115 protein-coding genes, 7 tRNA genes and 1 riboswitch (2 of these 123 only partly in view) are annotated in these 112026 nt (G+C 49.0%); of the genes, 77 read left to right on the forward strand and 45 right to left on the reverse strand.

The window, feature by feature from the left end; translation table 11 throughout:
* The 8 genes from ACJJJA_RS08370 to ACJJJA_RS08405 form a co-directional block, all read right to left on the reverse strand.
* On the reverse strand, window positions 1-206 hold the 5' end (the start) of the coding sequence (locus ACJJJA_RS08370; RefSeq protein WP_444885569.1) for an alpha/beta fold hydrolase. 706 nt of this gene lie to the left of the window's left edge; 206 of the gene's 912 nt are visible here — the first part of the coding sequence; the start codon lies at window positions 204-206; its stop codon lies off the left edge, out of view.
* 372 nt (window positions 207-578) lie between these two features.
* On the reverse strand, window positions 579-1196 hold the full coding sequence (locus ACJJJA_RS08375) for a LysE family translocator (protein WP_444885568.1): 618 nt from the start codon (window positions 1194-1196) through the stop codon (window positions 579-581).
* A gap of 118 nt (window positions 1197-1314) precedes the next feature.
* Entirely contained in the window at window positions 1315-2133 is an 819-nt protein-coding gene (locus ACJJJA_RS08380; RefSeq protein ID WP_444904293.1) for an AraC family transcriptional regulator, read from the reverse strand.
* Between the two features lie 157 nt (window positions 2134-2290).
* On the reverse strand, window positions 2291-3316 hold the full coding sequence (gene tdh / locus ACJJJA_RS08385) for an L-threonine 3-dehydrogenase, zinc-binding type (RefSeq protein ID WP_444904294.1): 1026 nt from the start codon (window positions 3314-3316) through the stop codon (window positions 2291-2293).
* Window positions 3317-3403: 87 nt separating this feature from the next.
* A complete protein-coding gene (locus tag ACJJJA_RS08390; protein ID WP_444904295.1) occupies window positions 3404-4603 on the reverse strand; it encodes a glycine C-acetyltransferase in 1200 nt (399 codons plus the stop codon).
* Window positions 4604-4683: 80 nt separating this feature from the next.
* Entirely contained in the window at window positions 4684-4899 is a 216-nt protein-coding gene (locus ACJJJA_RS08395) for a hypothetical protein (RefSeq protein WP_152454298.1), read from the reverse strand.
* 58 nt (window positions 4900-4957) lie between these two features.
* A riboswitch (SAM-I-IV-variant riboswitch) is annotated at window positions 4958-5086 on the reverse strand.
* Between the two features lie 65 nt (window positions 5087-5151).
* Window positions 5152-6585 (reverse strand): aldehyde dehydrogenase family protein, encoded by a 1434-nt coding sequence (locus ACJJJA_RS08400; RefSeq protein WP_444904296.1) that lies wholly within the window; start codon window positions 6583-6585, stop codon window positions 5152-5154.
* Between the two features lies 1 nt (window position 6586).
* Window positions 6587-8215 carry a 5-guanidino-2-oxopentanoate decarboxylase gene (locus tag ACJJJA_RS08405; RefSeq protein WP_444904297.1) on the reverse strand — a complete coding sequence of 543 codons (1629 nt, stop codon included), beginning with the start codon at window positions 8213-8215 and terminating at the stop codon, window positions 6587-6589.
* Window positions 8216-8492: 277 nt separating this feature from the next.
* Between ACJJJA_RS08405 and pdxH the strand changes: the two genes are divergently transcribed.
* Window positions 8493-9131, forward strand: coding sequence for a pyridoxamine 5'-phosphate oxidase (gene pdxH / locus ACJJJA_RS08410; RefSeq protein WP_444904298.1), 639 nt, complete (start codon window positions 8493-8495; stop codon window positions 9129-9131).
* Between the two features lie 219 nt (window positions 9132-9350).
* On the opposite strand, the gene ACJJJA_RS08415 is transcribed toward pdxH, so the two are convergent.
* The gene (locus tag ACJJJA_RS08415; RefSeq protein ID WP_444904299.1) at window positions 9351-11015 is read right to left on the reverse strand and encodes a SulP family inorganic anion transporter; all 1665 of its coding nucleotides are present in this window, start codon (window positions 11013-11015) and stop codon (window positions 9351-9353) included.
* Between the two features lie 260 nt (window positions 11016-11275).
* Here ACJJJA_RS08415 and ACJJJA_RS08420 point away from each other — a divergent pair, with 260 nt between their 5' ends.
* The 9 genes from ACJJJA_RS08420 to ACJJJA_RS08460 all read left to right on the forward strand — a co-directional run bounded on the left by ACJJJA_RS08420 (window position 11276) and on the right by ACJJJA_RS08460 (window position 19879).
* Window positions 11276-12967 carry an Hsp70 family protein gene (locus ACJJJA_RS08420; RefSeq protein ID WP_444904300.1) on the forward strand — a complete coding sequence of 564 codons (1692 nt, stop codon included), beginning with the start codon at window positions 11276-11278 and terminating at the stop codon, window positions 12965-12967.
* The gene (locus ACJJJA_RS08425; RefSeq protein ID WP_444904301.1) at window positions 12967-14394 is read left to right on the forward strand and encodes an RDD family protein; all 1428 of its coding nucleotides are present in this window, start codon (window positions 12967-12969) and stop codon (window positions 14392-14394) included. The genes ACJJJA_RS08420 and ACJJJA_RS08425 overlap by 1 nt, the downstream gene beginning before the upstream one ends.
* On the forward strand, window positions 14394-14735 hold the full coding sequence (locus ACJJJA_RS08430) for a cupin domain-containing protein (RefSeq protein ID WP_444904302.1): 342 nt from the start codon (window positions 14394-14396) through the stop codon (window positions 14733-14735). The genes ACJJJA_RS08425 and ACJJJA_RS08430 overlap by 1 nt, the downstream gene beginning before the upstream one ends.
* Before the next feature lie 77 nt (window positions 14736-14812).
* Window positions 14813-15412, forward strand: a complete 600-nt coding sequence (locus ACJJJA_RS08435) for a hypothetical protein (RefSeq protein ID WP_444904303.1) — start codon at window positions 14813-14815, stop codon at window positions 15410-15412.
* Between the two features lie 131 nt (window positions 15413-15543).
* Window positions 15544-15972: a hypothetical protein gene (locus ACJJJA_RS08440; protein WP_444904304.1), complete on the forward strand. Its 429-nt coding sequence runs from the start codon at window positions 15544-15546 to the stop codon at window positions 15970-15972.
* Window positions 15973-16402: 430 nt separating this feature from the next.
* Complete coding sequence (locus ACJJJA_RS08445) at window positions 16403-16774, forward strand: hypothetical protein (protein WP_444904305.1); 372 nt, start codon at window positions 16403-16405, stop codon at window positions 16772-16774.
* A 78-nt stretch (window positions 16775-16852) separates the two neighbouring features.
* On the forward strand, window positions 16853-17227 hold the full coding sequence (locus ACJJJA_RS08450) for a hypothetical protein (protein ID WP_444904306.1): 375 nt from the start codon (window positions 16853-16855) through the stop codon (window positions 17225-17227).
* Between the two features lie 242 nt (window positions 17228-17469).
* Window positions 17470-18426 carry a hypothetical protein gene (locus ACJJJA_RS08455; protein ID WP_444904307.1) on the forward strand — a complete coding sequence of 319 codons (957 nt, stop codon included), beginning with the start codon at window positions 17470-17472 and terminating at the stop codon, window positions 18424-18426.
* A gap of 442 nt (window positions 18427-18868) precedes the next feature.
* On the forward strand, window positions 18869-19879 hold the full coding sequence (locus ACJJJA_RS08460; RefSeq protein WP_444904308.1) for an alpha/beta fold hydrolase: 1011 nt from the start codon (window positions 18869-18871) through the stop codon (window positions 19877-19879).
* A 70-nt stretch (window positions 19880-19949) separates the two neighbouring features.
* Here the strand turns inward: ACJJJA_RS08460 and ACJJJA_RS08465 are convergent, their stop codons facing one another.
* The 5 genes from ACJJJA_RS08465 to ACJJJA_RS08485 form a co-directional block, all read right to left on the reverse strand.
* Window positions 19950-20849 (reverse strand): alpha/beta hydrolase, encoded by a 900-nt coding sequence (locus ACJJJA_RS08465; protein ID WP_444904309.1) that lies wholly within the window; start codon window positions 20847-20849, stop codon window positions 19950-19952.
* Between the two features lie 231 nt (window positions 20850-21080).
* Complete coding sequence (locus ACJJJA_RS08470) at window positions 21081-22001, reverse strand: ROK family protein (protein WP_444904310.1); 921 nt, start codon at window positions 21999-22001, stop codon at window positions 21081-21083.
* A 205-nt stretch (window positions 22002-22206) separates the two neighbouring features.
* Window positions 22207-24711, reverse strand: a complete 2505-nt coding sequence (locus ACJJJA_RS08475; RefSeq protein ID WP_444904311.1) for a TonB-dependent siderophore receptor — start codon at window positions 24709-24711, stop codon at window positions 22207-22209.
* A gap of 449 nt (window positions 24712-25160) precedes the next feature.
* Window positions 25161-26144, reverse strand: a complete 984-nt coding sequence (locus ACJJJA_RS08480; RefSeq protein WP_444904312.1) for a glycoside hydrolase family protein — start codon at window positions 26142-26144, stop codon at window positions 25161-25163.
* A 95-nt stretch (window positions 26145-26239) separates the two neighbouring features.
* Entirely contained in the window at window positions 26240-27460 is a 1221-nt protein-coding gene (locus ACJJJA_RS08485; RefSeq protein WP_444904313.1) for an ROK family transcriptional regulator, read from the reverse strand.
* 264 nt (window positions 27461-27724) lie between these two features.
* Here ACJJJA_RS08485 and ACJJJA_RS08490 point away from each other — a divergent pair, with 264 nt between their 5' ends.
* Window positions 27725-29311: a sodium:solute symporter gene (locus ACJJJA_RS08490; RefSeq protein ID WP_444904314.1), complete on the forward strand. Its 1587-nt coding sequence runs from the start codon at window positions 27725-27727 to the stop codon at window positions 29309-29311.
* A gap of 189 nt (window positions 29312-29500) precedes the next feature.
* A complete protein-coding gene (locus tag ACJJJA_RS08495; RefSeq protein ID WP_444904315.1) occupies window positions 29501-30712 on the forward strand; it encodes a hypothetical protein in 1212 nt (403 codons plus the stop codon).
* A gap of 170 nt (window positions 30713-30882) precedes the next feature.
* On the opposite strand, the gene ACJJJA_RS08500 is transcribed toward ACJJJA_RS08495, so the two are convergent.
* From ACJJJA_RS08500 to ACJJJA_RS08510, 3 genes are all read right to left on the reverse strand, one after another.
* A complete protein-coding gene (locus tag ACJJJA_RS08500; RefSeq protein WP_444885543.1) occupies window positions 30883-31212 on the reverse strand; it encodes a hypothetical protein in 330 nt (109 codons plus the stop codon).
* Between the two features lie 189 nt (window positions 31213-31401).
* Window positions 31402-31695 carry a hypothetical protein gene (locus ACJJJA_RS08505; protein WP_444885542.1) on the reverse strand — a complete coding sequence of 98 codons (294 nt, stop codon included), beginning with the start codon at window positions 31693-31695 and terminating at the stop codon, window positions 31402-31404.
* Window positions 31696-31709: 14 nt separating this feature from the next.
* Window positions 31710-33296, reverse strand: a complete 1587-nt coding sequence (locus ACJJJA_RS08510) for a VCBS domain-containing protein (protein ID WP_444904316.1) — start codon at window positions 33294-33296, stop codon at window positions 31710-31712.
* Between the two features lie 301 nt (window positions 33297-33597).
* Here ACJJJA_RS08510 and ACJJJA_RS08515 point away from each other — a divergent pair, with 301 nt between their 5' ends.
* From ACJJJA_RS08515 to ACJJJA_RS08565, 11 genes are all read left to right on the forward strand, one after another.
* Window positions 33598-33834, forward strand: a complete 237-nt coding sequence (locus ACJJJA_RS08515; RefSeq protein WP_444904317.1) for a hypothetical protein — start codon at window positions 33598-33600, stop codon at window positions 33832-33834.
* Window positions 33782-34963, forward strand: a complete 1182-nt coding sequence (locus tag ACJJJA_RS08520; protein ID WP_444925257.1) for a TonB-dependent receptor — start codon at window positions 33782-33784, stop codon at window positions 34961-34963. The genes ACJJJA_RS08515 and ACJJJA_RS08520 overlap by 53 nt, the downstream gene beginning before the upstream one ends.
* 8 nt (window positions 34964-34971) lie before the next feature.
* Window positions 34972-35994 carry a sensor histidine kinase gene (locus ACJJJA_RS08525; protein WP_444904319.1) on the forward strand — a complete coding sequence of 341 codons (1023 nt, stop codon included), beginning with the start codon at window positions 34972-34974 and terminating at the stop codon, window positions 35992-35994.
* Window positions 35982-36743 (forward strand): LytR/AlgR family response regulator transcription factor, encoded by a 762-nt coding sequence (locus ACJJJA_RS08530; RefSeq protein WP_444904320.1) that lies wholly within the window; start codon window positions 35982-35984, stop codon window positions 36741-36743. Before ACJJJA_RS08525 ends, ACJJJA_RS08530 begins: the two co-directional genes overlap by 13 nt.
* 122 nt (window positions 36744-36865) lie before the next feature.
* Window positions 36866-37927: an Ldh family oxidoreductase gene (locus ACJJJA_RS08535; RefSeq protein WP_444904321.1), complete on the forward strand. Its 1062-nt coding sequence runs from the start codon at window positions 36866-36868 to the stop codon at window positions 37925-37927.
* 348 nt (window positions 37928-38275) lie between these two features.
* Window positions 38276-38629, forward strand: coding sequence for a glutaredoxin family protein (locus tag ACJJJA_RS08540; RefSeq protein WP_444904322.1), 354 nt, complete (start codon window positions 38276-38278; stop codon window positions 38627-38629).
* Between the two features lie 12 nt (window positions 38630-38641).
* Entirely contained in the window at window positions 38642-39970 is a 1329-nt protein-coding gene (locus ACJJJA_RS08545) for a gluzincin family metallopeptidase (RefSeq protein ID WP_444904323.1), read from the forward strand.
* 335 nt (window positions 39971-40305) lie between these two features.
* Entirely contained in the window at window positions 40306-40914 is a 609-nt protein-coding gene (locus tag ACJJJA_RS08550) for a hypothetical protein (protein WP_444904324.1), read from the forward strand.
* A gap of 23 nt (window positions 40915-40937) precedes the next feature.
* Complete coding sequence (locus ACJJJA_RS08555) at window positions 40938-41621, forward strand: ABC transporter ATP-binding protein (protein WP_444888509.1); 684 nt, start codon at window positions 40938-40940, stop codon at window positions 41619-41621.
* Entirely contained in the window at window positions 41609-42823 is a 1215-nt protein-coding gene (locus ACJJJA_RS08560) for an ABC transporter permease (RefSeq protein ID WP_444904325.1), read from the forward strand. Before ACJJJA_RS08555 ends, ACJJJA_RS08560 begins: the two co-directional genes overlap by 13 nt.
* The gene (locus tag ACJJJA_RS08565; RefSeq protein WP_444898652.1) at window positions 42816-43628 is read left to right on the forward strand and encodes an outer membrane lipoprotein-sorting protein; all 813 of its coding nucleotides are present in this window, start codon (window positions 42816-42818) and stop codon (window positions 43626-43628) included. Before ACJJJA_RS08560 ends, ACJJJA_RS08565 begins: the two co-directional genes overlap by 8 nt.
* A gap of 18 nt (window positions 43629-43646) precedes the next feature.
* On the opposite strand, the gene ACJJJA_RS08570 is transcribed toward ACJJJA_RS08565, so the two are convergent.
* Window positions 43647-44666: a tRNA dihydrouridine synthase gene (locus tag ACJJJA_RS08570; RefSeq protein ID WP_444888919.1), complete on the reverse strand. Its 1020-nt coding sequence runs from the start codon at window positions 44664-44666 to the stop codon at window positions 43647-43649.
* Between the two features lie 591 nt (window positions 44667-45257).
* Here ACJJJA_RS08570 and ACJJJA_RS08575 point away from each other — a divergent pair.
* The 4 genes from ACJJJA_RS08575 to ACJJJA_RS08590 all read left to right on the forward strand — a co-directional run bounded on the left by ACJJJA_RS08575 (window position 45258) and on the right by ACJJJA_RS08590 (window position 49458).
* On the forward strand, window positions 45258-45491 hold the full coding sequence (locus tag ACJJJA_RS08575) for an OadG family protein (protein WP_252085251.1): 234 nt from the start codon (window positions 45258-45260) through the stop codon (window positions 45489-45491).
* Window positions 45492-45547: 56 nt separating this feature from the next.
* Window positions 45548-47335 carry a sodium-extruding oxaloacetate decarboxylase subunit alpha gene (gene oadA / locus ACJJJA_RS08580; RefSeq protein WP_444904326.1) on the forward strand — a complete coding sequence of 596 codons (1788 nt, stop codon included), beginning with the start codon at window positions 45548-45550 and terminating at the stop codon, window positions 47333-47335.
* Window positions 47336-47354: 19 nt separating this feature from the next.
* The gene (locus ACJJJA_RS08585; protein WP_444898650.1) at window positions 47355-48671 is read left to right on the forward strand and encodes a sodium ion-translocating decarboxylase subunit beta; all 1317 of its coding nucleotides are present in this window, start codon (window positions 47355-47357) and stop codon (window positions 48669-48671) included.
* 325 nt (window positions 48672-48996) lie between these two features.
* The gene (locus tag ACJJJA_RS08590; RefSeq protein ID WP_444904327.1) at window positions 48997-49458 is read left to right on the forward strand and encodes a hypothetical protein; all 462 of its coding nucleotides are present in this window, start codon (window positions 48997-48999) and stop codon (window positions 49456-49458) included.
* Window positions 49459-49816: 358 nt separating this feature from the next.
* On the opposite strand, the gene ACJJJA_RS08595 is transcribed toward ACJJJA_RS08590, so the two are convergent.
* From ACJJJA_RS08595 to ACJJJA_RS08615, 5 genes are all read right to left on the reverse strand, one after another.
* The gene (locus ACJJJA_RS08595; protein WP_444904328.1) at window positions 49817-50338 is read right to left on the reverse strand and encodes a hypothetical protein; all 522 of its coding nucleotides are present in this window, start codon (window positions 50336-50338) and stop codon (window positions 49817-49819) included.
* A gap of 72 nt (window positions 50339-50410) precedes the next feature.
* The gene (locus tag ACJJJA_RS08600) at window positions 50411-50956 is read right to left on the reverse strand and encodes a hypothetical protein (RefSeq protein ID WP_444904329.1); all 546 of its coding nucleotides are present in this window, start codon (window positions 50954-50956) and stop codon (window positions 50411-50413) included.
* Window positions 50957-51418: 462 nt separating this feature from the next.
* On the reverse strand, window positions 51419-51952 hold the full coding sequence (locus ACJJJA_RS08605) for a hypothetical protein (protein ID WP_444904330.1): 534 nt from the start codon (window positions 51950-51952) through the stop codon (window positions 51419-51421).
* A 232-nt stretch (window positions 51953-52184) separates the two neighbouring features.
* Complete coding sequence (locus ACJJJA_RS08610) at window positions 52185-52709, reverse strand: hypothetical protein (protein ID WP_444904331.1); 525 nt, start codon at window positions 52707-52709, stop codon at window positions 52185-52187.
* 278 nt (window positions 52710-52987) lie between these two features.
* Window positions 52988-53527 carry a hypothetical protein gene (locus ACJJJA_RS08615; RefSeq protein ID WP_444904332.1) on the reverse strand — a complete coding sequence of 180 codons (540 nt, stop codon included), beginning with the start codon at window positions 53525-53527 and terminating at the stop codon, window positions 52988-52990.
* 941 nt (window positions 53528-54468) lie between these two features.
* Here ACJJJA_RS08615 and ACJJJA_RS08620 point away from each other — a divergent pair.
* The gene (locus ACJJJA_RS08620) at window positions 54469-54654 is read left to right on the forward strand and encodes a hypothetical protein (RefSeq protein WP_444904333.1); all 186 of its coding nucleotides are present in this window, start codon (window positions 54469-54471) and stop codon (window positions 54652-54654) included.
* Between the two features lie 2 nt (window positions 54655-54656).
* Here ACJJJA_RS08620 and ACJJJA_RS08625 read toward each other — a convergent pair whose 3' ends face one another.
* The 3 genes from ACJJJA_RS08625 to ACJJJA_RS08635 form a co-directional block, all read right to left on the reverse strand.
* The gene (locus ACJJJA_RS08625; protein WP_444904334.1) at window positions 54657-55196 is read right to left on the reverse strand and encodes a hypothetical protein; all 540 of its coding nucleotides are present in this window, start codon (window positions 55194-55196) and stop codon (window positions 54657-54659) included.
* A 374-nt stretch (window positions 55197-55570) separates the two neighbouring features.
* Window positions 55571-56218: a type 1 glutamine amidotransferase gene (locus ACJJJA_RS08630; protein ID WP_444904335.1), complete on the reverse strand. Its 648-nt coding sequence runs from the start codon at window positions 56216-56218 to the stop codon at window positions 55571-55573.
* A 1-nt stretch (window position 56219) separates the two neighbouring features.
* Window positions 56220-56867: a hypothetical protein gene (locus ACJJJA_RS08635; RefSeq protein ID WP_444888522.1), complete on the reverse strand. Its 648-nt coding sequence runs from the start codon at window positions 56865-56867 to the stop codon at window positions 56220-56222.
* A gap of 133 nt (window positions 56868-57000) precedes the next feature.
* Between ACJJJA_RS08635 and ACJJJA_RS08640 the strand changes: the two genes are divergently transcribed.
* The gene (locus tag ACJJJA_RS08640) at window positions 57001-57903 is read left to right on the forward strand and encodes a LysR family transcriptional regulator (protein ID WP_444904336.1); all 903 of its coding nucleotides are present in this window, start codon (window positions 57001-57003) and stop codon (window positions 57901-57903) included.
* Between the two features lie 42 nt (window positions 57904-57945).
* On the opposite strand, the gene ACJJJA_RS08645 is transcribed toward ACJJJA_RS08640, so the two are convergent.
* Entirely contained in the window at window positions 57946-58563 is a 618-nt protein-coding gene (locus ACJJJA_RS08645; protein ID WP_444904337.1) for a hypothetical protein, read from the reverse strand.
* Between the two features lie 238 nt (window positions 58564-58801).
* Here ACJJJA_RS08645 and djlA point away from each other — a divergent pair, with 238 nt between their 5' ends.
* The 3 genes from djlA (at window position 58802) to ACJJJA_RS08660 (ending at window position 61573) form a co-directional block, all read left to right on the forward strand.
* Window positions 58802-59584: a co-chaperone DjlA gene (gene djlA / locus ACJJJA_RS08650; protein ID WP_444888525.1), complete on the forward strand. Its 783-nt coding sequence runs from the start codon at window positions 58802-58804 to the stop codon at window positions 59582-59584.
* Window positions 59585-59746: 162 nt separating this feature from the next.
* Window positions 59747-60055, forward strand: coding sequence for a BolA family protein (locus ACJJJA_RS08655; protein ID WP_444888526.1), 309 nt, complete (start codon window positions 59747-59749; stop codon window positions 60053-60055).
* A 612-nt stretch (window positions 60056-60667) separates the two neighbouring features.
* Entirely contained in the window at window positions 60668-61573 is a 906-nt protein-coding gene (locus ACJJJA_RS08660; RefSeq protein ID WP_444888527.1) for an OmpW/AlkL family protein, read from the forward strand.
* A gap of 103 nt (window positions 61574-61676) precedes the next feature.
* Here the strand turns inward: ACJJJA_RS08660 and ACJJJA_RS08665 are convergent, their stop codons facing one another.
* The 3 genes from ACJJJA_RS08665 to recQ form a co-directional block, all read right to left on the reverse strand.
* Window positions 61677-61949 (reverse strand): hypothetical protein, encoded by a 273-nt coding sequence (locus tag ACJJJA_RS08665; RefSeq protein ID WP_252085264.1) that lies wholly within the window; start codon window positions 61947-61949, stop codon window positions 61677-61679.
* 123 nt (window positions 61950-62072) lie between these two features.
* Window positions 62073-63584 carry a CoA-acylating methylmalonate-semialdehyde dehydrogenase gene (locus tag ACJJJA_RS08670; RefSeq protein WP_444904338.1) on the reverse strand — a complete coding sequence of 504 codons (1512 nt, stop codon included), beginning with the start codon at window positions 63582-63584 and terminating at the stop codon, window positions 62073-62075.
* 161 nt (window positions 63585-63745) lie between these two features.
* Window positions 63746-65551 carry a DNA helicase RecQ gene (gene recQ / locus ACJJJA_RS08675; RefSeq protein ID WP_444888529.1) on the reverse strand — a complete coding sequence of 602 codons (1806 nt, stop codon included), beginning with the start codon at window positions 65549-65551 and terminating at the stop codon, window positions 63746-63748.
* Between the two features lie 163 nt (window positions 65552-65714).
* Here recQ and ACJJJA_RS08680 point away from each other — a divergent pair, with 163 nt between their 5' ends.
* Complete coding sequence (locus ACJJJA_RS08680) at window positions 65715-66146, forward strand: hypothetical protein (RefSeq protein WP_444885514.1); 432 nt, start codon at window positions 65715-65717, stop codon at window positions 66144-66146.
* A 2-nt stretch (window positions 66147-66148) separates the two neighbouring features.
* On the opposite strand, the gene ACJJJA_RS08685 is transcribed toward ACJJJA_RS08680, so the two are convergent.
* The gene (locus ACJJJA_RS08685; protein WP_444904339.1) at window positions 66149-66958 is read right to left on the reverse strand and encodes a glutaminyl-peptide cyclotransferase; all 810 of its coding nucleotides are present in this window, start codon (window positions 66956-66958) and stop codon (window positions 66149-66151) included.
* Window positions 66959-66967: 9 nt separating this feature from the next.
* Between ACJJJA_RS08685 and ACJJJA_RS08690 the strand changes: the two genes are divergently transcribed.
* Window positions 66968-67600, forward strand: coding sequence for a DUF502 domain-containing protein (locus tag ACJJJA_RS08690; protein ID WP_444885512.1), 633 nt, complete (start codon window positions 66968-66970; stop codon window positions 67598-67600).
* 51 nt (window positions 67601-67651) lie between these two features.
* On the opposite strand, the gene mnmC is transcribed toward ACJJJA_RS08690, so the two are convergent.
* From mnmC to ACJJJA_RS08710, 4 genes are all read right to left on the reverse strand, one after another.
* Window positions 67652-69631 carry a bifunctional tRNA (5-methylaminomethyl-2-thiouridine)(34)-methyltransferase MnmC2/FAD-dependent 5-carboxymethylaminomethyl-2-thiouridine(34) oxidoreductase MnmC1 gene (mnmC, locus tag ACJJJA_RS08695; protein WP_444904340.1) on the reverse strand — a complete coding sequence of 660 codons (1980 nt, stop codon included), beginning with the start codon at window positions 69629-69631 and terminating at the stop codon, window positions 67652-67654.
* Window positions 69632-69644: 13 nt separating this feature from the next.
* Window positions 69645-70184: a flavodoxin FldB gene (gene fldB / locus ACJJJA_RS08700; protein ID WP_444885510.1), complete on the reverse strand. Its 540-nt coding sequence runs from the start codon at window positions 70182-70184 to the stop codon at window positions 69645-69647.
* A gap of 12 nt (window positions 70185-70196) precedes the next feature.
* Entirely contained in the window at window positions 70197-70670 is a 474-nt protein-coding gene (gene trmL, locus ACJJJA_RS08705) for a tRNA (uridine(34)/cytosine(34)/5-carboxymethylaminomethyluridine(34)-2'-O)-methyltransferase TrmL (RefSeq protein ID WP_444888533.1), read from the reverse strand.
* A gap of 94 nt (window positions 70671-70764) precedes the next feature.
* The gene (locus tag ACJJJA_RS08710; RefSeq protein WP_252085273.1) at window positions 70765-71295 is read right to left on the reverse strand and encodes a glycine cleavage system transcriptional repressor; all 531 of its coding nucleotides are present in this window, start codon (window positions 71293-71295) and stop codon (window positions 70765-70767) included.
* Between the two features lie 130 nt (window positions 71296-71425).
* On the opposite strand from ACJJJA_RS08710, the gene ACJJJA_RS08715 reads away from it, so the two are divergent.
* From ACJJJA_RS08715 to ACJJJA_RS08730, 4 genes are all read left to right on the forward strand, one after another.
* Window positions 71426-71725 carry an MTH1187 family thiamine-binding protein gene (locus ACJJJA_RS08715; protein ID WP_444885508.1) on the forward strand — a complete coding sequence of 100 codons (300 nt, stop codon included), beginning with the start codon at window positions 71426-71428 and terminating at the stop codon, window positions 71723-71725.
* A gap of 22 nt (window positions 71726-71747) precedes the next feature.
* Entirely contained in the window at window positions 71748-72560 is an 813-nt protein-coding gene (locus tag ACJJJA_RS08720; protein WP_444888534.1) for a class I SAM-dependent methyltransferase, read from the forward strand.
* An 81-nt stretch (window positions 72561-72641) separates the two neighbouring features.
* Window positions 72642-72866, forward strand: coding sequence for a YheU family protein (locus tag ACJJJA_RS08725; protein WP_252085276.1), 225 nt, complete (start codon window positions 72642-72644; stop codon window positions 72864-72866).
* On the forward strand, window positions 72859-73497 hold the full coding sequence (locus tag ACJJJA_RS08730) for an alpha/beta family hydrolase (protein WP_444888535.1): 639 nt from the start codon (window positions 72859-72861) through the stop codon (window positions 73495-73497). Before ACJJJA_RS08725 ends, ACJJJA_RS08730 begins: the two co-directional genes overlap by 8 nt.
* Here ACJJJA_RS08730 and ACJJJA_RS08735 read toward each other — a convergent pair.
* Window positions 73472-73762: an antibiotic biosynthesis monooxygenase family protein gene (locus ACJJJA_RS08735; RefSeq protein ID WP_444888536.1), complete on the reverse strand. Its 291-nt coding sequence runs from the start codon at window positions 73760-73762 to the stop codon at window positions 73472-73474. The two genes, ACJJJA_RS08730 and ACJJJA_RS08735, sit on opposite strands and share 26 nt — an antisense overlap.
* Window positions 73763-73836: 74 nt before the next feature.
* Between ACJJJA_RS08735 and tusA the strand changes: the two genes are divergently transcribed.
* A complete protein-coding gene (gene tusA, locus ACJJJA_RS08740) occupies window positions 73837-74103 on the forward strand; it encodes a sulfurtransferase TusA (RefSeq protein WP_252085279.1) in 267 nt (88 codons plus the stop codon).
* A gap of 89 nt (window positions 74104-74192) precedes the next feature.
* On the opposite strand, the gene ACJJJA_RS08745 is transcribed toward tusA, so the two are convergent.
* Window positions 74193-74879, reverse strand: a complete 687-nt coding sequence (locus tag ACJJJA_RS08745) for a hypothetical protein (RefSeq protein WP_252085280.1) — start codon at window positions 74877-74879, stop codon at window positions 74193-74195.
* 292 nt (window positions 74880-75171) lie between these two features.
* On the opposite strand from ACJJJA_RS08745, the gene ACJJJA_RS08750 reads away from it, so the two are divergent.
* From ACJJJA_RS08750 to ACJJJA_RS08770, 5 genes are read left to right on the forward strand one after another with little or no spacing between them, the layout of a single operon-like run.
* On the forward strand, window positions 75172-75768 hold the full coding sequence (locus tag ACJJJA_RS08750; protein ID WP_444904341.1) for an elongation factor P hydroxylase: 597 nt from the start codon (window positions 75172-75174) through the stop codon (window positions 75766-75768).
* The gene (locus ACJJJA_RS08755; protein ID WP_444904342.1) at window positions 75765-76658 is read left to right on the forward strand and encodes a 5'-3' exonuclease; all 894 of its coding nucleotides are present in this window, start codon (window positions 75765-75767) and stop codon (window positions 76656-76658) included. Before ACJJJA_RS08750 ends, ACJJJA_RS08755 begins: the two co-directional genes overlap by 4 nt.
* Entirely contained in the window at window positions 76655-77806 is a 1152-nt protein-coding gene (locus ACJJJA_RS08760; RefSeq protein ID WP_444904343.1) for a 4-phosphoerythronate dehydrogenase, read from the forward strand. The genes ACJJJA_RS08755 and ACJJJA_RS08760 overlap by 4 nt, the downstream gene beginning before the upstream one ends.
* A complete protein-coding gene (locus ACJJJA_RS08765; RefSeq protein WP_444898626.1) occupies window positions 77797-78960 on the forward strand; it encodes an ATP-NAD kinase family protein in 1164 nt (387 codons plus the stop codon). Before ACJJJA_RS08760 ends, ACJJJA_RS08765 begins: the two co-directional genes overlap by 10 nt.
* Complete coding sequence (locus ACJJJA_RS08770) at window positions 78961-79899, forward strand: class I SAM-dependent methyltransferase (protein WP_444904344.1); 939 nt, start codon at window positions 78961-78963, stop codon at window positions 79897-79899.
* Window positions 79900-79935: 36 nt separating this feature from the next.
* On the opposite strand, the gene ACJJJA_RS08775 is transcribed toward ACJJJA_RS08770, so the two are convergent.
* Complete coding sequence (locus ACJJJA_RS08775) at window positions 79936-80337, reverse strand: hypothetical protein (RefSeq protein ID WP_444904345.1); 402 nt, start codon at window positions 80335-80337, stop codon at window positions 79936-79938.
* Window positions 80337-81551: a pyridoxal phosphate-dependent aminotransferase gene (locus ACJJJA_RS08780; protein ID WP_444885497.1), complete on the reverse strand. Its 1215-nt coding sequence runs from the start codon at window positions 81549-81551 to the stop codon at window positions 80337-80339. Before ACJJJA_RS08780 ends, ACJJJA_RS08775 begins: the two co-directional genes overlap by 1 nt.
* A gap of 126 nt (window positions 81552-81677) precedes the next feature.
* On the opposite strand from ACJJJA_RS08780, the gene msrB reads away from it, so the two are divergent.
* The 17 genes from msrB (at window position 81678) to cyoD (ending at window position 93225) form a co-directional block, all read left to right on the forward strand.
* Window positions 81678-82097 carry a peptide-methionine (R)-S-oxide reductase MsrB gene (msrB, locus tag ACJJJA_RS08785; RefSeq protein WP_252085288.1) on the forward strand — a complete coding sequence of 140 codons (420 nt, stop codon included), beginning with the start codon at window positions 81678-81680 and terminating at the stop codon, window positions 82095-82097.
* Window positions 82094-82870 carry a DUF1499 domain-containing protein gene (locus ACJJJA_RS08790; RefSeq protein ID WP_444904346.1) on the forward strand — a complete coding sequence of 259 codons (777 nt, stop codon included), beginning with the start codon at window positions 82094-82096 and terminating at the stop codon, window positions 82868-82870. Before msrB ends, ACJJJA_RS08790 begins: the two co-directional genes overlap by 4 nt.
* A gap of 161 nt (window positions 82871-83031) precedes the next feature.
* A tRNA-Glu gene (locus ACJJJA_RS08795) sits at window positions 83032-83107 on the forward strand.
* A 1-nt stretch (window position 83108) separates the two neighbouring features.
* Window positions 83109-83184: transfer RNA gene (locus ACJJJA_RS08800), tRNA-Gly, on the forward strand.
* A gap of 118 nt (window positions 83185-83302) precedes the next feature.
* Window positions 83303-83378 (forward strand) — tRNA-Glu (locus ACJJJA_RS08805).
* A gap of 34 nt (window positions 83379-83412) precedes the next feature.
* Window positions 83413-83488 (forward strand) — tRNA-Gly (locus tag ACJJJA_RS08810).
* Window positions 83489-83602: 114 nt separating this feature from the next.
* Window positions 83603-83678 (forward strand) — tRNA-Glu (locus ACJJJA_RS08815).
* Between the two features lie 39 nt (window positions 83679-83717).
* Window positions 83718-83793 (forward strand) — tRNA-Gly (locus ACJJJA_RS08820).
* A 200-nt stretch (window positions 83794-83993) separates the two neighbouring features.
* On the forward strand, window positions 83994-84929 hold the full coding sequence (locus tag ACJJJA_RS08825) for an ABC transporter ATP-binding protein (protein ID WP_444888544.1): 936 nt from the start codon (window positions 83994-83996) through the stop codon (window positions 84927-84929).
* Window positions 84926-85699, forward strand: a complete 774-nt coding sequence (locus ACJJJA_RS08830; protein ID WP_252085291.1) for an ABC transporter permease — start codon at window positions 84926-84928, stop codon at window positions 85697-85699. Before ACJJJA_RS08825 ends, ACJJJA_RS08830 begins: the two co-directional genes overlap by 4 nt.
* Window positions 85700-85707: 8 nt before the next feature.
* Complete coding sequence (queF, locus tag ACJJJA_RS08835) at window positions 85708-86538, forward strand: NADPH-dependent 7-cyano-7-deazaguanine reductase QueF (RefSeq protein ID WP_444888545.1); 831 nt, start codon at window positions 85708-85710, stop codon at window positions 86536-86538.
* A gap of 292 nt (window positions 86539-86830) precedes the next feature.
* Window positions 86831-88393, forward strand: coding sequence for a hypothetical protein (locus ACJJJA_RS08840; RefSeq protein ID WP_444890783.1), 1563 nt, complete (start codon window positions 86831-86833; stop codon window positions 88391-88393).
* A gap of 85 nt (window positions 88394-88478) precedes the next feature.
* Window positions 88479-88955, forward strand: coding sequence for a hypothetical protein (locus ACJJJA_RS08845; RefSeq protein WP_444888547.1), 477 nt, complete (start codon window positions 88479-88481; stop codon window positions 88953-88955).
* Window positions 88956-89331: 376 nt separating this feature from the next.
* Window positions 89332-90207, forward strand: coding sequence for a ubiquinol oxidase subunit II (locus ACJJJA_RS08850; RefSeq protein ID WP_444904347.1), 876 nt, complete (start codon window positions 89332-89334; stop codon window positions 90205-90207).
* Window positions 90204-92279, forward strand: coding sequence for a cbb3-type cytochrome c oxidase subunit I (locus ACJJJA_RS08855; RefSeq protein WP_444888549.1), 2076 nt, complete (start codon window positions 90204-90206; stop codon window positions 92277-92279). Before ACJJJA_RS08850 ends, ACJJJA_RS08855 begins: the two co-directional genes overlap by 4 nt.
* A 6-nt stretch (window positions 92280-92285) precedes the next feature.
* Entirely contained in the window at window positions 92286-92912 is a 627-nt protein-coding gene (locus ACJJJA_RS08860) for a cytochrome c oxidase subunit 3 (RefSeq protein WP_444904348.1), read from the forward strand.
* Complete coding sequence (gene cyoD, locus ACJJJA_RS08865) at window positions 92905-93225, forward strand: cytochrome o ubiquinol oxidase subunit IV (protein ID WP_252085298.1); 321 nt, start codon at window positions 92905-92907, stop codon at window positions 93223-93225. The genes ACJJJA_RS08860 and cyoD overlap by 8 nt, the downstream gene beginning before the upstream one ends.
* A gap of 13 nt (window positions 93226-93238) precedes the next feature.
* On the opposite strand, the gene ACJJJA_RS08870 is transcribed toward cyoD, so the two are convergent.
* Window positions 93239-94633 (reverse strand): adenylate/guanylate cyclase domain-containing protein, encoded by a 1395-nt coding sequence (locus tag ACJJJA_RS08870; RefSeq protein WP_444885488.1) that lies wholly within the window; start codon window positions 94631-94633, stop codon window positions 93239-93241.
* 241 nt (window positions 94634-94874) lie between these two features.
* Here ACJJJA_RS08870 and ACJJJA_RS08875 point away from each other — a divergent pair, with 241 nt between their 5' ends.
* Window positions 94875-95441: a nitroreductase family protein gene (locus tag ACJJJA_RS08875; protein WP_252085300.1), complete on the forward strand. Its 567-nt coding sequence runs from the start codon at window positions 94875-94877 to the stop codon at window positions 95439-95441.
* 140 nt (window positions 95442-95581) lie between these two features.
* Window positions 95582-95669, forward strand: a tRNA-Ser gene (locus ACJJJA_RS08880).
* Between the two features lie 150 nt (window positions 95670-95819).
* Here ACJJJA_RS08880 and ACJJJA_RS08885 read toward each other — a convergent pair.
* Window positions 95820-96035, reverse strand: coding sequence for an AlpA family phage regulatory protein (locus tag ACJJJA_RS08885; protein ID WP_444904349.1), 216 nt, complete (start codon window positions 96033-96035; stop codon window positions 95820-95822).
* A 569-nt stretch (window positions 96036-96604) separates the two neighbouring features.
* Window positions 96605-97216 (reverse strand): hypothetical protein, encoded by a 612-nt coding sequence (locus ACJJJA_RS08890; protein ID WP_444888554.1) that lies wholly within the window; start codon window positions 97214-97216, stop codon window positions 96605-96607.
* 239 nt (window positions 97217-97455) lie between these two features.
* On the opposite strand from ACJJJA_RS08890, the gene tnpA reads away from it, so the two are divergent.
* The 3 genes from tnpA (at window position 97456) to tnpC (ending at window position 99751) form a co-directional block, all read left to right on the forward strand.
* Complete coding sequence (gene tnpA, locus ACJJJA_RS08895) at window positions 97456-97746, forward strand: IS66 family insertion sequence element accessory protein TnpA (protein WP_444904350.1); 291 nt, start codon at window positions 97456-97458, stop codon at window positions 97744-97746.
* Window positions 97747-97751: 5 nt separating this feature from the next.
* Complete coding sequence (gene tnpB, locus ACJJJA_RS08900; protein ID WP_444885483.1) at window positions 97752-98102, forward strand: IS66 family insertion sequence element accessory protein TnpB; 351 nt, start codon at window positions 97752-97754, stop codon at window positions 98100-98102.
* Between the two features lie 68 nt (window positions 98103-98170).
* Window positions 98171-99751, forward strand: coding sequence for an IS66 family transposase (tnpC, locus tag ACJJJA_RS08905; RefSeq protein ID WP_444904351.1), 1581 nt, complete (start codon window positions 98171-98173; stop codon window positions 99749-99751).
* A 937-nt stretch (window positions 99752-100688) separates the two neighbouring features.
* On the opposite strand, the gene ACJJJA_RS08910 is transcribed toward tnpC, so the two are convergent.
* Window positions 100689-101270 (reverse strand): TetR/AcrR family transcriptional regulator, encoded by a 582-nt coding sequence (locus tag ACJJJA_RS08910; protein ID WP_444885481.1) that lies wholly within the window; start codon window positions 101268-101270, stop codon window positions 100689-100691.
* Window positions 101271-101385: 115 nt separating this feature from the next.
* Between ACJJJA_RS08910 and ACJJJA_RS08915 the strand changes: the two genes are divergently transcribed.
* The 6 genes from ACJJJA_RS08915 to ACJJJA_RS08940 all read left to right on the forward strand — a co-directional run bounded on the left by ACJJJA_RS08915 (window position 101386) and on the right by ACJJJA_RS08940 (window position 104940).
* A complete protein-coding gene (locus tag ACJJJA_RS08915) occupies window positions 101386-102528 on the forward strand; it encodes an aromatic ring-hydroxylating oxygenase subunit alpha (protein WP_444904352.1) in 1143 nt (380 codons plus the stop codon).
* A 140-nt stretch (window positions 102529-102668) separates the two neighbouring features.
* Window positions 102669-103019 (forward strand): hypothetical protein, encoded by a 351-nt coding sequence (locus ACJJJA_RS08920; protein ID WP_444904353.1) that lies wholly within the window; start codon window positions 102669-102671, stop codon window positions 103017-103019.
* 8 nt (window positions 103020-103027) lie between these two features.
* Complete coding sequence (locus tag ACJJJA_RS08925) at window positions 103028-103516, forward strand: metallophosphoesterase (protein ID WP_444904354.1); 489 nt, start codon at window positions 103028-103030, stop codon at window positions 103514-103516.
* Between the two features lie 116 nt (window positions 103517-103632).
* A complete protein-coding gene (locus tag ACJJJA_RS08930) occupies window positions 103633-104007 on the forward strand; it encodes an acyl-CoA thioesterase (RefSeq protein ID WP_444904355.1) in 375 nt (124 codons plus the stop codon).
* A 270-nt stretch (window positions 104008-104277) separates the two neighbouring features.
* Complete coding sequence (locus tag ACJJJA_RS08935) at window positions 104278-104523, forward strand: D-Ala-D-Ala carboxypeptidase family metallohydrolase (RefSeq protein ID WP_444885477.1); 246 nt, start codon at window positions 104278-104280, stop codon at window positions 104521-104523.
* Between the two features lie 48 nt (window positions 104524-104571).
* Complete coding sequence (locus ACJJJA_RS08940; protein ID WP_444904356.1) at window positions 104572-104940, forward strand: 3TM-type holin; 369 nt, start codon at window positions 104572-104574, stop codon at window positions 104938-104940.
* A gap of 144 nt (window positions 104941-105084) precedes the next feature.
* Here the strand turns inward: ACJJJA_RS08940 and ACJJJA_RS08945 are convergent, their stop codons facing one another.
* The gene (locus ACJJJA_RS08945; protein WP_444888562.1) at window positions 105085-105765 is read right to left on the reverse strand and encodes a hypothetical protein; all 681 of its coding nucleotides are present in this window, start codon (window positions 105763-105765) and stop codon (window positions 105085-105087) included.
* Window positions 105766-106190: 425 nt separating this feature from the next.
* On the opposite strand from ACJJJA_RS08945, the gene ACJJJA_RS08950 reads away from it, so the two are divergent.
* Window positions 106191-106475: a hypothetical protein gene (locus tag ACJJJA_RS08950; RefSeq protein ID WP_444904357.1), complete on the forward strand. Its 285-nt coding sequence runs from the start codon at window positions 106191-106193 to the stop codon at window positions 106473-106475.
* Between the two features lie 311 nt (window positions 106476-106786).
* Here ACJJJA_RS08950 and ACJJJA_RS08955 read toward each other — a convergent pair whose 3' ends face one another.
* Entirely contained in the window at window positions 106787-107026 is a 240-nt protein-coding gene (locus ACJJJA_RS08955) for a hypothetical protein (protein ID WP_444888564.1), read from the reverse strand.
* Window positions 107027-107865: 839 nt separating this feature from the next.
* Here ACJJJA_RS08955 and ACJJJA_RS08960 point away from each other — a divergent pair.
* From ACJJJA_RS08960 to hdeA, 4 genes are all read left to right on the forward strand, one after another.
* Complete coding sequence (locus tag ACJJJA_RS08960) at window positions 107866-109830, forward strand: aconitate hydratase (RefSeq protein ID WP_444904358.1); 1965 nt, start codon at window positions 107866-107868, stop codon at window positions 109828-109830.
* A gap of 162 nt (window positions 109831-109992) precedes the next feature.
* Window positions 109993-110427: an HNH endonuclease gene (locus ACJJJA_RS08965; RefSeq protein ID WP_444885471.1), complete on the forward strand. Its 435-nt coding sequence runs from the start codon at window positions 109993-109995 to the stop codon at window positions 110425-110427.
* A 500-nt stretch (window positions 110428-110927) separates the two neighbouring features.
* Window positions 110928-111599, forward strand: coding sequence for a hypothetical protein (locus ACJJJA_RS08970; RefSeq protein WP_444904359.1), 672 nt, complete (start codon window positions 110928-110930; stop codon window positions 111597-111599).
* Window positions 111600-111888: 289 nt separating this feature from the next.
* On the forward strand, window positions 111889-112026 hold the 5' end (the start) of the coding sequence (gene hdeA, locus ACJJJA_RS08975) for an acid-activated periplasmic chaperone HdeA (RefSeq protein ID WP_444885469.1). Its footprint extends 345 nt past the window's final position; the window shows 138 of its 483 coding nt (coding positions 1-138); its start codon is at window positions 111889-111891; the stop codon falls past the right edge of the window.

Genomic DNA, 112026 nt, shown 5'->3' on the forward strand with positions numbered 1-112026 from the left:
GGGGTTAAATATCTAGCTAAGCGAACCCAGTTATCTTTGTCAGCCCCGAAACCATGTAAGAGAACGAGCGGTGTACCTGACCCACCCTGCAAGTAGCTAATTTCCCCCTCTTCAATTTCAATTTTTTTGAGCTTTAGGCCCGATATTTTTCTTTCAGCAAAAGTTCCAAGAGTGAAAAGTGTATGGGTAATGGAAGTTAAATTCATTGTATTGGTTGTAGTGGTTATAATTACTTAACTGAAAAATCGATGTTGCTCAGTAGGATATTGATCATTCATTGATCAGCCCATTTGATTGATATCCACATTGGTTAGAAATTTTGAGTCAACGATTTAGTTGTTTGAAGTTTGTATAATCCTTCAATACTAACAGGGCTGTAAAGGCTATCAAATTGGAATGTATGATATGGACCTATTTTGGCACATAATATTTCCTCAAGAGAAGATGTTGGATTTCTGCTAACTTGCAGAGAAAGGATGCCGGGTTCAATAGATATGCTATGAGCATATTGCTAGGTTGCCATTGCCAGCCAGTGTTGTTTTTCGTGTCTAAAGCATTTAATTGCCAATCACTCTTTTTTAGATCAACATAATTGGATTGTCTAATGCTATCCATAACGCCACTGAGAGCAAGCTCAAAGAAAATAGCATTCCCTGTACTCTTTGGCTTCTATCATTAGTGGCGAATTTTGCGAGTGCACTTCCGAATACAATCCAGCAGAGGTGTGTTGATAGATTAAGGATAGTCATTAGTGCGATTAGTAATAGGATGGTTGTGGTGGGTTCGTACTGAAGGTTAGGCGCAAAGATAGAAAACATGGTAAATGTTATAATCCAGCCTTTAACGTTTAGAATTTGAATCAACATTCCATTCCATATTGAAATCTTCGGCGCTTCTCCCTGGCTCAGTGGCGACTTAGGTTTGGCGAAATGATAAGCGAGATAGATTAGATAGATTACACCGCCAACTTGAAGTGCTCTTAAGGCAAAAGGGTAGCTGGTTAACCAAGTCATTAAGCCAAAGCCAACTAAGAACCCTTTCACAATAAAAATAAAATCTATTCCGGCCATTAGTGGCAGTGACCTGCGGATACCCAAGCTTGCGCCGGCTGCAGCGAAGGTGATATTGGCAGGACCAGGGCTAAAGATCAGTGGAAACATAACAGCCATCCACGCGAGAACAAATTTCATACTCATAAGACGTACCTATGCCAAACATTCAGAAATTACCAGTTGAGGGTTGTAGAAACAGCTTTACTGGCGGTGAAGGATGAGTCTATAGAGAGGAGCTATTACTATCTTGTATAAAATTGCGCTATATCGATTTTAGATAACGCCCAGGCGTAATACCAAAAGTCTTCTTGAAGTTTCTACTCATATGGCTTTGATCAAAGAAACCACACTCAGTTGCTGCTGTGGCAGCATTTAGCCCTTGCTGTAGCAAAAGGCGGGCCTGATGAATTTTGTAAAGAACCAAAAATTGATGGGGAGCTATACCATAGTGCTTGCTAAAGCAGCGGATTAATTGGTATTGGCTCATTTCCGTGAGCTGACATAGTTGCTCAAGGGTTACGTTGTATTGCCAGTGATCACACAAATAGTTGCGGATTTTTATTGCGGCTGAGATATCTTTTGTATTTCGAGGGCTGAGGTTCTGGTCGCCATGATTGGCGAATAGCTTGGTAAGCGCCAACGTTAAAAGGCTATCTACGGCAAGCGGTAAGTGAGTACCATTCAGGCTGCAGTGAAGTTGAAAGAGTAGCTTGAAAAGCTCAGGATCATGAATAATAGGGCCCTTAAGGAAAGGCATCGGGGTTTTACCAGGGCTACTATGTTGCCGCAATATTTGTGTAACCAGCTTTGTATCAAAATAAAACATCCGGTAATGCCAGCCTTGCTCGCTACCGCTGTAACCTGTATGTATTTCACCGGGGTTAATGGCGACAATGTTCCCCTGGGGGATGATATTACTTTGCCCGCGATAATCTAATTTCTCCGCGCCTGCCTGGATAATGCCAATGGCTAATTCATCGTGCCAATGTTTATTAAAGGCAAAACTGCGAAAGTGTGCATGAAATAGTTCTATGCCACTGTGTTTTGGGCTACGCCAAATCGCCGAAAATTCCTTTTGCATCTATAGGTCTAATTCATCAGATCTTATTTATCAATACAGCTGTTTCAGCTGCGAGCATTACAAGATACAAAAAGAGGAAGAGCTGGGCAAAAAATCTATTAGTAGAGGGGAAAGCGGGAGGTAAGGCCGTGGAGTTATCCACGGCCAAGAGCAATAGTTATTGCCAGTTGAGGATCACTTTGCCGGACTCACCAGAGCCCATGGTGTCGAAGCCTTTCTGGAAATCGTCGATTGGGAACTGGTGGGTAATAATCGGGGTCAGGTCCAGACCGGATTGAATCAGGCTGGCCATCTTGTACCAGGTTTCGAACATTTCGCGGCCGTAGATCCCTTTTATGATCAAACCTTTGAAGATGACCTGGCTCCAGTCAATAGCCATTTCTCCGGCGGGAATACCGAGCATGGCGATCTTGCCACCGTGGTTCATTGCCTCGAGCATATCGCGGAAGGCAACGGGAACCCCGGACATTTCCAAGCCCACATCGAAGCCTTCGCTCATGCCCAATTCTGTCATCACATCTTTAAGGTTTTCCTTGGAGACATTCACGGAACGGGTGGCCCCCATCTTGCGGGCCAGATCCAGGCGATATTCGTTGATATCAGTGATGACCACATGGCGTGCGCCAACATGTTTGGCGACTGCTGCGGCCATAATGCCGATAGGACCGGCGCCGGTGATCAATACATCTTCGCCCACCAGATCGAAAGAGAGGGCGGTGTGTACGGCGTTACCGAGGGGGTCAAAAATGGAAGCCAGCTCATCGGAGATGTTGTCTGGAATTTTAAAAGCGTTTAATGCCGGGATTACCAAGTATTCGGCAAAAGCGCCCTGGCGGTCCACACCAACACCGTAAGTGTTACGGCAAAGGTGGCGGCGGCCGGCGCGGCAGTTACGGCAGTGGCCACAGGTGATATGCCCTTCGCCGGAAACGCGGTCGCCCACTTCAAAACCGGCAACTTCCTGGCCCATACCAACTACTTCACCCACATATTCGTGCCCCACTACCATGGGCACTGGGATGGTCTTTTGCGACCACTCATCCCAGTTATAAATATGCATGTCGGTGCCGCAGATGGCGGTTTTGTGAATTTTGATCAGCAGGTCGTTATGGCCCGGCTCGGGGATTTCCACATCGGTAAGCCAAATACCCACTTCAGACTTCAGTTTAGAAAGTGCTTTCATTGTCATTAAAACTACAAAAAGAAAGGCGCAGCACCATCTGGCAATAGGATTGATCCGTTGTTAGACAGCGCCGCGATTATTTGGGAATTAAATAATTTTCAGCTCGCGGCCCACTTCAATGAAGGCATCAATGCACTGATCGAGTTGCTCTTGAGTGTGCGCCGCAGACATCTGGGTGCGAATACGGGCTTGGCCTTTAGGTACTACAGGGTAGAAGAAGCCCACTACATAAATGCCGCGCTCCAGCATCTTGTCTGCCATTTTTTGAGCCAGAGCGGCATCGCCGATCATGACCGGAATAATTGGATGGTCGGCACCGACCAGGGTGAAGCCAGCTTCGGACATGCGCTTGCGGAAATACGCAGAGTTTTCGCGTAACCGCTCCCGCAGTTCACCACCTTCCATTAGCATATCGAGCACTTTCAGGGAGGCAGTGACAATAGCTGGGGCTACTGAGTTGGAGAACAGGTAGGGGCGAGAGCGCTGGCGCAGCAGATCGATAATTTCCTTGCGGCCAGAGGTGAAACCGCCGGAAGCACCGCCCAGGGCCTTGCCCAGAGTGCCAGTAATGATATCGATACGATTGATGACGTCACAGTATTCGTGGGTGCCGCGGCCGTGTTCACCGAGGAAGCCTACCGCGTGGGAGTCGTCGACCATCACCAGGGCATTGTAGCGGTCAGCCAGATCGCAAATCGCTTTTAGGTCGGCGATCACACCATCCATGGAGAAGACACCATCGGTGGCGATCAGCTTGGTTTTGGCGCCTTCGGCGTCAGCTGCCTGTAATTGTTTCTCCAACTCCGCCATATTGTTGTTGGCGTAGCGGTAGCGCTTGGCCTTACACAGACGAACGCCGTCAATAATTGAAGCGTGGTTCAGGGCATCGGAGATTATTGCATCCTCTGGACCCAGCAGGGTTTCGAAAAGGCCACCATTGGCATCAAAACAGGAGGTGTAGAGGATGGTGTCTTCGGTGTGTAGGAATTCTGACAGGCGCGATTCCAGTGCCTTGTGGATGTCCTGGGTACCACAGATAAAGCGCACTGAGGCCATACCGAAACCGTACTGGTCCAGGCCTTCTTTGGCGGCTTTGATCAGGTCCGGGTGATCGGCCAGGCCCAGGTAGTTATTGGCACAGAAGTTCAGTACCTGGGTGTCGTTGTTCACCTGTATCTCGGCGGCCTGCTGGGAGGTAATGATCCGCTCCCGCTTATAGAGGCCGTCGGCTTCAATTTGTTTTAGCTCGTTGCGCAGGTGCTCAAAGAATTGTTCTGGCTTGGACATGATATTGTTTTTAGCTCCTGTCGGGTGCTCGTGGCACTAGGTATCTGGCGCGAATCAAAATGGCGCCACTGGATTCTCGTTTATCCCGCCAGCTCGCAGGCCTTGTGGGCAGTGATTGGCTGCTCGCTGGCACGGCAGCTGGTGGCGAATTTTAAAGCTTCTTCCGCGGTGTCGAACAGTAGTTGCCACAACAATTGCCGATCGGCCCGTCTCACGGCTCTCACCGCGGTGCGGCTGCGTTGGTTGGCAATTTGAATTTCTATAACGTCTTTACTGGATAACGGTGATTCGGACATGGTCCCTCCAAGGGTAAAACTTTGGAGGGCTGACGTGGAAGCGGCGAAAGGGTATTCGCTAATCCGGTTGGATTGCTCTTGTAGAGCCCCATCCTCCCCGCAGGCTTTGGTGTGCCAGCAGAGAGAGAACCACCTTGCCCCGGTCGGCAGGTTGGCGTTGGCGTCAGCCACTCTCGTGATGTGCGAGCAAAGATAGCGGGGAGGGGATTGGCAGTCAACTGCACCGCCCACGATTGCAGGCGGTGCAGAAGTTTATGCCGGCAGTTGCACAGATTTCAGTTCGATAAACTCGCCGAGGCCGGCCTCGCCAAATTCGCGCCCGTTGCCAGAGCGCTTGTAGCCGCCAAAGGGTGCGTCGTAATTAAACTCGCCGCCATTGACGAAACATAGGCCTGCCTCGATGCGGCGCACCAGAGGCATGGCGCTCTCTGCATCTTTTGCCCAAACACCGCTGGATAGGCCGTATTCGGTGTCATTGGCGATGGTAATTGCCTCATCCATATCCTTGTAAGGGATCAGGCAGGTCACAGGGCCAAAGATCTCTTCGCGTGCGATGCTCATATCGTTGTGTACATCGGCAAATACCGTGGGCTTCACATAAAAGCCCTTCTCCAGCCCAGAGGGCACCTCGGCGCCGCCAGTGACCAGGCGTGCACCCTCGTCGATACCCTTCTGGATATAGCCGCGCACTATCTCGCGCTGGCGCGCGGAAGAGAGTGGGCCCATAAAGGCATTTTCATTGGTGCCCATGGCGATGTCTTCGGCCACCTGGCGGGCGATTTCTACCGCTTCGTCATAGCGTTCGGCAGGTACCAGCATACGGGTGAGAGCGGTACAGGTTTGGCCACTGTTGATAAACACATCTTCGCAGCCCCAGCGTACGGCGGCTTCCAGATCTGCATCGGGGGTGATAATCAGAGGGGACTTACCACCTAATTCCTGGGTTACGCGCTTCACCGTGGGCGCAGCGGCCTTGGCCACTTCCACACCGGCACGAGTGGAACCGGTGAAGGAGACCATATCGATACCGGGATGGGCAGAGAGCGCCGCACCCACTTCAGAGCCAGCACCAGGTACCAAGTTGAAGACGCCGGCGGGGACACCGGCCTCTTCAATAATTTCCGCCATCACAAAATCCTGCAGCGGCGTGATTTCAGCGGGTTTAGTGATCATGGTGCAGCCGGCGGCCAGGGCCGGAGCCACTTTGCCCACAAACTGGTGCAGAGGGTAGTTCCAGGGAGTGATAAAACCGCACACGCCCACGGGCTCGCGGAATAGAACGGAATGGCCGGCCTTCTCTGTTTTTTCCATTTCCGCGGTGCGCTCGGCGTAGTAGCGCATGGCATAGATAGGGCCATCCACATGCAACCAGCGGGTGATATGTTCGGGGCAGCCGAGTGTCTGGGACACGGCCTGAACCAGATCTTCCTTGCGTTTTTCCATACCGTCGGCAATGGCGTTGAGCAGTTCGCGGCGCATCTGTGCGGTGCTGTTGCGCCAGCTGTGGAAGGCTTGGCGCGCGGCTTCCACGGCGAGATCCACATCTTCGGCCGAGCCTTCGGCCACTTGGCAGATGAATTCTTCGGTGGCCGGGTTGATCACCGGGTGAGTCCCGGTACCCAGAGGCTCGCGCCATTCGCCGTTAATAAACAGCTTGCCCGTGGGCAGTTTGCTGAGATCTGTCATGTCACGCTTCCATTTGTTCTGCGCCTGAAGGCGCGCTGATTTCGATCAGGGTTGGGGTCTGGCGGCCCAGGGCATCGGCTACTGCTTGCGCCAATTGGCCGGGCTGGTCGATACGACAGCCCTCGGCTCCAAAGGCCTTGGCCAGGGCAACAAAATCCGGGGTGCTCAGGTTTACACCTTCCTGCGGCACTTCCGCCGCATCCATAAAGTCGCGGATTTCGCCGTAGCCGGCGTTATTCCATACCAGGATGGGCAGAGGTAAACGTTGCTCAACAGCCACCGCCAATTCGCCCAGGGTAAACATCAGGCCGCCATCGCCGATCAGGGCGATCACATCCCGCTCGCTAGAGAGCTTGGCGCCAACTGCCGCAGGCAGGGCGAAGCCCAGGGTGCCATAACCGGTAGTGCAGGTCACATGGCTACGCGGATGATATAGGGGCAGGGCGTGGTTAGTGTTATAGGCCAGCTGGGTGGAGTCTGTCACCAGGATACCGTTTTCCGGCAGGGCTTCGCGCAGGGCCTCAACCCAGGGGAAGCGTTGTTCGGAGCCATCCCACCATTCTTTGCGGCAGTCTTTTAGTAACTGGGCAACCTCTTTTTCAGAACGTCCGCCTGCTGTTGCATCGCGTTGGATCAGGGCGGCTTCCAATTGCTGCAGGCTCTCTTTGGCGTCAGCACAGATCGCCAGATCCGGTTGGGCGTTGCATACCAGCTGTGCAGCATCTATATCGATACGAATCAGTTTGCCGGAGAAGGCGTAATCGTCCCGCACCAGGTTGCGATCGGTTTCAGAGAGTTCGGTGCCCGCGGCCAGCACCACATCCGCATTCTCCACGCGGTTGCGTACACAATCGAAACTCAGGTTGGCACCGCCACACAGTGGATGGCGTTCATCTACAACGCCTTTGGCGGCCAGAGACAGAAATACCGGGGCAGCAATTTTTTCAGCAATTTGGGTAGCCGCTTCGCCGGCGCTCTGGGCACCGCCGCCGAGGAGGATGACCGGGCGCTGGGCGGATTGCAGCCATTCGGCGGCCGTGGCGATAGCAGCGCTATTTGCCGCCGGGGCCATAGCGGCTGGTGCAGCTTTGTAGTCTTCCAGCTGGCCGGGCATGGGAGCCGGGAACAGGTCGATGGGGATTTCGATATGCACAGGCCCCGGGCGGCTGGACTGTAGCAGCTGGAATGCCCGTGCCATCACCTCTGGTAATTGCTCAGCCTGGCTGAGCGTGTGCTGCCAGATACAGAAGCCGCGGCTGGCATCACTCTGTTGCGGCAGTTCATGCAGGCGGCCGCGGCCCATGCCCAGGTCTTCGCGGCGATTGATTGCGGAGATCACCAGCATGGGAATCGAATCGGAATAGGCTTGCGCCATGGCGGTGGCGGCGTTGGTGAGACCGGGGCCGGTGATCAGGAAGCAGACACCAATCTTGCCACTGGCACGGGCATAGCCATCCGCCATAAAGGCGGCACCCTGTTCGTGGCGCGGAGTGATATGCATCAGGTCACTGCCGGGCAGACCTCGGTACAGTTCGATGGTGTGGACACCGGGGATGCCGAAGACTTTTTCCACTTGGTAGTCGCGCAGCAGGCGCATGAGCACCTGGGCGCATGTGGGCGCAGAGGACATAGCCACCATTTTCCTTATTTGTGTAAAAATGCCGTGAGCCTAGCGGCCCACTAAAAAGCACGCAAGCGCCCGCAGAGTCTGCACCTGCGAGGGGAAATACGCAGGAAAATTGAGATTCGTCCCGTGTCGCGACAGGAAACTTGGCCCCCGAGCCGTAAGATTCCTTGTGTAAAGGGAGTTGCGATACAAGAGGATTTGTCGCGTAGCTGGAATAAAAATCGCTTTGCTTCAGCTGGCTGGATATATTTTGAGCTTGAATAACTTAGGAAGTAGCACCATGGAAATCGATCAATGGCGTCGTGAATACCTGCTTGGCGGTTTGCGCCGTTCGGAGTTAAAAGCCACCCCGGTGGAGCAGTTTCGCGAATGGCTTGAGGAGGCTCTGGCGGCCAAACTTTCTGACCCTAGTGCCATGTGTCTGGCCACGGCCGATAGCAGCGGCCAGCCCTCCCAGCGCATTGTATTGCTAAAAGGTTTTGACGAGCGCGGCTTTGTTTTTTACACAAACCTGCAAAGCAAAAAAGCGCATGATATGGAGAAGAACCCGCAGGTATCCCTGCTGTTCCCCTGGCATAGCCTGGAGCGCCAGGTCATTGTTAACGGCAATGTGGAGTCGGTGACGCGTGAGGATGCCGAGCAGTATTTCCAGTCCCGCCCACTGGAAAGCCAGCTGGCCTCCTGGGCCTCGCGCCAGAGCCAGCCACTGTCATCCCGTGAGGAACTGCAAAAACAGTTTGACCAAGAAAAGGCGCGCTTTGCAGATGGACAAGTACCGCTGCCAGATTTTTGGGGCGGTTATCGGGTAGTGCCACACGCGGTGGAATTTTGGCAGGGTGGTGCCAATCGCCTGCACGATCGCTTTATTTACCGCGCCGATGATAGCGGTTTGTGGACGCTGGATCGTCTGTCTCCCTAGTGGCCGCAGAATTTTAGCTAAAGTGTGGCGTGGAAAATTTGAGCGGGGTTATGACTCCGCTTTTTGCTTTGATTTTTATCATTTTACATTCAGGCAAAATAGAAAAGGGTAATGAATATTTGCCAAATTAAAAAAGCTTACCCATTAAAATGTCATTTTAAGGCTGCAGGTTAAATAGATGTTTTATTCTAGAAACACTGCATTTATTAGTAGGGCGGGTCAGGCCTTTTTTTCGCCTTCGCGATTGAGAAAGTCCAAGCCTTTGATGAGAGCCTCAACCCGGCTTTCGACAAAACAATCCTCGTCCATCCAATCCCGGATATGTAATTTCTCCAACCTGTCCAGTGTTGGCTCATTGGGGCAGTACAGATAGACTTTGCAGCCTAAACTAATGGCATCACGCATGGTATTTTCCAGTGCCAATGCCGCTGTTGTATCAATCATGGGTACTGTACTTAAATCCATAATGATGACTTTAAATTTACCCACTGCGGCTTGCTGGCGAGTAATGGCCTTGGATACCCCAAACAACATTGGGCCCGATAAAAAGAAAAACAGGATCTGTCCTTTTGACTGCCGCAGCATCTCCCGTTCCCGCCGGTTGAGAGGATCGCCTTCCTCGATACCGGAAATCGCTTTAACACTTTTTTCCTGAATACGGCTGAGCCGCTCAATGGTGATGATATTGACAAGGAATACACCAATGGCCACGGCGTAAATCAAGCCCACAAACACGGTCATCAACAGAACGCTGTACATAATAAAGGTTGGGAATATTGCCACCTGATGATGGTGAACGCGTCGGATATAACTCCAGTCGAGAATATTAATGCCGACGAATACCGCGATACCGGCTAATACCGCCATAGGAATCGGTTGCGTCAGGGGGGCAAACCAGAGCACCACCAGCAGTAGGATCAGCGCACGCACTATACCGGCCAGAGGAGAACGCGCCCCTACCTGAATATTCACCACGGTCCCCATAGTGGAACCCGCGCCGGGCAGGCCGCCAAACAAACCGGATACGGTGTTAGCGATGCCCTGGCCGATCAATTCCCGGCTGGGGTTGTGCTCCCTGCGCGTCAGGCTGTCCGCTATCACTGCAGTTAGCAGGGTATCGAGACAGCCCAGAGTGCCGAGCACCAACGCCTCAATCAGCATGGTGGACAACATATCAAAGGTGATGTCGGGCAAAATCAGGGAAGGCAAGCCGCTGGGAATTTCGCCGATACGCCGGATCTCTTCGTTGTCGAACAACACCATGGAAAGCAAGGTAATGGCGACTAGTGCCACCAGTTGGGGTGGAACCAGCTGTTTGAGTTTCTTTGGTAAAAAAAACAGCATTCCGAGGGTGAGTAAACCGAGGAAGAGTTCCCCATAGTGGGTATTTCTGACTAGCTCCGGCAATTCCTGTACGGTTTCCATCGGCCCGCCAGCGGGCGTGGGTTGGCCGAGTAACGGACCAATCTGCAAAATTACCAGAATAATACCCACCCCGGACATAAATCCTGAGACCACGCTGTAGGGCATCAAGACAATATATTTGCCGAGCTTTAACGCCCCCAAAGCAATTTGAAAAATGCCCGCCATGATGACCACGGTAAAGGCCATTGCCAGTCCCTGGTCGGGGTGCTCTGCCATCATGGTGGTGATCACCGCAGCCATTACTACTGTCATGGCACCGGTAGGCTCAGAGATTAAGGTTCGGGTACCCCCAAACAAGGAGGCAAATAGCCCGATCAGAATCGCCCCCCACAGCCCCGCACTGGCTCCTGCCCCAGAAGCAACCCCAAACGCCAGTGCCATGGGTAGCGAAACCACGGCTGTGGTGACTCCACCAAAGAGATCCCCTTTGAGGTTCACTCCCTCAAATCTACCCGTCAACAAGGCCGTGCCTCTTCGTGGATTTCGAATGACTCTAAGGATATGGCAGTTATGTGGAACTGCCAGAAGGAGGGTTGTTCTACGGCCAGTCTATTTGTGTGGTTTTCAGCACTTGCCTTTCGTGTGCTTGCACTCTCTGGCTATTTTTGTGCAGGGACGCTTAGAATATCGCGCCAACCAGATTGCGGGAAATACTGTATAAAAACCCGTTGGTACGACTGTGCTTGATCAAGTTTTGAGAAAAATAGGTAGGGGGATTTATGGCCATTATTGGTATTGACCTGGGTACCACCAATAGCGCCTGTGGGGTTTTAACGGAAGATGGCGTGAAGCTGATTCCCAATCGTCTGGGAGAGGCCTTGACCCCATCGGTGGTTGGTTTGGATGACACTGGCAAGCTAGTGGTGGGGAAAACCGCAAAAGAGCGCCTGATCAATCACAGTGATACCACCGTTGCCGCCTTTAAACGCCTGATGGGCACCGATCATCAAGTCAAACTGGGTCGCCAGCAATTTACCGCTACCGAACTTTCCGCCTTGGTACTGCGCTCTCTCAAAGAGGATGCAGAGGCTTTCCTGGGGGAAGAGGTCAGCGAAGCGGTAATCAGTGTGCCCGCCTACTTTAACGATAACCAGCGCCAGGCGACAAAATTGGCTGGAGAGCTGGCAGGCCTCAAGGTAGAGCGCCTGATCAACGAGCCTACTGCTGCGGCAATTGCCTACGGCCTGCACGATAAGCGGGAGGGGAATTTCCTGGTGCTAGACCTGGGTGGTGGTACCTTCGATGTCTCCATCCTGGAATTCTTCGATGGCATTATGGAAGTACATGCCAGTGCCGGGGATAACTACCTGGGCGGTGAGGATTTTGTCGAGGCAATGATCGACAGTGTTCTGGAAGAATTGCAGCTGAAAAAATCTTCCCTGAAACCGCGCGAACTGCAGAATCTGTATATGCAGCTGGAAACGGCCAAGCGCCGTATCAGCCAGCAGGCAGAGCAGTTACTTAAATTAAACCTCGGTGGGCGTGCACTCGAATGGAAAGCGACTCCCGAATGGTTTGAGAAACTCAGCACTCCGTTGCTGCTGCGAGCCAAGCGCCCGATTGAGCGCGCTATGCGCGATGCCGATTTGCCACCTGCTAAAATTGACGAAGTGGTATTGGTGGGTGGCTCCACCCGTCTGGCCCTGTTCCGCTCTATGGTGGGACGTATGTTTGGCCGCTTACCCTCCTGCCACCTGGACCCGGATACTGTTGTCGCCATGGGAGCGGCTATTCAAGCCGGGCTCAAGGAAAAAAATTCCGCGTTGGATGATATCGTCCTCACCGATGTATGCCCCTACACCCTGGGTACCGGCATAGTGAATGAAGACAGCCCGCAGCTGGGCAATTACTTCCTGCCGATTATTGAGCGCAACACCGTGGTACCTGTGAGTATCGTGCGCAGCGTCTGCACTGCCCGCGATGATCAGGACGAGGTCTGTATCGATATTTATCAGGGAGAAAATCGCCTGGTAAAGAAAAATGTTTATCTGGGCGAGCTCACGGTGCCGGTACCCAAGAAACCCCGGGGCGAGGAAGTGGTGGAAGTGCGCTATAGCTATGATATGAACGGTTTGCTGGAAGTGGATGTCACCGTCGTTTCCACCGGTAAAACATTTAATAAGTTAGTGGAATTTACGCCGGGCGCCCTGAATGAACAGGATAAAGCCCAAGCGTTGGAAAAACTGGCCAAGCTCAAATTTCATCCCCGTGAAGATGAGGAAAACCGGGCGCTGCTCGCCCGTGGTGAACGCTTGTATGAAGCGAGCCTCGGCGAGCAGCGCGATTATATAGCTAAATTGCTCGCCAGCTTCGATCGGGTTTTGGATAAACAAAACCTGGTGGAGATTGGCAAGGCGCGTGCCGAACTCACGGAGATTTTCGATAAGCTCGACGGTGAGGACTGGATTTAATGAGTCCTTGGGAGATACTCGAACTAGAGCCCTGTGATGATGCGCGGGCGATCAAGCGCGCCTACGCAAAAAAACTGAAGCAAACCCGCCCGGATGAAAAGCCTGAAGAGTTTCAGCAGTTACACAGCGCCTATAAATGGGCGCTGAAAGCCGCCGAGGAGCTTAAAGAAGAGAAAAAGGAAAGTGAGGAACTGCAAAGTAACGAGGTGCTTGCGGAAGTTGCCAGTGTTGAGCAGGCTGCACTTTCACCAGAGGCCGCGCAATTACAAGGGCAAGCAGAGTCGCAGGTTCAGCAAGGTAGCGAGCCGAATCATCAAGACCACCCCCCAGTCTCTACAGAAGCTATTGAGCAAGCTCTATCAGAAGTCTCTCTTGACCTGAACCAAGTCCAGGACCAGGAACCTGGGGTTGAGAGACAGCAGGGGACCTCTACAGAGAAACATGCTGAAGAGCAGCATTCTGAAGGTAAGAATGCACAAGAAGATAATGTGCAAGAAAATCCTATTGAAGAGGATGACACTGAACAAGACCCACAGCGAACATTGCGAATTGGCGAGTACCATCGGGTGTTGGAGCAAGTGGATAGGCTGCTGCAAGAACCCAGTAACTTCGATGTAAAAGAAAATTGGCGTTTTCTCACCGATACGCCTTATATGCTCGATGAGGAATATAATTGGAATCTGGGCCTCTCAATCTTCAAACGTTTTGCCAGAATAAATTTGCAGGCCAGTGAAGCTACCTCTAAAGGTAAAAAACAAGTTCAGATTTCTAACAATATTCTTCAGTACTGCAATAGTTTGTTCGACTGGGATGGTAATGCCTCCTATTTATACGGCGCCTTGGACGAGTCCCTTTGTGATTGCATTTTTAATTCGCTGCACAGCGAAGAAGTAACTGTAGACCCCGCCCAAGGGCTTAGAGGTGGGCGCAAGCTGATCCGGCAGAAAATCACCCAGCCGGAAGAAACCTATGATCAATACTACTTTGGCCACTTGCTGGCCCGAGGCGTTGCTGTCTTACTGGATTTATTGTTGTTGTACGTCGTGGTTGGCTTTATCGCCTCGATTGTGATGATGAAGGTATACGATATGCCAGAAGGCGCCGCCACAACCATGGCGCTGGGGATCTGTTGCCTGGCCTATCTATTGATGGCCTGGATTGCAGAGAGCTCCCGCTTTCAGGCGACGCCGGGTAAATATCTGATGGGTTATAAGGTCACCAACAAAAAATTTGAGCGAATAGGCTATGGCCACGGCCTTTGGCGCCTACTGAGTTTCACCCTCACCCTACCGTTGGGCAAGATCGGTTGGTTGATTAACTGTTTCTTAGGCGGAAACCTGATGCACGACCGCCTCAGCTCAAGTCATGTCATCAACATGCGTAAATCCCGCGAGGAGTATTTGCGAAGATTGCGGGGGGAGGAGTGATGACTGTAGTCTCAAAAGAAAATGTCGAGCACTACTTCTGGGGAAAGGGCTGCGATGGCTGGCACTTGGTACGAACCGATTCTCTCAATGTGATTCAGGAGAGAGTGCCTCCTGGCTGCTCAGAAGTTCGACACCTGCACCGGCAATCTGAACAGTTTTTCTTTGCACTACAAGGCGCGGCCACGATTGAACGAGGTGGTGAAGAGTATTTGCTCTCTCCCGACCAAGGTTTGCATATAGCCGCTGGGATTCCTCATCAGCTGTTCAATAAGGCCTCCATAGATTTGGTTTTTATCGTTACTTCAACGCAGCCTAGCCATGGGGATCGGGTGGAGTTGTAGAGCAAATTTATTAGTGCAATAAAGACTTGATTAGCTGCTTGCTCATTTTTAAGCAGTTTTGCTTTTCTAGAGGTTATATGACATTTAAAGCAGATGTTCTTGCGGCAGCCAAACTGAAGGCGGAAGAACTTGAAGATTGGAAGTTTGTATCTAAACGGTATCAATCTCGCCCGGTAAAATTTTGTGACCTCATAATTGATCCTTTTTGGTTTTTTTATGGTTCTCCCGCCGCAGCAATGATACAGCCTGCGGTAGGTGTTTATATTAAGGAGGTCGAAGTTATAGTATCTGATTTGTCAGGTCTTCCAGTTGGTAAAGTTGCTACTTTTTCAAAAAAAATTCATAGGAAAGAGTTGGGGTATCCTCTGGAATTTACCGTCTATGTTAAAGATTTTGGCAGTCAGCAAGAGGCAGTGGAACAAGTTTTTTATAATTTGGGTAGAATATTTCAGTTTGGTAAGGAGTATATAGACGAGCAGTATTGCTTAGATACTAAGGAAAAATTATACCTAAGTGTTCCTGAAGTAGCGCGAGGAATGCGATGCGTACATTATTGTGTTGTACGTGGGTTGCTTGGCGATACGGATTATATAAAAAGGGTGCTAAACAGAGAGATTGATCCTGAAGGTTATCAGGACCTAGAACTTATAGGTAAGATATTTGATTATTTTTCCTGAAAATTAGTTGTAAGGCTGGGAGAGTTCACTTTTTGTAGTGGGTTGTTATTTTTTTTGATATGTATTTTTCGATGAATTTTCTTTTCTAGGATTTTTTTGTGCGGCTGTAGATAACAGAATTGAGGTTTAATATGAATGTTTTGTTAATAGTTGGGGCTGTTACTATATTGATTGCACTTTACCGTGCAGCAACCAGTAAGAATATACCGCAAAGCCCGGCGGCATGTGGTATAGCATTCTTTACTGTTACTGCCGGTTTGGCCTCTTGGTTGTATCTATTATCTGCTATTCCTTTCCATTCCCTGTACTTGCTGGTGAGTATTATCTCATTACCCCTGATATTGTTATTGGGTGGTGCTATGGCGGCGCGTACAAGTGAGGATACTGCCTCAATGAATGCCAAAATTGTATTGGCTGTTGCGGCGGTCCCCTATTTGCTGGTTACTTTTATTGCTTTTATGAATTCTTCTGAGTGGGCCATTATTTATGCATTAGTAATATATATTCCCTGTATTATTGGTGGGCGATATATTGGCAGTAAATATTTGCAAGTAAAATGATGTAGAGATGGGTGGCTTTGTCGCTTCTATTGTGATAGCAAGATGGTGCGCGTAGCTACTTATGGGACTGGGAATCCGTTACCTGGCTTATCTATTGATGGCCTGGATCGCAGAGAGCTCCCGTTTTCAGGCGCCCCCCGGTAAATGCTTGATGGATTATACGATTATCAACAACAAATTTAAGTGAATAGACTATGACCACGGATTCTGGCAGCTACTGAGCCTCTCCGTTTCGTTAGGGAAAATGGGCTGGTTGATATCTGTTTTTTAGGTGGGGTTCGTGATGTACGGCCGCCTCAGCTCAAACCGTACCATCAATCAGCGTAATTAGATTGCGGGGTGGGCTGCGATTGCTTGTACTTGTTAAAAGCTGTTACTTCAACACAGCTTAGCGCTTGAGCTTAAGTGAGTTTTTTTGGGAATATGGTCGTTGAAAATTTATCCTCCTTTCTTTGTGGTGGGCGAGCTAAAGGTCGCAGATAGAAGAATAGATATAATCAAAAAGAGTGGCGCCTATTTTCTGTATTCAGACCTAGATGAAGACGTGATTTTGTATGATTTTTTTCGAGCTTGGGACTCATCTCAAGATATTAAGGAATGTTTGTTACCGGAAGTAGGTTCAGTTATATCTGGCAAGGTAGCTTATACGGATGTCGATGCTGATATTTTTGGCTTGGCTTATATCGAATCTCAGACTACGAAGCTTATAGGGGGGGTGGCTCCTGACCTGGAATTGCCAACAATGGAGTTTAGAGAGCTAATCAAACAGTGGGTTGACTTTCTAGAGATACATGGCCAATAAGTTTAATGAGGGAGTATCGTTGCTTCGGTACGGCTTGTCTTTGATGTCAAGTGGAATTTTTTTGTGGGGATACAATCGATGAAAATCTACGCTCCTTTTTCTGTGGTGGGCGAGCTAAGGACTGCAGACAGAAGAATAGACATAGTCAAAATATATGATAGCTATAGCTTGTATCCTAAGCTGGATGAAGAGGAGGTCTTGGAAGGTTTTTTTCAGGTGTGGGCAGTCTCTCAAGAAATTAAAGAGGATGTGTTGCCGGAAATAGATTCAGTTTTGTCTGGAGAGAAAAAATATACTGAGCTCGGTGCTGAGATTTTTGGGTTGGCTTATATCGAGCACCAGAACACGAAGTTTATAAGCGATATGGGTTCTCCTGACCTAGAGCTGTCAACAGTGGAGTTTAAAGAGCTGGTTGAGCAGTGGGTTGATTTTCTAGAGGCGCATGGACGATAAGTTCATTAGTGAAGGTGGTTATCGTTGATTCAATGTCGCCTAGTCATAGGGGTCGGGTGGACTTGTGGGTTTGTATATATCTATTCAGTCTAAAAGCTTATAGAGATTATCTCGTTGACCTTGGTCCAAAAGATCGTCTGAGGAGTTTGAATTTCTATGTTGTATGCCCGGTGGCTATGAAAATATTTTGTAATTATTAGCCTTAAGGGCTTTAGTGTTAATTTTTAATAAGTTGTTTATAGATGAGTGATCAAGTTTTCTTGGATGGGTTAAAGCGGCTGGAAATTTCTGATAAGCCCGGAAGAATAGAGCGCTGTGAAAGTAACTTTAAGCGCTTCCTGAGTGAAGGAGGTAAAGTAAGTGGGCCTTTGCTCATGTTAATGGATGCTCTTGTAGTGCAGACTTTACAAGCTTTATTTAAACAGGGTGATATTGAACAGGCGAAAGAATCTGCATTTGATGTTGGTAGGGTGCTAGCTTTATATTCACACTTTTATCCTGCTGATATGGGCAAGAGTCCAGATAGTCAGCTCCTGTATCCATTGATGTCAGATAGTCCGGAGTTAATCCATTGGGGCAAGCAATATTTCATTCCTTTACTAAGGAAAAGTCAGGGTAAATATGTTTGCGATAATATAAACAACCCTGAATTCCATGCTCTGCAACTCAGGCTAGCGCTTGCCGGTGATTGGGGCTTGTTGAAAAGTAGAGCTGAGGCCTTTTTGTCAGGATCTCCTAAAAAATACAAGCTTTACGCTATTGATAGCCGATTTTATATAGCTATGTGCGAGGGGAATATTCATGAGATGGAAGCGGCTATAAGTGAGCTTTTGTCTCCAAAGGTATTAAGGCACCGAGATGCTGAGCCTTGTTGGGGGTTGGAGCATCGGTTGTTTTCGCCATGGCCATTTATTCTTTCTAAAATTGCTTTTATTAACGGTTTTTGCCTTGATGTACACATCCCAAATATACCTGGCGATATTTTGAGAGTATCTCCGCTAAAATCTTATAGTAGTGATTTAGATATATTAGAAGAGGTTTCACTTTTTGCACCTTTCTCCGACGTTGAGGAGATTTCAGTGAAAAACTTGAAGGCGCTATCACCGAGATCAATGAGTTCTTCTATTTTGAGTTTTGGGGAGGCTCTAAAGGTAGCTAACAAGGAGCACAATGTCGGCCAACTTTTGGAGCGGGGTTAAAGTTTATCATCTTTGTGAATTGTTGCTTGGGTAGTTCGTAGTATACCCATGAAATTCTTGAATTTCTCTTGGAGCTTAAATGCTTGGGGCGGTGAAGGTCGGCTATTTGTGATCTGTGAAGCAATAAGCTTTGATTCAGCTGGTGGTCGCACTGATTTTAAAAAAATATGCCACTTAAACCCTGGCGGCACGAGCTGCACATTCCTATTAATAGATCTTGGATTTGATGTATCTCTTAACCATTAAGAATGTGGGCTTTTAGATTTTTCAGCGGGCTCCTGCTTTACCTGATTTTATTCTCGTCTCACCTCAAAGTTGATGTTTTGTATGGTTTTTTATAATAAAAATTCTTTGAAGTCAGAGCATCGTATTGTTGTCTTATATCTTGTTAGTTGGGCACTGAAAATCCTAAGCTCTTTTATAACTTTATTCTGGTGAAGATATGTTAAATTTGAAGTGGTTGAATGTTTTCCTTGTAAGGACTTCTCTTGCTTTATTTGCCGGGCACACCTTTGCGGGAGAGGTCGTTTATAAAGGAGTAGTGGATAGTGATGGTGCAAAGCTGCATCTAGAGGTGTCAGGTCGTGACCCTTCTAAACCATTAATTCTGTTTCTACATGGCGGCCCGGGAGATGTGGAGTTGGGGTTAGTTCCATTTCAGGTAACTGTTGGGCGGGCGCTCGAAGAAAGGTATTTAGTGGCTTATCTTCATCAAAGAGGGGCCGGCAAGTCTCTTAAGGTGAGCGAAGACACATTAACGATAAAGAACAATATTCAAGATGTGCACAATGTTATTTCTTTTTTAAAAACGCACTATAAGAAAGATAAGGTTACCTTAGTTGGTCACTCTTGGGGCGGGGGGCTTGCAGCTCTCTATGCGAGTGAGCATCCTGAGACATTAGAGAGGTTGGTGTTTATCTCTTCCTTCCAGGATGCGCAGAAGCAGGCAGAAACCAGCTTAGAAGCAACTCTGCAATGGGCGAAGAAGGAAGGTAATCAGTTAGCCATACAGGAGTTACAAAAATATCAAGAGTCCCCCTCTGAGCATTATCTGCTGCTATCCAAGTGGGCGAGTCGAGCGAATGGTGGTATCGCGAACGGAGTTGATATTCGAGGTTTTTTAGCCGCTGAAAAAATTGATGAAGAGTTCCCTGGATGGCAGGAGCGGCGTGGAAGCTTAGCCGATAAGATGAACGATGAGCTTCAGGCGATGAGCGTTAATGGAGGTATCGATCATTTACAGATACCAGCTCTATTCGTTGTCGGTGAGAATGATTCCATTACCACGCCTTTACAGGTAAAGGCAGATTATAAAAGGTATAAAGGGAGTAAATGTTTCTCCGTACTAAAAGATAGTCATCACTTGCCTTTTATGGACGCAGCAGAAAGTCTGGAGAAGACTATGTTGGTCTTTTTGGAGGCCGAGGAGTGTATTAGTGACGCGTATGAGTAATGGATAGCAAGCCTGGCGAGTAGTGTCCGGGCCCTATAGCATTTTTCTGCTCTAGGGCCGGAAAGTTCGATTAAAACGAATACTTTCGTGGTAGCACTTTGCTTTTAAAAACCTGTTCTATCCCTTTATCGTAACCTGGATTAACTACGGTATCGTGGTTTTCACCCTTAATGACTCGCTTGCGTAGAGTCAAATTTTCATAATCGCGGGACTTGAGTCGCTGGGCTAGGTCCCTAAAATCTTGAACGCCGCAAACCTCTCCTTCTTCTAAGCAGATTTCCTCCCCACCAATAAACATATACACGCTTTTCGGTAAGTCAGTCTGGCGTTCGGCATAAGCGAGTTCACTTTCTAGAATTTGCTTATCCGCCCACCAGATGCTGGGGCTGCCGATCACATAGCGGTCGAAGTTATCGGTGTGATTGAAGAGGGCGTGCAGGGCTAAGAGCCCGCCGAGGGAGTGGCCAGCCAGTGTTTCGTCACTTTCATCTCCCTTGAAAGAATTATTGATAAAAGGCTTGAGCTCGTTCTCCAAAAACGCCAGAAATTGGTTGGCGCCACCACCCAGAGTATTCCCCCTAATCTCTCCAGGTACTGGAGTAAAATCCGTTAAACGTAAGGTGAAGTTAGAACTGTCCAGGGGGTGTGAGATACCCACCAAAATCACTGGTGGTAGCTTGGTATTGCCTTGCTCATCGGGTACCTGTTCGTGGATCAGGTTCGGTGCCACCATAGGGAAATTCATATACCCGTCGGTCATATATATGACCGGATACCGGGTATTGTCTTCCGGGTTAAAGGAGAGCGGCAGTAGCACATCAATTACAAATCCACGCCCCAGTAAGTCGGAATGAAAGTTGTAAGAGAGAATGCCCTGGCGGGTAAATGTTGTGGGTTCAGCGGTGCCGGCTTGCACAAACTGAGTGGCCAAAACCATTAAGCCTATAAACAATATTTTAATTATTTTCATCTTTATCCCTTAATGAGCCACGCTTAAGTGTGCTCAGCCGCGTCAGTGGGCGGTCAAGACTGACAAGCCTATCAGATCGGATACGAGACTAGCTACCTTGCGCTGTGCCAACAGTCGCAAAGATGAGTATATAAGTTGGAAAGGGAGTTGTAGGGCGCAGATTGGCGGGTGGAGTGGCGCCAGGAATATTCCCCTGGCGCTTCCACATCCTGTGAGGGAGGATTTGGTTATCTAATAGCTGGAGCAAAGTGCCTGGGCCATACGCAGAGAACCCACCTCTCCGGAGCGGCCGGCGAGTTTTGGTGGGACTATAAAAGAGCGGATGTTGCCTTGGGATACCTGGGGGAAATAACCACCTGCCAGGTCGAGAAACTTGTGGCGAATGCGTGGGAACAGGTGTGTTTGTTCCATAACGCCGCCACCGAGAATAATTCGTTCCGGTGAGTAGCAGCTGGTCAGGTTTATACACATGGTGGCTAGGTATTCCGCCTGTAGATCCCAGGCTGGATGGTCACTGTCCATACTCTGGCCGCGCAGGCCCCAGCGGTCTTCAATAGCGGGGCCGCAGGCAAGGCCTTCCAGACAATTGCCATGAAATGGGCAGTGGCCTGGGTAGGGGTCTCTTCGTCGATCCTGTGGCATCAACATATGGCCGATTTCCGGGTGCATGGCGCCGTTTACCAGTTTGCTATCTACCATTACCCCGGCGCCGATACCGGTGCCGATGGTGACGTAGACAAAATTCTTTACACCTACAGCGGCGCCGCACAGGTGCTCTCCCAGCGCCGCGCCATTGACATCAGTGTCGAAAGCTACGGGAATAGAGAGGGCCCCCTGTAACTGACCGGCCAGGTTGGTATTGGACCATCCATTTTTAGGGGTGTTAGTAATAAACCCGTACTGGCTGGATTGAGGATTTAAATCTACCGGGCCGAAGCTTGCGACACCCAGTGTGGAAATAGGGCCATGGCGTTGGGCGCCGGCCTGGAAAAATTCAATGACCTGACCGAGGGTTTCTTCCGGTGTGGTGGTTGGGAAGCTAGCCCTCTCCCAGACATCATCGGGATTTGCGGCAATTGCACAATTAAATTTTGTGCCGCCGGCTTCTATGCCTCCAAGCAAGGTATTTACTGCGTTGCCTTGCACTTCCATCCTAATTCGCTCCACTGGCTGGGTATTCTATTTAAAGAAATATTTGGTCGGTTAATTTTAACAGGCTACTCCACTGGAGGAGTGACTGCAGTAAGTTTCTCGTTGAAGAAAAAGACCGGGTGCCAACGGGGAGGCTGGACACCCGGTGTTTGCAAGCGGCCCTAAACGGGCTGCAAACGACTTACTGGAGTAGGGAGGACAACGATCAAAATGCGTAATTGAAGCTGACACTGGTGGAGCGGCCGCTGATGGCTCTGCCGCGAACAATATCTCCCGCCTCTGCGTAAGACTCTTCAACCTCAGTTACAACAAATTCATCAGTAAGGTTGTTTACGTTAAAGGAAACGGTGAGATCCTCAGTAACATAATAAGAGCCGAACAGATTTACCAAGACATAACTATCTTGTTTCAGCTGGTTGGAATCGGAAACGTAGTACTCAGTGGAGCCCTGCAGGCTGGCGCCGAAAATTAGGCTGTCACCAAAATTATACTGCGGGGTAATGGTGTAAATGATATCTGCCTGACGGCGGGGGGTATTGCCGACTACCGATGGGTTATTCGCATCTTTGCTGATTTCGGCATCCGTCCAGGTCAGGTTGCCGTTAACCGAGAAATCGCCATAAATATAGGAGCCTTCCAGCTCTATACCTTGTGCTTCATACTCGCGTACGAAAGTTAGGCCGCTGGTGATTTCCGCATTGGTCTCTTCGGTGATGGTATTGAAATAGGTGGCAAAAATATCAAAGTCACCAGCGGTAAACTTGTAACCGATCTCCAGCTGGTCAACAGAATCAAAGCCATCGGTGGTGTCGCTGAGGCTGCCATCACTATTTAAAGCGCCGCTAATTTGCAGCAGGCGATCGGCAATTGCGCGGCCACCTTCACTGTAACGAGCAAAAACCGCCATGCTGTCATTGATTGCATAGTTGCCGCCAAGGGAGAAGGAGGTGTTATCTGCATCATAGTCGACCAGTTGGGTATTGCCGTTAGCCATAGTGATAATGCCACCGGTAAAACCAAAGGCATCTGATGCGCTCGCATCTTCCACATCGCTGATAATGCCATCTCCGTTGATATCGTAATCGGTATCGCCACCACAGCAACTGGAAACCAGAGAGCCCTTTGCATTGACCATATCGTGGCGTGCACTGACGTCGAAGGTGAAGTCCCCAACATCGAAAGACACGTTCATATAAGGAGCGTAGGTTTCATATTCCAGGTCCCAGGCATAGGATAGAAAGCTTGCCGACCAGAGGCCATCATCGACTAACAAATCCCCGTTGGCATTCGCTGTGATGGTTAGATTCTGGGAGTCACTGCCATCCACGCTTTGGATTAGGGCATTCCAACTATTCCAGCTGGTCTTGATATTTTGCTTGGAGTAGTAGAAGCCTGCGGAAACAACAATGTTGTCATTAATGAGCTTATCGACTTTGAAATCGTTGACGATCAATCCCAGATCATGGATTTCTGTATCGAACAACAAGTTCAGATAGGCTAATTCATCGACCTCTCCGCCATTGGCGTAGGTCACAGTGGTTCCTGCACTACAGTCCACTGCAGAACCCTCTCCGCTAACGGCATTGGCACAGATCAGGTCTGCCATACTTTGTGCGGATTGTGGGCCGTAATTGCCAAAGGTGTCAGTAAAGGGGGAGATAAAGCTGCCGCTTATATCGGAGATTCTGAACTTGTCAGTAATGGTCCAGCCATTCTCAAATTCAAATTGACTCTCAAATCCATAGGCTTCTACCAGGGATTCAATACCGTCGCTAAGATCCCGATTTACCGGGTTGCCATAGGCATCGAAAGTAGAAATATCGCGGTAATTGTCGGAGTGCAGGGTCTGGCTGCTGGCATCGAAGTTGGCTACAGTACCGAACTCTCCATTGCCTTTATAAGTTACCGGGCCGGGTAGGTAAGTGGTCACCCGATCGTCAAGGTGTTTGTAGTAAAGGCGCACATAGCCGTTGTCAAAATCTTTGGTGAGATTGGCCTTTAATTGGCCACCGGAATCGCCATCAAAGCCGGTTTCACGAACACCTTCCCCCTCGCGCAGGAAGCCGCCTACATAAAACCGCAGGGTATCGCTGAGGTGGTGCCCGTAGCCGAAGTTCAGGCGGCTTTCATCGTAATCTGCACCAAAGGAGAGGCCTATATTCCCGCCTTCCTCTTCTCCGGTCTTGCTGATCATGTTGATCACACCGCCGGGGGAGTTGCTGGCAAAGGTGGAAGCAGAGCCGCCGCGTACACTTTCAATTCGAGATAGGGAAGAATCGGTTCGAATAAAGTTGTCGGTATTGCCGAAATTGACATCGCCGTATTCGAGTACTGGCAGCCCATCCTCGTGGATCTGCATGTACTTGGAGCCACCAGTGGCAAGCGGAATTCCCCTTACAGTGATATTGGCATTGCCACCGCCACCAGAAGATTCCGCGCGTATACCTGGCAGGCTGCGAAAAACTTCTGCGGTTGAGCGGGGGGCGTAGTTAGACAATTCTTCGGTATCTAGGGCGCTGACGGAAATGCTGGATTCCATTTTCGTTACGGGGCGTGCCGTAGCGGTAATGATGACTTCCTCAATCTCCAGCTGCTCTTGGGCGGTTACCACAGTGCTAACACTGGATGCCACCGCTATCGCCAGGGCGATTGAACTTGGTTTAAAACCTCTGACCCATTTGCAATCGGCTTGAAAGTCTTCTGCCTTCACGACGCTCTCCTCAATCATCACTTATGGTTATTAGTTTTTGCTGGCGGCCCATTTAGGTTGGGCTCTTCTTTTTTCTTGATTCGCATGGCGGGATGGCCATTTTTTATTTATTAAACCACTGTGATTTAATGTAGGCAATAGAATTTTTCGGGAAATTTGCATATTGATTTTAAGAGTGTAACTAAATCAATCAGTGAGAGTTACTCTTCAATGGAAGGAGCCCGGGTACTGCTTGGGTGCTGAAGAAAATTTGCTTGGTTTGTGGGGAGTGGGGCAAAGGGAAGGGTTTTTACTGAGATCTTGGGGATAAATATCTAAAGAAACTGCAATCAGTGGGAAGTTTCCAGCTATTGATTGCTTACAGGTTAGGTGAAGTCTTCGGCCCTGGTGGATATTTGGCAGGCGGCACGGCACCGGTACTTTCGCAAGATGCCGTTGGCCATCTATCGCTACTCTGCCAATTTTAGTTGTCCATTCGCAAGAAATTCGATCTTCTTGGGATCACAAATCCCGCCGATAAAATTGCCTTGTGCATCGTCGCGGTTAAAGGCGAGCAGATACCAGTGTTGGTCTGGCCCCTGTATCACCCGACCGGAATATAGGCTGCCCTGCTCGTCAGCACCGAGGAATCCATCACCAATAAGGGTGTATGGCCCATTTAGGGCATCGGAGACAAAATACTTGGTGCCGGTAAGTGGTTTTCCGCTCATAGAATGGCGGTGGGCTTGGCTGTGAAACTGAGTGGAGACAGAGCAGAAGAGATAGTAGCGGCCCTGGATTTTTTCAATCTGCGGGACTTCCATTTCTCCATACCAGCCCGGTGCCAGTATGGGTTCTCCAACTTTCCAGTGCAGGAGGTCGGTGGAGCTGGCATAACCCACTGCGCCGCGCCCGTCGGGACTGCCTTGATTACAACGGGCAGTGACATACATATGATAAAGGGCTTGATCGGGATCTTTGACAATCCAGGGGTCGCGCCAGGAGGCATCATGCCAGTATTCCAGGTTTAGACCGTCATAAAACTTGGGGTCTAACTCCACCAGAGGATTTTCCGGACATTTTTGCCAGTTTAAAAGATCTTTGGAGGTAGCCAGGCAGACCCGCTGAATAAGCCCTTTTTCTGAGTGTTTGGTACCCGTGTAAAACATGTACCAGGTGTCGCCCTCTTTATGTACGCAGCCGGTCCAGGTTGTGTAGGAGTCTGCAGCCTCATCGATGTCACCCTCTTGATATTGGGACGGTTTTATCGCGTCTTGCGTTGTGGTCCAATGAATCAGGTCGGTGGAAATGGCGTGACCGATCGAGACATGCCAATGGCGTAGCTCTGGATCGCCGAGGGATTTATCCGCTTGTAGATAAAACATATGGTATTGATCGCCATCAACGGCGAACCAAAAATCCCAAACCCATTTGTCTTTTAGGTTAAATGCCATCTCGCTGGTCACCTCACTGTTATGATTATGTAAAACGAACCAATACGGTTTTAATGTCTAATTAGTTGAGCCTTGATTTTCCGCTATATTTCAGGTTAAACCGGAACCCGCTCAGGAACTCCACCCTTCAATAGCACGGTCTTATCTGGTGCAAAATTGGAGTAAAAGGGCAGGATGGCACCGCCAATCGCGATGGCATCAATACCGATCTTACCGCTCATTATCTGGGGCTTGAAAACTCCGGACGGGGCGGCTTGCTGCATTCGCCTGGAGATGATTTCCACCAGCTCCTCCAGCAGGAATCGCGGGAGGTGCGCATCGATAACAACGGCCTCAAGGTCCAGTACGCTGACTGTGGAGAGAATGGCGTAAACCAGGGCATCAGCGCAATCGTCCAGCCATTCCTGTATGAGTGGGCGGGCCTGATCCATCACCGACAATAAATCAGCAGAGTCATTGATATTAATTTGGTTGGCGCGCAGGTGTCGGCGCAAGCCAAATAGTGAGGCTCGATTAAGTAAGGTCTCGAAGGCCCCTTCGGGTTCTGGGGTGCTACTGAGCTTGGAGGCAGGGACTGGCATGGTGGCCAGGTTGCCTGAGTTGCCATGTACACCAGTCTCCAGGCTGCTATTAAGCACCAGGCCGCCGCCGATAAAAGTGCCAACGAATATGTAGAGGAAATCGGAAACTTCAGTGCCTTTGCCGAATTGCAGTTCGGCGACTGCTGCAGCAGAGCAGTCATTTTCAAAAAAGACGGGTAGGTGGGTGCCTTTGGAAACCTCTTCTGCGAAGTTTATTTCTCGCCATTTGTTCGCCAGGGTATCGCTCATTTCCAATTCTTTTGTCCAGGCACCGATAAACCAGGGCATGGCGATACCAACGCCGACGAGTTTGGATCGGTCTTTTTTGACTAATTCTGCACTTAAATTTTCGATACCTGATTCTATATTTCTGAGTAGAAAGTCGGGCTCGGGGCATTCAAATTCCTGGCATATTTTCTTCAAAATATTGCCGCCAAAATCCATTAACAATAATTCAACATTACGCCGCCCGACTTTAATGCCTATGGAGTAAGCACCGGTGGGGTTGATGGTGTACATGATGGAGGGCTGGCCTTTGCCGCCAAGCCTGCGCCCCTCACGCATAACCATGCCAGTGCTCTCCAATTCATCCACGATGCGTGTAACGGCCTGAGGGGTGAGGTTGGTGAGGCGCGCCAGGTCAGACTTGGACGCAGTACCTGCTTTCCTTAGCGCGGTTAGCAAAACCCGTTCGTTATAGCGACGCAGGCCGCTGGAATTACTTCCCTTACCCATCTCTGTGCCCTTTTTGTAGAAAACGCGTATCCGAGAGTTTGATCTGAGACTATTTGTGACAAATAGGTCCATATAGGATTTTATTGCGTTTACCTAGCGTAAGCAATGAAAGTGAGATAAACGGTTGTTTCCCTAATTTATTGATTTTAAAGGATTTATTTATATTTTGGTGGTTTGCTTTACTTAATTAAACCACTGTGATTTAATTTTTTGCAAGTTCCGCAAACCATAAAAAATACGCAACTAGCGGTGAACGAGGAAGTTATGTCGGTCGATTTTGGTCTCCACCCCATCGATGCGATCATTTTGGTCGTCTATTTCGTTTTCACAATTGGCCTGGGGCTCTATCTCAGTCGTCGCCACGACACCGCTGAAGACTACTTCCTTGCTGGGCGAAAGATGGTTTGGCCGCTGATAGGGCTTTCCCTGTTCGCTTCCAATATCTCCAGCACCACTCTGATTGGTTTGGCAGGCGATGCCTATAGCACTGGCATAGCAGTCTTCAACTATGAGTGGATGGCTGCTGTCATCCTGGTTTTTTTCGCGATTTTTTATCTGCCGACAATACTTCGCTCCCGCATCTACACCATGCCCGAGATGCTGGAGCGGCGCTTTAATCGCACCGCCAGGACTTACTTTTCCGGTCTGACAATTTTCCTGAATATCGTGGTGGATACCGCCGGCAGCCTTTATGCCGGAGGCTTAGTGATGAAGCTGATTTTTCCTGAAATGCCGATGTCAGTGACCATTTCGATTTTGGCGGTGATCGCAGGTATTTACACGATTGCCGGCGGTTTGGCTGCGGTAATTTACACCGATACTATCCAGGCTCTATTGCTAATTTTTGGTTCAATTCTGATCAGTATCTTCGCTCTGGATCGCGCTGGTGGCTGGGAGAATGTGGTTTCCCAGGTATCCGCCCATCAATTGAGTTTGATCCGTCCAATCGGAGATTCCAGTGTGCCTTGGCTGGGGCTGGTCACTGGAGTGGCCCTACTGGGTTTCTATTTCTGGTGTACCAACCAATTCATGGTACAGCGGGTGCTGAGCGCCAAAGATATTAACCATGGGCGCTGGGGAGCGTTGTTTGCCGGCCTTCTGAAATTGCCGGTGCTGTTTATTATGGTCCTGCCCGGCACTATGGCGATTGTCCTATTCCCCGAGCTAGAACGGGCAGACATGGTTTATCCAACCTTGCTGTTTGAATTGTTACCTGTGGGCATTTTGGGATTGGTCTTGGCTGGTTTTGTTGCAGCCCTTATGTCTCAGATTGACTCCACGCTGAACTCTGCATCTACATTGGTGACGATGGATTTCGTGCGACAGCGTTTTCCCTCTTTGAACCAGCATCAGCTGATGCGCGTGGGGCAACTGGTCACCTTCATCTTTATGGTTCTGGCTGTGCTGTGGGCGCCGCAGATAGAGAATTTTGGTTCTCTGTTCCAATATCTGCAAAAAGTACTTTCCTATGCCGTACCCCCTGTTTTGGCTCTATTCCTAATTGGCTTTTTTTGGCAGGGAGCGACCTCCAAGGGCGCAATGACCACTTTGGTTTTGGGCACTGCCGGAGGAGTAACTCTATTCCTCGCTAATGAGGTGCTGGGTTGGACTAATTTACATTTCCTTTATATAGCGCCAATCCTCTTTGTTTTCTGCTCCATGGTGTTGGTGGCTTCCAGCTTGATAAGCCCGGCAAAGATTAGTGAGGAAGCCAGGCAGTTTGTTTGGTCTCGCAAAGACTTTGATACGGAAACCGAGGCGCTGCGCAGTGAGCCCCTTTGGCGCAATTATCGTGTACTTTCAGTATTACTGCTGATTACTACTGCCCTGGTGGTGGGCAGTTTCTGGTGATTGTTGAGTTTGTGTTCCAATGAATATAACCGATAAAAGCTATTCACTGATTTAAAAGAATCTCACACAGGATGGAACCCCTAATAAGCAATTAAAGGAGGTGCGAAAAGAGAAAATACTCAGGTGGTAGAGGTAATGAGGTAACTAACAATGACGGACTGATAGCACAATTAATAAAAGGGTAATGCCATGAGGTATATCTTTACAGTGGTGATCGGGTTTTTTCTTTCTGCCCCAGTTTTAGCAACTACCAATATATTGGATCTCTATTTTAATACCGCAGATAAAGGCGGAACCTTACGATATGATGAAATATTCTCCTATGGTAAGAGTGGTAATGGCAGTGACTTTGACATGTGTGATAGCTATTCCACCAAGCGTGTGCCGGGAGATAAAATAGCTGCTATTACCAGTTATAGCGGAGATGAACGTATCAAAGGCTTGAAGCTTGAATATCTATACGCTGATGATGACGAGGTGGGTAAAACGACTGGTTCAGGATTCCGCAAACTCCTTGGAGATATGGAATATATCCAGGGTTGGCGTTTTTATAAGAAACGCGATGGCAATATTTCTCGTATCCGTGTTTACTTAAAAGATATGTCAAATAACTCTACTAGAGAGATAACTTTTGGCAGTAATAATGGTTGGCATAAGTGGCAAGAGTATCAGCTAAGTATTGGTACCCGTTCAGTTGTGGGTTTTGCTGGTACCGCAGGAGATAGCAAGATTTGGAGTATTTACCCTTGTGTGGCTGACCGTTTTGATCTGGTTGAGAGTGGGGTTGAAATACACTGGGATCAAATTGTGGAAACCCCTGAGAATACAAAAACCTTCTTTGGTGAAAGATTGTTAGAGAATTTTTCTAGCGTAACTCAGAGTGATAGTACCGAAGTTTGGTATACGGATGGCAAGAGCGAAACTGATACTTGGACCAATACACTAGGCATCTCGGTGACTGCCGGCGTGAGCTTGACTGAGGGTTACAAGGTTGGAGTGCCGGGTACCGTTGAAAATAGTGGCTCGATCACGTTCAATTTTTCTGAAACTTTTTCAGCCTCAACTACGGTTGGAGAAACTTCGACGGTTAGTAATCAGAGAACCGTTAAGGAAGCCATGCCCGCGAGTGTACCCGCTTATAGCCTACTGGTGGCACGTATGATGGTAGAAAATAGCGAGGTTGAAATTCCTTATACCACTACTGTGACTAATCCCCATAACGGTGACGAGTTCAATTTCACTGGTGTGATCAAAGGATCAAGTTATTCTAAATCTCGTAAACGCTGGGATGTGGTGGGGAAAGCTTTCCCAGACCGCTATGAAGTGTATGAAAGTTATTCTTGGGTTGTAGAGTATTATGGCCTGGAAAATGTCACGATAATCTCTGATCCCGTGATTTAAGTACCGTAGGTTTATAAAGAAGGTCAGAGTGGCCTGTATAAGATCCGCTTAAATATTATGCGGGTCTTATACATTGAATTTGGTGAAATACTTCTTTAAGAGTTGAGTGGATACATCCATGTATCCTTCCAGATAAAATATTGTTATTCCAAACATCGCTTAATGGCGCTTCAGTCCCTGATTATGACGGAATACAAGCGGATTCTATCTTCATAGCATCCATAGTAACTCAGATTTACTGGGGTCTTTGACATAAAAGCAGACAATAAAAAAGAGACTTTGGTGTCATAGATTTGAGATTCATCATTCACTAGTACAAATGTCCTAGTGTCAGAGCATGCCACTTCAGCACTGGTATTTTCAAATCCTTTTAATCGAACGTCTACTCCTTGGCTGTGAACTTTGAGATAGTCAATGCGCGCCTGTTCAGTCCAGGCGGCACTTGCTGAAAGTGATTGAAATAGAGCGATACCCAGAACGATTGATACAACTGTTTTCATCCGTTACTCCCTGGCATGTGTATCGCCAACAAAAGGGGTTGGCAAATTCCTAGACATAACCAGTGAAATAATAGCAAAAACAGGGCGGCTTATTGCGTTGTGCTATCCGGTAGGTTTTTACGTCGCCAGGGCTATTTTGATGAAGTATATGCCCTGGCGTAGATTTATAAGCAGCTGGATATTACGTGCTTATTCTTCGTAAATGATTCTCTCGGTTTCCTTGATATGAAGCCGACGACGCTCTTGTTTTTCTCCTCGTATTCTGACGCGTTCACCAGATCTCATGCCCTTTTTTTTGATCTCCTTGGCATCTATAAAATAATACTGCCCTGTGTTTTCATCTTTGATGGAGAAGCGATGATCAATTTTTCCTGTTTTAAAATTTTCTGAAACCTCTTCTTCCAGTACTCCCGTTATAGTTTCCTGGCCAGAGGCGGTGGGAATTAATAGTAAGGTCGAAATTATTGTGAGTAAGTATCTCATTACTATTTCTCTCTTTAATTTGTATAGCTTACTGAAATGGTGGCAGTATTCATTTCATCACTTCTGGATTTAAACTCTATGGTGACTCCAGCAGCCGAATCTGTGAAGCTGCTGCCGGGCTCTTTAAGAGTGGCCACTTGGTTGGCGGTGTCATCTTTCAGATAATGCACAGTTACGGCCTTATCTTGCTGTGAACGAGGGTTTAGGATGGGGTGGGAAATATGATATTCCACGAAATAGTGATTTTCTCGATTGCTGCTACCGTTACTCTCCACCTTTATTATCTGTGGCATTGTTTTATTTAATTCGCCGGCGGTAAGTTCGATAGCCTGAATTTGAACCTCTGAAGCATTCCCCATACTTTTAGAAACAGATTTGGAATAGCCAGGGAAGCTGTTGTACCAACCCATAAAGTCCCTATGAGCGCTGCCAAATAAGCGTGACTGCCAGCTATTGCCCATGAAGGCTGCGGCAGCGCCATATTCACTTTCCCCTCGGTCGCTAGTATCCCCATCGTTGTTGTTATCATTGCCTGCATGGCCTAAACCAATGTTATGACCCAGTTCATGCCCCATAATTAGTTGATCGCTATCTGCAGTAACGATACTCCAGCGGCCATTGACCGCCGCGACCCCTGTACCAACTAACCCGGCATTGTAAGCGGCGGTTGGGAATATAAATACTCGATGGCGCCATGCGTTGAGGTCTACTGGGCGATTATTGGCATCGACAAAATTGCTTTCTACCCAGCGGCTTGCGTTATCTCTCCAAGTATAACCTCCATCGGAATATTGCCCATCCTGAGAGCTTGTGGCACGGTTCTGAGCATTTTGAACACTTAAAATCCCTCCATTTTGATTGTCGGGGATGCTGTATATAAAGCAGTCAATAGAGCTTTCTTCTTTATTGTCCTCACCATAGCAATATTGTGCTAGAGAATTATTGCTGCTGAGATGGCGCTGGAACTTTAGCTGACCCAGTGAGTTTTCTTTGTAAGTGTTATCGAGGGAGTCGGTAGCGTTGAATGTCATATCCGCAAGTTGGGAGATGCTGACATCATCCGTTACGGTGGCATCGGAAAAATTAACCAATATAAAAACGATACTATTTTGGGTGGCTTCAATCGTTTGGATCGCAAAAGTTATGTTTAGCTGATCTCCGTTACTGAGAGAAAAAACGATAGTATCTTCTACCGAGGCGCCACTGTTTAAATCGTTGGCATTGTTGTTCAGTTGGTATTCCCAATTACCGCTGTCATATAGTTTGAAGTCACCATACTTTCCGGCATAAGTCCCAGACTGAAAGGTGGGGCTGGTACTATCGGTATCCTCTAATTGCAGTGTACCCTGTGCATATTCACTAGTTCCTACCACTAATGTACTTAGCGGAGTGCTAGGATTGAATCTGTAGTCGCCAGTATCGGTGTTGCCCCCATCATTATCATTGTTGTTATCGGCATCTGTGCCGGTGTTAGATCCGTCATTTGTTTCATTATTAGGCTGATTATTATCAGAATTATTACTGCCTCCAGAGCCTCCACTACAAGCGGCCAGAATTACGGTTAATGTGAGAGCGCTAAACGTTTTAAGTGGACCAGGCATTGTTCCCCCAATTTATCTCTATAAGGTCATAGCCGGTGTTTAATGAGTTAAAAGATGGACTCCTATCAACTGGTACGGTTCCACCAATTGTGATTTAAAGAGTATTTTTTATTGATTTCGTCGCGGGAAGCTAAAAATTTTCACTTCTTATGTGCCTGTTTTGTGGTTTGGTGAGCACAGGAGGGTTCCAAGAGGAACACTTCTGATAGCCTGAAGTGAGAGACCTTTTGCACTGGGTGACAGAGCGTTTAGATATAGAGCGTTATGGCCCACCGATCACTTTGGTTGCTGTTCAGAATTGATGATGGTGGCCTCACTACTGATCTGTGAATTGGCCAGCTTTATTCGTCACTTGCTGGCCTGCACTAGCCGCTATCCACCATTTATCCCAACCATCTACGGCCTGTCCATCATGGAGACCACTCATCACTTGGGCTGGAGACAACAACTCGTGTTGCTAAATTGCTTCTATCAAGTTGGAGGTGATGATGAAAAGGAATACTTTTTGGCTGCTGTTGATGATGTCTCTGGTGGGTGAGCTCAATGCTCAGTCACTCACTCAGCAGTGGGAGTTGGCAATGGCTGTTAGCGCTAAGAATCAATCGAAAAGTGCCCTCTTCGATTCTGGGTCAGGTTATGAGCGCCAAGTTAAATTACAAGGTGCGCTGCAGGTATCGGACTGGGAAGGACAGGTTTCCATGCTGCATGAGGCAGGTAGTGGCGCTGGTGAGGAATCAGAACTTGTTGTGGAGGAGTTATTTTGGCAGGGGGATAGGTTCGGGTGGGACCTGCTTGCAGGTAAGCGTCGCCTGGATTTTGGTGTTAGCTACGCTCACAGACCTTTGGATCTATTCCTGCCTATGGAGCGCAACCCGGTATCTCTGCGGGCTGATGAGGGCGTTGCTGTCGTATCAGCCAGCCGCTTCACAGCAAGTGGAGAGCTGAGCCTGATGTTGGTTGATGCTAATGCTGGTCAACTTATTAATGAAGAGCTTCCGAGAGGTTTGGCTGCACGTTGGTACCAGCTGAAAGGTGTGAGTGAATGGCAACTACTCGGTTATTTGGATGATCAGCGTGGCTTGAATATCGGCGCCAGCTGGGTTGCGACCTATGGGGAGTCATGGGAATTACATAGCGAAGGCCGTTACCAGCAGCGTTATCGTCAATGGCTAAAGCCCGGTTCTCCAGGAGCTGGCACTTTACCCCGAGAGGGAGAACAGAGCGATGGCTGGCAGGCTCTGTTGGGCATGACCTGGACCCATACCGCAGGGCATACAATCATCGCTGAATACTGGTTTGATAGCAGGGCGTGGCATACTCGCGATTGGCAAAGGCTTGCAGACAATGCCAGCTGGTACAGTGAACAGGGGGAAGGATGGGATGCTACCAGATATGCTTCTGCTGCAGCTTTTTTAAGCGAAGCACGCAATCGCCATAACCTGATGATGCACTGGAGCTTATCTAATCACAATTACAATCCCAAATTGGATATTTTATATTCCCCTGGCGATAGAGGCATGGTTTTGACTGCTGGTATTAACCATGAAATGAAGGGCGATTGGACTCTGGGTGCATCAGTAAGGTATTTTGGCGGCGCTAAAAAATCGTATTTTACACAATTGCCGAATGAAACCCTTGTTACTTTGACTGCGAACATGAAGATATAAAAGGAATCATGGTGAAGTTGCTCAGTGAATATTTACGTATATTGATTCTTTGTATTGTTGTGGCCCTAATCACTAAACAAGTGTGGGGAGGGAGTTACTCTCTCAACTTTGGTATATCCCTAACCTATGGCTTTGTTGCTTTTTCTACGCGCAAGCTTATGCTCCACCTAAAACCGAACTGGCCACATGTACTCAAGTATGCAGTAACCATTTCGGCAACGACTGTGCTGGGTTCTATTAATGTTTGGTGGTGGGTCTCTGGCTTTGGAGTTTTTCCTGCGGTTAATGCCCTGATTTACTCACTAATTCTGGCTATCTTTTTGACGACTTTACTCTACCAGTTTTATCTTAATCGTGAACAGTCCCACAAGCTGGAGACTGAGCGCAAGGAAGCAGAGTTACTACAGGCCCAGCAACAAAAAACTCTGGTGCAAAGCCAACTGAAAGTATTACAAAGTCAAATAGAACCTCACTTTCTGTTTAATACACTGGCCAATCTTAAGATGCTGATTAGGCACGATCCACAGAAGGCAGAGCTACTACTGGATAATTTTAGCGATCTCTTGCGCTTTAGTTTGAATAAATCGCGTTCTGACTATGTGTCCTTGAAAGATGAACTTCGCAGTCTTGAAAGCTATTTGGCTATTCAGCAAATCCGACTGGGTGAGCGCTTGCAGTATAGGGTCGAACTGGCAGAAACCGTTAACCCTTCAACGGAAGTTCCGCCCCTATTAATACAGCCATTGGTGGAAAATGCCATTTTCCATGGTATTGAACCTTCACAGAAAGGAGGGTTGGTCTGTCTCAGGGTGGCTACGAAAGCTAGTCAGTGGATCATAGAAGTGGAGGACAGTGGAATTGGTTTGCAGGCTGCAACCAATAAGTCAAAGTCAAACAAGCACAATGGTTTGGCTTTAAATAATATCAAGGAGCGTCTTGCCACTCTATACCAGGAAAAAGGCAAGCTGCAGATAAGTAGTAATCAACTGGGCGGGGTTACCGCTAGATTGGAGTTTCCATGCGCGCGATAATTGCCGATGATGAACCCTTGTTGTGTCATCATCTGGATAAAATGTTGGCTGATGTTTTTCCGGAACTTGTGGTAGTTGGTAAAGCAGCTGATGGTCAGGAGGCATTAACTCTTTGCCAGAAAGAACAGCCTGATGTCATTTTTCTCGATATCCGTATGCCGGGTTTGGACGGTATTGCGGTTGCTTCCGCGCTTAACAAGCTGGAAATCAAACCTGTAGTGGTCTTTATTACTGCCTATGATGAATATGCAGTAAATGCTTTTGAGCAGGAAGCCGTAGATTATTTGTTGAAGCCCATTGATGATGAGCGACTTCAGCTAGCTTGTGAACGTATCAAGAAGCGTCTGGAAAGTAGAGCGGAAGAGCAGGCGCAAGTGAGTCCGAATATTGCAGCTTTATTGCAGCAACTCAATGTCGGTAAGCCGGAATATCTACGCTGGATCAGGGCTAGTAAGGGAGAGGATGTACACCTAATCTCCTGTGATGAAATTTCGGCTTTTGTCGCTGAGGACAAGTACACCACTGTTTACTCAGACCAGGGCCAGCATATTATACGCACACCGCTTAAGGAATTGATGACGCAGTTGGAACCTGATCTTTTTTGGCAGATACACCGATCAACGATTGTTTGTATTAAGCGAATCGATAAGATTAACCGAGGGCTGACGGGCTCAGCTACGGTAATTATGGATGATGGGCAAAAGTTTTCTGTGAGCCGTAGGGCCGCGGCAATGTTTAAATCTATGTGAATGTATTTTTTGTTTATTACATAGAGAGAATAAATTTAAGGTGGTAAGGCAGATTAATTATAACCGGTTCACAGTAAGCGCCGGTTCTTAATTGTCCTAACTAAGAATGACATGGAGTCACGATGCAAGATTATTACTCTTCCACAGAATTAAGAGATTTTGCCAGTGCTTTATTCCAGCGTATGGGGCTCGCTAAGGACAGGGCCGACATAATCGCTAATGTATTCTTGCAGGCAGACTTGCTCGGTTTTACCACCCATGGCTTGCACCGGGTTGTGAGCAATTTAGAGTGGTTACAAAGTGGTGAGTCCAAGCTTAGTGGTGGACCCAAAGTGTTGTCCGATAGGGGTAACAGCTTTAACTGGGATGCACAATTTTTACCTGGTCCCTGGGTGCTTAGCAAAGCCATTGAACAGGCATTGTCACGAGTATCTGAACAGGGTGTTGTTACCGCTACTATTCGCCGCAGCCAGCATATTGCCTGCCTAGCTGCCTATTTACCTCAGGTAATCGAAGCGGGTTATGTGGCGATTCTAACCTGTTCAACTCCGGGAGAAAATACTGTATCGCCTCAAGGGGGAATTGATCCATTGTTCTCTGCGAATCCCCTGGCATTTGCGGCTCCGGCCGGAGATTACCCTCTGTTGTTTGATGTGAGTATGTCTATTACAGCAGGTGCCTATGTGTCACGTGCAAAGCGAGAGGGTAGGAAAATGCCTTCCGCTTGCCTTAAAGATCATAATGGCAAGATTTCTGATGATCCCTCGGCGTTCAAAGATGGTGGCAGTATTTTACCGATTGGTGGTGCTGATCACGGTTACAAGGGGGCGGCACTAAGTGCAATGTTGGAGGTGTTGTCGATGGCACTTGGAGGCTATGGCCGTGACGATGATTCAGCCAAACACGATAAAGAGGCCAACTCGGTTTTCTTACAGATAATTGATCCCCAGGCTTTTGGGGCAAAAGCAGACTTTCTTCGTCAAACCATTGCTTTAAGTAACCTCTGGGAGCAAAATCGCAGTGATAGCGATGAGCCTGTAAGAGTCCCTGGCCAGCGTGCTTGGGCGAATCGAACACGGCAATTGCGTGATGGGGTAGAGTTATATCCCTCTATTATCAAGGATCTTCAGCCCTGGGCTGAAAAATTACAGGTTCCCCTTCCCTCTGTATTAACTAAGAGCTAATTTTTACTGACAAATTCATTCTCTTAGAGTGATCACCTTAGTTATAGCAAAAGCATCAGCTCAACACTACATTAAAGACGAAACCCTTGGTGCGCCTGATAGTGTGTCGGTGGGGATGTTAAGAGGATGTAATAAAAAAGAATGGCTCAAGGGCTGATATTTGTAAGGATGTTATGAGTGAGGATGGAAAGTTGAAGGTAAACATCTTGCATAACCACCCTAGTAAGCCTTATAGATAAAATACTGAACCACCTAAGTTGGTACATATTGCGGACTTCTCATTTGCTTTCTAGCTGTTGAGCTGCTAAGAGGTTATTTGCCTGATTCTTTGAATTTTAGGGGCTTTGCATGAGGAATGTGTTGATTTTGGCTGTAGCTCTGTTGATTTTTCAAAAGTGGGATAAGATAGCGCTGTATTTTAATCCGCTTCCGGATTACGCCTCTCTGCGGCCGGGTGAGGTTATTCTCTACGCTACCGAATGGTGTGGCTATTGCCAGAAATCACGTGAATTGATGAGAGAGCACAATATACCATTTTATGAGTATGATATTGAGAAGTCCCAGCAGGGCAGGTCTCAGTATAATCGCCTAGGTGGCAAAGGTGTTCCTGTCTTGCTTATTAATGGAGAGGTAATTCATGGATATAATGCTAAAAAAATATTAAGTGCTTATTCAAAAGCTCAGAGCACAAGCTTTTTGTGATTAAGGTTGAGAATGATAATAAAAAAATCGTTTCGTACAATAGCCCTTGCAATTACTATGGCTGTGGTATGTAGCTGTTTAGGATTCAGCTCTATAGCAGTTGCAAATACTATTAGCACCAAGCTGGAAAAGAAGGGAAATGGTAACTGGTTTGTTACCTTTGTGTCAGAAAAGCCAATAAAGAAGCTCGCCTTTAAAAGCTCTCCGGATAACTCAAGAAGCAAGCGTTGGGTTCCTACTTCTAACGGGTATCAGTTTGAGTTTGTTGATGAGGAAGAGAGTTTAGTGCGTGAGGACGGCAGTGCCTTTACAGAAGCTACTTTTCATCTTACCCCAACTTATACGGCCCTCCCCAAGGAATATGCCCCTTTCTCCCCGTTTTCGGATGGAAGTTATTTATTGCATACGGGGAGATTTTTTTCCTGCGCAGATTCTTGCGAACCTAGCCTAAAGAAGTGGTATTTGACGATTGTTGCTCCCGAGTCTGACAATATTATCCTGCATGGCAGGATCTATCAGGGAAGTATTGAGTGGGCGGCTTTCGATGAAGGCAGCAAGGTCTATATTGGTCATGGAGAACCGATACAGAGTGATCACTTTGTAAGTGTGATCGATGAACTTCTACCAGAGAAGCTGCAACATCAGATGAGCACTCAGTTGCCTGAGTTGATGGATTTCTTTGCTGATAAAATGGGCACACTTGGCTATAGGCCCGCGTTGTTTGCTTCTTTTAGTTCTACAGACGATGGTCGACATGGTCATCAAGGTGGAACTCTGCCAGGCCAGATATTTATGCATTGGTATGGTAAGAAGTCTGTTGTTGAGGCAATTGATGTCGATGAATTGTTTTGGCTTTTTTCCCATGAAGTTGCCCATTTATATCAGAGAGAGGGCGCAGATGTTATAGATACAGCTGACTCCTGGCTTCATGAGGGAGCGGCTGATTATTTTGCCGGTTTGGCGTTCGAGAGTATCCTTTCTAAGGGTTATCTGTCACAGAAGATAAAGCAAGCAGAGCAGAAATGCCTTGCCAGCCTGGGGGAAAATCCGGTTTATCTGGATGCGTCACGTAAGAATCCACGCATTCACTATAATTGCGGTCTTCTGATTATAAATGCGATAGATACATACCTGAAAGAGCAGGGCTCTATTTCCATTTATGAATTATGGAATCTCTATTCTTCTAAGATTTCAACTGAATCACCGGCCGGGGCGGCTCAATTTCTGTTTGCAGCCAAGCCTTATCTACCGTCAGCAATGGTTAAAAATTTAGAAAAATTAAACACCCCTGGCTTCTCTGCTTTAAAATTTATTAGCAAGTTGGTAGCTGACAGTACCTAATAATCAATTTTTCAATACTAAGGTTTTCTTACAGATGGGTGAGTTTGGGCTTACCCTCTAAATATGTTGGACCTAATTTTTATATATGTGTTCGAGCTGATTTGAGAGGTCGCTTAGGGACAATATCAATTAACTGGTTCTGCTGTACCACCTCCTAGGAAGTAACTTGCCAAAATAGTTTACGCCTCGCCATTTACCACTTATCTGTGGCTTCTAACTCCATTCAGCCCAAAGATTCCCCGTTTATCTCTCTCCTTCCCCTTTTGTCGCACGATCAAGACCCCCTCCATAACCAGCGCTAATCTGCTCCCAACCTAAACGCAAGGAGAGAAATCATGAAGAAGATTATTGCAGCGGCACTGATTCAACTGGGTATGTCTACTTCCGCTTTTGCCGCAGTGGATGCGCAGTTAGAAGGGCTATATAACAAGGCGGCGCAGCAGGGTGGGGATGCCATTGAAGTTTCTTACGAGGCTTTCAAAGTTGCCCAGCAGCAAGATCCCACAGACCCTGCAGCCCTATTCTACCTGGGTGCCAGTGAGACTCTGATGGCCAAGGAGAGTTGGTTGCCTTGGAAGAAGGTGAGCTATGCAGAAAATGGGATCGCCCGTATGGACAAAGCCCTATTGATGTTGGAGGAGCTTGAAAATCCTGGCCGCTCGGCTAGGGGGGTGCCCCGGGATTTGCTTTTTAAAGGGATTGCGGCCACCACTTTTACCACTGTACCTGCTTTTTTCAATGCTTTTGATCGAGGATTTGAGCTCTATGGGGAGCTGATGAATGATCCGCGTCTGTCGCACATGCCGGTACAGGCAGTGAGTTGGATCTACTGTGGTGCCCTGGAGGCTGCGGATTTGGGTGAAAAGTCAGATCAGAAAAGTGAGTGGCAGGCAAAGGTCAATACAAGAGGGGCTCAGGCACTTTGTAAGCTGGATACTGAGTAGTAATTGGGATTGGAGAAAGACCGATGTTGCAGCTGACACATATAGAAAAGACCTATACAACAGGTGAAATAAAGCACCAGGCTTTGCGAGATGTCAACTTGGCCATTCGCCCCGGTACTATGGTGGCCCTCTGTGGGCCCTCAGGCTCCGGTAAAAGTACCATGCTAAATATCTGTGGCTTACTGGACCAAGATTATTCCGGTGTGGTGCATTTTGCCGGTGAATTAATGACCAGGGACTACCAGCAGGCAATGAAGATACGTCGCACTCAGATGGGGTTTATTTTTCAGAAATTTAATTTGGTTCCGGTGATGAGTGCCTTTGAAAATGTCGCCTACCCATTACAGCTCAATGGTGTGGATTCTGCAGAGGTTAAACAGCGGGTAATGCAGATGTTGGATTATGTGGGTTTGGCCGAGTTTGCCCGATATCGCCCCGACCGCCTCTCCGGCGGCCAACAACAACGGGTGGCGATAGCTCGAGCACTGGTGCACAAGCCCAAATTGGTGATAGCTGATGAGCCCACCGCTAGCTTGGATAGTGTAACGGCTCAGCAGATTATTGAATTAATGAAATACCTTGGCAGGGAACAGAAAACGGCCTTTATTGTGGCCAGCCACGATGATCGTATGACTCAGCACTGTGACAGAGTGATCAATTTACAAGACGGTGTGATTTTGCAGGAGGAAGCCCCATGCGTCGCTTAAAACTGGCAGTTTTGAATTTATTACGCAACCGCCGCCGCAGTCTTTTGACCGTCGCAATTGTCGCTATTGTAGTGATGGCTCTGATGACTTCCGGGGGCTTTGGTCTATACACTTATAAATCCCTGAAAGAAGGCGCGGCGCGCAGTCAGGGGCATCTGGTGTTTACCCAGCCGGGATATTTCAATAGCGATGAAGAGTATCCATTACAAAATGGCTTGGAAAATGCCGATGAATTGAGAAAGCGCTTATTGACCGATAGCCAGGTTAAGGCGGTACAACCGCGTATCTATTTGAATGGCTTGATCTCCAATGGAGATAAGTCGACCATATTTTTGGGGCAGGGGATTTTGCCGAGCGAGTTTCGGGTAAAGGGGCCTTTCTTAAATATGACAGAAGGTGGCATTCTGAGTAAGAATGAAGATCCTACCGATCCGCAGATTATGCTGGCCAAGGATCTGGCCAGAAATCTGAATGTAAAAACAGGGGACTATGTCACCCTGATGTCGACCACTGTAGATGGGGCGCTTAACGCACTGGATTTTAAAGTACAGGGTGTTTTTGGAACTGGTGTTCCTGACATGGATAAGCGTCAGGTGTATCTCTCGATAAATTCTGCCCAGTTTATTCTCGATAGTGAAAAAGTCAGCACCATGCACCTGTACGGCTATGAGCTGGAAGACACCGAAGTATTAAAGGCGCGTCTGGCTGAGCAGGCTCCCGAGTTGGAAATTACCACCTGGGAGGATCGCGCCTTCTTTTACCAAGGGGTGAAAAGTCTTTACGACCGAATTTTTGGCCTGATGGGCGTGATCATGGCAATGGTCATTTTTGTTTCCCTCTTCAATACCTTGGCGATGTCGGTTACAGAAAGAACCCGTGAGATCGGCACTCTTTCCGCATTGGGTACGTCCCGCGCCGAATTACTGCTGGGCTTTGTGTTGGAGGCATTGGTGTTGTCCCTGGTAGGAGCGATCGTGGGCATCTTGCTGGCAGCTGCGGTGAGTATGGGTTTGATGGTGTTTGAAGTCACCATGCCGGCCCCTCCCGGTAAAACTGAGAGCTATCCCCTGGTGGTGTATTTCTCATTGAATCTTGCTTGGATGATCTCGTTAGCAGTAGCGGCAATCTGTGTTCTGTCTTCCTTTATGGCAGCGCGCAAAGGTGTAAACAAACCGATAACAGAGGCATTGGTACATGTATAAGTTAGCGAAACTAAAAACTGCTTGGAAAGTTTTGGGCAGCGCTCTGGTAATAACAATGGCTCCAATGGCATTGGCCAATTCACTAAATACCAATAGCGGGGCCAGCAACGAGATTATCTACACCACGCAGCAAGTGGAGAGCATGCTTGCCAAAGCCGATTTTTACCGTCTGCAAGAAAATTCCGCGCGAGTAGTCACTGAGGTGCGGGTCTACAAAAATGGCGAGCTGGACAGTATGGATAATTACCATGTGTACACCCGCCCACAGCGCAAATCTCTGGTGGTATTCAAAGGCAAGGGAGAGGAGGGCACCAAGATGTTAATGCTGCAGGATAACTATTGGATGCTGATGCCGCGCAGCCGCCGCCCTATACGGATTACACCCATGCAAAAATTGTTGGGGGGGGCATCGGTGGGCGATGTGGCCACACTCACCTGGAGTGAGGATTATCAGGGCGTTTATGCCGGGCAGGAGACATTACAGGATCAGCTGGTAAACCGTTTGAGCCTTACCGCTAAAACCAAGGGGGCCAGTTATCAGCGTATTAACTTGTGGGTGGATAGCAAAAGTAATTTTCCGGTAAAAGCCGAGCTTTACCTGAAATCCGGCAAGTTGGCCAAGATTGCGCACTTTACCCCGGGGCAAAGAGAGGGACGGCAGGTAGTGGCGGAAATGCGGCTGCAGGATACGATCAATACTGGCACAGAGACACGGGTTATTTATGAGAGTGTCCAGGCCCATGATTTGCCGGAAAAGTATTACAACCCGGCTTACCTAAGTCGCCAGTCAACCGCTGAGCTTTAACGAACTTTGCAGCCGCTATTAAGCGGCTGCAATAGCTTTTTGGTTAATGATTTCCTGGGGTGACTCCAACTCCTGGGAAAAAATGGCTTCAATAGCCTCAGCCTCGCGCAGGCGTTTAAGTTTCTCAAAAAATACCTGGGCCTCTGGAAACGCGAGCTTGAGATAGGCCAGCCACTGTTTGATCCGGTTACCCAGATACTTGGCCGGGTAGACTTCCCGGGTAATTTGATAGTAACCCCAGAGTAACTCGACAATTTGTGGCCATGCCATCGGCTGATATTCTACCCCGGCGCAGAAGGCCTTGATTTGCAGCCCCAAATCAGGCCTTGCCAACAGGCTGCGGCCAAACATAAAGGCTTGGCAACCGGTTTGCTCGTGGCAGCGCTGAAATTCCGCCAGTGTCCAGATATCGCCATTGGCGACTACTGGAATCTGCAGTTTTTCCCGAATCTCACCGATATATTCCCAGTAGGCCGGAGGCTTGTAGCCATCGACTTTAGAGCGAGCGTGAACCGCCAACTCATTGGCTCCACCGGCGGCTGCGGCCAGGGCATTATCCATATAGGTAGAGCGGTCGTTGAACCCCAGGCGGATTTTCGCGGTGACAGGGATGTGATCCGGTACGGCCCGGCGCACAGCGCCGACAATCGCCTCTACCCGATGTGGGCTTTGCAGTAGGCAGGCGCCCCCATCGCTGTTATTGACCGACTTGGCTGGGCAACCAAAATTCAGATCGATCGCTTTTGCCCCCACTGCAACCGCTTTGGCGGCATTGATGCCCATGGCCTCAGGATTGCCGCCCAGTAGTTGCAAGCGTACCGGGACATCATTGGCCGTTTTGGCGCCCTCCAAGAGCTCCGGACACAGACGAGTAAAAACCCTGCGGGGTAGGCGGGTATCGGTAACACGCACAAATTCGGTTACACAGATATCGACTCCGCCAATCGTTGAAAGCAGTCTGCGCACATGGTGGTCGATAACACCTTCCATGGGGGCCTGGTAAATCTTCGGCTGCAGGGAAATTGTCTTATCGGTCATAAAGTTGGAAATAGGAAAAATTGGTGTGATGGTTGGCGCATATTCTATCAGCAAGTGATCGCTATTCCGTAACAATGATCATTCGGCTGGTAGTTTTAATAGGAGATTTGAACTCAAATTCGAGTGTGTTTGCACCAATAAGGGGCGCAATGAACCATGCGCCATCGTTGCCACTGAAACCATTAAGTGTTTGATTTTAAAAGCAACTTGTATTGATAATAGAAAATTGACTGCACTTCCATGCTGCAGAAAAACCCTCTGGCAGTAGATAGTATGGTTACTTGTCGGGGTGGAACCGCCAACTAGGTTGTATTTGCCCAGCTTGAAGACTAGATTGCCGGGCGTAAATGGGTTGCCAGCCAGGCAGGTTACCAATTAGATCACTGCGCTCAGTCGCAGAATTTTGGGGATTGCAGTTGGGGTGGCTTGGTGTTGGTCAAGCTGGGAATTGTGCGGAAGTTTAGCGTTGCTGTTTGGCAGTTTTTATAGGCGCCCAAGCATAGTGGCTGCTTAACAATAAACGGCCACAGGCCGAAGAATAATCGCCCGGATATTAACCTTTTATTATCCGAAGGCTTAGGGGGATACAGAGTGCAAGATACGCTACTTCAACAGGGGTTGGACATTACCCTGTTCGGTATGGGAATTGTTTTTACCTTCCTGCTGTTACTGGTGATAGGCACCGGTATCATGTCCCGAATTATTACTCGCCACTTTCCCGAAGCGGAGCCAGTCGCCACTCCGCCCGCTAGCGGTAACGATGACAATGCCCGCTTGCACGCCATTATCAAGGCGGCCATCGAACAACATCGAAAAAAACGTTAATCGCCAAATTTCGCTTCATTACAACATCCAATAATTTCTGCCGAGAGAGATAACCCATGACTGAGGTTAAAAAGCCATTGGGGATTACCGATGTAGTCCTGCGTGACGCCCACCAGTCACTATTCGCCACCCGCCTGCGACTGGACGATATGCTGCCGATTGCAGAAAAGCTCGATCAAGTCGGCTTTTGGTCGCTGGAATCTTGGGGGGGCGCCACCTTCGATGCCTGTATTCGCTATCTCGGCGAAGACCCCTGGGAGCGGATTCGCGAATTAAAAAAAGCCATGCCCAACACCCCGCAGCAAATGTTGTTCCGTGGGCAAAATATTCTGGGATATCGCCACTACGCCGATGATGTCGTGGAAAAATTTGTTGAGCGTGCTGCGGTCAACGGGGTGGATGTCTTCCGCGTATTCGATGCCATGAACGATATGCGCAACCTGAAGACGGCCCTGGCCGCGGTAAAAAAACAAGATAAGCACGCTCAGGGCACTATCTCTTATACCGTGAGCCCGGTACATACCATGGACTTGTGGGTAGAGCTGGGGCGCCAGATTGAGGATATGGGGGCGGACTCCATTGCCATTAAGGATATGGCCGGCCTATTGCGCCCCTACGAAGGCTACGAGTTGGTAAAGCGCCTTAAAACGGCGGTGGATATTCCCATCCATCTGCATTGCCATGCGACTACGGGTCTTTCTATTGCCACCGCGCTCAAATGTATCGAGGCGGGCGTCGACAATGTGGATGCCGCCATCAGCTCCATGTCCATGACCTATGGCCACAGCCCCACGGAAACACTGGTTGCCATGCTTGAAGGCACTGAGCGGGATACCGGTCTGGATATTAATCTGCTCGAAGAAATTGCTGCATATTTCCGCGAGGTGCGTAAAAAGTACGCGAAATTTGAAGGTTCCCTTAAAGGCGTGGACTCGCGTATTTTGGTGGCCCAAGTGCCCGGTGGCATGTTGACCAATATGGAAAACCAGCTGCGCGAGCAGGGCGCCGGTGAGCGACTGGATGAGGTACTCGAAGAGATTCCCCGCGTACGCCAGGATCTTGGTTATATCCCCCTGGTAACGCCCACCTCACAAATTGTAGGCACCCAGGCAGTATTAAATGTGCTGACCGGTGAGCGCTATAAATCTGTCTCTAAAGAAACGGCAGCCGTTTTGAAAGGGGAGTATGGCGCGACCCCTGCCGAAGTGAATCAGGAGTTGCAGGTGAAGGTATTGGAAGGCGCAGCGCCAGTGACCTGTCGCCCTGCGGATTTGATCGCTCCAGAGTTGGACAGGCTTACCTTGGAGTTACAGGAAAAAGCCGGGGCCGAGGACATTGCCCTGACCAATGGCGAAGGTGAGATTGACGATGTGCTCACTTATTCACTCTTCCCACAAATCGGCCTCAAGTTCCTGAAAAATCGCGGCAACGCCGATGCCTTTGAGCCAGTGCCTACTGGCAATGAAAACGCCGCAGTGAAAAATGACAACGGGGAAGAGGTGTATACGGTCACTGTGGAAGGCCAGAGCTACACCGTGACAGTGGCCGATGGTGGCGATCTGACCAATATTGCCCCGGTAGGTGCGGCCGCCCCTGCAGCCAGTCCAGCCAGTTCGGTTCCAGCCACTGGTGGTGAGCCGGTCAATGCGCCCCTAGCGGGCAATATCTTTAAGGTGATGGTGATGCCTGGTGACAAGGTCAGCGAGGGCCAGGCCATTATTGTGCTCGAAGCCATGAAGATGGAAACCGTAGTGAGTGCGCCGCGCAGTGGCAGTGTTGCCAGCGTAGCGGTAAAAGAGGGCGATTCCGTGGCGGTGGGTGATGCCCTGCTGTCTATCGCATAGATTGGGGTAGGAGTCGCAAGTGGATAATTTACTCACGCTTTGGCAGTCCTCCGGCATCGCACAAATGATGCCGGGGCAGCTGGTCATGATCTTTGTTGGATTGGGGCTGCTGTTTCTGGCTATTCGCAAAAACTTTGAGCCACTGTTGCTGGTGCCAATTGGCTTCGGCGGTATCCTGGCCAATATTCCCGGAGCAGATCTGGCACTCTCTGCAGCAGAGACCGCATTGGCCCAGGGAAATGCAGCAGTTCTTGCCCAAATGGCCCAGATCTTGGGGTTGGATACTGTTGCCAGTCTCGAGGATTTAAAAGCTGCCCTGGGTGCTGCCCCGGCTGCGGTGCAGTTACAGGCCGCAGAGTTTGCCAGCGATGCCGGTTTCAGCAACGGCATGCTGTACAACTTTTATTCTGTAGCTATTGCTTCGGGTGTCGCGCCGTTGGTGATTTTTATGGGAGTGGGGGCCATGACCGATTTTGGCCCGCTGCTCGCTAACCCGCGTACCCTGTTCCTGGGTGCGGCGGCACAGTTCGGTATCTTTGCCACTGTACTGGGTGCTGTCGGGCTCTCAGTTGCGGGGATTATGGACTTCTCCATCGCCGATGCCGCGGCCATTGGTATTATCGGCGGTGCAGATGGCCCTACAGCAATCTACGTTTCCAGCATTTTGGCCCCTGATTTGCTGGGTGCGATTGCGGTAGCAGCCTATTCCTATATGGCATTGGTGCCCATGATTCAGCCACCGATTATGCGCGCACTCACTACAGAGCAGGAGCGCAAAATCGAGATGGTGCAGCTGCGTCATGTAAGCAAGCGCGAGAAAATTACCTTCCCGCTGTTGCTGCTGATTCTGGTTGCCCTGTTCCTTCCCGCTGCAGCTCCGCTGTTGGGAATGTTCTGTTTCGGTAATCTGATGCGTGAGTGTGGTGTGGTGTCTCGCCTTTCGGATACTGCTCAGAATGCGTTGATCAATATCACCACGATTTTCCTAGGTCTCTCGGTCGGTTCGAAACTGGCTGCAGATAAATTCCTTGACCCCAAAACTCTGGGAATCCTCGCCCTGGGTATCGTGGCCTTTGCCATCGGTACTGCCGCAGGGGTATTGATGGCGAAACTGCTCAATGTATTCAGTAAGCACAAGGTAAACCCACTGATCGGTTCTGCTGGTGTATCTGCCGTGCCCATGGCTGCACGGGTATCCAATAAAGTGGGGCTCGAATCCAATCCGCACAACTTCCTGCTGATGCACGCTATGGGCCCGAATGTGGCTGGGGTTATTGGCTCTGCGGTTGCTGCGGGAGTCATGATCAGTATGGTACGCAGTTTAACCGGCAGCTGACTTGGCCCACAAAGCGATTCCTGACAAGGCGAACTTCGGTTCGCCTTTTTCTTTGATAAAATTTAAAGTGGAATATGGCTGTATTTGCAAGATATTTGTCAGGAATATCTATTTACCTGTTTAATTTTCGATGGATAGGCAAACAAAATACGGCTCCCTAGATCCCTGAATGCTTTTAAATGGCTTCTTACTACATATTCTCTCAAGAGCTGCGTGGGTAGTATTAATGGGTGCTCGACACGATTCATTTTGAGTTAAGGTTTTTTGCGCTATATTCCTTCCCGCATTTTGGCTTGTAATAAGAAATTTTACTGGAAGTAAGACCATGCGTAGTTTGCCGCTTTTGATTTCCCTTGCTCTGTTCTCCTCTCCTGTACTGGCCCACGACAATCATCGCACCGCTGAAGATCTGCACGAGATTAAAAGAGAGGTGGTAAAACTTCGCAAAGAAGTACATGCCCTGAAGAATGAAAATCAAGAGGCGGATGAAATACGCAAACTCAAGAAAGAGGTTGTCAGGTTGCGCAAAGATATTCGCTCCATGCAGGATCTGATTGTGGACCTACAGGCCCTGGTAGAAGGCCAATCTAACAATACCCAACCAGAAGTCGTTCTCCATCCAGTAAAGGAACGCCCCAGATGGGCCTGCTATATGAAAGATATGCGGGCTGGCGGTATGCATTCCAAAGGCTTTTCTGAGGTAGAGGCCAAAGGCAAACTGCTGGAAACCTGTTCTACTCGGGGCGGTGTTTGTTTTGAAAATAGAATTACCTGTTCAGCTGAGTAACATTAGGTTCACTAGAACTTAAGAAGCTCGGGGGGAGATCTGGGCCATTTCTAAGGAAGCTTTGCTGGCCAATGAAGTGTACGTTGTTTTAAGGCCGAATTTCAGTGTAGGGTGGTGGCTATATATTTCTCTGTTCTAGGGTTAAAGGCTTTTTCGACGGGTAATAATGTTTACGTTAACTTTTAAAGCAAGGCTGTAGTGCTTGGTTAAATCAGGAGCGTGAGCTTTGATTTTATTGAATTTTTGGTTTTTTTTGGCTTAAAATTATATTTTTTTGCGCCAAGTAAGTTTGATATGTGATTTTTAGATACACCAGATTCTAGGTCTGGTGTATCTAAAACGTTAACTTTCAAATGTCTTATTGACCCTCAACTGTAATCAATAACGTACCCGTAAAAGGCCCGTCAGGTTCTCTACCATTCCATACTGTGGCTGGGATATCAATATCAAATCGTGCATTGTCATTAAGGCAATTACTTGCCTGTATTCCCTGTCCGCCGAGAGGAATACCAGCCATTACAGGCTGTGCTGGTCCTCCAGTACTATTGGCGTAGCCTACATTGTAAGGAATGGCTGGAGTGCCATTACTACTTTGTAAGAGAAAGGTTGGGTCTGAGCCCACATTGGCAAATGTGATGCTAAAACTACCAAAGCCACTTGCTGCAACACAGAAGGTATCTGATCCCATTGCATCGGTTCCGGGCACTGGATCTGCAATAGTGACTGGATCTACATTTTCTATGATAATAAAATTAGAAAATGTCAAGGTAATCATACTTGTTTCGCTATCCGTGGCTTGAGATAGCGCAGTGTTGGCGGCTCCCATAGCTAAGCAGGCTGAAGCAATGGAGAGGAACATTTTTGAACATTTGGTTTTCATATGTATCTTCCTTTGAAAAGTTAGTGAAAATTGCGTTAAGCAATGCCGGAGAAAGTTAGCTGGGGATTAAATTTATTCGGCTACAACAGTTAGTTGTAACATTCCTGTAAATGGGCTATCTGCATCTCTGCCATCCCATTGGGAGAAAGGGATTTCAATATCAAACTTTGCATTGTTGAAGCTAATGTCTGGGCAAGAAGCTGCCTGGATCATATTTCCCCCAATGGGTGCGTTGGGAGTGACAGGAACCCCTGGGCCTGGAGATGTGTCGTTTTTAAAAAACACTTCGTAATTAATTGGCGCGGTTCCAGCTACGGAGGGCATTAGTTGAAAATCGCCCGTCGCGCTAGCAGGATTGGTGAAAGTAATGCTAAAGAAATTAAAGCCAACTCCGGCCACACAGAATGTGTCTTCAGCGAGAATGGGTTGAGGTGTGCCACTTGGTGGGGCCACTAAATCTAGATTGTCTACAAAAGCAATATCAATATTTTCTGTAAAAATCAGCGTTATCATGCTGGTTTCGGAGTCTGTGGCTTGTGATAGCGCAAGTGTCGGGGAGATAAATGCGATGCCTGCAGCAATAATAGGGATCAGTGACTTAAGCGCAGCACTTTTCATGTTTAACTTCCATGTCAAAAAAATAATGCCTATATGAAAGATGCCAAAGCTAACTCTATGAGAGCAGTGAGTCAGTTGTTTTGGCCTTAAAAATGATAGCTACAGAAAATATAAGTTGGGGTTTTATCTTTGCTTTTGGTCGTATTTTGGGAAAGGTTTACTATCGGGTGGGAGTTATTTCTTATTTCTTTTTGTATATTTTAATTTGCCATAATGAATGCGTCTTTCTTTTTCTCCGGTTTTTACCTCGTGGGGGTGATTGCGTCTGTCCCTCTAAGGAAAGCTTTCAGTAGGTCATTTGAAGGGTTTTAAGCCTGGTTTTTTGGTGGGATCAGTGTAATAAAAATTTATTGTTCGCTATTTGAATATGATGCGGCCCTTGCTGGTTGCCTAAGATCTAATGAACGCTAAATCCTAGCCAACGATAGAGGGCCGCTCAATCTGCATATATTTAATATGCGTTTATTCCGCTTCTACTGTAATTACCAGCATGCCCATAAATGGAGCATCACCGGCTCTGCCTTCCCATTCTGCTGGGGGAATTCTAACGTCAAATCTTGCATTATCATCTGCACAGTTATTGGCTTGGATGACATTGCCTTGTACGGGGACTCCGGCCGTAACCATGGTGCCTTGTCCCTGAGTACTGTTTGAAAAGAAAACCTCGTATGTCATTGGGCTTGCACCGGCAACGCTGGGTTGAAGAAAAAAGCTTGGATCTGTGCCTGCATTAGCAAATGTGATACCAAAGCTGGTGAAGCTGCCAGTTCCTGCAACACAAAAAACATCCGATCCCGCTGCAAAATCTCCAGATCCAGCTGGGGGGGCTTGGATGGGTACATTATCTACGTTTGCTATTTGAATGGCATCCATATAAGTCAAGGTGATCATGCTTTGTGCACTGTCAGTTGCTTGAGATAGTGCAGATGTCGCTGAACAGAGTGTCAGACTAAATAAAGCGGTTGATAAAAATGTCTTGGAGGTGAAAAGGTTCATCAGATACTTCCTTGCGTAGAAAACAGCAACACTTCTGTTGAGAAAAAACCAAAACACATGGCAAGCCTAGAAGCTTGTTGAGGTAGCCTTGGTCTAAAAATAATAGTTGTTAATCCAAGGAATAAGTTGAAAGGGGCGGTTTCTGTGTTATGTTTAGAGGCAGTACCCTCCTGGTGCAAAATTATTTGTATGGGTTTATATTCTCAGTATTTATACCTAATAACTTTGGTATTTATTCTGATTCCACAGTAATTAATAGCCTACCCCTAAATGGAGCCATGCCTGCAACAGGTTCCCACTCTGAAGCGGGCACTAATACGTTGAAAAGCGCATTGTTATTTATGCAGTTGTTTGCTTGAAGCGTATTGTTGGTGATAGGTACGCCAGGTAAAGCTGCAATTGGAGCCCCCCCCGAGGTGGCATTTTGGAAAGAGACTTGATAGTTCAATACTGCTCCTTGCCTACCCCGCAGAATAAATGGTGTTCCGGTGCCTGTGCCTAAGCCTGTAAATATAATACTAAAGGCTGGGAATCCATCCCCTGCAACACAGAATAAATCTGTGCCCAAGGCGGGGGCTCCAGGAGTTGGGTTGAGATTTATATCGTCTACATCTTCTATTGTAATGAACTCATTGATTGCAAATGAAATCAAGCTTTGTCCGCTACCTTGAGCCTGTGAAAGAGAATATGAAGCTGTAGTAGCTGTGAGAATAAATAAAATCGCTAGTATGGCCCTTTTTAGGGTGTGGAAACTCATTGGAAATTCCCTTTAGTAAGAGTAGCAGTATCACTGTTATATTGATGGCGAATAATAGATAGGCGCAGGATTCAGTTAATGATATGCGTATCTAGAGTTTTTGCTGGTTGCTTTTTGAGGGTTTTGAATGGGTTGTTTTAAAATGGTGCTTTTGAGTTTTTTGGTGATTGCAGGTGGTTTTATTAATGTTATTCATGTGGGTCTGATCCAAGATTTTTTTGTGGTTAATGGTTGCATCAGGGATAGATCCTGATGCAACTAATGCCAGCTGGTAAGAATTACTCTGCAGTTACCATTATCTGCAGCAGACCGGTAAATGGACCATCAGCCTCTCTGCCTGTCCATATTGGGCCAGGAATGACAATGTCAAATTTCGCATTATCATCTGCACCTGGGGTTGCACAGACACTTGCTTGTAGAATATTGCCTGGAATAGGTACAGCAGGCGTTACTATCAGGCCCGGTCCAGGAGTTAGATCATTCTTAAAAAAAACATCGTACATAATTGACGGGGTCGCATTGGCGCTTTCCAGTAAAAAATCTGGGCCAGTAGCTGCTGGGTTAAAAAACTCAATACTAAAGGTGCTAAAACCAGTGCCGGCAACACAGAAAAAATCTACCCCTACAGCCGGATCCCCAGGTGTAGGATCAGAAATGGTGACAGGATCAACGAAAGCAATATCAATTGTTTCCGTAAAGGTCAGTGTGATCATGCTGGTTTCGGAGTCTGTGGCTTGGGATAGCGCTGATGAGGAGGAGCCAAGCGCTATTCCGGCAGCGACTATAGAAGCCAATAGTTTGGGGGTAAAAACCTTCATTTGAAACTTCCTTGTATAAAACAATGACGCTTTTATTAAAGCGCCAAAGCAATTTATGAGATTGATATAGTTCAGAGTGCTTTGGCCTAGAAAATGATAGTCGTGAAGTTGGAAATATCCTGTAGGAAGCTTGCTGTAGTAGGTGATTCGGGAGGAATGTACTAATTATTGAGAAAGATTTCTTATTGCCTTTGTGTGCTAGATGATTGATAGGCTTTAATCTTATTGCAATGATGTTTTGTCTGATTCTAATGTTGAGGTGAGGTGAGGTGAGGTGAGGTGAGGTGAGGTGAGGTGAGGTGAGGTGAGGTGAGGTGAGGTGAGGTGAGGTGAGGTGAGGTGAGGTGAGGTGAGGTGAGGTGAGGTGAGGTGAAGTGAGGTGAAGTGAGGTGAAGTGAGGTGAAGTGAGGTTGAATTAGGTCCGTTTCACAATGGGTCAAGCTATAGCGTAATGGGTCAGAATCTGCAGGTTTGTCGTACGCTAGGTGTCGAGTTTTGTATTTTTAGAGGTGGCATCCACTTGCGGATGCCATAAATTTGCATCTGTTAGTGAGGCCGAAGTAAGGGAGCTTCCCAATGGAGTGGCTTCGCTAAAGACCACTACCACCATGTTGTACCCTTGCCCAGCTTAGTTTTTCCTGCTTCAGCTTTCTTTTTTTGATGGAACAAAGTTGCCATATAAAAAGATTTATTTCCAGTTAAGCAGAGTGCTTTGATCGAACTGTCTGAGAAGCTTTCATCAAGCCCTCAATCAAGCGGCTTACTTTTCCCAAAACTGGAGTCTTCTCCAGCAAGTATTCAGAAAGGAGATCCCTTCAGCTTGATCTTGAGTGCAAGGTCCACAAGACAACTTCAAGCCAAACATGGTTGTCAATGAGTTTGCAGCTTTTAATGCTTCAACACTGATGAATGGTCAGGCAGGTGCGTAAAAGTCTGTTACTGTGAGTGATGTATCTGGAGTGGGTGTTGATTTGAGAGGAATGTATTTAGATTATTTTGCGGTTTTTCTTAAGATTTTTCTGGCAGCTTTAGATAATTGTAAGAACATTCTTCCGTTGAGCTCAGCTTTCTATTTGTTAATGGTTGCACCAGAAAGAGATCCTGATGCAACCATAAATAAATGCTGAAATTATTCAGCAGTTACCGTTATCTCTAGTAATCCCATAAAAGGCCCATCCCCCTCCCTACCATTCCATTCCGGAAATGGGATCTCAACATCAAATTTTGCATTATCATCTGTGCTTGGAGCCGTGCAGGCACTCGCCTGTAATACATTTCCTGGAATAGGTACATTGGGTGTGACAGGCAGCCCAGGACCAGGGCTTAGGTCATTTTTGAAAAAAACATTGTACATAATAGGTCCTGATCCGTTGGCGCTGTTTAATAAGAAGTCTGGACCTGTGGTGGTTGGGTTTACAAAATTAATACTAAAGGTGCTAAAGCCAGTGCCGGCAACACAGAAGAAATCTACACCTACTGCCGGGTCTCCGGGTGTGGGGTCTGCAATGGTGATATTGTCAACAAAAGCAATATCAATCATTTCCATAAAAGTCAGCGTAATCATGCTGGTCTCAGAATCCGTAGCTTGAGAGAGCGCTGATGTTGAGGAGCCAAGGGCTATCCCGATAGCGGCTATAGAGGCCAACATTTTGGGGGTAAAAACCTTCATTTGAAACTTCCTTGTAAAAACAATAACACTTATATCAAAGCGCCAAAGCCGGTTGCACGAGAGATATAGTCAGGGTGCTTTGGCTAAAAAATAATAGCCATAAAAAATAAAAGGTGGTGTTGCCTTTGTGTTTTCAGAGTTAAATCGAGAAGTATGTACTATTGGTTGAGAATGCTTTCCTATTTTTAAATGTGTTTGTTTGCCTGCTTAATGACTTTGGCTATGGGTTAGATATAGTGTTTAGGTAAGGTGGCAAGCGGGTAGGAAAGGTTTACTAGCTTATAGGAGAGGTTTCTTATTCTTTTGAGCCTCTTGGGATAATTTAGAATGTAATGTATTTAAGAGACATTAATTGGTGTATTGAATTCAAAGAGTCATTTCTTTGGCGGTTCTTTACTGAAGTGCTGGTTTAGTAGCTGAAAGAGCGCCTTGCGACTGGCGTTGTGATTGTTCACGCTGGAACCATGCTTCTGGAAGTGCTCTGGAAAAAGCCGTGCGACCTGTTGTTGTGACCACTCCAGGTGGAACTGTAAGCCGAGTATGTTTTCTCCATATAGAAATGCCTGGTTCGGGCAGAGCGCAGAGCTGGCTAGGCGCTTGGCGTTTTTAGGGATGTCAAAAAAATAGCTGTGTGCTTGGAATACTTTGTTTAAGGTGAGGGCTTCAGTTATTGTCCAGTGGATTTGGTGCCAACCTAGTTCTTCCTGCTTCATTGGCTTGATATCGGCACCTAGTGCATGAGCAAGAATTTGTGCGCCAAGGCAAATGCCCACAATGGGGACTTGCCGATTAATAATACTTTTTACCCAGTGTATTTCACCGGCAAGCCAAGGTAGTGAGATGTGATCTTTTACGTTCATCATCCCTCCTAAAATAATCACTCCACTAAAGCCCGTATCGGGTAATGTTGAGATCTGTGGGTTGATAAGAGTTGTCGGAATCTGGCGTTGACTCGCCCAATCTGCAATATATCCAGGCCCTTCATGTTCTTCATGCTGGATAATAAGAATTGGCTCTTGCATTTTATTGGAAGTCCTGTGTTTCCAAATAAACTTGTCGACGAAAAGTAATACCTGCTTCTTTGAGGCTTTCAGGCCAGTTTTTTTCTGAAATAGGAAGCTTGCTGCCAGTATCTATGGATTTAGGTGCAGTTGCTTTTGCTATAACTTCCACGATTTGGTCAAAACTTGGCGGGGAAGCTATTTCGTGAATAAGCAGACTCGTGTCGCCCAGATGCACCAGGCGGTAATGACCATTCTTCTTACGGGAGAGTGGTAGATCTAATAGCTTGTCGGTTACCGTGAAATCTATTGAGCTAAGCAGAATTTTGCCTTTTCGCTCAAAGTGGCCATTAAATACTTCGCCGCTAAAAAGGCCTAACTTACCGTTGCGCAAATGGTTTAAAGAGAAAACTTCAGGTTTGAGAGAGATAAGCGACGTGTTCTGGGCCAGATTCATCACTTCTTTTTTATTTTTAGATTCCAAAGCAAGAATAAGCTGATGCCCGTGGCGTTTGCCGTGAAGAGGCATATGCGATGCAATAAGCTGCCCGTTAGCCGAAAATAACGCCATTCCGTGAGTGCCAATGGAATCGTCTGCATAACTGACTGTGCAGGCCATGGTTAAGACAGCTGCGATAGTAATACTCCAGAGCTTATTAAGCGTGATCATAAATTATTCAGCTCCTGATCTTTACGGGTTAGCGGCAGGGTTTGCTATTAAGCTTCTGCTTACTTGGCAGTAAGCGATTCTAGACGTACATTAGTTACGAATCGATTCACTTTGGGTGGCTTTTGATTCCAATATGGAAATAGAAGATCTTGAAAAATTTCTTGTTATTGCCGCGACAGAAAACCTGCAACGCTCGGCAGATCGTTTAGATACAACGCCAGGGGCCTTAAGTAAGGTTTTACGTCGCCTGGAGACGGCGCTGAATACTCGCGTGTTCGACCGGGTAGGCAAGCAAATCCGACTAAATGATGCTGGTCGCCGGCTACAAGGTAAAGCGGCTGAGATCACTTCCATTGCACGCCAGGTGCAATTTGAACTGGGTGAGCTGGGAAAGTTTTCGGAGTGCCGGGTAGCTGCCCCAGCAGTCTTGCAATTGACTTGGGCTGCATTTATTCAAAGCAAGCTGGCAGAAATCCAGCCAAAAGCGTGCCTCTCATTGACTTCCGCCTATGAATCCTTGGCCTTGAGAATGTTGGTTAGGGGAGAGGTAGATTTGGCCATGATTACCGGTGCGCTGTTGGGACAGGTCCCCGCCCAAATAACAACGCGTAAGCTGGGCACAGAAAGCTTGTGTATTGTCGCGGGCTCCAGCCACCGATTGGTTTCTGGGGAGTGGGCAAATGTGGAAGTGCCAATCGAAGTTATTCAGCAGTATCCCTTTGCAGCTCCTAGAATCTCTCCTTTCTGTGGCGAGGAGAGGGGTATTGGCAGTGATGGGTGGGGGGATAACCTACCTGTCCGCAAGGTCCAGGTTGTAGTAAATGATTACGGTGTCTTGTGCGGCCTAGTAAAAACGGGACAGTTTCTTGCCTTATTGCCAGAGGGGCTGGCAGAGGATATCGGTGGGGCAAAAATCGATGTTGCTGGCAACTTTACTGAGCCCAGAGAAGAGATTTTTATTGCCTGGCGAGGGGGAAGTGATGGTTGGTTAGAGGATTTGGCTCAGGCCCTCTCAGGAATTGAGGGGCTCAATTAGCGCCCCTCTTATTTGGCTTTATCAGGGGTTAACTTTTAGGGGTTAACTAGATGGTGCCTGGGGTGGGCAGGGCGTTCCCGCGGCTATCCAGCCTTTCAATGCCTCAACTAGCTTGCCGTGGGGGATATTGACGGGTTCTCGTTTACCCCCAGGGTTCCATCCCCATAAAGCTAGGGGGTTCTCACTCATAAACAGCATCAATTGCTCTGGGGAGCGGCCGCCATTGTCCTGGGGAGTGGTTAACAGCGCACAGATTTGGGCCGAGGACATACGAGACCAATTAAGGGTTATTGGAGCCATGGCCCAGCCGGGTGCACCGGGTGCGCCTGTCATAGGGTTGTTCTGGTCTGAGTGACAGTTACTGCAGCGCATTGTCCCCATCCCCATGTTTTCGGGTCCTCGCTCAACCCGGGGTACATGGGGGGAGCCCTGATTGATAAGTGGCAATTCCAGCTGGTGACAGTTTAAGCAGCGGGGGTGCAGGAGAACTTCGACAATCGTCTCCCAGTCTTGATGGCCAGTATTATCAACCTGGGAAGTTTGTGACTGGCTATCCTGACCGGTAGTGTCCTGTCGGTTTCCACATCCTGTAAATACCAGTAATAAAAGAAGACTTATTGTTATGTGGCGCAATAAGTCTACCTCTTGCCGCAGTTTCATTTAGCTGTTCCTCATTTCCTATGAGAATGCCCTGTACATCATTGTGGCAGATAGCGGGGGACTGTTAGGCAACTAAATGTACCTGGCAGTGATCGAAGTGACGGCTTAATGTGAGGTTCATTTGACCTTCTGGTCACGCCTATCCGTTGACACTCTCTTACACGTGGTAAGATAGGCCGGATATAAATGTTTGATTTAGATGACAGTGGAGCGCTATTTGGCGCTCAGAGGAGAGAATATGTCCTGGTTAGGGGCGGGTATCGGTGCCGGATTTGGTTTTATGTTTGGGGGCCCTATTGGTGCGGCCTTGGGTGCCTGGATAGGTAGCTCCTTTGGTTCAGGCCTCAAACGCCTGGGTAATGCCGCTGCGGTTCTGAATAGGGAAGGGGCCCAGAAAGTTTTTATCGTTACCCTGTTTTCCATGCTGGCGAAGATGGCTAAGGCGGATGGCCAAGTATCCAAAGCAGAAGTTCAGCTGATTGAGGATTTTATTCAGAATAATCTTCGTCTGGGCGCTGAGGATCGCAAGCATGCCATCAAGATTTTTGAGAATGCGAAAACGGATAAGTACAGCATTTACGATTACGCCAAACAGTATCGGATGTTGGTCCAGAATCAGGCGATGCGAGAAATGGTTTATCGCCTTCTATTTGCAGTGGCGTATGCTGATGGTGAATTACATGCTTCTGAAGAGGTAATTCTCAGGAAAATTACAGCGGACCTTGGTTTACATGAATCGCTTTTTGATGCCATGCAAAATCAATTTGGGCATGGGAGGGGAGGCAGTACTTCCGATCTTCAGCAGCATTACGCAGTGCTTGGTTGCACTGAGGAAACTAGCGATAAGGATTTAAAACTGGCCTATCGCCGCAAGGCTGCTGAGTATCACCCTGATAAGATCGCTTCCAAGGGGCTTCCAGAGGAGTTTATGCGCCACGCTGAAGATCAAATGAAGAGTATCACCGTTGCTTATGAAGCAATTGTTGATGCGCGAAAGAGTAAGGCAAAAGTTGTCAGTTAATCCTGGTGTGGTATCAGCGTATTAGAGCTTGCCAAACAGCTGGATAATCTGTTGGTAATTTAGCGGTTTGCCCTGGCTAGATATTACATAGGTTGATTGTTTAAGCGCAATTTTTGAACCTAAAACCCTGCATTATCATCTGGAACACTGCGAAGAGAGTTTATGAGTCTTGCAAAGCAAATTGAAGAAAAGTTAACTGCCAATTTCCATCCCCAATTTATTGAGGTTCAATGCGAAAGTCATTTGCATAATGTCCCGGCAGGATCTGAAATGCACTTTCGTGTGGTGCTTGTGAGTGAGGTTTTTGATTCCGTTCGGAAAGTCCAGCGTCATCAAAAGGTTTATGCGGCGCTTGCGAGTGAAATGGCTGGCCCGATCCACGCCCTTGCTCTTCATACTTATGCGCCGGATGAGTGGGATGGCGATGCTCCACAAAGTCCTGAATGCCAGGGTGGCAGCAAGAAAGGGTGAGTAGCAGCAGAGTTTAGCTAGCAAGCTCTAGAATTTTTTTGCAAATTTAACCTGCTATTTCTCGCAGGTTTTAGTGGCGCCCCTTCCTCAGAAGTACACTATGGATTGGGGCGTTTGAGATCAAAAAGTTGGCCGGGGTTCCACTGGATTGAATAGCCTGAATCCCTTTCGCCAGTAAAGTCACAATTTCCCTATGTATCTGTTTGTTGTTTCTTATTTACCTTTTACTGGCTAATTAACCTCTGTGTGCGTCCAGTTGGATTTTACTTCTCCCGAAATATCATAACTTGGCGCTTTTCGGCGTCTCTGTCTTTTTCTTTGAGTGAGAATATTTCAGCTCCTGTTCAAAACAGGTTGTGGAATTCGAGGCAGTGCACGTTGTCCAAATTTGCAGTGCAGTAATAATGGGTGTCGTTGGTTTTCTTTTGGAAGCAATACCAATATGTGAATTTCAACGACAAAAGATATTTTGTGTGCCATAAAAACGTAGAATTATATTTGAGCGCCAACATTTGTTTGTTTTTTCTACATCTGTGATTTCGTGCGACTAGACTGACCATTGATTGGGCTGATTGCTGTTTGATCTGCTGAATATCAATGGAGTTACCACAAATGAAGATGACGCGTATTCTGATCCCCGTTATGACGCCCCTCGCCTTAGCAATCTCTAGTGTCGCTTCGGCAGGACCTGCTGGCTATGCCCCACCACCCCCTCCTCCTACTCAGGAGTTTAAGATACGGATTGGCGGTTCATACTGGTCACCAAACTCAGACAATGTAACCTTTGCTGATCGGTGGCTGCGCTTTTACGATGACGATGATTATGATGATGACTATCATCGTTTCCGTGATTGGGGTGCTTTCCGAACCAATCTTGATCCAGATGGCGAGTGGGGTTGGTTTATTAATGCTGAATGGAAGCCTATCGATCACTGGAGTGTGTCACTGAGTTACCAGCAAGGCGATCGCCATACTGGTGGTAGTCGTGATCCCTGGCTTTATCGTTTTTGGGATGATGACTGGGATGACGACATATTATTTGATCGTCGTCGTCGCGGTGATTTTGCTCGTTGGAAGCCCCAAACGACTGCTGCATACCTGAATTGGTATCCACTGGATCCCAGCTGTTTGGTGCAGCCTTATATTGGTATCGGTATTAACTATACCGACTTTAGTGATGAGCGCCTAAGAAATTGGGGCTTCTGGCATCGTAACGATGATGATGATCTGGTTTTTCGTGACTGGGATGGCCGTGTGAATTTTGGCGATAGCTGGGGTTATACATGGCAAATTGGTGTTGATTTCACCTTTGGTCACGATAGTAGCTGGCTGATCAATCTGGCAGCTATTTACTATGATGTCACTACCGATGTTGAAGTAGATACCTTCTATCGCAACTTCCGTGATGATGATGATGACTTCGGTCGCTTTTGGGAGCACAGATTCGGTGGCGACTACGAGTTTGATCCCTGGGTGTTCCAAATCGGTGTAGGCTATAAGTTTGATTTCAACTGGTAATCACTCTTATCCTTTGAAAAGGGGCGCGTTGCGCCCTTTTTTAATGGTTTTATAAATATTTGGAGGGTGAAGTTGAGGTCATTCTGAGTTGTGTTTAGCGACTTTAACCTAACCTTCTTCCGTACCTGCTGCATTTATTTTTTCTAAATTTGTCTCGGTATTTTCGAATTTTTCCTTTCCATTCATCCATTTTTTTACCTGATCCGCCCTTTTTCCTTTTTTCCTGGTAGTGCTCAATTTTATTGCTCCAGCTTTGGCACTGTTTCAGCGTCGCACTCTGGGCTAGAGCTATAGAAGATGTAGAGAGCGTAAGCAAGAAAAAAGGTAAGGCTGAAAATACTTTTATTTTTGTTTTTTTATTGGTTCTTTGAAACATATCTATCTCCTAAGATTGCTGGGCTTATGTTATTGCCGATACATCAAGGGAGGCTTGATTGTTTAGATGTGGAAGGAGTGCTTAAACGGTTAGAGGGCGGGTATCCGCCCCTAACTTTAATAATTAGCCATTGCTTGGGAAACTGTATTGTGCTCCCTCTCTCACCCCACTTGCAGGCCAGCGCTGGGTGATGGTCTTACGCTTGGTATAGAACCTTACAGAATCAGGTCCATAAGCGTGCAGGTCCCCAAATAAGGAGCGCTTCCAGCCGCCGAAGCTGTGGTGTGCAACAGGTACTGGCAAAGGTACATTGATGCCGACCATGCCTACTTTAATGTTGTCACTAAAGTAACGGGCAGCTTCCCCATCCCGAGTAAACAAACAAGTACCGTTACCGTACTCGTGAGCATCAATGATATTCATCGCTTCCTGCATGGTATCTACACGCATTACGCAGAGGACGGGACCAAAAATTTCACTGCGGTGTATCGCCATCTCCTCGGTAACACGATCAAATAGGCAGGCTCCCAGATAATTGCCATTTTCGTAGCCTGGAACCTTCATATTGCGGCCATCTACGACCAGCTCCGCGCCTTCTTCGATACCGGCACAGATTAAGCCTTCCACCTTGTTTAGGTGTGCTTGGGTAACCAAAGGTCCCATATCGTTTTGGTTGTTCATGCCATCGCCAATCTTTAGTTGGGCAATTTGCTCTTTAAGCTTTGCTACTAAAGTATTGGCTGTATCGTCGCCTACTGCGACGGCTACGGAAATTGCCATACAGCGCTCGCCACAGGAGCCGAAGGCAGCACCCATTAATGCGGCTACTGCGTTGTCCAAGTCGGCATCCGGCATCACGATGGCATGATTCTTTGCGCCGCCAAAGGCCTGAACTCTTTTACCGTGGGCAGTACCTGTGGTGTAGACATATTCTGCAATGGGAGTTGAGCCTACAAAGCTTACCGCCTGAATACGCTTGTCGGTTAGCAGTGTATCTACTGCCTCTTTGTCGCCGTTGACGACATTTAAAACCCCAGCTGGGATGCCAGCTTCGATACCCAGCTCGGCAATAAATAAGGCGCAAGAGGGGGTGCGTTCAGAAGGCTTTAAGATAAAGGTATTGCCGCAGGCAATCGCCATTGGCCACATCCATAGAGGCACCATGGCGGGAAAGTTAAATGGGGTGATTCCCGCACAGACGCCCAGAGGCTGGAATTCACTCCAGGAGTCAATCGCTGGACCTACATTCTTACTATGCTCGCCTTTGAGCATCTGTGGGGCAGAGCAGACATATTCAATGTTCTCGATGCCCCGCTGCAGTTCACCCATGGCATCATTGAGTACTTTGCCGTGTTCCAGAGTGATCAGCTCGCAGATCTTCTCCGCATTTTCTTCCAGCAGGTCGCGCAAGCGGTACATGATGCGTACACGCTTTGCTGTGGGTAGGTTGCGCCAGGCGGGGTAGGCAGCTTCTGCGGCAGAGATAGCTTCTTCAACGGTAGCTCTGCTGGCCAGCGCGACCTTGCCGATTATTTCATTAGTTGAGGGATTGGTTAGGTCTTGTAGGCGAGGGTACTGGGCCGAATCGTCGCTGGCAGATGGCTTGCCATTAATCAGGTGACCAATAACTTTCATGGTTTCCTCTCGTTGGGGATTTATACGTTATTTTTTACCTCTTTGTGCCTTTGTAACACAGGTAACCCCAGGTAGGAAAATTCATCAGTTGTTGCAGCCCGAAATAGAATGGACCTCTTGTACCACTTTAGTTTCTTACTAATTTAATGAGTTTTTGGTCCTTAATCATGTTTGGGGAAGCCCCTAAGTACGGCGAGAAAAGCATCGCCGAAACGTTCCAATTTGCTATCGCCAACACCGGAGACGGCCAAGAGTTCACTGTGGGTTTGCGGGTGTGCTTTAACCATTCCGCGCAAGGTGGCATCGTGAAAGACGACATAAGGCGGTACCCCGCGCTCTTCGGCCAGTTGTTTACGGCAGCTGCGAAGTGCCAGCCAGAGGGGCTCCTCTCCTGGCTCTAGATCTTCTAGAACTGCCGTATTTCGGGTTTGCGCGCGAGGGGCTTTCTTGGGGAGTTTGCGCAGTTGTAGTTTTTCCTCTCCGCGCAGTAATGGGCGGCAGTTTTCTGTGAGTTTGAGCCCCTGGAATTCACCTTCAACTTCCAAATAGCCTCTTACAATTAATTGGCGCACCACAGCCTTCCACTCACTGCCGCTGAAATCCTTGCCAATGCCGTGGGTAGTGAGTTGGTCATGATTGAACTTGCGAACCTTTTCATTATCTGAGCCGCGCAGCACGTCAATGACATGACTGGCACCAAAGCGTTGTCCTGTGCGGTAAACGCAGGAAATCAACTTGATAGCAGCTTCGCTGCCATCCCAGGTAGCGGGTGGCTCCAGGCAGATATCACAGTTGCCACAGGGTTGCTCGAGGGTTTCAGCAAAATAATGCAATAGTGCCTGACGTCTGCAGCTGGTCATTTCGCATAGCCCCAGCATGGCATTGAGGCGTGTGCGTTCATGGCGTTTGTGCTCTTCACTACCTTCGGAAGATTCCACCATTTGTCCGAGTTTGACTACATCTTCCAGGCCATAGAGCAGTAATGCTATAGAGGCTTCTCCATCGCGTCCCGCTCGCCCGGTTTCCTGATAATAGGCCTCGACGCTTTTGGGCAGGTCTAGATGCACAACGAAGCGCACATCCGGCTTGTCGATACCCATACCGAAAGCAATGGTTGCGACTACGATTACCCCTTCCTCGCGTAAAAAGCGACGCTGATGTTCTGCGCGGGTCTCCGCTGGCAGGCCCGCATGATAAGGCAGGGCGGTATAGCCCTGCTGGCTGAGCCATTCGGCGGTATTTTCCACTTTGGCGCGGGACAAACAGTACACGACGCCTGCTTGGCCTTCCTGTCCATTTTTTAGAAATTGCAGGAGCTGTCGTCGCTGGTTGTCCTTGGGCTCGATCCGGTATTGGATATTCGGCCGGTCGAAACTGCTCACAAAGTGTCGGGCGCTTTCCAAATCGAGGCGCTGGGCGATCTCCGCGCGGGTGCGCTTGTCGGCCGTGGCAGTCAGCGCTATGCGCGGTACTCTGGGGAACTGCTCGTGCAAACAGCTGAGTTGTAGGTAATCAGCGCGGAAGTCATGGCCCCATTGAGAGACACAGTGAGCCTCATCAATGGCAAACAATGAGAGTTCTACTCTCTGGAGAAGAGCCAAGGTTCTGGGTTGTAGCAGGCGTTCCGGGGCCAAATAGAGCAAGTCGAGTTCGCCGTAGAGCAACTGGTTCTCAATGGCCTGGGCCTCGTCATAGGAGATGGAGGAGTTGAGGTAGGCGGCTCGAATACCGGCTTCCTGCAGGGCTTCCACCTGGTCCTGCATCAGGGCAATTAGTGGAGAGATCACCACGCCGCAACCGGGCCTGGCCAAGGCAGGAATCTGGTAGCACAGAGATTTGCCGCCTCCGGTGGGCATAAGTACCAGGGCGTCATCGCCGGCCATTAGTGTATTGATTACCGCTTCCTGAGGATCGCGGAAGTGGGTATAGCCGAAGACGTGTTCGAGAATATGTTGTGGGGAATTCATGGCGGCGGAGTATACCGCGCGTAGCGACTTTGTGCGGTGGGTTTTAGGATGGGGTTGCCTTGAAATACCTTGCAATGGCAGCTTAGGAGTTGTGACTGAATTCACGGGTTATAATCACATCTCACCCCGCATCTCATCACAGCGATCGCCTAAGGATAGGTCTATGCGCACATTGATCGTGCTTTTTGTGTTGTGGTTGACAGTTCTGGCCGGGCTTTCCGGCTGTTCCTCTAGTGCTCCGCGTAGTTTTGCGCAATCTGTTGTAGCGGATACTCATCTGGGCTGGCGGCCAGCACCGGAGAATCAGTTAGTTTTCTCCCTGGCGACAGTTTCTGGTGTTGCGCAGGTTGAGCTGCAGCCGTTACCGGAGCAATTTACTCTGGTAACTTTGGAACTCCCCGGCATGCGCAATGTGGAGGGGATTCAATGGCAGGGTGAAGAGGGGGAATCCACCATGCTTTACGATGGGCAAGCCGGGCTTGATGGCGTCAGCTTGCAGAGTCGTGATCATGGCTTTCGGCTGCAGTTGCAGCTCTCCTCTATGGACTACTTGCGCAATGGTGGTGTGCTGACGGTGATAGACCGCAGGCGCTAACTTTATTGGACTGCGCTTTTTCTAAACCCCAGCCCTTCAGGCCGGATCAGGTAGAGTTGTTTCCAAAATTTTCCTGTTACCCAGAGCCCATTTCGCTTCTTATCCCAGGCGATCCCATTGGCAACCGTGTCAGGGTGTTTACGGACATCGGGATTTAACCGATTCAGGTCAACAGCACCGCGCACTTCTCCGCTTATGGGGTCTATGGCGATGATGCGGCTGTCTTGCCAGATATTGGCCCAGATCAGGCCCTCGGCGAATTCCAGCTCATTCAGATTCGACCAGACCTCCCCGGCGCCATGTACCTTGAGCTGGCGCTTGACTTCAAAAGTATCTGGATCGCGGTAGGTCAGTTTATTACTGCCATTACTCATAATCAGGGACTCGCCGTCACTGGTAAGGCCCCAACCCTCGCCGTTGTATTGCTTAACCTCCAAATGTTGTAGGTTGCTGGCATTGTAAATATGCAGCTCACCGGCTTTATAAGTCAGTAGGTAGAGCTTATCGCCCAGAACAGTAAGACCTTCGGCAAATAGTCTGCCCGGCAACCACTTTCGCCTTACAGGTTTTTCACTGGGGTCGGTATACTCGGCAAGCCAGGAACGACGGTAAAGGCCACTGCTTTCCCACCAGCGCTGGCCATCGAAATAAAGCCCCTGGGTGAAATGATTCCCACCACGTTGACGCTCCTCCAGAATGGAGAAGGGGGTTGCCTTCAATTGTGCTTGTGCTGCTATTGGCAGCAGGCAGGACAGGCAGGACAGGCAGGATAAGAGCAGCAGTATGTAGCTGCGGATAGTAAGTCGGTACATCAATTATTTATGACCAGAGTAAAAACCTTTGTCACCTTGACCCTTTTGGGTGGTTTGGCGGTAGTGCTGCCCATCGCAATCTTAGTACTTTTATTCCAGTGGCTGTTTGGCCAGGTCAGTGAAATTGTCGCCCCCGCCGTTACCTGGCTGGAAGCCCATACGGAGTTTAAGGATACCCTCGCCAGACTTGTGGTGATAGCACTGATTCTTGGGGGCTGTTTCTTGATTGGTCTATTGGTAAAGACCAGCATTGGTAACTGGCTACATCGCCATGTTGACCACTGGCTCGGTCGCCTGGCACCTGGGTATAGCACTATTAAAGATTTGGTTGTGCAATTTATTGGCGGTGGTGGTGAGGGGGTACTTTCCGGGCCTGTGGCTCGGGTGCGTATCCACGGTGCAGATAATCCGCTTGCGGTAACGGCGATTGTGACTTCTCAGCATGCCAATGGTGAGATGACGGTTTACGTGCCAACGGCTCCAGTACCCACTTCGGGTTTTGTTTTCCATGTGCCGGCGGAGTGTGTGGAAATACTGCCCGGTGTTAGCGTTGAGGCTGCCATGAAAACCATCGTGGCCTGTGGCGCCGGTAGCGCTAGCCTGCTGGCCCCACCGGGGAGGCCTCAGGCAGAGAAAGCTTAGGGAGGGGGCGTTTAAAAGCTTTGCGATAAGAGGAGCCTAAGCCCCACTCGACTAGCGATTTTTACCCAGGTTGCGGATGGCAAAGCGCGCTGGATGCAGGGCTTTCGCCAGATCTGCGCTAACAGGTAGAGGCCCGTCCATAATCCAGCTGGCGAGTACTTCGGCGGTTAGCGGTGCGTAGGTAAAACCGCGGGAGCCCAGGCCGCCCATTACATAGAGTCCCGCCTGATAATCTGAGTGCTCGGGGATGAATAATTTGCGGTTTTTACGCAAACTTGCGTAAGTGTTGTCCATGGATACCCAGTCGGGAATTGGTCCGGCAACTGGCAAGTAATCCGGTGTAGCGGCGCGCAGTGCGGCGCGGCCATTGAAATCCTGGCTGGAGAATTCCTCGGCAAAGTGTGGCAGCAGTTCTGCCAGTGTCTGCAGGTTCTCCTTGTGTTCACTTTCACGTAACTCTGTGGCGGTTTCCTTGAGCTTGAAGGTGGCGCCGAAGCTTTGGCGCCCCTCGTGGGCCGGAGTGATATAGCCTTCACCACAGAGGGCAATTTTTAATTTTGCGGAGGTCTCTGTGGCGCGCACTCGGGAGACCTGGCCGCGTATTGGCCGCAGGGGCAGTGCTGCAGCCGGTGCAAAGCTGCGGATATCATTGGCCCCACAGAGAATGACCGCTTCAGTTTCTATTTCTTTGTCTTCGATACGCAGGAACCACTTGCCATATTGGCGCGTCAGTGTTTCTACTGTACTGCCCTGATATCGAGTGATGTTTCGGTGTTCCAGTAGCGCAGCACATACCTTTTGGGGTTCCAGCCAGCCTGCATTGGGGAAGTAGAGCCCGTCAAAAGGAAGATCTACGCCGGCGAGCTGACAGGCCTCCTCACGAGTAACTATTCTGGCCAGGTTTTGCCCTTGGTGTTCTGCCAGGCTAGCGGCGATCTGTTCCTGTAGCAGCTTTTCCCTATCACTCTGAGCCAGTTGCAAGAGGCCGTTAAAATGTGCGAGCTGCGGGCATTGTTGCTTGTAATATCGCTGGGCGAACATCAGGGCATGCAGGTTGAAGTCTCCATTTGGGCCCGGTTTGGGGGAGAGCTTGCCGTAGAGTATGCCCTGGTCGTTGCCGGAGCCGCCGCTGCCGGGGGCAGGTCCGCGCTCAATAATTTGTACTTGTACACCGCGCTCTGCGAGTGCTCTGGCAATGGTGGCGCCGGAAATACCGCCACCGATCACTGTGGCAGATTGCGGATGCTGTGCTTCGGTGCTGGGTAGGTGCCAGGGGGTGCTGTGCTGCTGGCAGTCGTGTAACTGCTCCAGGGTGCCGCACAGCATTTCCCGCTTGCTGCCAAACCCCGCTACTTTGCGCAGGGCGAAGCCCGCCTCTCGCAGTCCACGCTTAACCAGCCCTGCGCAGGTAAAGGTGGCGAAGGTAGCACCGGGGCAGCTCAGGTGGGACATATTGGTGAACAGCTCTTCTGTCCACATGTCCGGGTTCTTGGCCGGCGCAAAACCATCCAGGAACCAGGCGTCGATGTAGCGATCGCGATTCTCTTGATGTAAGCGCAGGCTATCCAAAGCCCGGCTGGCCTCCCCAATAATCAGAGTTAGTTTTACTGGGCCGAACTGTAGGCGGTGAATACCTTCGGCTAATAATGGTGGGTAGGCTTCAATCAGTGGCTGGGAGTAGGTCTGCAGTTGTGGCCACAGTGCTAGGGCACGCTGCAAATCCTGGGGGTGCAGGGGGAATTTCTCCACACTAACAAAGTGCAGCTGTGCACTTTTTGGAGCGGTTTTCTGCCATAGCTCCCAGGCGGCGAGAAAGTTTAAGCCGGTGCCAAAGCCGGTTTCGCCGATAGTAAAAGTGGCATTCTCGCGCAGGGTCTCCCAGCGTTCCGCCAGGGCATTTTGTTGCAGGAATACGTAGCGAGTTTCCTCCAGACCGGAAGCTGTGGAGAAATAGATATCGTCATAGGCGAGGGACAGGGGTTGACCGTCTTTGCGCCATTGGATGTCCGCGTGTTTGCCGGATTTGCTCACTTCACTACTATCCTTAGGCTCCGTCCTTAAGGCCGAATTCATGCATTACCTGGTCACACCAGCGGCCAATACGCTCTTCACTGAGGTCAAATTCATTCTCTTCATCGAGGGCGAGGCCGACAAATTGGCTGCCATCTTCGGTCAGTCCTTTGGATTCCTCAAATTCATAGCCTTCGGCAGGCCAGTAACCTACCGCGCGGGCGCCGCAGGCGAGCAGTTGGGCATGCAAATAGCCCAGGGCATCCTGGAACCACTGTGGATAGCCTTCTTGGTCCCCGAGCCCAAACAGAGCAAAAGTCTTACCGCTCAGATCGAGCTCGGCCAGGTCGTCCCAGATATTCTCCCAGTCTTCCTGGAGTTCACCGTAATCCCAGGTGGGAATGCCAAATAGGAGGAAGTCGTAGCTTTCGGCCAGGGCAATATCCGCTTCGGCTACGTTGTGTAGGTCGATCCACTGGGGGCCAATGTATTGGCGGATTTTTTCTGCAGCCATTTCGGTGTAGCAGGTGCTGGAACCGTAAAACAGGCCTATTGGAGCTTGGGAGCTTGGCATAACAAAAAATTCTTACTGCTGGTCTATGGCGCCGTTGAAGTCGAGCTGTCGCCAGGCTTCATAGATCACAATGGCGGCGGCGTTGGACAGGTTGATACTGCGGCTCTCGGCGCGCATAGGAATGCGCAGGGTGTTCTCTGGACCCACCATTTGTAGAAACTCCGCCGGCAGGCCGCGAGTTTCGGGGCCAAACACAATCGCATCGCCGTCTTGGTATTCCACCGAGGTATGGCTGTGACTGCCTTTAGTGGACAGGGCCAACACCCGCGAAGGTTTCTCATTATCGACAAAAGCCTGCCAGTCTGGGTGTCGAACCACGCGGCTGTATTCACTGTAATCAAGCCCGGCGCGGCGCAGGCGTTTGTCGTCCATATCGAAGCCAAGGGGTTCGATTAGGTGTAGCTCGGCGCCAGTATTGGCGCAAAGTCGAATAATATTGCCTGTGTTCGGGGCAATTTCCGGTTGGAATAGAACAATTTTGAACATTACTTGGCGGATGCCCTGGAGCGGTACTATCTAGCTTGAATGATTTGAGCCGGGCGGTGGGCCCGGCTCCGCATGGCAGCGGATTATTCCACAATTAGAGGGGAGTGGCGATCTCCTCGCAGTCGATCTCCACCCCCAGCTCATTGGCGATCTGGTCGAGTTCGTCGCGCAGGCCATCGAGATCCATATCTTCATCCACATTGATCTTGCACTCGGCAGTAAACAGAGGCTCGCCACTCCACGGAGTACTACTGTAAGTAGTTTCCAGCTGATCCATATTGATATGGTGGGCGCTGAGTGCGCGGGATATTTCCCGCACAATACCGGGGCGGTCGTTGCCTACCAGCTTCAATGTCAGTGTCTGTTGAGGCTTAGTGGAAACGGCGATCGCGTCTTCAACGATCAGGTTATAGCCATCCTGGGCGAGGCTAGTGAGGGCGACCTTTAAGCCTTGGGTTTTGTCACCGGGAACAGCAACGCGCAATATACCGGCAAATTTTCCGGCAAAATGGGCCATATGGCTGTCTTCCCAGTTGCCACCGTTATCCGCAATGACTGCAGAAAGCTTTTCCACAACACCGGGCTTATCGTTGCAGATCATGGAGATAACGAGATGCTGTTGCATATAGTGTTCCTTTGCTTCAGTGGAGACGTATCATTTGCATTGTAATAGGATCTCGTCGGATAACTCTATCGTCCAATCTCAAAGCCATTTTTCTTTTACCGGTAACAGGTAACTTAGCGAGGGACTGTCAATGAAGGTCATTGCCGATTTGTGCGTGATACCCATGGGTGTGGGGGTGTCTGTCAGTAGGTATGTTGCGGAGTGTGAAAAAGTACTGGCGGAAGTCGGACTGACACACCATCTACATGCCTATGGCACCAACATAGAAGGGGACTGGGATACGGTGATGGCTGCGGTAAAAACCTGCCATGAGCGAGTACACGCGATGGGCGCCGATCGCATCACTACCAGTCTGAAATTGGGAACCCGTATAGACCGGGACCAGTCATTACAGGATAAGATCGACAGTGTGCGATCGAAGCTGGATTAACGATAACAACACAGGAACGATTATGACGATCAATATCAAGAAATCTCTGCTCGCTATGGCCGGCGCTCTGGCCCTGGCTGGTGGGGCCCAGGCTGCCGACTTGAATTCTGTCATTCAGGGGGATCACCGCAGCAAAGAGTACGTTGCGCGAGACCAGTACCGTAACCCGGCAGAAACCCTGGAATTTTTGGGTATTAAGCCAGATATGACGGTAGTGGAGGTTACTCCTGGCGGCGGCTGGTATACAGAAATCCTAGGGCCCTACCTGGGCAATAAAGGCAAGCTCTATGCAGCGCACTTCCCCGAGGATAGTGAGTCTTCTTACTATCAACGTTCTTTGAAAAGCTTTAAAGACAAGCTAGCTGCTGACAAGAAGGCCTATAAGAATGTCGTAGTGACCGAGTTTTCACCGCAAACCGGCCGTGAGATAGCCCCAGCAGGCAGTGCCGATGCGGTGGTGACTTTCCGTAACGTACACAACTGGATGTACCGCGGTTATGAAGATAAGGCTTTTGCCAGCTTTTACAGCGCTCTGAAACCCGGCGGTGTTCTTGGTGTGGTTGAACATCGCGCCAAACCTGGTACCAGTAAAGAGGATATGGTCAAGAGTGGTTATGTGACTCAGGAGTATGTTATCGAAGCAGCCAAGAAGGCTGGTTTTGAGTTGGAAGAGAGCAGTGAGGTCAACGCCAACCCGAAAGATAGCGCCAAGCACCCGAAAGGTGTCTGGACTTTGCCACCCTCTCTCCGCTTGGGCGATGAGGACAAAGACAAGTACCTGGCCATCGGCGAGAGTGACCGCATGACTCTACGTTTCCGCAAGCCAAAATCCTAAGTTTTAACAACCATTTACCAATACAGGTAAACACCGGGAGCGGCGTTCGTCGCTCCCATCTCACCCGGATATGAAAGTTGTATGATCATTCCCTTTGCGCAGTTGGATCCCAACACTTTGCAGAACCTATTGGAAGAGTATGCTACCCGTGAGGGCACCGAGTATGGTGAGCGCGAGGTGGAACTACCGGAGAAGGTGGCTAGCCTGCGCCGTCAGTTGCAGTCCGGTGACGTGGTAATTTGGTTCGATCCCGGAGAGGAGACAGTCAATCTGGTGCTGGCCGAGGATCTGCCTACCGATGTCTGAATACCTTATTGATGTGCCCCAAGCACCTCAAGCGCGCTTTCTGTTTGCCCATGGTGCCGGTGCGCCCATGGACAGTGAATTTATGCAGACGTTGGCCACTGGGTTGTGTGAGCAGGGTATCGAAGTGGTGCGTTTCGAGTTTCCCTATATGGCCCAGCGCCGCAGCGGAGGTGGCAAGCGGCCGCCTAACACTATGTCGCAGTTACAGGAGAACTTTAACGCCCAGATTGAGCAGTTTGCCGGTGATTTACCCCTGTTTATTGGGGGCAAGTCGATGGGAGGGCGGGTAGCGAGCCTCCTGGCCAATGACAGCTATGCGCAGGGGGTGGTTGCCGGACTTATCTGCCTGGGGTATCCATTTCACCCCCAGGGCAAGCCGGAGAAGCTCCGCACTGAGCACCTGCTAGATTTTGCCTGCCCCACTTTGATTGTGCAGGGAGATCGCGATCCACTTGGCAGCCTTGCAGAGGTGAATACTTATGGATTGGCAGAGGCTATTGAGATTGAGTGGCTGGCCGATGGTGACCACGATTTTAAGCCCCGTCGCGCGAGTGGATTTACCCAAGCCCAACACTGGCAGATTGCGGTGGATAAAGTGGCGGGGTTTATGCAGCGGTTTCCAGGATCGTGACGCGTTCTTCCCCCACTAGCAGTGGGGCCAGCTGGGCCATTTGGGCGCGTCGCTCCTCGCTGGTGTACCAGTGTTGCCAATGCAGTTCTGACTGCCATTTAGACAGGGTAAAGCGGCGCAATGGATTGCCCTTTTCGATATAGGTTTGTCCCTCGATAAAACCGACGGTGCGGTAGGCACAGGTAAGGACTCTTCGTGCGGCCTCCTCGTAGCTGCTCTGCATCTCGGCGGCAATTTCCCGCTCAATCAATACATAGATCATCATCTCCCCACAATGCGATAGGGCCTAAATGGATTTTAGCGCGGCTGTCAGCGGAAGAGTCGGCAGCCAGTTTCTAGATGACGAAGTGCGCTAAATTGCGCACAATAAATACTATGAAGTTTGATCACACCCTCGATGCCCGCGGCCTGTTGTGCCCGGAACCCGTAATGATGCTGCACTCAGCGGTGAGAAATGTTGCCGATGGGGAAGTATTGAAAATGATGGCCACCGATCCCTCGACGCAGCGGGATGTGCCCAAGTTCTGCCAGTTTCTCGGCTATGAGCTGGTGCAGCACGCAGAGGAGAACGACGAGTTCGTGTATTGGATCAAGAAAGCGGAATAGTTGGTCAGATAGCGCCCCGGTCCCGCTTCGACGGCACCGGGGGCACACTCCCGAAGAAGTTTTGTACTGACTCTATGGCCTGTTAACTCTTATGGCGCCGTTACTAGAGCGGCGATCGCGGCTAGTGCCTCAGGGTCCTCAGATTTGATCTTGTTGGCGATATGATGTTGGAAGAAGTAGCGAAAGCCTTCACTCTCCTGTGCTGGGTATAGACAGTGATCTCCCGGTAGTACCGGAGTGGTCTCAACGACATCGTGATCGATCAGCATACCGTGAATAACGCCGTCGGCGTGCAGCCTCCAGCTGATGACCTCGATCAGTGTCAGGTTCTCCCTGTCCTTATCCATAAACACCGCATGGGTGCCGATGGTATCGGGAATCTCCTGCAGAACTTCCTCGGGTTTGCTGCTCTCAAACTCAAAGTATTCCGCCGCAGTCTCCAACTCGACGACTTTGTGGATTGGGGGATGGTGGAAGATGTCTTCAATACCGGGATCGTAGTAGCCTTCGAAGCGTCCGTCCAAAGGGTCCTTGATATCTGGACAGGCCACTATGGTGTTTAACCAGGGAACGAGGCCAACGACCTCGCCATTCGCTTTAAGCCCCCAGCAGAGTATTTTTAAGCTGTATAGGTCTGTACCGCTGGAGTTGTTGGAGTAGAGCATTTCCAAGCCGTCTAGCTCCGGCGAAAGGCGAATAAAGCGCCTGTCCGCAGAAGTTTCGATCGGCTCGCCGGTGAAGAGGTCAACCACATTGTTGATGCTGTGGTCTGTCATGGAACACCTCCTGGCAGGGCCGGTTATATACCGTCTCCGATCAGATCAAGGTGCGACTGCCAAGGCCCTATCTCTGAAAGAAGACCGGGGCAGGAGGGTATTTGACTGCATTAGACCCCTCCTCGGGGAATACGCTGAAAAGGCAGGTGTTCAGCGGCCTCCCTGTGAGTAAAGGTATATGTTGATTTCCGGAAATACAACCGGCCCGCTAACGCCTGCAGAAACGGCGCGGCTTTGATCGAGGCGCTCCCGTTGATATAGTCCCCGCCTTTGCGGTATCCCGGAGAATATCTTGCCCGTCACTCACTTAGAAATGGCTCCAGTTTCTAATACTCCCCTAGCAGCCAGATCCACTGCCGAGCGTATTGTGGCGGTCTTCAATCGCTGTTTTTCCAGTCCAAAAGGGCTAAATACCCGACTTTGCGGCGGTTTTTCCGAACCTTACTATCGGCCCGCCGGGGGCCAGCAGGGCCATCATCAGGTCGAGTTCACTCTCGACTATGCGGCCAGCGCACTGCACGAGGTGGCCCATTGGTGTGTGGCCGGTGAGGCCCGCCGGCAGTTGCCCGACTATGGCTATTGGTATGCTCCAGATGGGCGCAGTGCCGAGCAACAAGCAGAATTCGAGTTGGTGGAGGTCAAACCCCAGGCGCTGGAATGGATTTTCGCCCGTGCCTCTGGCCTCCGTTTCCGTGTCAGTGCGGACAACTTGGAGAGTGGCCTTGGTCCCAGCACCAGTTTCAAAGAGGCTATTTGGCGCCAGGTTCAGCGCTATTGTGCGGAGGGGCCCAATGAGCGGGCGCGCACTTTCGCTCTTGCGCTCGCAGGGGCGTTTACTCAGCCAGATCCATTGAGCGGCGATATCTATCAGCTGCGGGAGCTATCGTGAGTAGTTTTCTGGTCGACTCTTCTGTCTATATCTTTCGCTATTACTTTGCTTTGCCACCCAACTGGCAGAGTCGCAGTGGTTACGACACAGAAGCGGTCTACGGCTTCACCAACTTCCTGCTGGATCTTTTGGCGAGAAATCCACGTCATATCGCCTGCGCTTTCGATGAATCTCTCGGCAGTTGCTTCCGCAATACGCTTTACCCGGACTATAAATGCAGTCGCGCATTGCCAGATGAAGCCCTGGCCTTTCAGTTGGCGGCCTGCCGGGAGATGGCGGAAGCCCTGGGTATCGCCAGTTTCTCCAGTGAGCGTTATGAGGCGGACGATATTCTCGCCAGCTTGACGCGAAAACTGCGCAATCATGCCCCAATCATTGTGAGTCGGGATAAAGATCTAGGGCAGTTACTGGCTCGTGGAGCCTCCAGTCTTTGGGATTTTGCCGCAAACCAGCATATGGACAGTGCGGCCATCGAGCAGAAGTTTTGTGTAAAACCCGCGCAGATTGCCGACTACCTGGCACTGGTGGGTGATAGCAGTGACGATATTCCCGGAGTACCCGGCATTGGTGCCAAGACTGCGGCGCGATTACTGGGCGAGTTTGATGATGTCGAAGCGCTGTTGGCACAGCAAGAGAGAGTGACAACACTGCCCATTCGGGGTGCGAAAGGGCTCGCCCAGCGGCTGGGGGAATATTCCGACCAGCTGCGCTTGGCAAAACGCCTGGCAAGCCTGGTGGAGGATATCCCCCTTGGCATTAAGGTGAGTGATTTGCGTCCGCAACCTGTGGATGTTGAATTGGCCACGGCTCTGGCCAAGGAGTTCGGGATCGGCGGGCTGGCAGGAAAAATGGAGCGCACACTGGTGAGCGCTGAAGGAGAATCTACATGAGTAAAAGCCACGCACAGGGCGTTGGCCTCAAGATTGTTGCCGATGAGAATATACCGGCACTGGAGCAATATTTTGGCGATCTAGGCACGCTAGTACGCTATCCGGGCCGCACACTGACGCGCGAGCAATTGATTGATGCCGATATCCTACTGGTGCGCTCCGTCACACGAGTGAATCAGAGCCTGCTGGAGGGCACGCCGGTACGTTTCGTGGGTAGCTGTACCATCGGCACCGATCATCTGGATACCGATTGGATGGAGCGCAATGGTATTTACTGGAGCGCCGCGCCGGGCTGCAATGCCAACTCCGTGGTTGAATATGTATTTTGTACTTTGGCCGCCCTAGACGTGGACTGGCGCGGGCGCAGCTTTGGCATTGTCGGTTGTGGCAATGTGGGAGGGCTGCTGCAGAAGCGCTTGCATGCCCTGGGTGCGAGCTGTGCTGTCTACGACCCCTGGCTGCCAGATAACCCCGACTTTGCCCCCCTTGAGCAAGTACTGAGTCAGGACATTGTGTGCCTGCACGCCCCCCTGGTTAAAGATGGGCCCTTCCCCAGTTTGCATATGATCGGTGCTGAGCATTTGGCACAGATTCGCGACGGCGCTGTTTTGATTAGTGCCGGTCGCGGTGCGGTGGTGGACAATCGCGCGTTATTACAGGTGTTACAGCGGGCAAAGCGTTTTAAGACGGTACTGGATGTCTGGGAGGGGGAGCCGGGAATCAACACTGAACTGTTGGAGTTGGTGGACCTGGGTAGCCCGCATATTGCCGGCTATAGCCTGGATGGCAAGCTCACAGGCACCCGCATAATTCGTGAGGCGCTCTCCAATGCGCTGGATCTGGCCCAGCCAGAAAACACTGGCGTCACCTGCGATACGCAAGCTGAAGTCTCTAGAAGGCAACTTGAGCCGGTGATTAGTGGGGCGGCGCCAATAGCGAATTTGTTATTGCAAATGTATGACCCACGCGAAGATGATGCGCGCCTGCGCGAAGCGGCTCGAGGGATAGAACCTATGGCCAAGGCTTTCGACCGCCTGCGCCGAGAATACCCCGAGCGTTTGGAGTTTTCCCATTACCGCGCCGCAGCGCAGGCCCTGGGTAAAAAAGAGAGAGAAGAGTTGGCAGTACTGGGGCTCATGTGCGATTAGAAAAACAAGTTAAGAAGCTGGGTTTGATTATCAATCCTTGGGCCGGTGTTGGCGGCCCAGCGGGGCTTAAGGGCAGCGATGGAGCCGAGACAGTGGCGCAGGCCCTGACGGCTGGTATTGAGCCGCAATCCCACAAGCGTGCCGCGATTGCCCTGGAGGCCTTGCTACCGTTTCGGCAGCAGCTGGAGTTTTTGTGTTTTGCCGGTGATATGGGGGCGGATACGGCTAGTGCACTGGGCTTTGCCGTGCGTGAGGTGGGTGCAGCCGAGTCCACCCCGTCAACCCCCGAGGACACCGAGAGAGCGGCAATGGCGATCCGCGACGCCGGTGCCGACCTGATCGTCTTTATTGGCGGTGACGGCACTGCGCGCAATATGACCAACGTCCTGGGTGATCACTTTCCAGTACTGGGTATTCCCGCCGGTGTCAAAATGCACTCCGCTTGTTTCGCGATTTCCCCCAAGGCTGGTGGAGAAGTTTTGCGTAAATTACTGGCCGGTGAGCTGGTGGATTTGTGTGAGCGCGAGGTGCGTGATATCGATGAAAATAGCTTCCGCCAGGGGCGGGTGAGCACTCGCCACTACGGCGAGCTGCTGGTGCCCCAGGAGGGCCACTTCCTGCAGGCAGTAAAGAACGCCGGGCGCGAGGTGGAAGAGCTGGCTGTGGCGGATATCGCCGCGGAGATTGTCGAGGAACTAGAGCCGGATACCTTGTATATCGTCGGTCCCGGTTCAACTACCTTAGCTGTCTTGAGTGAATTGGGGTGTGACGGCACCCTGCTGGGGGTGGATCTGCTCTGTGATGGCGCCCTCTTGCAAAAAGATGTGAGCGCGCCGCAGATTGAGGCAGCGATTGCCGCACACAAGAGTGTGAAAAAAAATGGTCAGGTAAAAATTATTCTCACTGCCATCGGAGGCCAGGGCCATCTGATCGGCCGCGGTAACCAGCAATTCTCCCCCAGAGTCCTAAGCCAAGTGGGTCGTGAAAACCTGGTGGTTGTCGCTACCAAAACCAAAATAACCGAACTCGGCGGGCGCCCCCTGTTAGTGGATAGTGGTGACCCCGAACTGGATCGGCAGTGGAGCGGCTTTATCCGTGTGGTAACCGGCTACCGCGATGCGATCCTCTACCCCCTAAGCAATGGAGAAGTCTGAGTGTCTACCGATTGGCAAGTGTTGCTGCAGCAAGTAGAGCCCAAGTTAGTTCAGGGCGGCGGTGACAGCCGGCGTTTGTTTCACGGGCGTGGTCGCTGTTTTACAGGCCTGGAGCAGGTTTGTGTCGATAGTTTTTCCCCTGCATTACTGGTTACTTTTTTTGAGGAGTACGAGGGGGAAGGGGAGTTGTGCGAGAAGCTCTGGCAGATGGCCGAATCATACGGTTATCAGGGGGTGGCCGCGCAGCGTCGCTATCTCCCCGGTGCACCATTGGAGTGGTTGTGTGGCGAATCGGTTGCCGCACCAGTGGCGCAGCGCAACGGTCTGCAGTTTCCACTGACCTTTGATCGCCAGAATGTTGGCTTCTTTCTGGATATCGAACCCGGTCGTGCCTGGCTTGAAGCGCAGGTGCGGGAGCGCTCGGAGCGCGCATCGGTGAAGATGCTGAATTTGTTCGCGTTTACCTGTGCTTTTTCTGCTGTGGCTCGAGCCGCTGGGGATATTGAGATCGTCAATGTGGATGTGAACCGGGGCGTTTTGAATCGCGGCCGAGAAAACCACGAGGTGAATGGCCTGTCCCTGCGGGGCATTCAATTTTTACAATTCGATGCGCTGCGCCAGTTCAAGCGCTTCGATCGCCGGGGGCCCTTTGATCTCGCTATCGTAGACCCACCCACACGCCAGAAAGGCCGCTTCGATGTGAGTCACAACTACGAAAAACTGCTGCAACAACTGCCTGCCTGCCTCGCGGATGAGGCAGACCTGCTGATGGTGATCAACTCCCCGCGCCACAGCGAAGCGCACTTTCGCGAGTTGATACTCGGTGCCGATAGCGGCTATGAAGTGGTAGAGCGGCTAGCGCAAAACCCGGATTTCCCCGATCGGGACCCGGATGCCGCCCTAAAAATGCTGCACGTTAAATATCGTCGTCAGAGTTAGCGATACTAAATAGCGGTGATGCCCAAACCACTCTATTTACAGTGCGGCAAACTCCCGCATTAGGCGCTCCACCAGCGCCTGTAACTTTGCAGAGGAACCATCGCGCACGGCGCTGTTGAGCAGCTGTGCGTTACTCTGGCCAGAATTTTCTTCCTTGTTGATCAACAGCAGAAATCCCCGGTGGCTCAGTACCACTTCCTCCGCAGCTTCCTGGCGCACCAGCTGGGAGAAGTGAATGTAACCGCTCTGTTTTAACCAGCTGAGGGCACCCAGACAGGCCAGGTGCCGTGGTGAGTGCAGGCCGAATTCGTCGGGGGTGTCTGCCCCGGCAATGTCCTCTATGTAAATGGTGGAGGGCAGGGGGAACTGGCCAAACAGTGCCAGCAGAATTCTGCCGGCATCACGATAAAAGTCGTGGATATGTAAATCGTCCAACATCAGCGGGTATATCGCTCCAAAAAGTAACCCAACCGCTCAATCGCGTGGGAAAGGTCGTCGGCGCGGGGCAGAAAGACAATACGCAGGTGATCGGGCGCGTCCCAATGGAAAGCGCTGCCCTGTACCAACAGGATTTTTTCCTGGCGCAGGAATTCCAATACCAGCTGTTCATCACTATCGATTTTGTGGTGGTCCAGGTGCAGCCTGGGGAACAGGTAGATGGCACCACTAGGTTTGACACAGCTGACACCGGGAATGTCGTTGAGCATGCGGTAGGCCAGATCGCGTTGCTGGCGCAAGCGGCCGCCGGGCAGTATCAAGTCGTTAATACTCTGATAGCCCCCCAGTGCGGTTTGCACGGCATACATGGCCGGTACATTGCCGCACAGGCGCATAGAGGCGAGTATTTCCATCCCTTCAATAAAGCCTTTGGCGCGATGCTTGATCCCGCTGATGATCATCCACCCGGAGCGGAAGCCGGCCAAGCGGTACGATTTGGACAAGCCATTGAAGCTCAGGCAGAGCACATCCGGGGCCAGTTTGGCCATGGGGGTGAACTCGGCGTCGTCATAAAGGATCTTGCTATAGATTTCATCGGCAAAAATCACCAGATTGTGGCTGCGAGCCACCTCTACAATCTCTTCCAGCAAAGCCTTGGGATAAATAGCCCCGGTGGGGTTGTTGGGGTTGATCACGACAATGCCGCGGGTGCGAGGCGTGATTTTTGCTTTTATGTCCTCAATATCGGGCAGCCAGCCGGATTCCTCGTCACAGCGGTAGAGTACCGGGTTGGCACCAGCGAGATTGGTAGCGGCCATCCATAGGGGGTAGTTGGGCATTGGCAGCAGCAGCTCATCGCCATTGTTGAGCAGTGCCTGGGTGGCCATGGATATTAACTCGGAGACACCATTGCCCAGATAGATGTCATCAATTTCAACTCCCTGGATACCCAGGGTCTGGCACTCCTGCATAATAGCTTTGCGCGCGGCGAATAGTCCCTTGGACTCCACATAGCCCTGGGCTTGGGAGAGATTGTGGATGACGTCCTGGATGATTTCATCGGGGGCGTTAAAGCCGAAGGGAGCGGGGTTGCCGATATTCAGCTTGAGGATACGGTGGCCTTCCTCCTCCATGCGATGGGCTTGCTCCATCACCGGGCCGCGAATCTCATAGCAGACGCCGTGCAGTTTTTCAGATTTATGGATGTCCTTCATGTTGGTGCGGCAGCCCTGTAGCTTGGCAGGAGCAGCCTCAGCCGCGAGCGAGCTGCGCGATAGGCGGGATGTCCACTGGCGGCGGTCACCGCTCCTGCGAGAACGATTAAAACGGAACGAGACAGTATGGCAAAAGCAAAAGACGATAACTACTGGCGAGATCAGCTGACAGATGAGGAGTTTGAGGTCTGTCGCAAAGGGGGGACAGAAGCGCCATTTAGCGGGGAATATTGGGATGTTTTTGACAAAGGTCTCTACCGCTGCCGCTGTTGTGGCGAGGTTTTGTTTGATGCGGGAGCAAAATTCCAGAGCTACTGTGGCTGGCCCAGCTTCGATGAGGAATTTAGCGTGGGGATTATTCGAGAGCTAGCCGATAATAGTTTTGGTATGGAACGTATCGAGATTCGCTGCAGTCAATGCGACAGTCATCTGGGGCATGTGTTCGATGATGGGCCTACTGAAACCGGCCTTCGCTACTGTGTTAATTCCTTGTCGGTGAGGCTGGACCAGGAGTTCAACGAAGACGGCGAAGAGGAGGGCAAGTGAGGAGAGTACACTGGAGTCGCTGGCTACTCAGGGTGCAGTGGGGGCTACTCGGGATTATTGTGCTCGCAGGCATGGCACTGCGTTTCGGATTGTTGCGCTTCGAATTGGTCTTCATGATATTTACCTACGCGGGTGGGGCGGCACTGATTGTCGCACTGGTGAGTTTACTGGTGTTTGTCTGGGGGTCGCGCAATCACAGGCCCCAGGCGCGCAGCAATGCCCTTTGGGCTGCGTTGCTGGGACTGCTGCCAGTAGCTGTGCCCCTCATTACGGTGGGCAAAGATAATTTCAATGCGCCAAAAATCCACGATATCACTACCGATACCCGCAACCCCCCGGCATACCAAGCAGTCCTCGACTTGCGTAAGCCTGGGGACAATAGTGCCGCATACGGCGGCGAGCCTGTGGCGAGCCTGCAGCGTGAAACCGATATCTATTCCGACATCTATCCACTGCATGTCCATATGTCTGTAGCCCGCACCACTGAGCTGGCGGCGGAGGTTGCCAAGAAACTGGGCTGGAAGATTGTGTCTTACGAACCAGAGAAGGGGCATATCGAGGCAACCGACCGAACCCTGCTGTTAGGCTTTACCGACGACATAGTGGTGCGAGTACGGCCGGAAGATGATGGTGGCTCGCGGGTGGACGTGCGTTCCAGTTCCCGTGTGGGAGTCAGTGACCTAGGGGCCAACGCAAAGCGTATTCGTGAGTTTATTGAGGAGCTGCACCTGCGTGTACTCAGCGAGCAGTACGGAGAGCCCTCTGACGCCTAAATTATCTTCCCGCAACCGGCAGTGTTAGGTAAGTATCTGACAATAAAAGAAAAAAAATTCAATTCGGGTGTTGACAGTATCCCGAACGGTACATAGAATGCGCCCCACTTCTGACGCAGAGCTACACTTTAAAACGCAGCGAAACGACAGAAGGTTTCTGGGTCCCCATCGTCTAGAGGCCTAGGACACCGCCCTTTCACGGCGGTAACAGGGGTTCGACTCCCCTTGGGGATGCCACGCGGGAATAGCTCAGTTGGTAGAGCGCAACCTTGCCAAGGTTGAGGTCGCCGGTTCGAACCCGGTTTCCCGCTCCAAGTTTCCGCTTTGCGAGATGATCTCTAGTCAGCTCACAAAGCACGCCACCGAGAAATCAGTGGCATTGCCATGGACAGCATGGCAGCACCGGACCTTAAGGTCGAAGTGCAAGTTTCTGTCCCCATCGTCTAGAGGCCTAGGACACCGCCCTTTCACGGCGGTAACAGGGGTTCGACTCCCCTTGGGGATGCCAATACGACCCGGTAGCAATGCTACCGGGTCAAATTGCGGGAATAGCTCAGTTGGTAGAGCGCAACCTTGCCAAGGTTGAGGTCGCCGGTTCGAACCCGGTTTCCCGCTCCAATTTTATTTTTGGATGGATCTTTGGCCCCATTCAAAAGTAAAGTCACCGCGAGGTGGCAAAGCCATGGACAGCGTGGCAGCACGGGACCGAAGAGGTTGTAGTGCAAAGTTTCTGTCCCCATCGTCTAGAGGCCTAGGACACCGCCCTTTCACGGCGGTAACAGGGGTTCGACTCCCCTTGGGGATGCCAATACGGCCCGGCAGCAATGCTGCCGGGCCAACACAAAACGCGGGAATAGCTCAGTTGGTAGAGCGCAACCTTGCCAAGGTTGAGGTCGCCGGTTCGAACCCGGTTTCCCGCTCCAAAATAAAAAAGCCGCTCAATCGAGCGGCTTTTTTATTTTCCGATATATTGCTTCTAAGTTTATTACTTGCACTGGTATTGCCGGAGTGCGACTGTGCACCTGGAATTCCGCCTCCGCGGCTTTGGGCTTCCCTGTGTTTCCGCCGGTTGAAATTATTCGGGCAAGCACGTTGAATGGCGCCTTCAGCATAGGAATTCACAATGACCGCCGCGCTATCTATCCATAACCTGCAAAAAACCTACGAAGGCGGCTTCCAGGCCCTGAAAGGGATCAGCTTCGAAGTGCAGCCGGGGGACTTCTTTGCTCTGCTGGGCCCCAATGGTGCAGGTAAGTCCACCACTATTGGCATTATCTGCTCATTGGTGCGCAAGACTGCCGGTAGCGTGTCGATTTTTGGTGTCGATATCGACAGTGATTTTGCCGCTGCCAAGCGTCTTTTAGGCGTGGTGCCGCAGGAGTTCAATTTCAGTCAGTTTGAAAAAGTCTTCGATATTGTGGCTACTCAGGGGGGATTCTATGGAATGCCGCGCAAGTTGGCAGAGGAGCGCACAGAGCAATATCTGAAGCAGTTGGGACTTTGGGATAAGCGACACACTCAGGCGCGTATGCTGTCTGGGGGGATGAAGCGCCGCCTGATGATTGCACGGGCGCTGATTCACGAGCCAAAACTACTGATTCTGGATGAGCCTACTGCTGGGGTGGATATCGAGCTGCGTCGCTCCATGTGGAGCTTCCTGGAGGACATTAACGCTCGGGGTACCACCATTATTCTCACTACCCATTACCTGGAGGAGGCGGAGAGCCTGTGCCGCAATATCGCCATTATCGATAAGGGCGTTATCGTTGAGAATACCTCTATCAAGTCCCTGCTGAAGACTCTCAACCGCGAGACATTTATTCTCGACTGCAGCGAATACCTAAGTAAGGCACCGGAGCTTACCGGGTTTAAATGTTGCCTGTTGGATAATCATTCCCTGGAAATCACTGTAGAAAAAGGGCAGTCACTGACAGAGGTCTTTGTCGAGCTCAAGGCCCAGGGCGTTACCGTGACCAGTATGCGCAATCGTGCCAACCGCCTGGAAGAATTGTTTATTTCCATGTTGTCCGAGGAAAAAGAAGAGGGGTTGGATTCGTGAGCGGTAAGTTGACCTGGATATCCTTCAGCACCATTTTCCGCCGGGAGGTGCGCCGCTTTATGCGTATCTGGCCACAGACCCTGGTGCCGCCGGTGATCACCATGACGTTGTACTTTGTGATTTTTGGCTCTCTTATTGGCAGCCGTATCGGGGAAATGGGCGGATACCCTTATATGGAGTTTGTGGTGCCTGGGCTGATTATGATGTCAGTGATCACCAACTCCTATGGCAATGTCGTGTCCTCTTTTTACAGTGCTAAGTTTCAGCGTAGCGTTGAGGAGCTGTTGGTCTCGCCTACGCCAAATTGGGCGGTGATGGCTGGCTATGTACTGGGCGGTGTTGCGCGTGGCTTAGTTGTAGGCCTGATTGTCACTCTAGTAGCGATGTTTTTTACTTCTCTCAGAGTCGAACACCTGGGAGTCACCATCGCTATTGTGTTTCTCACATCGGCGCTATTCTCTCTGGCGGGTTTTATCAATGCGATTTATGCCAACAGCTTTGACGCCATATCGATTATTCCCACTTTTGTTTTGACCCCGCTTACCTATCTGGGTGGTGTTTTCTACTCCATCGATCTGTTGTCGCCCTTTTGGCAAGGATTGTCGAAATTGAACCCGATTCTCTATATGGTGAACTCCTTTCGCTATGGAATCCTGGGTGTTTCCGACATTAATGTGGCCTGGGCATTTGTTGGGGTCTTGGTTTTTATTGCGCTTCTCGCCAGCTGGGGACTTTACCTGATGAGTCACGGCAAGCGATTGAGGCACTGAGGTTGAGTATGAGCAGAGAAGATTGGCAGAACCTCCCGCTGGGTCGGGAAACCGTTTACGAATCCAGCTATAACCCAGAGCTACTGCACCCGATTCAGCGATCCATTTCCCGAGCCCAACTGGGGCTGTCCGTTGGCGCCCTGCCATTTTTTGGGGAAGATGAGTGGTGGGGGTTTGAGCTCTCCTGGCTCAATACCAGAGGCAAACCCCAAGTGGCGGTGGCGCGCTTCAGCTTTCCCGCGGAAAGCCCCTGTATGGTGGAGTCCAAGTCCTTCAAATTGTACTTAAACTCCTTTAACCAAAGCCGCTTTGATTCCTGGCAGCTGGTTCAGGATACCCTAGTGCGGGATCTAAGCGCTGCGGTGGGTATGGCTGTGGAAGTGACCCTGCTGGAGGTGGAAGATATCTCCCTGGATGTGCAGAGGCCGCAAGGGTTCTGTCTCGACCAGCTGGATATTGCCGTAGAGCAATACCAGCCGGACTCGACACTGCTGGCGCTGGAAGAGATTGGTGTGGAGGTTACTGAAACTCTCTACAGCCACTTGCTGCGCAGTAATTGCCCGGTTACCGGCCAGCCGGATTGGGCGACGGTAATGGTGGAATACAAGGGGCCGATGCTGCAGCGCGAAGCGCTATTGGCCTATATTATTTCCTTCCGTGAGCATCAGGATTTTCATGAACACTGCGTGGAGCGGATTTTTTGCGATCTGCAAAACCTTGCGGACTTTTCCGAGTTAACAGTTTGTGCCCGCTATACCCGCAGGGGAGGGCTGGATATCAACCCGCTGCGCTCCACCCGTATTGAGAAGCCTCTACCGCCGCGCTTCGCCCGTCAGTAAATTATTGCTAATACAGGTGATATTGGTCTCAGGTATTTCTGTGGCCAATATCGTCAAATCCCACAGCATTAAAACACTCCTGCCTTAAATCTTGTGTCACAAGTGGCGCTGTTCCCTCTTGGGCTAAGCTTTCCTGGATAGCTTTTTGGGTGCAGGTGTATTGGATGTAGCCTATCGATGGGCCTGTACAGTTACATTAGTGGCTATTCACTTTTCTTGGCTCGATAAAAAGTAAATAAGCTGCAATTGGTGTATCGCCAATGATTTACACAGATCCATAGGCCCCCTAGATATGGAAATCCAAACACAGTCTCCAGCGCTACCCGCTGTGCTTGTGGTTTTCATCCAAATTATTTCCTCCACTCCCGCCAATGCCCAGGTTTATGTTGAAGCCGATCAATTGATGAAGGTGATCGAAGCGCAGCAGCGCCAACTCGAGGCACAGGAAGCGCAAATCCGACAGCAAAAGGCTGATCTAGAGGCTTTGCGGCAACAGGTGGAGGAGCTGCGCAGGGCGAGGCCCCCAGAAAATTCCCCGGCTGCGCCAGTTCCGGCAGTACCAATGCCGTCAGTTCCTCCATCGAGAGAATACAGTGAGCCTGTGGATAGCGTTGCGCTCGATGATTTGCGCGATCAATTAGAGCTCATACGCAAAGATATCCCGCCTGGCTCCCTACCGCCCCCTCGGGCCAGGGGAGACCCAAAGCATCCGGAACAGACGGATATCGAAGAAATCATTTCCAGTGTACCGACCGACTGGCCGGGGTCTATCCCTGTGCTCGGCAGTCGCACTCGAATAAAAATTAATGGCTTCGCCGAGCTGGATGCTAACTATGACACCGGCGCCATTGTCAGCCCGGCTGAGTTCACAACCAGTGCTATTGTCACCAGCAATAGAACCGCAGCGGAGGGTGAGGATGGCCAGACTAATGTTTCCGTTCAGGTATCGAGATTGGTGCTCAAGTCAAGAACGCCCTGGGGCGGCCGTTTAATCGAAAATGAATTTTCTATGGATTTCCTTCGGGATCCGACCGTCAGTGAGCCTTTGTTGCGTCTGCGCAAAGCATACGGCCAGGTCAGTGATATTTTGCTGGGCGGAGATTTACGGTTGGGCCTCGACTGGTCCACGTTCAGTAATTTAACCGCCTCACCAAACACCCTGGATTACGAAGGCCCCAACTCACTGTTAGCGCTCATGCGTCCGGTTGCACGTTGGAGCCGTAAATATGATCCAACTCTCACTCTGCAAGTCTCCCTGGATGCGCCAACTGATCGGGTTTTTCAGAATGCACTGGAAGTGTCTCGCTGGCCGGACTTTGTGGTAGCGGTTATTTCCCAAACAGACCGCATTAACTTTCAGGGCAGTTTTATCCTGCGGGACCTGCGTGGCAGTGGGGAACCACAGTCTGCCGTTTCGGATACCGGATGGGGTATCAATTTAAGTGGCGTGATTGATATGCCCGGTAGGCTTGCGCCGGATTTTGCCTCCTACTCCTTTAGCTATGGCTATGGCTATGGAAGCCTTCTGGATGATGAGCCCCCCGACGCGAGCTATGACTTCGTCAATAATCGGCTGGAGGCAATTCCAACTCTGGGTTGGTATCTGGCTTATCAACACTGGTGGAGCCCGTGCCTCTATACCGTGGCAACCTATGGGCTGGTGCATCAGGACAACCTGGATTTCCAGCCGGGCTCCTCATTTTATCAAACCCAATACAGCAGTATTAATCTGACCTGGACCCCGACGCCGCATTGGCTGTTTGGCGTTGAGGCCCTTTATGGAACCAGGGAGGACAAAGATGGAGCCTATGGTTCAGTCTGGCGGACCCAGTTCACCAGCCGTATCTCGTTCTAGTGGTTTCAAATGTGCGATATCAATAATGTTGCGCTTTATTTTGCTATGGGGTTTTTTAACCTCCTGTAATTCACCGAGAACAGTGGTGACTGACACTTGGCATTCGCCACTGGTTGCAGAGCGCTCGCTGGGAAAAACTTTGGTCCTGGCCTTTACCTTGGTTCCTCGCCCAATAGTTGGTATCTATGTGGAGAGTATTTGGGTGGAGCAGTTGGGCCGCTATGGCGTGAATGCCCTCTCATGGAGTGATGTTGCGGCCGATGGCAAGGTTCCCACGATGGGGGAGCTGGCTGATGTCCTGGCTGAATATCAATTTGACACGCTATTGGTGACACAGTTGATCAGCTTTAAACAACTGAATAGGAATGTTTCCAACTCTCAAGTGGCCATTGTCGAAACCCGTTTATATTTTGCGCCATCGGAAGAGGTGTATTGGTCCCTGGAATCTGAAAGTTTCCTGGCGAACTATATGATGGGGGAAATTCGCCGTCCCAGGGAGGGAGATGCCCTGGAATATGTGGAAACCGTTATTCAACAAATGATGAAGGATGGTGTTTTCTAGGCGCTGATGCCATCGTTTTATGGAGTTGGTCACCACAAACCATTTCCTCCTGAGGGGTAGGTGAAGTTAAAACATAATTTGTTCAGCTATTCTGGTGAGAAGAGCCGTACGGAAGAGTGTGCTGAGCACCTGATGTGGTTTATGTGTACGGTGAATTTTTTGTGGCGGGTAATCTGATAGGAATGCCTGCTGAATCCTAAGGTCGGTAGGCATTGCAATGGATTGGAATACCTTGGCCCCTGTCAGGTTTGTGCAATACTGGGTTCGCTACTGGGGATGTATTGAGTACCGATCCTTCTGGTTAGTATTTCTTCTTTTCGCATTTCTTTTTCTTTTTTTGATTCCCTCTTCAAGCTCTGCCACTGAAAGTTTTCTGATGCCTTTGGGACCCGTTGCCCATGAACAGAAAACTCATTTTTTCTGGGCGACAGCACTTACCATGGTAGCGGTGCTGCCCGTGTTTATTCTGGTGCCAGTCATTCTATTTAAGTATCGCCGTAAGAAGGGAAAAGGTATTTATGCGCCCAAGTGGGAGTCTTACGGCCCTTTGGAAGTCGTCATGTGGGGTGTTCCCTTTATGGTGATTTTTGTTCTCTCTTTTATGCTTTGGCGCGCAACTATTGCTCTGGACCCCTATGAGGAAATAGAAGGCGTATTTCCTCCTGTCCAAGTGCAAGTGGTGGGACTGGACTGGAAGTGGTTGTTTATCTACCCAGACTTAAAAATTGCCACAGTAGGTGAACTGGTTGTTCCTGTACACACTCCGGTCTCCATGATTTTAACCAGCGATACCGTGATGCAGTCTTTTTGGATTGCGGCGTTAGCGGGGCAGATCTATGTGATGCCGGGCATGACCACACGACTCAATTTTATTGCGACTAAGAATGGTAAAACCCAGGGTGAAAACACCCAATATACCGGCAAGGGATTTACTGAGCAGAAATTTGATGTATTGATTAAAAGTGAAGAGGATTTTCAGGCCTGGGTGGCACAGGTCCGCGCCAGGGGGATTGAGCTGGATGCTCAGACCTATAATCGCCTGGCTGAAAGAAGTACCCGCAAAGAGATGCAAAAGCAGTTGGCCACGCCTCAAATGCCCAGCAATGCCCTCTATTTTACCATTGCCGATCCCGAGCTGTTTCAAGGCATTGTTATGCGATATCACTCGGGCAAGCCCCTTAGTATGGAAGAGCAGCCCGGCACGGTGAAGTTTGGTCAGGGTGAGGATAAAACAGAGGGTGCGCAGCCATGAATATTACCGACTATGGCTGGCTGGGAAAGCTGGGCTGGGATTCTATCGTTTTCAGCAAGCTGTTTACCGATTTTTCGGTGAGTGAGGTGGTGGCCAGTACCGCTGGTGCCATTGTTGTTTTTGCCACCATCGCCATCCTCGCTCTACTGACCTGGTTTCGCGTATGGGGCACTTTATGGTCTGAATGGCTGACCAGCACAGACCATAAAAGAATTGGCATCATGTACATAGTCTTTGCACTGGTGATGATGACCAGAGGACTACTGGAAGGCATGGTGATGCGGGCACAGCAGGCTGCTGCCCCAGATGGTTTTCTCTACGCAGATCACTTCGCTCAGCTATTTAGCACCCACGGCACTATTATGATTTTCTTTGTTGCCGTGCCTTTTGTTGTGGGTCTGGTCAATTTTGTAATGCCATTACAGATTGGTGCTCGCGATGTTGCTTTCCCAGTACTTAACCAGATTAGCCTGGCGGTCACCGTGTCTTCTGGGATTCTGTTGATGGTCTCGCTGGTGGTAGGGGAATTCTCTACTGGGGGCTGGTCTGCCTACCCGCCTTATACGGGGGCGGACTTTAATCCCGGCGTGGGACCAGACTACTGGGTGTGGGCGATTGTATTTTCAGGGGCCGGTACCACTCTTACGGGGATTAACTTTACCGTCACCATTTTAAAATGCCGTGCTGCGGGCATGAAATTTTTCCGCATGCCCATGTTTTGCTGGACGGTATTGTGTTCCTCCATCCTGATGATTTTTGCTATGCCGCCACTCAGTGTTGCGGCGTTAATGCTCGGTTTCGACCGCTATTTGGATTTTCACTTTTTCACCAATGATCTCGGTGGCAATATGATGAACTATGCCAATTTATTTTGGCTGTTCGGACACCCGGAGGTCTATTTGTTGGTACTGCCGGCCTACGGTATTTTTTCTGAGGTGTTCTCCACTTACTCCGCCAAGCGCCTATATGGCTACAAGTCATTGGTAATTGCCACCATGTCTATTGCCGTATTGAGCTTTACCGTGTGGCTTCATCACTTCTTTACCATGGGGCAGAGCCCCACCATCAATATTGTATTTGGTATCGCCACCATGCTGATCGCGGTGCCAACCGGGGTCAAAGTCTACGATTGGATGGCGACGATGTATCGCGGGCGAATTCGCTTTACCACTCCAATGATTTACGCCATCGGATTTTTGATTTTATTCGTGATCGGTGGATTGTCTGGAGTCATTCTGGCGAACCCCACGGTAGATTTCCAAGTACACAATACCCTGTTTTTGGTGGCGCACTTCCATAATGTGCTAATTCCAGGAGTGCTATTTGGTTTGCTGGCCGGATATAACTACTGGTTCCCCAAGGCGTTTGGTTTTCGCCTGGATGAGCGCTTGGGTAAGTGGTCGGCATATCTTTGGGTAGCCGGGTTTATGCTCACTTTCTTTCCCCTTTATGGTGCAGGATTACTGGGGATGCCAAGGCGCTCATTCAGCTATATGGATCTGACTTTCAAACCCTACATGGTGGTGGCTTTTATTGGGGCCATGGTGGTGTTATGCGCATTGATCAGCCTGGTATTGCAGTTGCTGGTCAGTTTACGGGATCGCAAGAAAAATCGCGTTCCTGTGGGGGACCCTTGGGATGGGCGCTCTCTGGAATGGTCGATCCCAGCCCCTGCGCCTTCCTACAATTTTGCGGAACTGCCGAGGGTAACGGACCGGGATGAATTTAATGAGGCTAAGGAGCAGGGGCGTGCTTATTTACCACCAAAAGTCTATCGGGATATAGAGATGCCCAAGAATAACCCTTTGGGATTTATTCTATGCGCTCTGAGCGGCATCCTGATGTTTGCATTGGTCTGGTACATGTGGTGGTTGGCCCTGATTTCTGTTCTGGCCATTATCATTGTGGTAATCGCCTCTACCTTCCGCTGGGACAGTGAGCAAATTATTCCGGCGAGTCAGGTACAGCAGGATACGGAGAAGTGGCTGACGCTAGTGAAAAATACCGAACCGGTGGGCAGGGATCTGGAAAATACTCCGCAAAACCATGGCTACGCTAAGTTGGAGCATTAGTTACCGATGAACGGGAATTCATCAGCGCTAAATAAGGGGATGAGAGAGAGCCCTGGAGCCATTCATAAAGACCCGGATATGGTGATCTTTGGATTCTGGGTTTTTATGATGAGCGACCTGATTTTTTTCGGGGTCGTTTTCGCTATCTATATCACCATGATTGGTGCGACCGCAGGCGGCCCTGGTCCCAGGGAGCTATTTGATTTCGGCAGCCTTTTTGCGCAGACCATGTTGCTACTCACCAGCAGTCTCACTGTGGGGATAGCCACTATCACCATGAAGCACCAGCGCAGCCAGGGCGGTTTCCTGTTTTGGGTGGTGGTGACTTTACTGTTGGGGCTGGGCTTCTTAACTCTTGAGTTGCTCGATTTCTCTGAAATGGCAGCCAAGGGAGGGACGCCCCAGCGCAGCGGCTATCTATCAGCCTTCTTTGGTTTGGTGCCCCTACATGGTTTACATGTCAGCTTTGGCTGCCTGTGGATGCTGGTCATGATCGCACAGGTACTTACAGTGGGCATGACTGATTTGGTGAAGTTGCGCTTTTTACGGTTGGCGCTGTTCTGGCATTTCCTGGATTTGATTTGGATTGGGATTTTCTCAGTAGTTTATTTTGGTGGCTGGGTCTATGGCTGAAAAATCCGGTTTTTCCGCACATTTGCGCACCTATCTTACCGGGTATGTGCTGTCGGTTGTGTTTACGTTGGCTGCATTCTGGGCGGTACTGGCTCTGGGTAAGGAATATAAGAGTGTACTTATATTGGTAGGTTTGCTTGGGGTGGCCCAATTGGCCGTACAGCTCAAATGCTTCTTGAATGTGACAACGCAAAAGGAAGGGCGGGATAACCTGGCTCTGATCCTTTTTTCAACGCTGATTTTGCTGATTATTGTCTTGGGGACTGCCTGGATCATGGGGAACCTGGCAATGAGAATGCATACCACAATGTGACGGGTCCCTAAGCTCAGATAATCACTTTGCTTTTAAGGCTGGTTGTGGCTTTTTCCAGGGATTGCAGTACCTTGACCTTGTCGTAGTTGCGAATCTTATCCAAGTCTAGGTGCATAGAAAAGCCTGGGGCGTGCTCCTCCAGGTAACTCTGCTGTCCGCCGAGATTCTTGCGCAAGTCGGTGACTTGGTAGACTTTAACCGGGGTGCTGATGCCCTTCACCGTAATATGCCCTTTGTCTCGGCACATAACAGTGTGCTTGATCATTGCCCAGGTCTCGTGGCTAATCAGGATTTCCCCCGGCTGTGCAGCGCCTTCCAGGCGGGAAGCCAGGTTCACGTGGGTGCCCATTACGGTGTAAGACTGGTAGTTGGCTGTGCCGAAGATACCCACGGTGCAATAGCCAGTGTTAATGCCCATGCGCACCTGCAAAGGGCGTGAGATCCCTTTGTTGTACCACTCCTGCTTCATTTCCCGCACCCGCTTGCGCATCGCCAAAGCCATAGCCACACAGCGCAGGGCGTCGGATTTGGGGCCCTTACTTTCATCATCCCCAAAGACCACCATCACCGCATCGCCAATAAATTTGTCGATGGTGCCCCCATACTGGCCAGCGATTCGGGCCATCTCCGAGAGGTAGTTGTTGAGTAGGAGGGTAAAGGTTTCCGCTTCGAGCTCTTCGGTCAACTGGCTGAAATCTTTGATATCGGAAAAGAACACCGTAAGCAGCTTGCGCTGGGTAGTCAGTGCTTCTTCATCGCCGGTGGTTACGGAGCGCCACAAGCGTTGTGGCAAATACTTGGAGAGTTTGTAAGAGCGCACCTTGCTTACGCGCTGCTCTGTTGCCAGGGTGTGGTTGGCTTCCTTGAGCTTGCCAATCTGGCGGTGAGTAAAAAAGGCATAGGCACAGAGGTAGACCAGGATACCAATCAGGCTCATGGTGCTTATGGTGAGGTCGGCGTTAATCAATAATGCCGGCCTGTGCATCAGGTAACCCAGTACCACGCCGACTAAAAGGCCGGTGTTGTGCTCAAACCACTGGCGCCCCCCTCCCAGGGAAAGCGCATTGAGTTGAACCATCGTAATGAATAACAGAGATGGCAGCATGCTGAAATTAGCCAGGGCAACGGTAATGCCTACCAATACGGTATCGGAAAATCTCAGGATGCGACGGGTTTTATAAGCCTTCTTATCGCGGGATCTGTAGAGTATGAATTGAGCAAAAGTGCAATAAACCAGCATAAAAGCCGCAGCACCAACATTGAGCAGTTTGTCCGGTTGCCAAGAAGATGACCACTCGATTGCAGTTACCAGGGTTCCCGCAGCCGCAAAAAGAATTAGGCAGCGAAAATAAGTCGAGTAATGCGGGCTGATATTTCGCCCTTTGTTCCCCTCAAGCTGGTCCTGCATTTGTGGTTATCTTTTTGTCCGTTAAGCAGTAATAAACAAACCGCAGGCAGGCCACAGATTGGTCCCGGAAAGTTCTGGGAGCGAGTGGTTGCGCAGTGATTTACTGGGCGAAGTGTACTCCTACAAAAGCCAGATTGCTAAAAAACCGATGCCTGTACAGGGTTTTTATGTGGGGCGTACGTATGCGCTGCGCAGATGGGTTAGGGTACACTCAGCGCTCAGTCAGTAAATGGAGAGAACGATGGATGCCCTGACCGCCCTGCATAATAGAGTTTCAACGGGCAAGCTGGTCGAGCCTGCACCCAATGAGCAGCAGCGGCAAAATATCTTTCGCGCAGCACTGCGTGCAGCGGATCACGCCTGCCTACGCCCCTGGCGGTTTCTAATGGTAGAGGGCCAAGAGCGCGAGCGCCTAGGGGAAATATTTCTAAAAGCGGCTGAGCAGTCTGAAGGTGTTCCTCTAACTGAAGCTCAGCGTCAACGCACCTTGGCGATGCCCCTGCGCGCCCCCTTGATTATTGTGGCAATTACACGGTTACAGGAACACCCCAAGGTTCCCCATCTGGAGCAACATATGTCCACAGCAGGGGCGGTGCAGGCAATGCTCACAGCCGCTTATGCCGAGGGGGTGGGTGTTTACTGGCGCACCGGACCATTAGCCAATAATCCCCAGGTTGCCCAAGGTTTGGGTTTGGCTGAAAATGAACGTATTGATGGGTTTATCTACTGTGGAACCCCCGATAAAGCGGCACGCCAGGCACCGGATTTACAAGTGGATGATTTTTTTTCACAGTGGAAAGCAAATTAGTACTTGCACAACCGGAAGCATTTGGGTAAAGTGCGCGCTCTCTCGATGAGACAGCAGCTATCTTCCTGATTTCCTTGAAGATTTTGCTAAAGAGAGAGCTCCTCTAAAAAGAGGATTACCCTCGCGGAGGGTGACAATTTGGTGAGGTGTCCGAGTGGCCGAAGGAGCACGCCTGGAAAGTGTGTATGTCGAAAGGCATCGAGGGTTCGAATCCCTCCCTCACCGCCATATTTTAAAGCCCGGCTGATGCCGGGCTTTTTCGTTTCAATAATCTTCAGTTCCCTGTCAGGCCTCCGCTTTGCTCTTTAACAGGCAATTATTCAATGATGGCCGTAGATAGAGAGCAGCTCGGCTTCGACCTCGCATTATGTTCTGCTATTAAATCTTGATTTCCTGGCTTTTGCAGCCCACGGCTTCTGGGTCTATTTGTCGCTGATGAGGATAGCTGCCCTCTTTAATCATTCGGTAAATGCTGTTGCGCTTATAACCTGTAGGTCCTTCGACTTTATGTCTGCGAGGTATGCTGTGAGATTTTCTAGATATTAAGGTTGATACCATTACATATCCCTCACCATAGTAATTTTTATTGCTCATGCCACAAATAAATGTAATTCCCTCTGTATATTGCGCATTGGGGCTGCAAGCGACAGCGCCAAGTATTTGGGTAATTGTTGTTCTCGTGGCATACCAATCGCTGACATGCTAGGCAATGTAGGTTGTCAAGCAATAAAGGTAGAGCGCATGGAAAAGCAATAGAAACCGCTCTACGAGTTACGCCGGAAGATAGCACTGAACGTTCATATAGAGGCTGAAAGGGTTTATCTGGTAGAGATCCACAAATCAAAAAAGGTCCCGCTTATACAGTCCGCCTAAGAGCTTAAGCTAGTTCTCTTAGTGGCCGGCCAGGAGCAAGAAGTCGGTGCCCATCCTGAATACTTCCACGCTGGAAGGCCTGTGATATGCAACTGATATAGCGTTCAAACTCTACACCCGCACTGCAGTGATAATCCAGAAGCAGCAGTTTTTTGTTATCACCCTGGCGATTAAAGAATAGCCGGGGAATCACCAAGTTTGTATAGAGGTATTGTCGGACTTAAAGATGGCAGTTGTGGGGATTTAGCTGCTTTCCCTGAAGTTGGGAGGTAAGGTCAAAGGACTAAAACTTATATTTGGGGTACAATGGATTGTCTATTATTAGAGTCTGGTTCGCCCTTCTCTGGCTTGGTTCTTGAATCAATAGTATGCATTATCATTCCTGCTGGCATTTCAGAGAACCAGTTGGCGATCCTGTATGATTTGGATTTGTATAAGTTTTCGGATATATGCCAGTTATTCTCTTCCATTTTCCAAGCTAGAGCGGCAATAAGCAGTTTTCCTTCAATACCAAGTTTTGAGCCATAACCAGACACTACATACTCGGAGTTTTCGAGATCTAACTCTATGCTGTAGTTCGCGCTAACAACCCTGATGGTTATGTTAAGAAAGTCTGGATTACTCTGAGATTTTTCCGTAATAAATCTTACTGATTGACTATCAACAGATAAATCTGCCTGTATGGATGCGTTAGATTCTTCTACTTGAAACTGCGCTCTATTTGTGAGTTGAACTAAGTCTGAGCGAGAAATATTTTCATTGGCTATTGAACGTTCGGATACGGATTTAAGCGAATTATAATTCGAATCCTCTAATACGTTATCCATGCTTTTATTGGCGGATGTATTACTTGAAGAAAATAAGTTAACTATTAATGCAAAAATTATCGGGTAGACCCTCATTGGTCCTCTCCATTTTTTGATTAGGCGGCGATGTAAAATTTAATGTGAGGCGAAGTTAATATGTCAAGCGGTAAACCTATGCTGGCAGTTAAATAAGCAATAAAAGTTAATGTGGTGCCATATTGGCAAGTAGAAAACCTTTGACTTTCTCTTTGGTAAGCGGTACATGAACCACATTATTTAACTTGCTTTGACTGACTGGCATGATCCCCCCTCCATCAACTTCGGAGGGAAGCCCCATGAATCAGCAGCAGTGGCAAAGTCATGTCAGGGCCTACGAGAAAAGCTCTCAATCCAAGCGCGCCTATACTCGTAAGCACAGCCTAAACTACAGCCAGTTCCTCTACTGGTACCGCAAGCTATCCGAACAAACTTCGGTGTCTGATATCCCAGACTTTGTTCCCGTGGATATCAAGCCCTCTGTAGCCTCTGCGGGAAACCTGGGTATATTGGAGTTCCCAAATGGCATAAAGCTGGTGATCAATAGCCCGGTATTGTTGGCACAAATTCCTGGCCTTATGGACCTGTAAATACGATGTGGCTACCGTTTAACAGCAAAGTCTGGTTTTACCGTCAGCCGATCGATTTTCGCAAGCAGATTGATGGCATCGTACTCCTAGTGGCTGATACGTTACACAAAGATCCGACATCCAGTCATCTCTTTGTCTTTCGCAATAAAAAGGCAGATAAAATTCGTATGCTCTACTGGGAAGATAATGGATTCTGGCTCCTGTATAAGCGAAATGAACAGTCGAGGTTTATCTTTCCTGGCATTTCAAATGACGCAATAGAGTTATCGATTTCACAGCTACAGTGGCTGCTTTCCGGGTTGGATTTTACTCAGCAAGAAGAACCAGAAAAACTCTATTTTTCCCGCTTTTATTGATACGTATAGAGCCTGGAAAATAGTACCCCATGGTATAATCCACACATAAATTAACATCGGAAAACCCAATGGCTACCGATGATACGCTACAGTGCCAGGTTGAACAGCTTACATGTGAACTCAAACTCTCACTCCAACGGTGCGAGCAGTTTGAAAAGGCTTACAATCAGCTATTGTTTCAATTCAAACAACTGCAACGTTCTCTCTTTGGTCGGCGCTCTGAGCGATACGAAGACCCTGATGATCCCCAGGGATTGCTATTCGAAAGTTCAGAAGCTCGAGATGAAAGTTCCTTAGAGGAAAATGATGCTGATGGCGACAAAGACCTGGACGATGTGGTTAGTATTGCGGCACACAAGCGTCATAAAAAAACAAAGAAGTCCTTTGCCGAACACTTTCCAAGAATAGAGGTGGTAATTCCTGTCTCAGAGCAGGATAAAACCTGTGCATGTGGCTGCCAAAAGAATCTGGTTGATTACGAGCGCCATGAGCGCTTGAACTACATACCCCCGGTATATGAGGTGATTGTCGAGTTGAGGGAGAAGGTTGCCTGCCCCAAGGGCTGTGCAGACCAAATAGTTATAGCTCCCAAGCCAAAGCATATCCTACCCAAGGGTAAGTTTACCGAATCCGTTCTAGCCCACCTCATAGCCAGCAAGCTTGATGATCGACAGCCGTTCTATCACCTGGAAAAACAGTTTGAGACCCGTGCCGGCTTTAGCTTTCCACGTCAAGCCATGGCTCGTACTGTTATCGATTGTGCTACGCCTCTACAACCACTGATCAATTTGCTAAAAGACGGCGTCATTGGCTACGATATTGGAGCTTTGGATGCCACATCATTGCAGGTTCTTAATGAACCTGGCCGGCCAGCAAGCCGAAAATCTTATGCCTACTGTTTCCGAGGTGGTCCTCCAGGAAAGGAAGCGATCCTCTATGAATATAATGCCGTTGATCACAAAGATTTTGTGAATGACTGGTTTGCCGGCTTTCGAGGCACGCTACATTGCGATGCTGATCCATTTTTTGAGTTGTTATTTGAACAGACAGCTGTATACCCAAATCACTGCAATGCACATGCCCGGAGAAAATTTGAACCCATAGCGAGGGCGGCGCAAGGGGACGGGCTAGCAAAACGGGCAATGCAGTTTTATAAGAAGCTCTATCGGGTTGAGAGGAAAGCCAAAGAGAATCAGCTGACCATAAAGCAGCGACACAATTTGCGACAAGAGGAGTCCAGGCCGATTATGACTGCCTTTAAGTGCTGGCTGGATGAGCACTATCCGCAGGTGCTACCTAAATCCCCGCTGGGCAAGGCAATGAATTACTGCCTGAAGTATTGGAATGGGCTATGTGCATTCCTCAGCGATGGTCGCTTAGAAATCGACAACAATTTGACTGAACAGGAAATCAAGCCCTTTGTCATGGCTCGAAAGAACTTCCTGTTTGCATCCTCGGTCAATGGCGCAAAAGCACTGTGCCTGCACTTCAGTTTGATTCGCACTGCTAAACACCACGGCCTTGACCCATACAAGTATTATGTGGAGGTGCTTAAGCAGATTCCTCACTGCCAATCCGTTGAGGATTATGAGGCACTGCTACCCTGGAATATCCAACTTGAGAAAGCTGGGATGGCCGCAGCCGCATGATATGGCGATGCTGCCCGCAAGAAGGCGGACGTCTGTTGAGTAGTCATATTTATCTGTTGATGGCGCAACCCTTTAAGCCTTCCATGACCAGGCATTCAGCGGTGCTATCCCAGTACTCTAAATACAACTCTCACCTACGATCTGGTAAGATCGCTTACGAAGTGGAGACTGTGCGTTACTACGATCAGGTGGACTCGTTGCCGGAACTTGTGCGGACCAGAGATAATTTATAACTTTATTCTGGAGCTCATTTAGAGTAATTACACTGCATTCGCCACTGCCGTTCATTGGGCATACTATAGGAAGATACTCGACATCTGTTCGAACTCAAAGTGCAGCCAATTGAGAACCGCCTGGAAATCAATAAGCTGGTTGATGAACATATCCCCCATATTGAGGATCAAATGGGTCTGCAGGTACAACTTCGATAAAGTTTGAAGTAATTACGAAATCAATGTATCGACCTGGAAGCTGCAGGCAACTGTGAAGTCATGCGTGTGCTTAGCGATCTCGAATTCTGTGCTAAAACAGATTCCCAAGTTTGAAGGGTTAAATTTTCGGCAAACTAATCTACTGAGATTCATGGCTAAGATCTCTTATATTAAAATTCCCTAAGATGCTCCTGATTTTTTATAGGGAGGACGGTGATATTAAGCTAGTCATGAGGTGGAGTTAAGGGCAATAAGACCTTTCCAGTTAATCACAAATTTACCCAGCGAATAGATGAGCTTTTCTTTGATGATATCGATTTCTACAGGTTTAGAAGGTGCAAAGTTCTGCATACGTCTAGATGATGGAAATAAGCCCTTATCAATCAGATGCTGATAGCGCTTCAGAATGTTATCGCAATGAGGGAAGCTCAGCGTTACCGCCTAGCATAGGCTGCTGCTTCTCTTGCCCTTACCCTACATAGAGGCAGTATAGCCTTTTGTCGTCATTAGTAAGCGCTCGTGATCAATCTTTCCAGTTCGATCAAGTGCTGCTTTTTCAGCATCTTGAAGGTTTTTGCAGGGTAGAGCTTTTTCAAAGTGGGTTCAGATATCAAAAAATATTGAACGGCCCCTAGTAATTGGTAGATAAAGGCAAGCGGCTTTATATCTTGAAAGTGTCCCAGTTTCTGGTCCGCTTTCACCAGTCCTTCTAGATGATCGAGAACTGGTTTTAGAAACCACTGATGGGCGTGTTCAGAGCGCTCTTTATTATCTAACAGCTCTCGCATCAGAAGAAGAATAACGCGGTGGGTTCTTTTGTCGGGTGCTGCCAGTACGTTTAATAATTTCAACAGCTGTTCTCTGGGAGCTAGCTCATGCTCAATATTGGGGTCCAGGTTCTCAACCAGATAGGTAGCAGCGGATTCAAGTACCGCAGCATAGAGTTTTTCTTTGCTGGGGAAGTGGTGCAGCAGCCCTTGTTTGCTCATAGTCAGTTCTGCGGCGACATCATTGATGCTGGTTCCGTAAAAACCTCTCTCAGAAAAGAGAATTTCGGCCTTGAGCAGTAACTTTTCTCGTGTCTTCATTGAGCTTCAATATGGGCTGGGTTGACAGCTTGACACCTTACCTATTGGTAGGTAGCCTGTCAATAAACTTACCGGTTGGTAGGTTTTGATTGCCATAACGCAAGGGATGGAGATTATGGACAGACAAACAGAGCTCGATCTTATCCAGCAATGCTGGGGACTGATACAAGATAAAACGACAACCCTGGCGGATGAGACGGCCAGCGCTGATACACGGCGATACCGCAGTAAAGAGGTGTTCGAACTTGAGATGGCGCAGATTCACCGTCGTTGGCCATGGCCTCTGGTGCATACTTCTGAACTGATTGAAGCGAATAGCCTCAAAGCGGTCGAGACGCCACTCGGCTCTTTGATTGTCAGTCGCGATGCTTCAGGCCAATGGCATGCCTTCCACAACAGCTGTCGTCATCGCGGTGCCACACTACTAGCGGAGGGAGAAAGCCGGCAGGCAAAACGCATTAATTGTCCCTATCATGCCTGGTCATATACTACAGATGGCGGGTTGGCCTCGGTTCCTGGTAAGCAGCAGTGCTTTCCTGATCTTGATAAGTCAGACAATGGCCTGCTTGAACTGCCTGTTAAAGAAAAGCATGGGTTCATTTGGCTTTGCCCTGATGGGGCTTCGGCTCCAGACTTGGATGAAGCTCTGGAGGGTGTGTCGCAGCCGCTAGCGGCCTTGCAGCTAGATCAGCTCTCTGTGTTTGCGCAACATCGCAAGGTTTGGAACACGAACTGGAAAATAGTGGCAGAAGGCGGTATTGAAACCTACCATTTTTCCTATGCCCACCGCGAGAGTATTGGCCCTTATTTTTATAACAACACTGCGGTCATCGATGTCCTGGGGCCTCATCTACGGGTGGTAATGCCGACCAAGGCTTTAGCTACGGTGGTGGAGAAACCTGTCGAACAACAATCCCTGCGAGAATGCAGTCATACTCTGTATTCATTGTTTCCTACCTCGGCCTTGCTGATTCAGCATCAGCATATTGACTGGGTGCAGTTCAGGCCCCTGGCCGTTGATAAAACGGCCATCGATATTACCACACTGGTTCCGACTGAGTTGCGGGATACCATGCGGGATCATTGGCAGCGTAACCATGATATTACTGTAGCGGTGTTGAATGAGGACTTTGAGCTAGGAGAGGGTGTTCAATGCTCCATGAATAACGGTGCGCTGGAGCGTATCAATTACGGCAGGAACGAATGGGCCCTAAAACGGATGAATGATTTTATTGATGATCTGTTAACGGAGAAATAGTAGGGCCATATAGCGTTTCAGAGAGTGTATTGTCTGGTTTTACAGCCATAAAGGCTGGTTTTTCAGAGTATCCCTAAATAGTTGATACTTTACTGTAGCCTGAAGTGTTCCAGGTTTGGGTAATTGAGTGAGTATATTTCTTGAGAAAACGTCGTATCATTTCCGCGATACTTTTTATTATTGGACTAATCATCGCTATATGGGCTTTCTTTGCGGAGCCAAATAGTTTCAGAATCCGAGAGCAGGCGATAACGATCGGCTCCTGGCCAGAAGCCTGTAATAACAAGAAGGTGGCCATCCTTGCAGATTTACATGTGGGCTCCCGAAACCTTCCCCCGTATAAAGGGACCGATAGCCTTCGGTGGTTAGTTGATGAAGTAAATGCGAGTTTGCCTGATTTGATTTTGTTACCAGGTGATTTTGTTATTCAAGGTGTTGCAGGTGGCTCTTTTGTTTTACCGAAGAGGTTGCCGAGATACTGGAGGAGTTGAAAGCGCCCATGGGCGTTTTCGCAGTGTTGGGAAATCACGACTGGTGGCTTGATGCCAAGCGGGTAGAGAAGGCATTCGCTGATCGAGGGATTACGGTACTCGAAGACCGATCAGCAAAGCTGAATAGTGGCGCTTGTAAATTACGCCTGGTGGGGATCAGTGATTTTTGGGAGGGGCCGCATGATATTGCACAAGCGATGGATGGCATTGATAGTTCTGAGAGCATTTTGGCTTTCACGCACAATCCCGATATATTTCCCGAATTACCGAAGCATATCTCACTGACTATTGCTGGGCATACCCACGGAGGACAGGTTTACCTGCCATTTATTGGGCGCCCGATAGTTCCCTCTCATTACGGGCAGCGATATGCGATTGGTCACATCGATGAAGATGGTAAAAATCTGTATGTAAGCCCAGGAGTAGGGACGAGTATTTTTCCCGTGCGATTCCTGGTTCCACCGGAAGTGACTCTTTTGTCGATAACTAGTGGTTAAATATCGAGTAAATACCGCCTAAAGCCTGATGGATTTTGTTATCTTATTTGGCGGGAATAGAGTCGATGCCTTGCCATACAATCGTTGCGCTGCATAAGAATTAAAGGACTGGTTAAATGATTACCGTTAAACGCAAGGTGTTGTTCGGCGATTGCGATCCCGCAGGTATTGTATATACCCCAAGATATTCCGACTTTGCTCTGGAGGCAACTCATGATGCTATGGCAGTACTCCTTGAAGGGCCAGCTATTTCTAAAATGAAACAGCTGGGTTTTATGACGCCAGTGAGAGCATTCAATCTGGAGTTTCTGACCCCCGTGACCTGGGATCAGGAGCTAGACATCCAGGTTTCTGTTTCAGATATTGGTAATCACTCTTTTAGTTTCCAGCTGGAGGCGTTTTTAGAGGGTGGGGTACTGGCTTTTACCGCTCACTCCCTTTGTCAGAGCTATATAGAAGCCCCATACTGGGATAAGTACGAAATTCCTTAGCTAAATGTCCAGAAATTCCCTGAATGCGGGGTTTTTTGTTCCAGTTTGGCGAGTTGAAACTTAAGTCAGTGCATATGGCTGTGTATATATACAGTTGTATATATTGACAGTGTATGTTGGCGGGGGTTACTATACCCATAGCTGCTCTGGTTTTCATGCAGCGACCGTTCATCCTTTCTTAAGCCGGCCCCCCAGCCGGTTTTTTTATGCCTAAAATTTGAGGCTGCCAATGTCCCCAAAAAACTACTTCACAGAGCCGGAGTTCGCCTGTTGTTGTTGTGGCAAAAACCATTTCAAGATGAAACGCTCAATCGCCTGATTAAAGTCAGGGAGTGCCATGGCAAGCCAATAGTCATTAATTCCGGTTGCTGCTGCCCCGCACACAACGCCCGTGTTAATGCCACCATGACTCATGCTGCCGGGCAGGCTGTCGATGTGCAGGTGGCTTTAGGAAGAGCCTGCTGGTTAATCCAAATAGCCCAACAGGAAGACTTCACAGGTATAGGGTTAAAGTAGAAGGGGGTATTCAAAGGGCGATTCCTTCACCTGGATGACCTTGAATCTATGCCAGGCGAGCGCACCAGCCTTACAGAGTGGAGTTACGATCCACTAACAGCAATTTTTGATGCAGGCACAATGGCTATTGAGCGCAGTTGGCCTGACCCGGTTAAATGTGCTGGGGAAGTACAGAAGCTGGAGGAACTCAAGCAAAGGGGCAGCTTGGTAGAGCTAAATACTCAAATTCAATTGCTTCTCGGACAGCTGGAGGTCAACAAAGCCGAAGCTCAGCATAAAAGCATATTTGTCGCTGGCTGGCGTCTCTGGATTGGATGGGTTGGGGTTTGGCTTTCGCTTATCAGTTTGTTTTATATCCATTGCTATGTTGGGTCTGGGCCCACTACAGTGCTAAGGGTTCAATACTTACAGGGGTGACTCCACCGCTAGTGCTGGAAACTGGTGCGCCGTTCTCGATGATAGCGGCCATGCTCGGAATGGGTGCCATGCGTTCATATGATAAAACGCATGGTGTTCAGACGGACAAACTATAGATAGTAATTTTTAAGGGTTGTCAGTTAATCAAGCTTCACTTTTTGGTTTATAGTTTTCCCAGATTTCAGGGTATCTTTCCCAAGGAGGGGCTTCAGGACTGAACGCGCTATCAGAGTTAGCGGCATCTTGATACCAAAACTGTATTCGTTTCATGAAATCTGTGTCATTCCTGTTTCTATAGATAAATCTAATTTCTGCATATGTAATTACACGGTTTTTTAAACCATTACCGAAGTCATACTGATACATTGTTTTTCTTTCAAATGGAAATTTTGCTTCTACTAAACCTTCACCTTGTCCTGGTTTGGTAATTACGGCATTCCAATCCATATCATAGTCTATTGCAAAATGTATGAAGTGATGGTGTTTTACTAAGAACTCGATTCCAGCTTTACTCTTTCTTCTGAACCTTTTGTTGTCTTCAGATTCCTCCCCTGTTTGGGGTGGCTCTGTACTGGAATCATCTGATACAACACATTTATATTTCTCTTTACTACGACAGAAATTATTAAAGTCTTCATTTAAGTAATTACAATCGTGTACAGCAGTGCCGGTTAGTAATTGATCAAGCCATGCGACCGTGTTTTTGCTGGCAAAATCCTGCATGGTTCTTTGCGTTAGCTGTTGAATTAGCCTCGCTCTACTTCCCGAAAACCCATAAAAAAAGTCTCCAGAACAGTATCTTCTCCATGGTTCAGCGAATGGCATAGTGATTCTCCTTGTAAAAGCACCACTAGGTGGCATGAGTAGACTTTTATACTAACTAAATAACCTTGCTCTAACATGAACAATCTACTTGGATATCGCTTGGCTGGTTTTAAGTTTTGGACATGAATTTTTAGATTTTGGACTTTTTTTAAAGCGAGGGCTGTCGAAATATGGGTACCAAAGACCTGTAATCGAAGCCCCTTTTGCTCTCAAAGCATACCTTCTATCAATCAAATTTCGTAGAAAATTAATTCTGCTTGGTAAAGCCTATGACCCAAGCAGCAGAATGTTGGCATCTTAGCAAAAGCATATCTATTACCCAAATTGCCAGCATTATCTTATTGGTGGCTGGTTTTTTCATATAGGGTTCTGATGTTGAGAAAGGGATAACCGCCAACACCCAGGCAATTCAGCATGAATCAGCTATGCACGTTCTGGGGCAAAAACACATAGTCGAGTTTAAGGGCGACATTCAAACCAGGCTCCAGCGCATTGATAGCAAGCTGGAGCGGTTGATTGAGCAGGCCACAAAGCTCAGTGAGTTGGTTTTGGCTGACAAAGAGCTAGGCGAATTCTTTGAGGCAACACAGCAAACAATCAACAATTGGAAGAATAAGCATCCCGAACTTTTTGAGTCAAAAAAGGGTAAGAATTTAGCTGATGCCAACTTAGCGGAGAGCCTCTTTCGAACTATAGCTATGAGACCGTAAAGAACATGCAGTACAACGGCAATTCTATCATTCAGGAATATACAGAGTGCTACCCTCCAGACGCTACAGCTTGTTTAGTCTGGCCTCACAATCATTCATTGGGTGGCTCAGTTCCAGAATGGGCAGGCTGGCAAATAGTACAAGCCGATTCCTGTGAGTGTGAAACTCCCAATAGATGTAGAGGCTACAGCAGGTTTGTTACCTCACCTGCTTACCTCAGCAGAGGTATTTGTCTTGGTTGGTAGCTTGAGGGATTAAAGAAATAAGTCTTGGCGTGGCATTGAGGGTCAGCGCATATTTTACTGTCACTCTTACTTACCACAATACTCTTCAAAATCATCTGAGGTGTTTGGAAAACCAGCTTTTTCTGCCAGCTCCCATGGGCGTTCACACGCGTTTGTTTTTGCGCACCAAAGGTAGCCAGCTGAAGCTATACATCCATGCTTATCCTTATCTGAGCCTACACCAGGGCTAGGATCTCCAGAATTTTCTGATGAACATCCCATTAAAAGTAGCATCAGAGTAAAGCTAGTAAGCTGCAAATATTTCAATATTAAAATCCTCGTTAAGTTAAAAATTGAGACACTGGTTAAATGTGTGTGGAAATCTAGGGTAAAGAAGTTTCTTATGATCATCAAATGATAGTTTTGTACTATTCCAGCCAATAGTAGCAGAAGTGTATCCAGATACCATTACGTGGCTGGATAAACGGCAATCTACTTCTGTTAGAGGAATGTCTTGTGTATGGTTAAGTATGCAATAGTGGTTGTATGTTCGATGAGGATGTAGGGGTTGCACTTGGCTTTTGATTTGGATGCCGAGATTGTGTTGGATACTTTCTTTTTGCCCTTTACTGGCCGGCTGGTAAGCCTATATAAAGTTTTTTTATAACATTGATTTTCAGGCTCTTTCAAACTGATTGTTGGCCAGTAGTTGAACGCTTGTTCTTCTTGGGGTTTGGTTCTTTATAAGCCTTCTTCTTAAGGTTAAATAGAATAATGATCTTTTTCTTAAGTTAGGAAGTGGAGGTTTGTTGAGACTTTTTTTATAATTTTATGGTTTTAAATATTTAAGTACGGTATTGCAATGGTTTTCTATTTCTGATTTCGTTGATGAATACTGATTGTTTTGATTGGGTGAAGCTGTAAATTATTTTGTGCTTGTAATGCCCATTTATTGGATTCTGGTTCTAGATAATAGCCGCTGAATGGGTTGTTATATTTGTAATTTGAATTTAAAAAATTTCACATGGCTTATCTTTTAAATATCATTAGAGGCTCGCCTTTTACTTAATTTTATCCAGAACTGCTAATTTCTATTCAAGCAGATTAATATCTAATTAGAGTACTTTTGTTATTTCCAATTAGTCTTCTCGGAAGCGGGTAGTGGTTTGAGCAGGTTAAATCTTGCTGAAAAGTTGATTGAGAGTCATTTGATTAGTGGAAAAATGGTTCCAGGGGAGGTTTTGCAGCTCAAAATTGATCAGGTTCTCAGTGAGGATGCCACGGGTACATTGGTCATGTTAGAGCTTGAGGCTCTGGGGGCTAGATCTGTAAAAGCTGAGCTTTGTGCGCAGTATGTAGATCATAACCTTCTAAAGGCAGACCACAGAAATGGGGATGATCATGTTTTCCTGGAGAGCGCCTGTCGAAAATTTGGACTTTGGTATTCGCGCCCCGGAAACGGAATTAGTCACCCTGTACATATGTCTTGTTTTGGAATTCCTGGCAAAACAATGCTTGGAGCTGATAGTCATACCTGTGCTGCAGGTTCACTTTCCATGCTGGCAATGGGCGCAGGGGGAATTGAGATTGCTTTGGCGATGATAGGGTGTCCACTCACCTTGGTCATGCCGAAAGTTTTAGGGGTGTATTTGGAGGGTAATCTGCAGTCATGGGTAAGTGCAAAAGATATTATTTTGGAGCTTTTACGTAGATACACCGCTAGTGGCTGTTGGAATAAGATTGTTGAATATCACGGACCCGGATTAAAAAACCTAACTGCTATGGATCGGCATGTTATTGCCAATATGGGGCATGAGATGGGGGCTATAACCAGTGTTTTCCCGGCTGATGATCAGGTTAGGTTTTTTCTTCGCCAGCAGTCTAGAGAGGAAGATTTTACGGAGCTGAGCGCTGATGAAGGTGCTACTTATGATGAAGAGGCCTTTATTAATCTATCCGAGCTTGAGCCAATGATTGCTTGCCCTTCGCGACCAGATAAGGTGGTGAAAGTTAAAGAAGTTAGCGGCAGACCAGTCTCCCAGAGCTATATTGGGTCTTCTGCAAACCCCGGATTACGTGACTTCTCTATACCGGCATTAATAGTGAGTGGTCGCCATGTGCCAGATAATATGTCTTTCGATATAAACCCCTCCTCGCGCCAAGTGTTACATGGTCTGATCCAGAGCGGTGATCTCGAGAGGTTAATAGGGGCGGGTGCTAGCTTACATGATACCGGTTGTGGTGGTTGTATTGGGATGGGGCAGGCCCCGGCGAGTGGCCATAATAGCCTCAGAACGGTACCGCGCAACTTCCCTGGCCGCTCAGGAACCAAAGAGGACCAGGTTTATTTGTGCAGCCCAGAAACCGCTACTGTAAGTGCGCTCACTGGGAAAATTACAGACCCAAGAGAAATGGATATGGAATATCCCGTTTATGAAGAGCCGGAAACCTTGTTGGATATGCGGCCGCTGATGGGGGCCCCGCAAGAAATTCCTGTAAAAGTGGAGTTAAAAAAAGGGCCTAACATTAAAAAGCTGCCAGTTATGGAGAAGATGCTTAGCGTGATTGATGGGCCGGTTATTTTGAAAGTAGAGGATAATGTCACTACGGATGACATTATTCCCGCTGGTGCTGAGGTATTGCCAATGTGGTCAAATATCCCAGAATTGAGTCGCCATACCTTTTCCAGAATTGATAATTCCTTTTATGAGCGAGCGAGAGGAATTGAAGAGGATCTATTTCTTGTGGCGGGGCACAATTTGGGGTACGGATCTGGACGAGAACATGCGGCAATTACTTTGCGCTATTTAGGTGTTCGTTGCGTTATCGCTAAAAGTGTTACTTTGCCCTATAGGAAAAACCTTATTGATCACGGAGTATTGATATTGACCATGGGAAATGAGAGTGATTATCAGTTTTTTGGTGAGGGGGATAGGCTTCAGTTTTTTGATCTTGCGAGTCTCACTGGTGACAATACGTATTTGGAGCTTAAGAACCTTAGCCGGAATAAAACGATATGGTTAAGGAATGACTTATCTGAGAGGGAAGTTGAGGTAATTAAGTTTGGTGGAAGGATTAACTACATCAAGGGTGTTTTGGGTGGGGTAATGGAGGGTGGTGGAATATTTTAACTGCAACTTTAGGTTTTGTTGGAGGGTTGGCTTATCAGAAACTTGTATACATATTAGAATAAACGTTTAGAAGTGTTGTTGCTTTTTCGGGTTTTTTTGATGTTTTTACGTCTTATGTGCATGGTATTGATATTTGTAATTGTTGGTTGCAATGAGGGTACATTGCAATCGCCATCCGATTTGGTGGGGCCTAAAGAAGGGGAGGCCTCAGAGGATTGTGAAAGCAATCGGCATAAGTTGTTAGTCCGCCTTTCCCTGGCTCCAGTCAGGCTGGGCGGAGGAGATGGCTGCAAGGTGGTCTCTGGTTTGTGGATGGATCCCTATAGCGGCAAGTTTATCCAACAGGCTTCCGATCTGGATGTTGAGCCAGTTGTTCCTGAGTCGTGGGCTCTTCGTCATGGCGGTAGGGGCTGGAGTAGTAATCAACGTAGGGTCTTTGCTGAAGACCCGGCCAACACCTGGTTGGTTGGCAAAGGGCATGGCCTGATCCGGAATGGCCGAGGGCCTGATGAGTGGTTACCTCCTTATCAGCCCGCTCGAACCATTTATATGCAGCAGTTCAGGGCTATTGCCAGAAAGTACAGGCTCGCTCAGTAAAAATTGAGAGGTATCCTTCATAGCAAGCCACTTTTTGCTGGCTTGCTATGAAATAATTTCTTATGTTGCGTGTGATAATTTGTAATCAAATTATATTGCTTCAAGGTTGCTTGTTTTGCTATAGAACCCCTTTCTTATTTTTAAATTTCCAATATCCCATTTACTCTCTCGGTTGGCTATTTTTTTGCTGGTAGCTGGTAGCTGGTAGCTGGTAGCTGGTAGCTGGTAGCTGGTAGCTGTATCCGAGTGGTATTACGGCTATCAATAAAAGCCCCTTTGTGGTTCTCCAAGAATTCTGACATTAATGTCAGCCTAGTGATAAGGGACACCTTCTACCTTTGGCTAAAAGGCTAGGTTCTGCGATCACTTGAACTTCTAGTGCGTTGGGGATTGTGGTAGTGGTTATTGAAGGCTGCATAATTGAAGATATTCTTGGTCCGTTAGGGATCATAAATTGGTAAAGTAATTCCTTAAATCAGTTTTTAGTTAGAGGAGGGGGCATGAAAGGAATTGCAGGAGTTTCGGCCATAGGTATGGGGCTAATCTATATCGCTGCTTTTATATTTTTTGGTTTATTTTGGGCTTTCCCGTCCGCCGGAAGCCCTGCTGAAAAGATGAGGTTTTTGGAGGAAAGCCAATTACTTTTTAATATTGTATACACATTGATGTATTTAGTCTTTGCTGTTTTGTTGGGGTGTTTGGTAGTAGGTTTATATGAAGAGTTAAAAAATAAAAATGCTGGACTCACCATTTTGGCGTCGCTGTTTGGGGCAATCTGGGTGGGATTGGTGATTGCTAGCGGTATGATTGCCAATATTGGGCTTGCCTATGCCATTGGATTGATGGAGCTCAGTCCGGATAAGGCCTTTGAAGCTTGGGGTGTGATTTACCTGATGGTTGAAAGCCTGGGGGGGGGCAATGAGTTAGTGGGGGGCCTCTGGGTACTCATAATAAGTTCAGTCGCTTTGCGAGCGGGAGTGTTTTCAAGATACCTGAATCTAGTTGGCCTTCTCGTTGGTACTGCAGGTGTTGCCACTATTTATCCAGAGGAAATTTTTAAGGAAATATTTGGCGTAAGTCAGATCGTCTGGTTTATCTGGATTGGAATTTCCCTGCTTGGGAAAGAGCAAGAGGGAAATGATTGGGAGGGAGCAGAGATAGTTAATAGGTAGCTGAGAGATCAAGAGAATTTTCCGACGGTTTTTTGAATGGCACGCCAAAAAATGAAAAAAGCGTCTATCCTTTCATTGGGTCAGGTAGTCTTTCACGAGGTGCCTTGGCTAGTGTTTCCGCTGTCATGGAGCTGGAGTGAGGCCTGTAAGGTAGTAACTCGCTATATTGCGCACAGCCCAAAGTGACCAGCCGGTATCGGCTTGGTTAGCTCCTGGGAAGCGAGCGGATTGCATATTACCTGCTGTCAATTCACGGGGTAATGCCCCTGAAAACCTTGGAGATTTTATTGTGAAAAGCACGCATTACATCCTTCCCTTGGTAATTGCCAGTCTTGCTGCTTCTGCTGCCCTGGCAGACAAACACCCCAAGAAGCCAGCAAAGGACTGGACCTGTGCCGACTTCCTGGCTATTGACGATGAATTTAAG

It is taken from the genome of Microbulbifer mixtoriginis (SeqCode) (genome assembly GCF_052466865.1).

What these genes read in the sequence shown, in the direction of transcription:
- ACJJJA_RS08435 (WP_444904303.1), top strand. Translation starts at nt 14,813, where the DNA reads ATGACATTTAAAGCAGATGTTCTTGCGGCAGCCAAACTGAAGGCGGAA.
- ACJJJA_RS08630 (WP_444904335.1), bottom strand. Translation starts at nt 56,218, where the DNA reads ATGCAAGAGCCAATTCTTATTATCCAGCATGAAGAACATGAAGGGCCT.
- ACJJJA_RS08495 (WP_444904315.1), top strand. Translation starts at nt 29,501, where the DNA reads ATGAGGTATATCTTTACAGTGGTGATCGGGTTTTTTCTTTCTGCCCCA.
- ACJJJA_RS08500 (WP_444885543.1), bottom strand. Translation starts at nt 31,212, where the DNA reads ATGAAAACAGTTGTATCAATCGTTCTGGGTATCGCTCTATTTCAATCA.
- ACJJJA_RS08945 (WP_444888562.1), bottom strand. Translation starts at nt 105,765, where the DNA reads ATGCCATTCGCTGAACCATGGAGAAGATACTGTTCTGGAGACTTTTTT.
- cyoD (WP_252085298.1), top strand. Translation starts at nt 92,905, where the DNA reads ATGGCTGAAAAATCCGGTTTTTCCGCACATTTGCGCACCTATCTTACC.
- ACJJJA_RS08760 (WP_444904343.1), top strand. Translation starts at nt 76,655, where the DNA reads ATGAGTAAAAGCCACGCACAGGGCGTTGGCCTCAAGATTGTTGCCGAT.
- ACJJJA_RS08890 (WP_444888554.1), bottom strand. Translation starts at nt 97,216, where the DNA reads ATGAGGGTCTACCCGATAATTTTTGCATTAATAGTTAACTTATTTTCT.
- ACJJJA_RS08455 (WP_444904307.1), top strand. Translation starts at nt 17,470, where the DNA reads ATGAGTGATCAAGTTTTCTTGGATGGGTTAAAGCGGCTGGAAATTTCT.
- recQ (WP_444888529.1), bottom strand. Translation starts at nt 65,551, where the DNA reads ATGAATTCCCCACAACATATTCTCGAACACGTCTTCGGCTATACCCAC.
- tnpA (WP_444904350.1), top strand. Translation starts at nt 97,456, where the DNA reads ATGAATCAGCAGCAGTGGCAAAGTCATGTCAGGGCCTACGAGAAAAGC.
- ACJJJA_RS08775 (WP_444904345.1), bottom strand. Translation starts at nt 80,337, where the DNA reads ATGTTGGACGATTTACATATCCACGACTTTTATCGTGATGCCGGCAGA.
- ACJJJA_RS08545 (WP_444904323.1), top strand. Translation starts at nt 38,642, where the DNA reads ATGATAATAAAAAAATCGTTTCGTACAATAGCCCTTGCAATTACTATG.
- tusA (WP_252085279.1), top strand. Translation starts at nt 73,837, where the DNA reads ATGACGAAGTGCGCTAAATTGCGCACAATAAATACTATGAAGTTTGAT.
- ACJJJA_RS08685 (WP_444904339.1), bottom strand. Translation starts at nt 66,958, where the DNA reads ATGTACCGACTTACTATCCGCAGCTACATACTGCTGCTCTTATCCTGC.
- tnpC (WP_444904351.1), top strand. Translation starts at nt 98,171, where the DNA reads ATGGCTACCGATGATACGCTACAGTGCCAGGTTGAACAGCTTACATGT.
- ACJJJA_RS08950 (WP_444904357.1), top strand. Translation starts at nt 106,191, where the DNA reads ATGCACGTTCTGGGGCAAAAACACATAGTCGAGTTTAAGGGCGACATT.
- ACJJJA_RS08395 (WP_152454298.1), bottom strand. Translation starts at nt 4,899, where the DNA reads ATGTCCGAATCACCGTTATCCAGTAAAGACGTTATAGAAATTCAAATT.
- ACJJJA_RS08925 (WP_444904354.1), top strand. Translation starts at nt 103,028, where the DNA reads ATGGGCGTTTTCGCAGTGTTGGGAAATCACGACTGGTGGCTTGATGCC.
- ACJJJA_RS08660 (WP_444888527.1), top strand. Translation starts at nt 60,668, where the DNA reads ATGAAGATGACGCGTATTCTGATCCCCGTTATGACGCCCCTCGCCTTA.
- ACJJJA_RS08430 (WP_444904302.1), top strand. Translation starts at nt 14,394, where the DNA reads ATGACTGTAGTCTCAAAAGAAAATGTCGAGCACTACTTCTGGGGAAAG.
- ACJJJA_RS08655 (WP_444888526.1), top strand. Translation starts at nt 59,747, where the DNA reads ATGAGTCTTGCAAAGCAAATTGAAGAAAAGTTAACTGCCAATTTCCAT.
- ACJJJA_RS08690 (WP_444885512.1), top strand. Translation starts at nt 66,968, where the DNA reads ATGACCAGAGTAAAAACCTTTGTCACCTTGACCCTTTTGGGTGGTTTG.
- queF (WP_444888545.1), top strand. Translation starts at nt 85,708, where the DNA reads ATGAGCAGAGAAGATTGGCAGAACCTCCCGCTGGGTCGGGAAACCGTT.
- pdxH (WP_444904298.1), top strand. Translation starts at nt 8,493, where the DNA reads ATGGAAATCGATCAATGGCGTCGTGAATACCTGCTTGGCGGTTTGCGC.
- ACJJJA_RS08610 (WP_444904331.1), bottom strand. Translation starts at nt 52,709, where the DNA reads ATGAGTTTCCACACCCTAAAAAGGGCCATACTAGCGATTTTATTTATT.
- ACJJJA_RS08480 (WP_444904312.1), bottom strand. Translation starts at nt 26,144, where the DNA reads ATGGCATTTAACCTAAAAGACAAATGGGTTTGGGATTTTTGGTTCGCC.
- ACJJJA_RS08745 (WP_252085280.1), bottom strand. Translation starts at nt 74,879, where the DNA reads ATGACAGACCACAGCATCAACAATGTGGTTGACCTCTTCACCGGCGAG.
- ACJJJA_RS08485 (WP_444904313.1), bottom strand. Translation starts at nt 27,460, where the DNA reads ATGGGTAAGGGAAGTAATTCCAGCGGCCTGCGTCGCTATAACGAACGG.
- ACJJJA_RS08560 (WP_444904325.1), top strand. Translation starts at nt 41,609, where the DNA reads ATGCGTCGCTTAAAACTGGCAGTTTTGAATTTATTACGCAACCGCCGC.
- ACJJJA_RS08665 (WP_252085264.1), bottom strand. Translation starts at nt 61,949, where the DNA reads ATGTTTCAAAGAACCAATAAAAAAACAAAAATAAAAGTATTTTCAGCC.
- ACJJJA_RS08595 (WP_444904328.1), bottom strand. Translation starts at nt 50,338, where the DNA reads ATGAAAACCAAATGTTCAAAAATGTTCCTCTCCATTGCTTCAGCCTGC.
- ACJJJA_RS08515 (WP_444904317.1), top strand. Translation starts at nt 33,598, where the DNA reads ATGATGGTGGCCTCACTACTGATCTGTGAATTGGCCAGCTTTATTCGT.
- ACJJJA_RS08390 (WP_444904295.1), bottom strand. Translation starts at nt 4,603, where the DNA reads ATGTCCAAGCCAGAACAATTCTTTGAGCACCTGCGCAACGAGCTAAAA.
- ACJJJA_RS08840 (WP_444890783.1), top strand. Translation starts at nt 86,831, where the DNA reads ATGGAAATCCAAACACAGTCTCCAGCGCTACCCGCTGTGCTTGTGGTT.
- ACJJJA_RS08625 (WP_444904334.1), bottom strand. Translation starts at nt 55,196, where the DNA reads ATGAAGGTTTTTACCCCCAAAATGTTGGCCTCTATAGCCGCTATCGGG.
- ACJJJA_RS08725 (WP_252085276.1), top strand. Translation starts at nt 72,642, where the DNA reads ATGATCATTCCCTTTGCGCAGTTGGATCCCAACACTTTGCAGAACCTA.
- ACJJJA_RS08860 (WP_444904348.1), top strand. Translation starts at nt 92,286, where the DNA reads ATGAACGGGAATTCATCAGCGCTAAATAAGGGGATGAGAGAGAGCCCT.
- ACJJJA_RS08720 (WP_444888534.1), top strand. Translation starts at nt 71,748, where the DNA reads ATGACGATCAATATCAAGAAATCTCTGCTCGCTATGGCCGGCGCTCTG.
- ACJJJA_RS08380 (WP_444904293.1), bottom strand. Translation starts at nt 2,133, where the DNA reads ATGCAAAAGGAATTTTCGGCGATTTGGCGTAGCCCAAAACACAGTGGC.
- ACJJJA_RS08470 (WP_444904310.1), bottom strand. Translation starts at nt 22,001, where the DNA reads ATGGAAGTGCAAGGCAACGCAGTAAATACCTTGCTTGGAGGCATAGAA.
- ACJJJA_RS08605 (WP_444904330.1), bottom strand. Translation starts at nt 51,952, where the DNA reads ATGAACCTTTTCACCTCCAAGACATTTTTATCAACCGCTTTATTTAGT.
- ACJJJA_RS08400 (WP_444904296.1), bottom strand. Translation starts at nt 6,585, where the DNA reads ATGACAGATCTCAGCAAACTGCCCACGGGCAAGCTGTTTATTAACGGC.
- ACJJJA_RS08405 (WP_444904297.1), bottom strand. Translation starts at nt 8,215, where the DNA reads ATGTCCTCTGCGCCCACATGCGCCCAGGTGCTCATGCGCCTGCTGCGC.
- tdh (WP_444904294.1), bottom strand. Translation starts at nt 3,316, where the DNA reads ATGAAAGCACTTTCTAAACTGAAGTCTGAAGTGGGTATTTGGCTTACC.
- msrB (WP_252085288.1), top strand. Translation starts at nt 81,678, where the DNA reads ATGGCAAAAGCAAAAGACGATAACTACTGGCGAGATCAGCTGACAGAT.
- ACJJJA_RS08510 (WP_444904316.1), bottom strand. Translation starts at nt 33,296, where the DNA reads ATGCCTGGTCCACTTAAAACGTTTAGCGCTCTCACATTAACCGTAATT.
- ACJJJA_RS08555 (WP_444888509.1), top strand. Translation starts at nt 40,938, where the DNA reads ATGTTGCAGCTGACACATATAGAAAAGACCTATACAACAGGTGAAATA.
- oadA (WP_444904326.1), top strand. Translation starts at nt 45,548, where the DNA reads ATGACTGAGGTTAAAAAGCCATTGGGGATTACCGATGTAGTCCTGCGT.
- ACJJJA_RS08520 (WP_444925257.1), top strand. Translation starts at nt 33,782, where the DNA reads ATGATGAAAAGGAATACTTTTTGGCTGCTGTTGATGATGTCTCTGGTG.
- ACJJJA_RS08970 (WP_444904359.1), top strand. Translation starts at nt 110,928, where the DNA reads ATGAAAGGAATTGCAGGAGTTTCGGCCATAGGTATGGGGCTAATCTAT.
- ACJJJA_RS08850 (WP_444904347.1), top strand. Translation starts at nt 89,332, where the DNA reads ATGCCTTTGGGACCCGTTGCCCATGAACAGAAAACTCATTTTTTCTGG.
- ACJJJA_RS08670 (WP_444904338.1), bottom strand. Translation starts at nt 63,584, where the DNA reads ATGAAAGTTATTGGTCACCTGATTAATGGCAAGCCATCTGCCAGCGAC.
- djlA (WP_444888525.1), top strand. Translation starts at nt 58,802, where the DNA reads ATGTCCTGGTTAGGGGCGGGTATCGGTGCCGGATTTGGTTTTATGTTT.
- ACJJJA_RS08440 (WP_444904304.1), top strand. Translation starts at nt 15,544, where the DNA reads ATGAATGTTTTGTTAATAGTTGGGGCTGTTACTATATTGATTGCACTT.
- ACJJJA_RS08450 (WP_444904306.1), top strand. Translation starts at nt 16,853, where the DNA reads ATGAAAATCTACGCTCCTTTTTCTGTGGTGGGCGAGCTAAGGACTGCA.
- ACJJJA_RS08645 (WP_444904337.1), bottom strand. Translation starts at nt 58,563, where the DNA reads ATGAAACTGCGGCAAGAGGTAGACTTATTGCGCCACATAACAATAAGT.
- ACJJJA_RS08910 (WP_444885481.1), bottom strand. Translation starts at nt 101,270, where the DNA reads ATGAAGACACGAGAAAAGTTACTGCTCAAGGCCGAAATTCTCTTTTCT.
- trmL (WP_444888533.1), bottom strand. Translation starts at nt 70,670, where the DNA reads ATGTTCAAAATTGTTCTATTCCAACCGGAAATTGCCCCGAACACAGGC.
- ACJJJA_RS08590 (WP_444904327.1), top strand. Translation starts at nt 48,997, where the DNA reads ATGCGTAGTTTGCCGCTTTTGATTTCCCTTGCTCTGTTCTCCTCTCCT.
- ACJJJA_RS08735 (WP_444888536.1), bottom strand. Translation starts at nt 73,762, where the DNA reads ATGATGATCTATGTATTGATTGAGCGGGAAATTGCCGCCGAGATGCAG.
- ACJJJA_RS08375 (WP_444885568.1), bottom strand. Translation starts at nt 1,196, where the DNA reads ATGAGTATGAAATTTGTTCTCGCGTGGATGGCTGTTATGTTTCCACTG.
- ACJJJA_RS08600 (WP_444904329.1), bottom strand. Translation starts at nt 50,956, where the DNA reads ATGAAAAGTGCTGCGCTTAAGTCACTGATCCCTATTATTGCTGCAGGC.
- ACJJJA_RS08505 (WP_444885542.1), bottom strand. Translation starts at nt 31,695, where the DNA reads ATGAGATACTTACTCACAATAATTTCGACCTTACTATTAATTCCCACC.
- ACJJJA_RS08635 (WP_444888522.1), bottom strand. Translation starts at nt 56,867, where the DNA reads ATGATCACGCTTAATAAGCTCTGGAGTATTACTATCGCAGCTGTCTTA.
- ACJJJA_RS08570 (WP_444888919.1), bottom strand. Translation starts at nt 44,666, where the DNA reads ATGACCGATAAGACAATTTCCCTGCAGCCGAAGATTTACCAGGCCCCC.
- ACJJJA_RS08710 (WP_252085273.1), bottom strand. Translation starts at nt 71,295, where the DNA reads ATGCAACAGCATCTCGTTATCTCCATGATCTGCAACGATAAGCCCGGT.
- ACJJJA_RS08780 (WP_444885497.1), bottom strand. Translation starts at nt 81,551, where the DNA reads ATGAAGGACATCCATAAATCTGAAAAACTGCACGGCGTCTGCTATGAG.
- ACJJJA_RS08460 (WP_444904308.1), top strand. Translation starts at nt 18,869, where the DNA reads ATGTTAAATTTGAAGTGGTTGAATGTTTTCCTTGTAAGGACTTCTCTT.
- ACJJJA_RS08930 (WP_444904355.1), top strand. Translation starts at nt 103,633, where the DNA reads ATGATTACCGTTAAACGCAAGGTGTTGTTCGGCGATTGCGATCCCGCA.
- fldB (WP_444885510.1), bottom strand. Translation starts at nt 70,184, where the DNA reads ATGCCAAGCTCCCAAGCTCCAATAGGCCTGTTTTACGGTTCCAGCACC.
- ACJJJA_RS08550 (WP_444904324.1), top strand. Translation starts at nt 40,306, where the DNA reads ATGAAGAAGATTATTGCAGCGGCACTGATTCAACTGGGTATGTCTACT.
- ACJJJA_RS08885 (WP_444904349.1), bottom strand. Translation starts at nt 96,035, where the DNA reads ATGAGCAATAAAAATTACTATGGTGAGGGATATGTAATGGTATCAACC.
- ACJJJA_RS08855 (WP_444888549.1), top strand. Translation starts at nt 90,204, where the DNA reads ATGAATATTACCGACTATGGCTGGCTGGGAAAGCTGGGCTGGGATTCT.
- ACJJJA_RS08615 (WP_444904332.1), bottom strand. Translation starts at nt 53,527, where the DNA reads ATGAAGGTTTTTACCCCCAAACTATTGGCTTCTATAGTCGCTGCCGGA.
- ACJJJA_RS08565 (WP_444898652.1), top strand. Translation starts at nt 42,816, where the DNA reads ATGTATAAGTTAGCGAAACTAAAAACTGCTTGGAAAGTTTTGGGCAGC.
- ACJJJA_RS08420 (WP_444904300.1), top strand. Translation starts at nt 11,276, where the DNA reads ATGGCCATTATTGGTATTGACCTGGGTACCACCAATAGCGCCTGTGGG.
- ACJJJA_RS08425 (WP_444904301.1), top strand. Translation starts at nt 12,967, where the DNA reads ATGAGTCCTTGGGAGATACTCGAACTAGAGCCCTGTGATGATGCGCGG.
- ACJJJA_RS08465 (WP_444904309.1), bottom strand. Translation starts at nt 20,849, where the DNA reads ATGAAAATAATTAAAATATTGTTTATAGGCTTAATGGTTTTGGCCACT.
- ACJJJA_RS08825 (WP_444888544.1), top strand. Translation starts at nt 83,994, where the DNA reads ATGACCGCCGCGCTATCTATCCATAACCTGCAAAAAACCTACGAAGGC.
- ACJJJA_RS08870 (WP_444885488.1), bottom strand. Translation starts at nt 94,633, where the DNA reads ATGCAGGACCAGCTTGAGGGGAACAAAGGGCGAAATATCAGCCCGCAT.
- ACJJJA_RS08525 (WP_444904319.1), top strand. Translation starts at nt 34,972, where the DNA reads ATGGTGAAGTTGCTCAGTGAATATTTACGTATATTGATTCTTTGTATT.
- ACJJJA_RS08915 (WP_444904352.1), top strand. Translation starts at nt 101,386, where the DNA reads ATGGACAGACAAACAGAGCTCGATCTTATCCAGCAATGCTGGGGACTG.
- ACJJJA_RS08490 (WP_444904314.1), top strand. Translation starts at nt 27,725, where the DNA reads ATGTCGGTCGATTTTGGTCTCCACCCCATCGATGCGATCATTTTGGTC.
- ACJJJA_RS08940 (WP_444904356.1), top strand. Translation starts at nt 104,572, where the DNA reads ATGCCAGGCGAGCGCACCAGCCTTACAGAGTGGAGTTACGATCCACTA.
- ACJJJA_RS08680 (WP_444885514.1), top strand. Translation starts at nt 65,715, where the DNA reads ATGCGCACATTGATCGTGCTTTTTGTGTTGTGGTTGACAGTTCTGGCC.
- ACJJJA_RS08640 (WP_444904336.1), top strand. Translation starts at nt 57,001, where the DNA reads ATGGAAATAGAAGATCTTGAAAAATTTCTTGTTATTGCCGCGACAGAA.
- ACJJJA_RS08530 (WP_444904320.1), top strand. Translation starts at nt 35,982, where the DNA reads ATGCGCGCGATAATTGCCGATGATGAACCCTTGTTGTGTCATCATCTG.
- ACJJJA_RS08715 (WP_444885508.1), top strand. Translation starts at nt 71,426, where the DNA reads ATGAAGGTCATTGCCGATTTGTGCGTGATACCCATGGGTGTGGGGGTG.
- ACJJJA_RS08875 (WP_252085300.1), top strand. Translation starts at nt 94,875, where the DNA reads ATGGATGCCCTGACCGCCCTGCATAATAGAGTTTCAACGGGCAAGCTG.
- ACJJJA_RS08730 (WP_444888535.1), top strand. Translation starts at nt 72,859, where the DNA reads ATGTCTGAATACCTTATTGATGTGCCCCAAGCACCTCAAGCGCGCTTT.
- ACJJJA_RS08540 (WP_444904322.1), top strand. Translation starts at nt 38,276, where the DNA reads ATGAGGAATGTGTTGATTTTGGCTGTAGCTCTGTTGATTTTTCAAAAG.
- ACJJJA_RS08535 (WP_444904321.1), top strand. Translation starts at nt 36,866, where the DNA reads ATGCAAGATTATTACTCTTCCACAGAATTAAGAGATTTTGCCAGTGCT.
- tnpB (WP_444885483.1), top strand. Translation starts at nt 97,752, where the DNA reads ATGTGGCTACCGTTTAACAGCAAAGTCTGGTTTTACCGTCAGCCGATC.